Annotated in this window: 101 protein-coding genes (1 of these 101 running past the window's edge); 41 read left to right on the plus strand and 60 right to left on the minus strand. The window is 61.7% G+C overall.

Annotation, left to right across the window (positions count from 1 at the left end):
* Positions 1–665, plus strand: partial view of a THUMP domain-containing class I SAM-dependent RNA methyltransferase gene (locus RCH06_RS07385; protein WP_327080802.1) — the 3' portion only. Its footprint begins 697 nt before the window's first position; the window shows 665 of its 1,362 coding nt (coding positions 698–1,362); its start codon lies off the left edge, out of view; its stop codon occupies positions 663–665.
* 77 nt (positions 666–742) lie between these two features.
* Positions 743–1,186: a putative toxin-antitoxin system toxin component, PIN family gene (locus RCH06_RS07390; protein WP_442799620.1), complete on the plus strand. Its 444-nt coding sequence runs from the start codon at positions 743–745 to the stop codon at positions 1,184–1,186.
* 28 nt (positions 1,187–1,214) lie between these two features.
* Here RCH06_RS07390 and RCH06_RS07395 read toward each other — a convergent pair whose 3' ends face one another.
* Positions 1,215–3,002, minus strand: coding sequence for an FMN-binding glutamate synthase family protein (locus RCH06_RS07395; RefSeq protein WP_442799616.1), 1,788 nt, complete (start codon positions 3,000–3,002; stop codon positions 1,215–1,217).
* 75 nt (positions 3,003–3,077) lie between these two features.
* Here RCH06_RS07395 and RCH06_RS07400 point away from each other — a divergent pair, with 75 nt between their 5' ends.
* A complete protein-coding gene (locus RCH06_RS07400) occupies positions 3,078–3,923 on the plus strand; it encodes a UPF0149 family protein (protein ID WP_327080804.1) in 846 nt (281 codons plus the stop codon).
* Between the two features lie 77 nt (positions 3,924–4,000).
* Here the strand turns inward: RCH06_RS07400 and RCH06_RS07405 are convergent, their stop codons facing one another.
* The 3 genes from RCH06_RS07405 to RCH06_RS07415 are packed head-to-tail and all read right to left on the minus strand — an operon-like array spanning position 4,001 to position 5,875.
* Positions 4,001–4,633 (minus strand): DUF2238 domain-containing protein, encoded by a 633-nt coding sequence (locus tag RCH06_RS07405; RefSeq protein ID WP_327080805.1) that lies wholly within the window; start codon positions 4,631–4,633, stop codon positions 4,001–4,003.
* A gap of 14 nt (positions 4,634–4,647) precedes the next feature.
* Positions 4,648–5,580, minus strand: a complete 933-nt coding sequence (locus RCH06_RS07410) for an alpha/beta hydrolase (RefSeq protein ID WP_327080806.1) — start codon at positions 5,578–5,580, stop codon at positions 4,648–4,650.
* Positions 5,567–5,875 (minus strand): hypothetical protein, encoded by a 309-nt coding sequence (locus tag RCH06_RS07415; protein WP_327080807.1) that lies wholly within the window; start codon positions 5,873–5,875, stop codon positions 5,567–5,569. The genes RCH06_RS07410 and RCH06_RS07415 overlap by 14 nt, the downstream gene beginning before the upstream one ends.
* 160 nt (positions 5,876–6,035) lie before the next feature.
* Here RCH06_RS07415 and RCH06_RS07420 point away from each other — a divergent pair, with 160 nt between their 5' ends.
* The 8 genes from RCH06_RS07420 (at position 6,036) to RCH06_RS07455 (ending at position 14,298) form a co-directional block, all read left to right on the plus strand.
* Entirely contained in the window at positions 6,036–6,869 is an 834-nt protein-coding gene (locus RCH06_RS07420; RefSeq protein WP_327080808.1) for a restriction endonuclease, read from the plus strand.
* A 282-nt stretch (positions 6,870–7,151) separates the two neighbouring features.
* Positions 7,152–7,343: a 4-oxalocrotonate tautomerase gene (locus RCH06_RS07425; protein ID WP_327080809.1), complete on the plus strand. Its 192-nt coding sequence runs from the start codon at positions 7,152–7,154 to the stop codon at positions 7,341–7,343.
* A gap of 21 nt (positions 7,344–7,364) precedes the next feature.
* On the plus strand, positions 7,365–8,855 hold the full coding sequence (locus RCH06_RS07430) for an MFS transporter (RefSeq protein WP_327080810.1): 1,491 nt from the start codon (positions 7,365–7,367) through the stop codon (positions 8,853–8,855).
* Positions 8,856–8,857: 2 nt separating this feature from the next.
* A complete protein-coding gene (locus RCH06_RS07435) occupies positions 8,858–9,664 on the plus strand; it encodes a class II glutamine amidotransferase (RefSeq protein WP_327080811.1) in 807 nt (268 codons plus the stop codon).
* 477 nt (positions 9,665–10,141) lie between these two features.
* Positions 10,142–10,498, plus strand: coding sequence for a PepSY domain-containing protein (locus tag RCH06_RS07440; protein WP_327080812.1), 357 nt, complete (start codon positions 10,142–10,144; stop codon positions 10,496–10,498).
* A 97-nt stretch (positions 10,499–10,595) separates the two neighbouring features.
* The gene (locus RCH06_RS07445; protein WP_327080813.1) at positions 10,596–11,078 is read left to right on the plus strand and encodes a DUF2271 domain-containing protein; all 483 of its coding nucleotides are present in this window, start codon (positions 10,596–10,598) and stop codon (positions 11,076–11,078) included.
* A gap of 30 nt (positions 11,079–11,108) precedes the next feature.
* Entirely contained in the window at positions 11,109–13,334 is a 2,226-nt protein-coding gene (locus RCH06_RS07450; RefSeq protein ID WP_327080814.1) for a PepSY domain-containing protein, read from the plus strand.
* Positions 13,324–14,298, plus strand: a complete 975-nt coding sequence (locus RCH06_RS07455) for an FAD:protein FMN transferase (RefSeq protein ID WP_327080897.1) — start codon at positions 13,324–13,326, stop codon at positions 14,296–14,298. The genes RCH06_RS07450 and RCH06_RS07455 overlap by 11 nt, the downstream gene beginning before the upstream one ends.
* Positions 14,299–14,516: 218 nt before the next feature.
* Here RCH06_RS07455 and gshB read toward each other — a convergent pair whose 3' ends face one another.
* Both gshB and RCH06_RS07465 read right to left on the minus strand, forming a co-directional pair.
* Positions 14,517–15,464 carry a glutathione synthase gene (gene gshB / locus RCH06_RS07460; RefSeq protein WP_327080815.1) on the minus strand — a complete coding sequence of 316 codons (948 nt, stop codon included), beginning with the start codon at positions 15,462–15,464 and terminating at the stop codon, positions 14,517–14,519.
* A complete protein-coding gene (locus RCH06_RS07465; protein ID WP_327080816.1) occupies positions 15,461–16,717 on the minus strand; it encodes a benzoate/H(+) symporter BenE family transporter in 1,257 nt (418 codons plus the stop codon). Before RCH06_RS07465 ends, gshB begins: the two co-directional genes overlap by 4 nt.
* A 159-nt stretch (positions 16,718–16,876) precedes the next feature.
* Between RCH06_RS07465 and RCH06_RS07470 the strand changes: the two genes are divergently transcribed.
* The 13 genes from RCH06_RS07470 (at position 16,877) to RCH06_RS07530 (ending at position 30,832) form a co-directional block, all read left to right on the plus strand.
* The gene (locus RCH06_RS07470; RefSeq protein ID WP_327080817.1) at positions 16,877–17,212 is read left to right on the plus strand and encodes a PepSY domain-containing protein; all 336 of its coding nucleotides are present in this window, start codon (positions 16,877–16,879) and stop codon (positions 17,210–17,212) included.
* 77 nt (positions 17,213–17,289) lie between these two features.
* Complete coding sequence (locus RCH06_RS07475) at positions 17,290–18,090, plus strand: COG4705 family protein (RefSeq protein ID WP_327080818.1); 801 nt, start codon at positions 17,290–17,292, stop codon at positions 18,088–18,090.
* Between the two features lie 52 nt (positions 18,091–18,142).
* Positions 18,143–18,574, plus strand: coding sequence for a hypothetical protein (locus RCH06_RS07480; RefSeq protein ID WP_327080819.1), 432 nt, complete (start codon positions 18,143–18,145; stop codon positions 18,572–18,574).
* Positions 18,575–18,593: 19 nt separating this feature from the next.
* Positions 18,594–19,349 (plus strand): COG4705 family protein, encoded by a 756-nt coding sequence (locus RCH06_RS07485; protein WP_327080820.1) that lies wholly within the window; start codon positions 18,594–18,596, stop codon positions 19,347–19,349.
* A 61-nt stretch (positions 19,350–19,410) separates the two neighbouring features.
* Complete coding sequence (locus RCH06_RS07490) at positions 19,411–19,971, plus strand: DedA family protein (RefSeq protein ID WP_327080821.1); 561 nt, start codon at positions 19,411–19,413, stop codon at positions 19,969–19,971.
* 11 nt (positions 19,972–19,982) lie between these two features.
* Positions 19,983–20,648, plus strand: a complete 666-nt coding sequence (locus RCH06_RS07495) for a response regulator transcription factor (RefSeq protein WP_327080898.1) — start codon at positions 19,983–19,985, stop codon at positions 20,646–20,648.
* Entirely contained in the window at positions 20,624–22,006 is a 1,383-nt protein-coding gene (locus tag RCH06_RS07500) for an ATP-binding protein (RefSeq protein WP_327080822.1), read from the plus strand. Before RCH06_RS07495 ends, RCH06_RS07500 begins: the two co-directional genes overlap by 25 nt.
* A 344-nt stretch (positions 22,007–22,350) precedes the next feature.
* Positions 22,351–23,694 (plus strand): SWIM zinc finger family protein, encoded by a 1,344-nt coding sequence (locus RCH06_RS07505; RefSeq protein ID WP_327080823.1) that lies wholly within the window; start codon positions 22,351–22,353, stop codon positions 23,692–23,694.
* Positions 23,691–25,271 (plus strand): DUF5691 domain-containing protein, encoded by a 1,581-nt coding sequence (locus RCH06_RS07510; protein WP_327080824.1) that lies wholly within the window; start codon positions 23,691–23,693, stop codon positions 25,269–25,271. Before RCH06_RS07505 ends, RCH06_RS07510 begins: the two co-directional genes overlap by 4 nt.
* Before the next feature lie 34 nt (positions 25,272–25,305).
* The gene (locus RCH06_RS07515) at positions 25,306–26,391 is read left to right on the plus strand and encodes an ATP-binding protein (RefSeq protein WP_327080825.1); all 1,086 of its coding nucleotides are present in this window, start codon (positions 25,306–25,308) and stop codon (positions 26,389–26,391) included.
* A 233-nt stretch (positions 26,392–26,624) separates the two neighbouring features.
* Positions 26,625–29,132, plus strand: coding sequence for a DUF5682 family protein (locus RCH06_RS07520; protein ID WP_327080826.1), 2,508 nt, complete (start codon positions 26,625–26,627; stop codon positions 29,130–29,132).
* Entirely contained in the window at positions 29,129–30,334 is a 1,206-nt protein-coding gene (locus tag RCH06_RS07525; RefSeq protein ID WP_327080827.1) for a VWA domain-containing protein, read from the plus strand. The genes RCH06_RS07520 and RCH06_RS07525 overlap by 4 nt, the downstream gene beginning before the upstream one ends.
* A gap of 126 nt (positions 30,335–30,460) precedes the next feature.
* A complete protein-coding gene (locus tag RCH06_RS07530; protein WP_327080828.1) occupies positions 30,461–30,832 on the plus strand; it encodes a lysozyme inhibitor LprI family protein in 372 nt (123 codons plus the stop codon).
* A 232-nt stretch (positions 30,833–31,064) separates the two neighbouring features.
* Here RCH06_RS07530 and RCH06_RS07535 read toward each other — a convergent pair whose 3' ends face one another.
* The 9 genes from RCH06_RS07535 to RCH06_RS07575 form a co-directional block, all read right to left on the minus strand.
* Positions 31,065–32,933: a potassium transporter Kup gene (locus RCH06_RS07535; RefSeq protein WP_327080829.1), complete on the minus strand. Its 1,869-nt coding sequence runs from the start codon at positions 32,931–32,933 to the stop codon at positions 31,065–31,067.
* A 322-nt stretch (positions 32,934–33,255) separates the two neighbouring features.
* Complete coding sequence (gene gshA, locus RCH06_RS07540; protein ID WP_327080899.1) at positions 33,256–34,551, minus strand: glutamate--cysteine ligase; 1,296 nt, start codon at positions 34,549–34,551, stop codon at positions 33,256–33,258.
* A gap of 276 nt (positions 34,552–34,827) precedes the next feature.
* Positions 34,828–36,120, minus strand: coding sequence for a glutamate-5-semialdehyde dehydrogenase (locus tag RCH06_RS07545; RefSeq protein WP_327080830.1), 1,293 nt, complete (start codon positions 36,118–36,120; stop codon positions 34,828–34,830).
* Between the two features lie 45 nt (positions 36,121–36,165).
* Positions 36,166–36,546 (minus strand): DUF6998 domain-containing protein, encoded by a 381-nt coding sequence (locus RCH06_RS07550; protein WP_327080831.1) that lies wholly within the window; start codon positions 36,544–36,546, stop codon positions 36,166–36,168.
* Between the two features lie 37 nt (positions 36,547–36,583).
* Complete coding sequence (locus RCH06_RS07555; protein ID WP_327080832.1) at positions 36,584–36,838, minus strand: hypothetical protein; 255 nt, start codon at positions 36,836–36,838, stop codon at positions 36,584–36,586.
* Between the two features lie 111 nt (positions 36,839–36,949).
* The gene (locus RCH06_RS07560) at positions 36,950–37,447 is read right to left on the minus strand and encodes a hemerythrin domain-containing protein (RefSeq protein WP_442799621.1); all 498 of its coding nucleotides are present in this window, start codon (positions 37,445–37,447) and stop codon (positions 36,950–36,952) included.
* A 107-nt stretch (positions 37,448–37,554) separates the two neighbouring features.
* A complete protein-coding gene (locus RCH06_RS07565) occupies positions 37,555–37,962 on the minus strand; it encodes a ribonucleotide reductase subunit alpha (RefSeq protein WP_327080834.1) in 408 nt (135 codons plus the stop codon).
* 52 nt (positions 37,963–38,014) lie between these two features.
* A complete protein-coding gene (locus tag RCH06_RS07570; RefSeq protein WP_327080835.1) occupies positions 38,015–38,659 on the minus strand; it encodes a nitroreductase family protein in 645 nt (214 codons plus the stop codon).
* An 88-nt stretch (positions 38,660–38,747) separates the two neighbouring features.
* Positions 38,748–42,320 (minus strand): LAGLIDADG family homing endonuclease, encoded by a 3,573-nt coding sequence (locus RCH06_RS07575; protein ID WP_327080836.1) that lies wholly within the window; start codon positions 42,318–42,320, stop codon positions 38,748–38,750.
* Between RCH06_RS07575 and RCH06_RS07580 the strand changes: the two genes are divergently transcribed.
* Positions 42,306–42,626 (plus strand): hypothetical protein, encoded by a 321-nt coding sequence (locus RCH06_RS07580; protein WP_327080837.1) that lies wholly within the window; start codon positions 42,306–42,308, stop codon positions 42,624–42,626. The genes RCH06_RS07575 and RCH06_RS07580 overlap by 15 nt on opposite strands.
* 122 nt (positions 42,627–42,748) lie before the next feature.
* On the opposite strand, the gene RCH06_RS07585 is transcribed toward RCH06_RS07580, so the two are convergent.
* The 14 genes from RCH06_RS07585 to RCH06_RS07650 form a co-directional block, all read right to left on the minus strand.
* Entirely contained in the window at positions 42,749–43,441 is a 693-nt protein-coding gene (locus tag RCH06_RS07585; RefSeq protein WP_327080838.1) for a carbonic anhydrase, read from the minus strand.
* Positions 43,438–44,286: a peptidylprolyl isomerase gene (locus RCH06_RS07590; protein ID WP_327080839.1), complete on the minus strand. Its 849-nt coding sequence runs from the start codon at positions 44,284–44,286 to the stop codon at positions 43,438–43,440. Before RCH06_RS07590 ends, RCH06_RS07585 begins: the two co-directional genes overlap by 4 nt.
* Positions 44,287–44,313: 27 nt before the next feature.
* On the minus strand, positions 44,314–45,081 hold the full coding sequence (narI, locus tag RCH06_RS07595; RefSeq protein ID WP_327080840.1) for a respiratory nitrate reductase subunit gamma: 768 nt from the start codon (positions 45,079–45,081) through the stop codon (positions 44,314–44,316).
* A complete protein-coding gene (gene narJ, locus RCH06_RS07600; protein ID WP_327080841.1) occupies positions 45,078–45,773 on the minus strand; it encodes a nitrate reductase molybdenum cofactor assembly chaperone in 696 nt (231 codons plus the stop codon). The genes narI and narJ overlap by 4 nt, the downstream gene beginning before the upstream one ends.
* A gap of 3 nt (positions 45,774–45,776) precedes the next feature.
* Complete coding sequence (narH, locus tag RCH06_RS07605) at positions 45,777–47,309, minus strand: nitrate reductase subunit beta (RefSeq protein WP_327080842.1); 1,533 nt, start codon at positions 47,307–47,309, stop codon at positions 45,777–45,779.
* Positions 47,306–51,124: a nitrate reductase subunit alpha gene (locus tag RCH06_RS07610; RefSeq protein ID WP_327080843.1), complete on the minus strand. Its 3,819-nt coding sequence runs from the start codon at positions 51,122–51,124 to the stop codon at positions 47,306–47,308. Before RCH06_RS07610 ends, narH begins: the two co-directional genes overlap by 4 nt.
* Before the next feature lie 87 nt (positions 51,125–51,211).
* A complete protein-coding gene (locus RCH06_RS07615; protein ID WP_327080844.1) occupies positions 51,212–52,879 on the minus strand; it encodes an MFS transporter in 1,668 nt (555 codons plus the stop codon).
* A 25-nt stretch (positions 52,880–52,904) separates the two neighbouring features.
* Entirely contained in the window at positions 52,905–54,185 is a 1,281-nt protein-coding gene (locus RCH06_RS07620) for an MFS transporter (RefSeq protein ID WP_327080845.1), read from the minus strand.
* Between the two features lie 615 nt (positions 54,186–54,800).
* Positions 54,801–55,517: a response regulator gene (locus tag RCH06_RS07625; RefSeq protein WP_327080846.1), complete on the minus strand. Its 717-nt coding sequence runs from the start codon at positions 55,515–55,517 to the stop codon at positions 54,801–54,803.
* Between the two features lie 107 nt (positions 55,518–55,624).
* Positions 55,625–57,559 carry a type IV pili methyl-accepting chemotaxis transducer N-terminal domain-containing protein gene (locus tag RCH06_RS07630; protein WP_327080847.1) on the minus strand — a complete coding sequence of 645 codons (1,935 nt, stop codon included), beginning with the start codon at positions 57,557–57,559 and terminating at the stop codon, positions 55,625–55,627.
* A 4-nt stretch (positions 57,560–57,563) separates the two neighbouring features.
* A complete protein-coding gene (holA, locus tag RCH06_RS07635) occupies positions 57,564–58,673 on the minus strand; it encodes a DNA polymerase III subunit delta (RefSeq protein WP_327080848.1) in 1,110 nt (369 codons plus the stop codon).
* A gap of 77 nt (positions 58,674–58,750) precedes the next feature.
* Positions 58,751–60,193, minus strand: a complete 1,443-nt coding sequence (locus tag RCH06_RS07640) for a sensor histidine kinase (protein WP_327080849.1) — start codon at positions 60,191–60,193, stop codon at positions 58,751–58,753.
* Positions 60,190–60,699 carry a molybdopterin-dependent oxidoreductase gene (locus RCH06_RS07645; RefSeq protein ID WP_327080850.1) on the minus strand — a complete coding sequence of 170 codons (510 nt, stop codon included), beginning with the start codon at positions 60,697–60,699 and terminating at the stop codon, positions 60,190–60,192. The genes RCH06_RS07640 and RCH06_RS07645 overlap by 4 nt, the downstream gene beginning before the upstream one ends.
* Positions 60,700–60,855: 156 nt before the next feature.
* Positions 60,856–61,284 (minus strand): Lrp/AsnC family transcriptional regulator, encoded by a 429-nt coding sequence (locus RCH06_RS07650; RefSeq protein ID WP_327080851.1) that lies wholly within the window; start codon positions 61,282–61,284, stop codon positions 60,856–60,858.
* Positions 61,285–61,407: 123 nt separating this feature from the next.
* Between RCH06_RS07650 and RCH06_RS07655 the strand changes: the two genes are divergently transcribed.
* Positions 61,408–62,568 (plus strand): ornithine cyclodeaminase, encoded by a 1,161-nt coding sequence (locus tag RCH06_RS07655; protein WP_327080852.1) that lies wholly within the window; start codon positions 61,408–61,410, stop codon positions 62,566–62,568.
* Between the two features lie 34 nt (positions 62,569–62,602).
* Positions 62,603–63,520 carry an arginase gene (rocF, locus tag RCH06_RS07660; RefSeq protein WP_327080853.1) on the plus strand — a complete coding sequence of 306 codons (918 nt, stop codon included), beginning with the start codon at positions 62,603–62,605 and terminating at the stop codon, positions 63,518–63,520.
* 427 nt (positions 63,521–63,947) lie between these two features.
* On the opposite strand, the gene RCH06_RS07665 is transcribed toward rocF, so the two are convergent.
* Both RCH06_RS07665 and hemN read right to left on the minus strand, forming a co-directional pair.
* Positions 63,948–64,622, minus strand: a complete 675-nt coding sequence (locus RCH06_RS07665; protein ID WP_327080854.1) for a sulfite exporter TauE/SafE family protein — start codon at positions 64,620–64,622, stop codon at positions 63,948–63,950.
* Positions 64,623–64,632: 10 nt separating this feature from the next.
* Positions 64,633–66,039: an oxygen-independent coproporphyrinogen III oxidase gene (gene hemN, locus RCH06_RS07670; RefSeq protein WP_442799617.1), complete on the minus strand. Its 1,407-nt coding sequence runs from the start codon at positions 66,037–66,039 to the stop codon at positions 64,633–64,635.
* A 142-nt stretch (positions 66,040–66,181) separates the two neighbouring features.
* Between hemN and fnr the strand changes: the two genes are divergently transcribed.
* Positions 66,182–66,979: a fumarate/nitrate reduction transcriptional regulator Fnr gene (gene fnr / locus RCH06_RS07675; RefSeq protein ID WP_327080855.1), complete on the plus strand. Its 798-nt coding sequence runs from the start codon at positions 66,182–66,184 to the stop codon at positions 66,977–66,979.
* 75 nt (positions 66,980–67,054) lie between these two features.
* Here the strand turns inward: fnr and RCH06_RS07680 are convergent, their stop codons facing one another.
* The 15 genes from RCH06_RS07680 to RCH06_RS07750 form a co-directional block, all read right to left on the minus strand.
* The gene (locus RCH06_RS07680) at positions 67,055–67,324 is read right to left on the minus strand and encodes a hypothetical protein (RefSeq protein WP_327080856.1); all 270 of its coding nucleotides are present in this window, start codon (positions 67,322–67,324) and stop codon (positions 67,055–67,057) included.
* Between the two features lie 52 nt (positions 67,325–67,376).
* The gene (locus RCH06_RS07685; protein WP_327080857.1) at positions 67,377–67,637 is read right to left on the minus strand and encodes a nitrogen fixation protein FixH; all 261 of its coding nucleotides are present in this window, start codon (positions 67,635–67,637) and stop codon (positions 67,377–67,379) included.
* 14 nt (positions 67,638–67,651) lie between these two features.
* On the minus strand, positions 67,652–69,118 hold the full coding sequence (gene ccoG, locus RCH06_RS07690) for a cytochrome c oxidase accessory protein CcoG (RefSeq protein WP_442799618.1): 1,467 nt from the start codon (positions 69,116–69,118) through the stop codon (positions 67,652–67,654).
* A 48-nt stretch (positions 69,119–69,166) separates the two neighbouring features.
* A complete protein-coding gene (gene ccoP, locus RCH06_RS07695) occupies positions 69,167–70,087 on the minus strand; it encodes a cytochrome-c oxidase, cbb3-type subunit III (protein ID WP_327080858.1) in 921 nt (306 codons plus the stop codon).
* A 32-nt stretch (positions 70,088–70,119) separates the two neighbouring features.
* On the minus strand, positions 70,120–70,260 hold the full coding sequence (locus RCH06_RS07700) for a cbb3-type cytochrome oxidase subunit 3 (protein WP_327080859.1): 141 nt from the start codon (positions 70,258–70,260) through the stop codon (positions 70,120–70,122).
* A gap of 21 nt (positions 70,261–70,281) precedes the next feature.
* On the minus strand, positions 70,282–70,908 hold the full coding sequence (ccoO, locus tag RCH06_RS07705; protein WP_327080860.1) for a cytochrome-c oxidase, cbb3-type subunit II: 627 nt from the start codon (positions 70,906–70,908) through the stop codon (positions 70,282–70,284).
* A gap of 13 nt (positions 70,909–70,921) precedes the next feature.
* Complete coding sequence (gene ccoN / locus RCH06_RS07710; RefSeq protein WP_327080861.1) at positions 70,922–72,358, minus strand: cytochrome-c oxidase, cbb3-type subunit I; 1,437 nt, start codon at positions 72,356–72,358, stop codon at positions 70,922–70,924.
* Positions 72,359–72,427: 69 nt separating this feature from the next.
* The gene (gene ccoS / locus RCH06_RS07715; RefSeq protein ID WP_327080862.1) at positions 72,428–72,565 is read right to left on the minus strand and encodes a cbb3-type cytochrome oxidase assembly protein CcoS; all 138 of its coding nucleotides are present in this window, start codon (positions 72,563–72,565) and stop codon (positions 72,428–72,430) included.
* On the minus strand, positions 72,565–74,904 hold the full coding sequence (locus tag RCH06_RS07720; RefSeq protein ID WP_327080863.1) for a heavy metal translocating P-type ATPase: 2,340 nt from the start codon (positions 74,902–74,904) through the stop codon (positions 72,565–72,567). Before RCH06_RS07720 ends, ccoS begins: the two co-directional genes overlap by 1 nt.
* Positions 74,905–75,096: 192 nt before the next feature.
* A complete protein-coding gene (locus RCH06_RS07725) occupies positions 75,097–75,612 on the minus strand; it encodes an LPS-assembly lipoprotein LptE (RefSeq protein ID WP_327080864.1) in 516 nt (171 codons plus the stop codon).
* 43 nt (positions 75,613–75,655) lie between these two features.
* Positions 75,656–78,334 carry a leucine--tRNA ligase gene (gene leuS, locus RCH06_RS07730; protein WP_327080865.1) on the minus strand — a complete coding sequence of 893 codons (2,679 nt, stop codon included), beginning with the start codon at positions 78,332–78,334 and terminating at the stop codon, positions 75,656–75,658.
* A gap of 94 nt (positions 78,335–78,428) precedes the next feature.
* A complete protein-coding gene (locus RCH06_RS07735; RefSeq protein ID WP_327080866.1) occupies positions 78,429–78,875 on the minus strand; it encodes an ExbD/TolR family protein in 447 nt (148 codons plus the stop codon).
* Entirely contained in the window at positions 78,872–79,585 is a 714-nt protein-coding gene (locus RCH06_RS07740; RefSeq protein WP_327080867.1) for a MotA/TolQ/ExbB proton channel family protein, read from the minus strand. Before RCH06_RS07740 ends, RCH06_RS07735 begins: the two co-directional genes overlap by 4 nt.
* A 7-nt stretch (positions 79,586–79,592) precedes the next feature.
* Positions 79,593–80,420: a 4-hydroxy-tetrahydrodipicolinate reductase gene (gene dapB, locus RCH06_RS07745; RefSeq protein ID WP_327080868.1), complete on the minus strand. Its 828-nt coding sequence runs from the start codon at positions 80,418–80,420 to the stop codon at positions 79,593–79,595.
* Positions 80,417–81,001 (minus strand): outer membrane protein assembly factor BamE, encoded by a 585-nt coding sequence (locus RCH06_RS07750; protein WP_442799622.1) that lies wholly within the window; start codon positions 80,999–81,001, stop codon positions 80,417–80,419. Before RCH06_RS07750 ends, dapB begins: the two co-directional genes overlap by 4 nt.
* A 105-nt stretch (positions 81,002–81,106) precedes the next feature.
* Between RCH06_RS07750 and fur the strand changes: the two genes are divergently transcribed.
* Entirely contained in the window at positions 81,107–81,562 is a 456-nt protein-coding gene (fur, locus tag RCH06_RS07755; RefSeq protein WP_327080870.1) for a ferric iron uptake transcriptional regulator, read from the plus strand.
* A gap of 164 nt (positions 81,563–81,726) precedes the next feature.
* Here fur and hprK read toward each other — a convergent pair whose 3' ends face one another.
* The 3 genes from hprK to hpf form a co-directional block, all read right to left on the minus strand.
* Complete coding sequence (gene hprK, locus RCH06_RS07760; RefSeq protein ID WP_327080871.1) at positions 81,727–82,677, minus strand: HPr(Ser) kinase/phosphatase; 951 nt, start codon at positions 82,675–82,677, stop codon at positions 81,727–81,729.
* A 35-nt stretch (positions 82,678–82,712) separates the two neighbouring features.
* Positions 82,713–83,186, minus strand: coding sequence for a PTS sugar transporter subunit IIA (locus RCH06_RS07765; RefSeq protein ID WP_327080872.1), 474 nt, complete (start codon positions 83,184–83,186; stop codon positions 82,713–82,715).
* A 206-nt stretch (positions 83,187–83,392) separates the two neighbouring features.
* Positions 83,393–83,725 carry a ribosome hibernation-promoting factor, HPF/YfiA family gene (gene hpf / locus RCH06_RS07770; RefSeq protein WP_327080873.1) on the minus strand — a complete coding sequence of 111 codons (333 nt, stop codon included), beginning with the start codon at positions 83,723–83,725 and terminating at the stop codon, positions 83,393–83,395.
* Between the two features lie 665 nt (positions 83,726–84,390).
* On the opposite strand from hpf, the gene corA reads away from it, so the two are divergent.
* Positions 84,391–85,377, plus strand: coding sequence for a magnesium/cobalt transporter CorA (gene corA / locus RCH06_RS07775; protein ID WP_327080874.1), 987 nt, complete (start codon positions 84,391–84,393; stop codon positions 85,375–85,377).
* Between the two features lie 118 nt (positions 85,378–85,495).
* Here the strand turns inward: corA and RCH06_RS07780 are convergent, their stop codons facing one another.
* From RCH06_RS07780 to RCH06_RS07805, 6 genes are all read right to left on the minus strand, one after another.
* Positions 85,496–86,209 carry a 5'-methylthioadenosine/adenosylhomocysteine nucleosidase gene (locus tag RCH06_RS07780; RefSeq protein WP_327080875.1) on the minus strand — a complete coding sequence of 238 codons (714 nt, stop codon included), beginning with the start codon at positions 86,207–86,209 and terminating at the stop codon, positions 85,496–85,498.
* Positions 86,210–86,333: 124 nt separating this feature from the next.
* Positions 86,334–88,034 carry a long-chain-fatty-acid--CoA ligase gene (locus tag RCH06_RS07785; RefSeq protein WP_327080876.1) on the minus strand — a complete coding sequence of 567 codons (1,701 nt, stop codon included), beginning with the start codon at positions 88,032–88,034 and terminating at the stop codon, positions 86,334–86,336.
* Between the two features lie 160 nt (positions 88,035–88,194).
* Complete coding sequence (locus RCH06_RS07790) at positions 88,195–89,619, minus strand: NAD(P)(+) transhydrogenase (Re/Si-specific) subunit beta (protein WP_327080877.1); 1,425 nt, start codon at positions 89,617–89,619, stop codon at positions 88,195–88,197.
* Positions 89,616–89,948 carry an NAD(P) transhydrogenase subunit alpha gene (locus RCH06_RS07795; RefSeq protein ID WP_327080878.1) on the minus strand — a complete coding sequence of 111 codons (333 nt, stop codon included), beginning with the start codon at positions 89,946–89,948 and terminating at the stop codon, positions 89,616–89,618. Before RCH06_RS07795 ends, RCH06_RS07790 begins: the two co-directional genes overlap by 4 nt.
* A gap of 87 nt (positions 89,949–90,035) precedes the next feature.
* Entirely contained in the window at positions 90,036–91,151 is a 1,116-nt protein-coding gene (locus RCH06_RS07800; protein WP_327080879.1) for a Re/Si-specific NAD(P)(+) transhydrogenase subunit alpha, read from the minus strand.
* Positions 91,152–91,388: 237 nt separating this feature from the next.
* The gene (locus RCH06_RS07805) at positions 91,389–92,924 is read right to left on the minus strand and encodes a CoA-acylating methylmalonate-semialdehyde dehydrogenase (protein ID WP_327080880.1); all 1,536 of its coding nucleotides are present in this window, start codon (positions 92,922–92,924) and stop codon (positions 91,389–91,391) included.
* Positions 92,925–93,048: 124 nt separating this feature from the next.
* On the opposite strand from RCH06_RS07805, the gene RCH06_RS07810 reads away from it, so the two are divergent.
* The 8 genes from RCH06_RS07810 (at position 93,049) to mnmA (ending at position 100,516) form a co-directional block, all read left to right on the plus strand.
* The gene (locus RCH06_RS07810) at positions 93,049–94,023 is read left to right on the plus strand and encodes a LysR family transcriptional regulator (protein ID WP_327080881.1); all 975 of its coding nucleotides are present in this window, start codon (positions 93,049–93,051) and stop codon (positions 94,021–94,023) included.
* A gap of 52 nt (positions 94,024–94,075) precedes the next feature.
* Entirely contained in the window at positions 94,076–94,585 is a 510-nt protein-coding gene (locus RCH06_RS07815) for an NUDIX hydrolase (RefSeq protein WP_327080882.1), read from the plus strand.
* Between the two features lie 390 nt (positions 94,586–94,975).
* Entirely contained in the window at positions 94,976–95,353 is a 378-nt protein-coding gene (locus RCH06_RS07820; RefSeq protein WP_327080883.1) for a hypothetical protein, read from the plus strand.
* 282 nt (positions 95,354–95,635) lie between these two features.
* Entirely contained in the window at positions 95,636–96,028 is a 393-nt protein-coding gene (locus tag RCH06_RS07825) for a disulfide bond formation protein B (RefSeq protein ID WP_327080884.1), read from the plus strand.
* Positions 96,025–96,681 (plus strand): DsbA family protein, encoded by a 657-nt coding sequence (locus tag RCH06_RS07830; protein WP_327080885.1) that lies wholly within the window; start codon positions 96,025–96,027, stop codon positions 96,679–96,681. Before RCH06_RS07825 ends, RCH06_RS07830 begins: the two co-directional genes overlap by 4 nt.
* Before the next feature lie 98 nt (positions 96,682–96,779).
* Positions 96,780–98,033 (plus strand): chromate efflux transporter, encoded by a 1,254-nt coding sequence (chrA, locus tag RCH06_RS07835; RefSeq protein ID WP_327080886.1) that lies wholly within the window; start codon positions 96,780–96,782, stop codon positions 98,031–98,033.
* Between the two features lie 240 nt (positions 98,034–98,273).
* The gene (locus RCH06_RS07840; protein ID WP_327080887.1) at positions 98,274–99,161 is read left to right on the plus strand and encodes an EamA family transporter; all 888 of its coding nucleotides are present in this window, start codon (positions 98,274–98,276) and stop codon (positions 99,159–99,161) included.
* Positions 99,162–99,262: 101 nt separating this feature from the next.
* Complete coding sequence (mnmA, locus tag RCH06_RS07845) at positions 99,263–100,516, plus strand: tRNA 2-thiouridine(34) synthase MnmA (protein ID WP_327080888.1); 1,254 nt, start codon at positions 99,263–99,265, stop codon at positions 100,514–100,516.
* Positions 100,517–100,521: 5 nt separating this feature from the next.
* Here the strand turns inward: mnmA and RCH06_RS07850 are convergent, their stop codons facing one another.
* The 4 genes from RCH06_RS07850 to ssb form a co-directional block, all read right to left on the minus strand.
* Positions 100,522–101,943, minus strand: coding sequence for a MipA/OmpV family protein (locus RCH06_RS07850; RefSeq protein ID WP_327080889.1), 1,422 nt, complete (start codon positions 101,941–101,943; stop codon positions 100,522–100,524).
* Positions 101,944–102,147: 204 nt separating this feature from the next.
* Positions 102,148–103,455: a YVTN family beta-propeller repeat protein gene (locus RCH06_RS07855; protein ID WP_442799619.1), complete on the minus strand. Its 1,308-nt coding sequence runs from the start codon at positions 103,453–103,455 to the stop codon at positions 102,148–102,150.
* Between the two features lie 67 nt (positions 103,456–103,522).
* Positions 103,523–104,356, minus strand: coding sequence for a creatininase family protein (locus RCH06_RS07860; protein WP_327080890.1), 834 nt, complete (start codon positions 104,354–104,356; stop codon positions 103,523–103,525).
* A gap of 216 nt (positions 104,357–104,572) precedes the next feature.
* Positions 104,573–105,088 (minus strand): single-stranded DNA-binding protein, encoded by a 516-nt coding sequence (gene ssb / locus RCH06_RS07865; protein WP_327080891.1) that lies wholly within the window; start codon positions 105,086–105,088, stop codon positions 104,573–104,575.
* Positions 105,089–105,220: 132 nt separating this feature from the next.
* Between ssb and RCH06_RS07870 the strand changes: the two genes are divergently transcribed.
* A complete protein-coding gene (locus RCH06_RS07870) occupies positions 105,221–106,585 on the plus strand; it encodes a chloride channel protein (RefSeq protein ID WP_327080892.1) in 1,365 nt (454 codons plus the stop codon).
* A 394-nt stretch (positions 106,586–106,979) separates the two neighbouring features.
* Here RCH06_RS07870 and RCH06_RS07875 read toward each other — a convergent pair whose 3' ends face one another.
* Complete coding sequence (locus RCH06_RS07875) at positions 106,980–108,182, minus strand: MFS transporter (protein ID WP_327080903.1); 1,203 nt, start codon at positions 108,180–108,182, stop codon at positions 106,980–106,982.
* Positions 108,183–108,518: 336 nt separating this feature from the next.
* On the opposite strand from RCH06_RS07875, the gene uvrA reads away from it, so the two are divergent.
* Positions 108,519–111,581, plus strand: a complete 3,063-nt coding sequence (uvrA, locus tag RCH06_RS07880) for an excinuclease ABC subunit UvrA (protein WP_327080904.1) — start codon at positions 108,519–108,521, stop codon at positions 111,579–111,581.
* A gap of 33 nt (positions 111,582–111,614) precedes the next feature.
* Positions 111,615–111,929: hypothetical protein (locus tag RCH06_RS07885; protein WP_327080893.1), on the plus strand; the 315-nt coding region annotated here is incomplete at its 3' end.

The raw sequence follows: 111,929 nt of genomic DNA on the forward strand, positions 1-111,929 counted from the left end.
AATACCTGCCGTTCCAGGGCCATGTCTGGGACGGCCTGCTCGACCAGGCCGAAGCCGCCATCACCGAGCCGACCGCGCCGGTGTTCGGCAGCGACGTGTCGTTCCGCATGGTCGATTTTGCCGAGCGCAATGCCGAACGCGCCGGCGTCGCCAACGCCGTGCAACTGCGCGGTGGCGACGCGCTGCAGCGCATGCCGCCCGCGCCCAGTGGCGTGATGCTGGTCAACCCGCCGTATGGCGAACGGATCGACGTGGCGGGCGTGGCCGGTATTTCAGGCGTTCAGAGCCGCAACCAGCGGGGCGAACGCGGCCAGAACGTCGACGACTTTGGCCAGCCGATTCAGCGCGATGAACCCGCCTTTGACACGCCGCGCAACCGCTCCGCCAACCCCGGTCGCGAGCAGGCGCAAAACGCCTGGGGCGAAGAAGCGTCCGACTTCTTTCCGCAGCTGGCTGCGCACTGGAAGAAAAACTACGCCGGCTGGACCGCCCATGTGCTCACGCCCGACCTCAAGCTGCCGAACAAAATGCGGCTGAAAGAGTCGCGCCGCGTGCCGATGTGGAACGGCCCGATTGAATGCCGGCTGTTTCGGTTTGACATGGTGGCCGGCTCGGCGCGCGGCAAGCCTGCAGATCAGGCAACCGACCAGTCGCCCAAAGCGTGAGTTCGGGGGTGAATACCTTGCCCAGCGCTGGCGGATTGCCCGAAAACGCGCCGGCAGCGGCGCAGCGCACAACCCCCATGAACGCCGCCAGCGAGGGCGTTGCGCCGCGCCCCGGCGCGCTGACCGTGGTCATCGACACCAACATCATCCTGGATGTGTTCGTTTTCAACGATGCCGCCGCCAAGCCCGTGCGGCAGGCGCTGGAAGCGGGCGAACTCGACTGGATTGCCACCCAGCCGATGCGTGACGAGCTGGCCCGCGTGCTCGACTACCCGCAAATCGTGACGCGCCTGAATTTTTACCAATTGTGCGCAAGCGATGTGCTGGCATTGTTTGACCGCCATGCCCGCCTGGTGGAAGTCGCCGCCAAGGCACGCCTCAACTGCAGCGACCCCGACGACCAGAAATTCATCGACCTGGCCGTCGCCAGCCAAACCCTGCTCCTGAGCAAGGATCGGCATGTGCTTTCGATGTCAAAAAGGCTGCTTGCGCACGGTGTGCGGGCGCGGGCAGCTCTTTAATTCATAGCAACTTCCTGCGCGCAAATCTTCAGGCTGGCGGATGAGCGACCACCGCCGCAACAGGCGGCACCGCCGGCTGCCCAGGCGCTGCGGCTGACGGGTCGCCCGTCTGCACCGGCGGGCCGCTGGGCGGCACAGCGGGACGGCTGGCCTGAAAACTGTGCGCGCTGGCCAGCGGCCAGTACAGGCGAAATACATTGTGCTGCTCGTCCAGCGGCCCCAGCAGCGCACCCGGCGCGACCTGCAAAATCAGGTTACTCAGCAGCCGCACCTCGGTGTCGGTCAGCCGCCGCACGATGTGGTGGGCATTGACTTCGCCCGGATGCTGCAAGCCGGCCGCCTGCACCAGCTCCTGCAGCGCATGCAGCGTGCTGCGGTGAAAGTTGCGCACCCGCTCGGCCTTGTCCGGCACGACCAGCGCCTGCTGGCGCAGCGGATCCTGCGTGGTGACGCCGGTCGGGCAGTTGCCCGTATGGCAGGTTTGCGCCTGAATGCAGCCCAGCGCCATCATGAAACCGCGCCCGGCATTGCACCAGTCAGCCCCCAGCGCCATCAGCCGCACGATGTCAAACGCGGTCACGACCTTGCCCGCCGCGCCAATTGAAATACGGCTGCGCAGGTTGACGCCGACCAGCGTGTTGTGCACCAGCAGCAGCCCTTCCTGCAGCGGTGAACCCACGTGGTCGCTGAACTCCAGCGGCGCTGCGCCCGTGCCACCTTCCGCGCCATCGACGACGATGAAGTCGGGCGTGATGCCGGTTTCCAGCATCGCCTTGACGATGGCAAACCATTCCCACGGATGACCAATGCACAGCTTGAAGCCGGTCGGCTTGCCGCCCGACAAGGTGCGCAGCCGGGCGATGAACTGCATCATCTCCACCGGCGTTGAAAACGCGCTGTGGCCGGACGGCGAGATGCAGTCCTTGCCGACCGGCACGCCGCGCGCGGCTGCAATTTCAGCCGTCACCTTGGGGCCGGGCAACACGCCGCCGTGGCCGGGTTTGGCGCCTTGGCTCAGTTTGAGTTCAATCAGCTTGACCTGCGGGTCGGTGGCGTTGGCGACAAAGCGCTCTTCGCTGAAACTGCCGTCGTCGTGGCGGCAGCCGAAATAGCCCGAGCCAATTTCCCAGATCAGGTCGCCGCCGTGCACGCGGTGATGCACAGAAATCGAGCCTTCACCAGTGTCGTGCGCAAAGCCGCCGAGTTTTGCGCCCTGGTTGAGCGCCATGATGGCATTGGCCGACAGCGCGCCAAAGCTCATGGCGGAAATATTGAACACGCTGGCGTGGTACGGCTGCGTGCAAGGCGCCACCGACGCACTGGGCTGGTCGGGCGTGCTGCCAATCCAGATGCGAAAGTCGTGGGTCGGCAGCTTCGTCGGGGCCATCGAGTGGTTCACCCATTCATAGCCCTGTTTGCCGACATCGAGTTGCGTGCCGAAGGGCCGGTTGTCCGGCTCGCCCTTGGCGCGCTGATAGACCAGCGAACGCTGGGCGCGGGAAAACGGCATGGCTTCGTTGTCGCCTTCAATGAAATACTGGCGCATTTCAGGCCGGATGAACTCGAACAGGAAGCGCAAATGGCCGATGACCGGGTAGTTGCGCAGCACGGCATGACGGGTTTGCCGCACATCTTGCAGCCCCAAAGCGCCCAGGCCGCTACACACCAACAAAGCCAGCCAGACCGGCCAGCCTGCGCCCCCTTCAGCCACCCTGACCAGCGCCAGCAACATGCCGCACAGGCATAACCACAACACGGTGTAGCGCAAGGCAAAAAAGGCGGGAAGCGGCTGGCGCATGGACAGGTTTTCTTTCATAAAAAGGAGCTCTGGCAGGGTGACAGATACACTTTCATCATAAGAGCCTCGCGTGAGGCTCAGGATGGCCCCTTTATGACAAATTCAAACATCACCCCTGCCACGGTTATTGCTGACGACGCCGAGACCGACACCGTCTGGATGGAAACCGAAGCCTTCGACGAACTCGACGCGATTCTGGACGACCTGCGCAGCCGCTACGACGAAACGCCGCAGTGGGAATTTTGCGAAGGTTTCATGGCTGCCGTGATCTGCTCGCGCCGCCCAATTGCCACCGACGAATACCTGTCGGTGCTGCTTGGTCTGCCGGCTGAAGCGCAGGCCGGCGAAGCGCCCGACGAAGACAGCGGCTCGTTTGCCAGCGATGAACAGCGGGAACGCTTTCTGGCGCTGTGGAATCAGCGCTGGAGCGAAGTCGCCACCGCGCTGGAGGCTGAAGTCGATTCGCTCGAAGACGACGCCTGCTACCACCCCGAAGTCATGGACATTCGCGGCGTGGTGGCCGACATGCCGCCCGAAGAGCAGGCCGCCTTCGCCAAAGAAGACCTGCCGGCGTTTGCGCAGGTGTGGGCGCTGGGCTTCATGTTCGCGGTAGAAAGCTGGCCGGACGAATGGACTGCTCCGCGCGACAAGGACGCCGCCAAATGGCTGGACGGCGCGCTGCAGGCCATCGTCGCCATGACCGAAGACGACACCGGCACGCCGGAAGTCTCGCCGCTGAGCGAAGAAGGCACGCCCAGCACCAGCATTGCCCGGCTCAACGCCTTCGGCGAAGCCATCTGGGCGGTCTACGACCTGCGCGAATTGTGGAAAACGCTGGGCCCGAAAGTCGAAACCCTGCGCAAGGAAGTGACGCCAGGCCGCAACGACCCGTGCTCTTGCGGCAGCGGCAAAAAATACAAGAAGTGCTGCGGCGCGTGAAGCCGCCGCGCCACTTCGCTGTTTTTTAGCCTTTCAGGCCTGTAGCGCAGGCAGGACGTGCGCAAGCAGCTACTGAATCAATAGCGAATCGCCTTGATCTGCCGGTCATGCCAGCGCCGCAGCAGCGTGACCGCCAGCGCAGCACCGATCAGCGCATACAGCATGTCTGACTGCGTGTCCCACGGATCGCCCTGGGTGCCCAAAAATTCCGTGGCGCCCTGCCCCAGCGCCAAGGCGGCGCCCCATTCAATGAGTTCGTACACGGCGCTGATGGCCATGGCGACGCAGACTGACAAAAATGCCGCCATGCGCGGGCTGCGCAAGTAGCCGCGCTGCAACAACACCTCACGCGCCACCATCGCAGGCACCAGCCCCTGCATGAAGTGGCCGATCTTGTCGTAAGGGTTGCGCCCCAAGTGCAGCACGTCCTGCAGCCAAAAACCCAGCGGCACACGGGCATACGAGTAAGTGCCGCCCACGATCAGCACCAGCGCGTGCAGCGCAATCAGCGCGTACAGCAGCGTGCTGAGCGGATAACGCCGCCGGGTAAAGCCCAGAACCGGCGCGGCGATCAGCACCGGGGCCACTTCCATCCACCACGTGCCGCGCTCGTACGGCGCCACACCCGACCCCAGCAAAGCCGCCAGCACCAAAACGCCCAGCACAAGCAGCAGGCGCTGACGGGCAGGCGGTGATTCAGGCCCCGGCATGCGCTGGCTCCGCATCACTTGAAAAATGTCTGCAGCGCCAGGGCGGTGGCCTCGGGCAGTTCTTCGGGAATGAAATGGCCGGCGGGCAAGGTCTCCAGGCGCACGCGGCCGTCGCACTGTTCGCGCCACAAAGCCAGCGGGTCAAACAGCTGGTTGACCACGCCGCGCTCCCCGGCCAGCACCAGCAGGTCGCAGGCCACTTTTTGCCCTTGCGCGCGGCTTTGCCGGTCGTGGTCCAGGTCGATGCCGCCGCTGGCGCGGTAGTCTTCGCAGGCGGCATGCAGCGCTGCGGCATTGCAAAAGCAGCGTTCGTAGTCGGCCAGCGCTTGCGGCTCGATGTAGTCAAGCCCGGCGCTGCCCCAGCCGCCCAGCTTGGCATGCAGATAGTCTTTGGCCGTTTCCGGATGGTTCGCGCCCATCATGATTTCGGGCAACGGCGCAGGCTGCAGCAGGTGAAACCAGTGGTAGTAGGCGCGGGCAAATTCCATGTACGGCACGGTCATGCTGCGACCTTCGTACATGTCCAGCGTGGGCGCAATGTCGATGACGCAAAGCTTTTTAACGCGGTGCGCATGGTCCAGCGCCAGCCGGTGCGCCACGCGCCCGCCCCGGTCGTGGCCGCAGAGGTAAAACTGGTCAATGCCCAGCATCTGCATCACCGCCGCCATGTCGTCGGCCATGCTGCGCTTGCTGTAGTTGGCATGGTCGGGCAGGCCGGGCGCTTTGGCAGAGTCGCCATAGCCGCGCAGGTCGGGCATGACCAGAAAATAATGCGGCGCCAAGCGTTGCGCGACCCGGTGCCACATCACATGCGACTGCGGAAAACCGTGCAGCAGCAACAAAGCCGGTTTGGGCAATTCGCCGCGCGCCAGCCGCGAAAACCGCAGATGGATGGAGGTGCCGTTGGCGGCAAAAGTGCGGGCTTCAAAATCGTCAAACCAGGCCATGGTGCTTCCTTTGTTGTGTCACGCATTCTTGCAGACAGACGGGCCGCAGAGGGTTGCCGGCGTCGACAAGATTTCGCCGTCCACCGCCACGGCGATTACGCTGGCTGACGCGGGCCTGCGTGTGCGGTGGGTCAAACGCCGGGCCTGCGGGCGCTGGCGCAACCGGCAGCTTGTCCAGCCCTTGAATCGCTATAAAAAATATAGCTGCTTGCGCTTGCAGCGTATGGACAATCGCCTGTTTTGATCTAGAATCAGCCGCTTTCAGCGCATGCAGCCAGACAAGGATTGGGTTCATTGATCAATTAGCCACTCCGGCTGTCGCCCAGCGTGCGCCCTCCCGCTGTGTGAAAACTCAATCGCCCCGAGAATTTTCATTGCCGGCAGGCAACACCCGACAGGGCAGGAAATGAACCCGATGAATCCCGCGCAGCATCGCGTTGACAGTGAAGTGAGACATGCAATTACGTGAAAAGCAGGGCCTGCCCAAGGCCTTGATCGGGCTGGCGGCGCGCCTGCCGTGGTGGCTGGGTTTGGCGCTGGCGCTGGTCAGTTATGTGGCCTTGCACATGCTGGCCCAAAAACCGGTGCCGGCAGCGATGCAGCCCGGCCAGATGGGCAGCTTTTTACTCTCTAATCTGACGCAACTGCTGGCGCGCGTCGGGCAGTACGCACTGCCTTTCTTTTTTGGGGTGAGTGCGCTTTTGTCGGCGTTCAGGCGCGGCAGGGCCGAGCGACTGTATGCGGCGGCGGTGCGGCGGAGTGAGGCCATCGAACAGATGAGCTGGCAGGATTTTGAAATCCTGGTCGGCGAGTATTTTCGGCGCCAAGGGTTTAGCGTGACCGACAACGGCGGCGGTGGCGCCGATGGCGGCGTCGATGTGGTGCTGCAAGACGGCGACGACCGCTTCCTGGTGCAGTGCAAGCACTGGCGCACGCAGCGGGTCGGCGTGCAGCCGGTGCGCGAGCTGTATGGCGTCATGGCGGCGCAGGGCGTGAGTGGCGGTTTTGTCGTCACCTCGGGCGATTTCACCGAAGAAGCCCTGCGATTTGCCGACGGCATCGCCTTGATCCTCGTCAGCGGCAAAATGCTGCGGCACGACATCCGGGCGCAAGCGGGCAGCGGCCCGGCCAGCGCGTTCAGCGACCCGTCGACTGCCCCCGATTGCCCGCTGTGCAGCGCCCCGATGGTGCTGCGTCAGGCGCGCAGCGGTGCGTCGGCTGGCAAGCAGTTCTGGGGCTGCAGCCGCTATGCGCAAGACCGCTGCCGGGGCACGCGCGAGCTGGACTGAAAGGCTGCAACAGCCATTTTTGCTCTTAAATTAATAGCTGACTGTGCTTGCAGGCCGTGCGCCATCGGCATTTTTTACTTAAATTTGGCTATTCCAGAGCTTCAACCACACCGCTGGCGTCGAGGGACGCGCGGGTTTGCCGTTTCCTTGCGTCCTTGCCCGATAAACCCGCCTGCGCACAGGGCACGCGCGTGCCTCAAGCAGGCGGCGCGCAGACACGGATAATGCACGGTTTGCGCAGGCGCAAGCCGTCAGCGCTTCAACCCCACCCCAAGGAAACTCATGCCTACTTATCACGTCGAAATGCTCGAAGGCCGCACGCTGGAGCAAAAGAAAAAACTGGTCGAAGCCATCACCCGCGTCAGCGTCGAGGTGCTGGGCGGCCAGCCGGATTCGGTCGATATCTTGATCACCGACATCAAGCGCGAGAACTGGGCGACCGGCGGCAAGCTCTGGACCGAACCGCGCGACTAAACCCGCAGCCGGGAATCCGCCTTGCGCACGCCGACCCCGACCGATTTGTCGTCCATCACCGCGCTGAAGGCGCGCTTCGGTGCGCGCTACCGCTGGCTGCTGCTGATGGCGGTGATGGTCGGCACGATGGCCTCCATCATGTCGTCGACCATCATCAACGTGGCGATTCCCGACATGAGCCATCATTTTTCACTCGGCCAAGGCCGGGCGCAGTGGGTCAGTTCGGGCTTCATGGTCGCCATGACGGCATCAATGCTGACGACGCCGTGGCTGCTGGGCCGCTATGGCTACCGCCGCACTTATGTGGGCTGCATGCTGCTGCTGATGGGCGGCGGCATCGTCGGCGGGCTGGCCAGCCAGTTTGGCCTGGTGCTGGCCGCGCGCGTGGCCGAAGGGCTGGCGGCGGGCGTGGTGCAACCGATTCCAGCCATCATCATCATGCGGGCTTTCGAGCCGCATGAGCAGGGCCGGGCCAGCGGCCTGTTTGGCATGGGCGTGGTGCTGGCGCCCGCGCTGGGGCCGAGCATTGGCGGCGTGCTGGTCGACCTGTTCGGCTGGCGTTCGATTTTTTTCATGGTCGTGCCGCTGTGCCTGCTGTCGTTGTGGATGGCCTACCGCTACGTGCTCGTCACCGCGCCCGGCGGCAGCGCGGCCAACCGCAACGGCGACATGATTGACTGGCGCGGCCTGCTGCTGGCCGCGTTCGGCACGCTGTGCCTGCTGAACGGCATGGTGGCGCTGCACGGCGAGGGCAGCAACCCGCTGCAAGCGGCGGTGTTGCTGGGGGCGGCGCTGGCGGCGCTGGCCGTGTTTATCGGCTGGCAGCGCCGCATGGCGGCGACGCAGCGCATGCCGCTGATGAACCTGGCGCTGTTTCGCAACCGGCAATTTTCCATGGGCAGCGTGGTCGGTTTCATCTACGGCACGGCGCTGTTTGGCTCGACTTACCTGCTGCCGGTGTACATGCAGCTGGGCCTGAACCTGTCGGCGTCACATGCCGGCACGGTGTTGCTGCCGGCCGGTCTGGTGCTGGCCGCAACGATTGCCTTCGTCGGGCGACTGGCCGACAAGCAACCGACCTGGCTGCTGGTCACCATCGGCCTGGGGCTGCTGGCGCTGTCGTTTGCCCTGATGGTGACGATCAATCTGGGCTCGGCCCTGTGGCTGCTGGCGGGGCTGGCCACGCTGGGCCGCATTGGGCTGGGCTTCATCCTGCCTTCGCTCACGCTGGGGTCACTGCGGCCACTGCACAAAGACCTGATGGCGCAAGGCGTCAGCGCCATCAGTTTTATCCGCATGCTGGGCGGTGCCATTGGCGTGAGCCTGTGCGGCATCGTGCTGGAATGGCGTCTGGCGACGCATGGCGATTCGCTGGCCAATGCCACCAGCAGCCCGGCGCGGCTGGCGGCATTCAACGAATCGTTTTTGATGCTGGCCGCGCTGTGCGTCATTGCCATGGTGGCGGCAACGCAGCTGCGCGAAACGCCCCCCGCCCCCGTTCACAAGGACTGACCATGTGCCAATTGCTCGGCATGAACTGCAACGCGCCCACCGACGTGACCTTCAGCTTTCGCGGCTTTGCCCAGCGCGGCGGCCATACCGACGACCACAGCGACGGCTGGGGCATTGCTTTTTTCGAGGGCGATGGCAGCGGCGGCTGCGACCGGGGGCTGCGCCATTTCGTCGACCACCTGCCGGCCTGCCAGTCGCCCGTGGCCGAGCTGATCAGCCGCTACCCGATCAAGAGCCGCAACGTGATTGCCCACATCCGCAAGGCCACGCAGGGCCGGGTGGCGCTGGAAAACTGCCATCCGTTCGTGCGCGAACTCTGGGGCCGCTACTGGGTGTTTGCGCACAACGGCAACCTGGCCGACTTTGCGCCGCGCCTGCATGCGGGCTTCAGGCCGGTCGGCAGCACTGACAGCGAGTGCGCGTTTTGCTGGATCATGCAAGAGCTGGCCAAGTCGCATGCCGACGTGCCCAGCGTGCAGGAGTTGAGCATCACCCTGCGCGAGCTGGCCGCACGCATTGCGCCCTACGGCACCTTCAACTTTTTGCTCAGCAACGGCCAGGCGCTGTGGGCGCATGCCTCGTCCAAGCCCGGCTCGCCGATCCTGTACTACGTCGAACGCCAGCACCCGTTCACCCATGCCACGCTGAGCGACGAGGACGTGAGCGTGAACTTTGCCGACCAGACCCAGCCCACCGACCGCATCGCCGTGGTGGTCACCGCGCCACTGACGACCAACGAAACCTGGACGGCTTTTGCGCCGGGTGAACTCAAGGTGTTTGAAAACGGCGCGCTGCTGGCAGACGCCTGAACGGCAGACAGTCTTTTGCAGTGGCGCAACCGTCTTGCCACGCAGCAACCGGCGCGCAGGCGGCCCGACAAAATCGTCAACGCGCATGCGCGCATGCGGCGCGCCTGAAAGCTTGACAGCGCGAAAACGGCCCTGAGACGTTTCGCCGGCCAGATACGCCCTTGTGACCGATTGAGTCGAGGTGTTTTTGACGTAAAAGCTGACGGCTTTTGCGCCAGATCAATCATTGAGCGCCCAGGCGAGCGCCATCCGGCCTGCCATGCGCTACATCAAACCGCGTCATCTCCGGTTAAATAAAATCAAATTCAAGCAACGCCAGGCAACCCGCCAAACTGTTTGCTGGCGCGAGAATTTGGCGCCAGGCTGACCGCTACACCTCCAACAGCGCCCCCTCAAGCCGCGCCGGCACGCAAGACGTCGACCTTTTTTGGGTTGCCTCTTTCTCTTTCGTCTTCTCTCACCCCCAGGAGATTCCCCATGCGCACTCAAATTGATCGCCCTACCAGACTCATCAAATCCCGAATCCTGGCGGCAACTCTGCTGGCAGGTCTTCTGGCCAGCAGCGCTGCATGGGCGGACACTCATTGTGATGAACCGGTGGCCAACTGGCAGCCGCGCGAGGTGTTGCGGCAACAGCTGGAGCAGCGCGGCTGGACGGTGCAGCGCATCAAGGCGGACGACGGCTGCTATGAAGTCAGGGGCACAGACCGGCTGGGCAACCGCGTCAAGGCCAAATACACGCCCGCTTCGCTGCGCCTGCGCAAACTGGAAATCGAATTCAGCGAGGGCGGCGACGCATCCGCCTACCTCGACCCCGTCCAGAAAGCCAAATGACGGCGCAAAGCCGCTTCAAGCGACCTCTTCAGAAAGCCTTCATGTGGCCACGTCAACATGAAGGCATCGCAACCCTCACGTCAACCGGAGATTCCCTATGAAAACCACACTGAAAACACTGGCTGCTTCGCTTTTTCTGGCCAGCGCCTTAGCCGCGCCCGGCTTGGCGCAGGCACGCCCCGTGACCCTGACTACCCAGCTGCAAAGCTACAGCGGCGACGGTGCGTACCTGGCGTTTTACCTGACCGACGCCAAGGGCCAGTACCAAAAGACGCTCTGGGTCGCCGGCAAGAAATCAAAATACTACAAGCATCTGCGGGATTGGGCGCGTGGCAGCGGCTTGAGGGCCAGCGAGTTTGACGGCGTCAGTGGTGCCAGCGTGGGCAATGGGAAATCGCTGAAAGTGACGGTCGAGCTGGCCGATACGCTGATCGATGCGGGCTATGAAATCCGCATCGACAGCGCGGTCGAAGACCAGCGCGAAAACCCCGCCGAAGTGCGCGTACCGCTCACCAAGCAAGGGGCCGGCAAGCCCGTCACGGGACGCGGTTACGTCAAGTCGTTTACCTATGACATGTAAACCCCAGCGCATTCACGAATCTGTTGATTGATGGTGCGCAAGCTTCACTCCCTGCTGGGCCTGATGGCTGCCCTGCTGGCCTTGGTGCTGGGCCTCACCGGCGCTATTTTGTCGCTGGACCCGGCGCTGGAAAGGGTGGCGGCCACGGTGCCGGCCCACGGTCAGATCAGCGTGGCCACGCTGGCCGGTCGGGTGGCGCAGTATTACCCGCAGGCGGAACAAATCCAGCGCTCGCCGTCAGGTGCGGTCATTGTTTATTACAGCCGCGACGGCAAAGCCGGCATTGATCGCATCGACCCGCTCACCGGCCAGGGCATTGCCCCGTATGCGCCCTCGGCCTTTTCACGCTGGCTGAAAAACCTGCACCGGTCTTTGCTGCTGGACACACCCGGCCGCGCAGCATCGGGCCTGACGGCCCTGGCCATGCTGGTGCTGTCGGTTTCTGGCGCGCTGCTGCTGGTCAAGCGCGTGGGCGGCTGGCGACACCTGGCCGACCCCTTGCGCGGCGGCCTGAACCAGCGCTGGCATGCGCAGGTTGGCCGGGTGGTCGTCGTCGGCTTGTTGCTGTCTGCGCTGACCGGGCTTTACATGTCGGCGGCCACCTTCAGCTTTATCTCTGACGGCATGCAAAACGAACCCGAATTTCCTGCCCATGTGGCCGGTGGTCTGGCAGCGCCTGTGGCTACCCTGCCAGCGCTGCTGGCAACCGACTTGAACGACTTGCGCGAACTGGTCTACCCTGCTCCCAACGACCTTGCAGGCGTTTATTCGCTGCGCACCGCGCAGGGTGATGGCTATGTCGACCAGGCCACCGGCGCGCTGTTGTCTTTTCAACCCCACAGCGGCACGCGCGACACCTACGAGCTGATCTACAAACTGCACACCGGCGAAGGCCTGTGGTGGCTCGGTTTGCTGCTTGGCGTGGGTGCGCTCAGCGTGCCGTTGATGAGCGTCACCGGTACCGTGACATGGTGGCAGCGCCGGCAGTCGATGCCAAAAATCATCGACAACAGCGCGGCGCAGTCAGCCGACACGATTATTTTGGTCGGCAGCGAAAGCAACAACACCTGGGGCTTTGCCAACACCCTGCATGACGCGCTGCGAAAGTCCGGCCTGCGCGTGCACACGGCTCCAATGAACCAGCTGGCCACCGAGTACCGCCAGGCGCAGCGCCTGTTCATCCTGACCGCCACTTATGGCGACGGCGACGCGCCCAGTTCGGCCAACCAGTTTCTGGCGCGACTGGCCAAAACCCGGGTCAATCCGCAAACAGGCTTTGCCGTGCTGGGTTTTGGCGACCGGCAGTTTCCGCAGTTTTGCCAGTTTGCCAAGGACGCGCAGGCCGCGCTGCTGGCCCAGGGCTGGCGTGAGCTGATGCCTCTGGACACCATCGACCGGCAGTCGGCGCAAGCCTTCACGCGCTGGGGCCAGACCGTGGGGCCGTTGATGGGCCAGGAACTGAACCTGGTGCATACGCCACCGCGCCCGAAAACGCAGAGTTTTGCGCTGACGGAGCGGGTCGATTACGGCGAAGCGGTGCAAGCGCCCACCAGCGTCATGCGCTTCGCCGCAGTCGCCCGGCCCGGCATTGTGGGCGGCTTGACGCGCCTATTGGGCAGCAACGGATTGCCGCATTTTGAAGCCGGCGACCTGGTCGGCATCGTCCCGCCCGGCAGCACGATGGCGCGCTTTTATTCGCTGGCCAGCCAATCGGCTGACGGCTTTCTGGAAATTTGCGTGCGCAAGGTGCCTGACGGCCTGTGCTCTGAATTTCTGCATGGTTTGCAGCCGGGCGACAAGATGGAGGCTTTTATTCAGCTGCATCCCGACTTTCGCCCCACGTCTGGCAAAGCCCCGGTCATCCTCATCGGTTCAGGCACCGGCATTGGCCCGCTGGCCGGGTTTATCCGCAACAACACCGGCAAACATCCGATGTATCTGTATTGGGGCGGGCGCGATCCGGCGTCGGATTTTCTGTACCAACCCGAACTCAATCAGTACCTGGCCGATGGCCGGCTGACGGGTTTGCATGCGGCTTTTTCACGCGTCAAGGACGGCGTTTACGTGCAGGACCGGGTGCTCGACGATGCGGTGCAACTGCGCCAGCTGATGCAAAGTGATGGCCAGATTCTGGTCTGCGGCAGTCGGGCGATGGCCAAAAGCATCGTGCAGGCGCTGGATGGCATCCTGGCACCCTTGAAGCTCGACGTGCAAACCCTCAAAACACAGGGACGCTACCGTGAAGATGTCTTCTGAAACGCCGGCGCTTTGCACCTCGGGCCTGCAGCGCCACAGCCTGAACGGCCAGACGATGGGCACACGCTACAGCGCCATTTTTTTTGCGCCAGTTGACTTTGATGCGCCCGCCATTGGCGCTGCCCTGTTTGCTGCAGTGGACAGGGTAGACCAGCAAATGTCTACCTGGAAACCCGACTCCAACCTGAGCCGCCTCAACGCCCTGCCCGAACAGCAATGGCTGACCCTGCCTGAAGAAATCATGACGGTGCTCGCCACCGCCTTGCACATCGGCCAGCAGTCGCGGGGCGCGTTTGATATTGGCGTGGGCGGGTTGGTGAATGCCTGGGGTTTTGGACCCGGCGCTTCGCAAGCCGGTGCGCAACAAACCAGCGCGCCCGAGCAACGCCCGCATCACCCCGCGCTCGACGGGCTGGAGGTCGACCGGGCAGGCAACCGGGTACGCAAGCGGCTGCCCGTCACGCTCGACCTTTCGGGCATTGCCAAGGGCTACGGTGTCGATGCGCTGGCCAAATGCCTGGATGGTTTTGGCATCACGCGTTATCTGGTCGGCATTGACGGAGAAATGCGCGCCAAAGGCCTGAAGCCCGATGGCCAGGCCTGGGCCGTGGCGATTGAAAAACCAGTTCGGCATCTGCGCGAGGTAATGGGCGTGATGGAACTGACTGATGCCGCCATTGCCACTTCGGGCGACTATCGGCATTGGGTCGAGGTGCAGGGCCAGCCCTATTCCCACACCATGAACCCGTTGAACGGGCAACCCGTGCGCAACCGGCTGGCAGCGGTCACGGTGGTAATGCCCAGCTGCATGCTGGCCGATGCGTGGGCCACTGCCTTGCTGGTGCTGGGAGAAACCGACGGCGTGGCGCTGGCGCAAAAGCGCGGCATGGACGCGCTGTTTGTGCTGCACAACGGCGACGGCTTTGAGGAAATTTCCCTCGTTAGCGGGCAGCGCCAGGCTTGAACGCCGGCCTTGTTTCATTTCCATTTCAAGACGACAGGTTTGGTTGCCGGGGCATCGTGGTGCAACCCCGTCATTGCGAGGCCAAAGGCCGTGGCGATCCCTCATTGATCAAGCACAGCGCTGGATTGCCGCGCTGCGCTCGCAATGACGATGCCTGAGGCATCGCGCCAGTTTTGCATTGAAATAGAAATGAACCTGAACGCCTGCCCGGCTCAGCGTCAGGCCGTCAGCGCCGCTTCCAGCGCGTCGACAAACATCGCCGCTACGTCAAAACCCATCTGGTCGTGGATTTCCTGAAAGCAGGTTGGGCTGGTGACGTTGATTTCGGTCACGCAGTCGCCAATCACGTCGATGCCGGCCAGCAGCAAGCCACGCGCGGCCAGAATCGGCCCCAGTGCCTCGGCGATCTCAAAATCGCGCTTGGACAGCGGCTGCGCCACACCCAGCCCGCCCGCCGCCAGGTTGCCGCGCACCTCGCTGCCCTGCGGAATGCGCGCCAGGCTGAACGGCACCGGCTTGCCGCCAATCACCAGCACGCGCTTGTCGCCCTTGACGATTTCGGGCAAGAACTTTTGCACCATCACGCTTTCAGCGCCGTTCTTGTTCAGGGTTTCAATGATTGAGCCCAGGTTCATTCCATCGGGCCGGACGCGGAAAATGCCCGTACCGCCCATGCCATCGAGCGGTTTCAAGATGATGTCCTGGTGCTCGGCATGAAAGCGCTTGATGTCAGCGGCGCTGCGCGTCACCAGCGTCGGGCCGATGAACTGCGGGAACTCCATGATGGCGAGTTTTTCGGGGTGGTCGCGCAGCGCACGCGGTTTGTTGAATACCTTCGCGCCGTCGCGCTCGGCCTGCTCCAGCAGGTGCGTAGCGTAGAAATATTCACTGTCGAACGGCGGGTCTTTGCGCATCAGCACCGCGCCAAAGTCTTTCAGCGCCACGGGGCGCGTACCGGTTTCGTCAAACCAGTTCACGGCGTCGCCGGTCAGCGTGATGTCGCGCACATCGGCCATCACGGCCGCGCCGCGCTGCCACATCAGGTCTTGCTGCAAGCAGGCGCTGACGGTGTGACCGCGCTTTTGCGCCTCGCGCATCATGGCAAAAGTCGTGTCCTTGTAAATCTTGAAGGACGCCAGCGGATCGGCGATAAAAAGAATGTTCATGGATTTTTCAATGGCCCGGGGGCCTGGGTTGTGGGCGCCGACCCGGACAGGGGCATGCGGCGTTGCTGGCCGTATTGTTGTACAAACAGCGCCACCCCGCCCGCCGCCACGCCCCAAAAGGCAGAACCCACGCCGGCAATCACCACGCCCGACAGCGTGACCAGAAAAGTGATAAGCGCCGCTTCCCGGTGCGATTCGTCCTGCACCGCCACCGCCAGGCCGCTGCCAATCGTGCCCAGCAGCGCCAGTCCGGCAATCGCCACCACCAGCTCTTTGGGAAACGCCGTCAGCAGCCCGGTGATGGCCGCGCCAAACACGCCAATCACGACATAAATCAGGCCGCACGACACGGCAGCGGTGTAACGCTTGGCCGGGTCTTCATGCGCCTCTTTGCCCATGCAGATGGCGGCCGTGATGGCGCTGAAGTTCAGCGCAAACGCCCCGAACGGTGCCAATACCAGCGTCGCCACACCGGTCAGCGTGATGATGTTGGACACCGGAATGCCGCCGTCCGGCGCACCAGGCCCGTAGCCCGCCGCGCGAATCGCCGCCACGCCCGGCAAATTCTGCGACGCCATCGTCACCACGAACAAAGGCACGGCCAAGCTGACGGCAGCGGCAATCGTGAAGTGAGGTGCCACAAAAACCGGCATTGCGAAGCTAAAAGTGACTGCAGTCCAATCCAGCTGGCCGCGAGCAGCTACATAAACAATAGCACCCAGCAAAGTCAGCACGACGGCGTAACGCGGCATCAGCCGCTTGCCCAGCAGGTAAATCAGCAGCATCAGCAACACCAGCGGCAGCGCGGTTTTGGCGGCGGCGAAAGCCTCAATGCCAAAGCGCGCCAGCACGCCGGCCAGCAGCGCCGAGGCAATCGCCACCGGAATGCGGTTCATGACTTTTTCAAACCAGCCGGTGACGCCAAACAGCGTAATCAGCGCGGCGCTGACCATGAACGCGCCCACCGCTTCGTTCATTGAAAACCCGCCCGCCAGTCCGGCCGTGGCCAGCACTGCCGCGCCCGGCGTGGACCAGGCCACCATGACCGGCTTTCTGAGCCACAGCGAAGGCAGCGCGCTGCACAGCCCCATTCCCAGCCCCAGCGCCCACATCCAGGACGTGATTTGCGCTGGCGTCGCGCCAAACGCCTGCGCCGCCTGAAAGACGATGGCGACCGAGCTGGTAAAGCCGACCAGCACGGCGACAAAGCCGGCGCTAAAGGCCGACAGGGTGAGGTCTTTGAAAAACTGCATGGCGGGATTTTGGCAGGCTTTGCGCGGCTGCAGCCTTGGCGGACTGGAACGGCCTGTGGCGTGACGATGCAGATTTTTGGTTGCGCTCAGTGCCAGCTAAGTCTGCGTGCGTAGTCTCTGCCTGACGCAAATACCTGCGTTTTTTTCTGGAGAAACACCATGCATCGCTACAGCAAACTTTCCCTTCTGGCCGTCACGATTGCGGCGGCGGGCTCGATGGCCTATGCCGCCACGGGCGCTATGCAGAACGACGCCGTGGCGATCGCCACCGCCAAGACTTCCCTGATCCAAGCGGTCACCACGGCAGAGCAACATGCCGGCGGCAAGGCGACGCACGCCGAGTATGAAAACTCGAAGCAAGGCTGGGTTTATGACGTCGAAGTCGTCAACGGCAGCAAAGTCTTTGATGTCAGGGTCGATGCCGACAAAGGCACGGTCATCTCGTCCGCCGAGGACAAGGCTGACCACGAAAAAGACGACGACAAAGACGACTGATCCGCGCCCTGTGCCTGCGCCCGATCCGGCGCAGGCACCCCGCAAGCCACCCCGCCCCCACAAAACCCGAGACCCTCATGAACACGCTCACCGCCCCCCTCAACGCCAAGGCAACCTCCGCCGCAGTCTGGCTCAACAAAGTCCCTGAAGTGACGCTGTCGTTCTGGGTCATCAAGATCATGTGCACCACGGTGGGCGAAACGGGCGCTGATTACTTGGCGGTTAACGCCGGCCTGGGCCAGACATTGACCCGTGTGGGCATGACGGCATTGCTGATTGCAGCGCTGTTTGTGCAATTGCGCAAGCGGCGTTACACACCGTGGATTTACTGGCTTACGGTGGTGCTGGTGAGTATTGTGGGCACGCAAATTACCGACTTGTTCACCGATGGCATGGGCGTCAGCCTGTACCTCAGCACCTCAGTCTTTGCCGTGCTGCTGGCAATTATTTTCGCAGTCTGGTATGCGGTAGAGCGCACGCTGTCCGTTCACGAAATCTTCACGCGCCGAAGGGAGCTGTTTTACTGGTCGGCCATTTTGTGTACCTTTGCGCTGGGCACGGCGGCGGGCGATCTGGCCACCGAGGCGCTGGGGCTGGGATTTACCTGGGGTCTGGTGATTTTCAGTGGCCTGATTGCCGCCACCTACGCAGCCTGGCGCATGGGCGGCAACGCCGTGCTGACCTTCTGGCTGGCCTACATCCTGACGCGCCCGCTCGGTGCCTCGCTGGGTGACTTGCTGACGCAGGCCAAAGCCTATGGCGGCCTGGGTCTGGGTGCGATGTGGACCAGCGCCCTGTTTCTGACGATCATCGTGTTGCTGGTCGCCAAGGCGCAATACGCTTCAAACGGCAGCGCCAAAACACCCGCCGCCCACTAAGTTTGCGCCCCACATCAATCACAAACTCTCAACCCCAATTCAAGGAAAAACCATGCGCTCTTTTCAATCCCTCACCCGTGGCGTTGCCGCCGTGTCGGCCATCGCCTTGCTGTCACTGGCTGCGGCCTGCTCCAAGCCGGCCGAGACGCCCACGGCGGGCGCTGCGCCTGCTGCAGCGGCTGCCAGCGCCGCCTCCAAACTGGGCGACTTGTCTGCGTTTCGCAGCGTTGCTGCCGATGTGGCCGGACTTGTAGACAAGGGCGACTTGCCAGCGGCCAAGACACGCATCAAGGATCTGGAAGTGGCCTGGGACTCGGCTGAAGCCGGCTTGAAGCCACGCGCCGCAGAGGACTGGCATGTGCTGGACAAGTCCATCGACCACGCGCTGACGGCACTGCGCGCCGATACGCCCAGTCAAGCCGACTGCAAGCAGGCCCTGACCGAGTTGCTAAAGACTTTTGATTCGCTCCAAGGCAAGAAGTAACCCTCAGCCTAAAAGCAACATGAACAACTCAACTCAAAAGGCCTTGAGCAAAGTGCCGGAAGTCACCTTGCTGTTCTGGATCATCAAGATTGCCGCCACCACGCTCGGCGAAACAGGAGGCGACGCCGTCTCGATGTCGATGAATCTGGGCTACCTGATCGGTACGGCCATTTTTGCCATCCTGTTTCTGGTGGCGGTCATGGCGCAAATCAAGGCCGAAACCTTCAAGCCCTTGCTTTACTGGGCAACGATCATTGCCACCACCACGGTGGGCACCACATTGGCTGACTTCGCCGACCGCTCGCTGGGCATCGGCTACGCGGGCGGCTCGACCTTGCTGCTGGCGTTGTTGCTGGGCTCGTTTTTCGTCTGGCACCGCACGCTGGGTTCGGTCTCCATGAGCGTCAGCTCGCCCAAGGCGGAGCTGTTTTACTGGGTCACCATCATGTTTTCCCAGACGCTGGGGACGGCGCTGGGCGACTGGACGGCTGATACGGCCGGACTTGGCTACACCGGCGCGGCTGTTGTGTTCAGCGGCCTGCTGGCTTTGGTGGTGGCGGCGTATTTCTGGTCGAATGTTTCGCGTACGCTTCTCTTCTGGGCGGCGTTTATTTTGACGCGTCCGCTGGGCGCGGTAGTGGGCGATTTTCTGGACAAGCCGATAGCGGCAGGTGGCTTGGAATTGAGCCGTTATTCTGCATCGGCGGCGCTCTTTGCCTTCATTTTGATCAGCCTCTTGAGGTTCAAACAACGGGCTGCCAAAACGGCGCATTGAGGGACTGCGGGCACACTGCACCCTTGCGCAGCACCTATCACAAACGAAGGACTACCAAGCTATGAATATCGCAGAGTGGGTGCAATCCTATGGTTACGCGGCGGTGGCGGTGGGCACTTTTCTGGAAGGCGAATCGGTTTTGCTGGTCGCGGGTGCTGCGGCCGCGCGGGGTCATTTGGCGCTGCCGGTGGTGATCGCCATCGCTGCGTTCGCCAGCTTTCTGGGTGACCAGCTGTATTTTTGGGTCGGGCACCGTTATGGCGCTGCGCTGCTGGCGCGCTTTCCGTCGCTGCAGCCGCGCGCCGCGCGCGTCAATGGCTTGCTGGAGCGCCACCATCTGCTGGTGATCCTGTCCATCCGGTTTCTCTACGGGCTGCGCGTCGCCGGGCCGATTGCCATTGGCATGAGTCGCGTTTCCTGGTCCCGGTTTATGGTGCTCAATGGATTGGCGGCCATTTTGTGGGCGCTGCTGATTGCCGGTATGGGCTACGGCGCGGGCCACGCGCTGGTGTATCTGCTCAAGGGCATTGACGCTGACGAAGTGTGGGGTTTTTCGCTGTTGCTGGTGCTGGGGCTGGTGTGGTGGCTGCTGCGCCGGCGCGCACTGAATCACAAAATTTGAACGGAGCGCACATGCGGGTATTGCTGGTGGAAGACGACGCCATGATTGGCGAGGCCATTCAGGCGGCTTTGAGAGATGCCAGCTACGCGGCCGACTGGGTAAAAAACGGCCAGACCGCCCTGACCACGCTGGGTTGCCAGCACTATGACCTGGTGCTGCTGGACTTGGGCCTGCCCGGCAAGGACGGGCTGGAGGTGCTCAGCAGCCTGCGCGCCAAAGACAACCCGGTGCCGCTGCTCATCATCACCGCGCGCGATGGCCTCGATGACCGGCTGCGCGGGCTGGACGGCGGGGCCGATGACTATGTGCTCAAGCCTTTCGAGATGGCCGAGTTGCTGGCCCGCATGCGCGCCGTGCTGCGCCGCAAGGGCGGCAGCGCCGCGCCTGTGCTCAGCAATGGCGTGGTGTCGCTCGACCCGGCCACGCGCGAAGCCGTGGTCAACGCCGGCGCTGCGGTGCAACTGTCCAGCCGGGAGTTTTCGCTCTTGCAGGCCTTGCTGGTGCGGCCCGGCGCGCTGCTGTCGCGCAGTGACCTGGAAGACCGCTTATATGGCTGGGGCCAGGAGGTGGAAAGCAATGCCGTCGAGTTTTTGATTCACGCGCTGCGGCGCAAGCTGGGCAGCGAGGTTATCAAAAACGTCAGGGGGGTCGGATGGATGGTTTCAAAAAGCAGCTGAACGCGTCGATTCAGCGCAAGCTGTCGTTCTCTGTGTCGCTGGCGATTGTGGTCGTGGCGCTGCTGGCCGGGGTGTTTTCTTTCATCACCGCCTTTAACGAAGCGCAAGATCTGCAAGACGACACGCTGGAACAAGTGGCGATGCTGTTTGACCGGCAAGCCCTCGCCCCCTTGGCTCCTGGCAGCGCGCCCGACAGCCCGGACGATTCCCGTGTGATCGTGCAGCACCTTGCCGGCGGTGCAACAGCTGCAAATGCGCCGTTGCCGCTGCCCGCCACACTGCCTGACGGCCTGCATACGCTGAAAGTCAACGACCAGACGCTGCGCGTGCTGGTCAAGACCACGGCGCGCGCAGAGCGCATTGCCGTGGCGCAAGACACCGACGTTCGGGACGAAATTGCCCGAAACAGCGCCTGGCACACCTTGCTGCCCCTGCTGGTGCTGGTGCCCGTGCTGCTGCTGGTCGTAGCTGATCTGGTGCGCAAGATGTTTCGGCCCATCGCCGCTTTGTCGGCAGAAATCGACCAGCGCGCCGAGCAAGCGCTGCACCCGGTGCAAGAGGTGCACTTGCCCAGTGAGGTGCGCCCGTTCGTGGTGGCGATCAACCGCCTGCTGGCTAGAGTTGCCCAATCGATGGACACCCAGCGCCGGTTTATTGCCGACGCCGCGCACGAGCTGCGCTCGCCTTTGACGGCGATGTCTTTGCAAGCTGAGCGGCTGGCCGACGCGCCCATGTCGGCGCTGGCCAGCGAACGGCTGGCGACGCTGCGGCGCGGCATGGTGCGCAGCCAAAACCTGCTGAACCAGCTGCTGGCGCTGGCCCAGGCGCAAGGCACCTCAAGCGCGGCCAAGTCGCCCGCGCCAGCCTCCACCTCAATCCAGCGCGTTTACCGCAGCGTGCTGGAAGACCTGATGCCGCTGGCCGAAGCCAGGCATATCGACATTGGCATGGAGGAATTAGGAGATGGGCAAGACGCACAGGACGTGCAGGTGCAAGCCAGCGCGTTCGAGCTGACGACGCTGGTCAAAAACCTGGTGGACAACGCGATCCGCTACACGCCTGAGGGCGGCCGCGTCGATCTGGGATTTCGCAGGGCGCAAGGCCGCGCCGTGCTGCGCATCCAGGACACCGGGCCGGGTATTGCCGTGGCCGAGCGCGCGCGCGTGTTTGACGCTTTTTATCGCACGCTGGGCAGCGAGCAAACCGGCTCGGGCCTGGGGCTTTGCATCGTCCAGGCGATTGCGCAGCGCCTGGGTGCGCAGGTTCGACTGACGTTTTCTGACGAAGCGGCGCAGTCCGGCTTATGCGTTGAAGTGTTCATGGCGCTGGCCCCGCCGCCGCCCGGCGACCGGGCCTGAGAACTGCCTGTCATGCCAATAGGCTTGCTGTTCAAGGATTAGCGGCGGCGTTGACAGGGGCGGCACCGGGATTTGAACCCGCCCCCCTTCAATCGCACGTTGCGCGCCTGCAGTTGGGCAATCCCCGGCCCGCCCGGCCACAGCAAAGAAAACAAAAGCAAGCGTGCCCAGAAAAGCCGATTAACCCCCAAGAAACATCAGCTAACATGTTTGGCTGGCGTTGAGCTGGTGCCCTGAAGCGGCTTTTACGCAGCCTCTGCGGCTTCTGGACCTCAGCCCGTCAGCCGCAAACCGACCTGTCCGCCAGACCCCTCAACGCCTCCAACTCTTGCCTGCTACTGCCTATGCAAATCAGCGCTGAATCCGTCCTTGCCCTGGCACCCGATGCGTCTTCGGCCAAAGCCGCCAACGGGCTGGTCAAACCCGGCATCTGGCCCACATTGGGCGCCAACGACGCCGCCGTCTGGGGTGAATGCCAGGGCAGCGGCAGCAAGCCCTACCAGACGCAGGTCGATCTGTCGGGGCCGACTTTTAAATGCTCTTGCCCCAGCCGCAAATTTCCCTGCAAGCACGGCCTGGCGCTGCTGCTGCTCAAGGCCAAGAATGCTTCGTTGTTCAAGACCGACACGCCGCCGCTGTGGGTGTCCGAATGGCTGGGTGCTCGCACCGAGCGGGTGCAGAAAAAGGAAGACAAGCAGCGTGAGCAGGCCGCCAAGCCGGCAGACCCGCAGGCCGCGCTCAAAAGCCAGCAGCAGCGCTGGACGCGCATTGACGCCGGCGTGGCCGAGCTGCGCCAGTGGCTGCTCGACCAGGTGTCGCGCGGGCTCGGCAGCCTGGGCAACGAAAGCCGTTCGAGCTGGGAAACCATGGCCGCCCGGCTGGTCGATGCCAAAGCACCCGGCCTGGGGCAGCGCCTGGGCAGCATGGCCGACGACCTGATGAACGGCGCCGACTGGCCCGAAAAGGTGCTGCGCCAGCTTGGCCTGCTGCAACTGGCCTGCGAAGCCGTCGCCCGGCGCGATGCCTTGAGCGAGACGGCGCTGGCCGACCTGCGCGTTCTGCTTGGCTGGCCGCTGGACAAGGACGCCGTGCTGGCTGAATCGCCGGGCGTTCAGGACACCTGGCAGGTGATGGGCATGGTTCAGGAAGAGCGCGAGAACAATCTGCAAGAGCGCCGGGTTTGGCTGGAAGGCCAGGCGACGGGCCGGCGCGCCCTGTTGCTGGACCACTCGTTTGGCGGCAAAGGCTTTGAGCAAGGCTGGTTTTTCGGCTCCAGCGTGCAGACGACGCTGGCGTTTTACCCCAGCGCCGGCCCACTGCGGGCGCTGGTGGTGGGCAGCATTGCTGCGCCGGTCGGCAGCGTTGGCGACTCCGCTACGCAGTCCAGTGCCGGCCCGAGTCCGGAACAGGAATGGCGAGCGATTGCCGAGCGCATTGCTGGCAATCCGTGGATTCAATTGCATCCGCTGCGCTGCCAGCAGGCGGTTCCCAGCCAAAACGAAGGCCGCTTCGGCCTGCACTGGGCGGGCCGGCACCTGCCGCTGGCGGTCAGCGACACCCAGGGCTGGGCGCTGATGGCGATGAGCGGCGGGCAGCCCGTTGCCGTGATGGGTGAATGGAATGGCGACGTGCTGCGGCCCCTGTCGGTGCAGGGTGGCGACGGCGTTTGGAACTGGAGCGCTGAATGAGCGAATCAAGCACAACGTATTGGCAAAGCCTGCTGCCCGCCGCCATGGTGGGCACTGAAAAAATGGCCTTCACTGCGCCCCGGCTGGCCGGTGCAGTGGGCGACTTGCTGGCACAAATCGGCCAGCAAACCGACGCGCCAGCCCGCGCCCTGCTGCAGTCTGCCGGCGTGCTGGCGGTGTGCGAGCGCGCCAGCCAGCAGGGCCAGGCCAGCACCGCGCCCACAACCACTGAGGCGGCAGCGCCCGAAACGGAACCCGCGCTGTCGTCCGACAGCTTGAAAATCACCCTGCGCTGGGCGCTGACCGAAGCGCCTGCACGGCTGCAGATCGAACTGCTGCAGCGCCTGAAAGCGGCCGGTTTGCGGCTGCCCAACGGCCTGCTGCCGCTGGCACTGGAGGCTGGCCAGCGCAGCGTAGCCCTGCGCCCGGCCCTGCTGCCGGTACTGGGCGAGCGTGGGCGCTGGCTCGGGCGGCAAAACAGCGCCTGGCGCTATGCCGAAGGCACGGCGGCTCTGGCACCGCTGGAAGCCCGCTGGTCTGAAGGCAGCCTGGCCCAGCGCGCCCTGCTGCTACGCGAAGAGCGCCAGCGCGATGCCGACAGCGCCCGCGAACGCCTGAAAGCCGCCCTGCCCGACCTGCCGGCCAAGGAACGCAGCGAGCTGGTGGCGGTGCTGGCCGAAGGTCTGTCGATGCAGGACGAAGAGTTGCTTGCCGGCTTGGCCAGCAAAGACCGGGGCAGCGAGGTGCGCCAAATCGCCCGCGCCCTGCTGGTGCAACTGCCTGAAAGCGCCCAGACCCAGCGCGCCGTTGCCCGGCTGCTGCCCTGTCTGGAGAAAAAATCCATGCTGGCCGGACTGATCGGTGGCAAGTGGAAGATTGAGCCGCCCCAAGCCGCCGGCGACGACTGGAAAGCCGACGGTCTGGAAGCCGAGCGGCCCAAGTACGAAAGCCTGGGTGAGCGCGCCTGGTGGCTGTACCAGCTGGCGCGCCAGCTGCCGCTGGTCTGGTGGACAAGCCACACCGGCATGACGCCCGACGCGCTGCTGCTGTGGGCGCGCAAGGGCGACTGGGCCGACGCCCTGGCGCGCGCCTGGTTCGATGTGCTGCGCATGACGCCCGACACGCTGTGGTGCAAGGCATTTTTAGACCACTGGCCGGGCAAGTCGCTGGGCGAATCGCGGGCCACCGTGCTGGCCTTGCTGCCTGCCTCCGAGCGCGAGCCTTACTGGACACAGATGCTGGAGCAGGTCAAGCCCGGCAAGGCCGGCAATGTGCACGAGGTGACCAGCCAGATGGCGCAGGCCTGCCCCCCCGGCGAGCATGTGTCGCTGGCGCTGTCGGTGCTGCTGCTGGAAAAACTGCCGCTCTACCTGAAGCAGTCTTACTACATGCGGGCTTTGCTGGCCGAGGTCTGCTGCGTGCTGCACCCGGCCACCCTGCCCAGTCTGCTGGCCCTGCCCCCGCCGCCTGAAGACGCCAAGGAAACGCCAGCCCATGCCCTGGCGCAGGCGGTGCAGGACAACCTGCAGGCCATCTCTGCCCGGCACGCTTTCCTGAACCTGAGTGCTTCCGTTTGACTTTCCTGACACTTTTTTCTTAAAAAGACCGCACATGACAAAACCTGAAACCCTGCGCCAGCATGCCGAACAAGAATTTGCCCATGAACTTGACGAGCTGAAAAAGCACGACACCCACGAGCGGCCCGCCAACTGGTTGCTGTCGCCATGGGCCGTCGTGGCCTATTTAATGGGCGACAAGCTGGACAACGGTTTTCAGGTCAGCGCCAAGTACATCGGCAGCCGCCGGCTAATGGAAATTGCCGTCTCCACGCTCGCGACTGACCGGGCGCTGCTGCTCTACGGCGTGCCGGGCACGGCCAAGTCGTGGGTGTCCGAGCATTTGGCGGCTGCCGTCAGCGGCAATTCCACGCTCTTGATTCAGGGCACTGCCGGTACCAGCGAGGAGCAGCTGCGCTACGGCTGGAACTATGCCCAGCTGCTGGCCAACGGTCCGTCTGAAAAGGCGCTGGTGCCCAGCCCGCTGATGAACGCGATGCGCGCCGGCAAGATCGCCCGTGTCGAGGAGCTGACGCGCATCCCGGCGGACGTGCAGGACTCGCTGATCACTGTGCTGTCTGAAAAGACCCTGCCGATTCCCGAACTCGGCTCCGAAGTGCAGGCCACGCGGGGTTTTAGCGTGATTGCCACTGCCAACAACCGCGACAAGGGCGTGAACGAGCTGTCGGCTGCGCTGAAACGGCGTTTCAATACCGTCGTGCTGCCGGTACCGTCGTCCGAAGACGAGGAAGTCGCCATCGTCGTCAAGCGGGTGAGCGAGATGGGCCGCTCGCTGCAGCTGCCGGCCGAGCCGCCGGCGCTGAAGGAAGTGCGCCGCATCGTGCAGATTTTCCGCGAGCTGCGCAGTGGCCGTACCAAGGACGGCAAGACCCAGATCAAGTCGCCCAGCTCGTCGCTGTCGTCCGCCGAGGCGATTTCGGTGATCAACAACGGCATGGCGCTGGCCGGGCATTTTGGCGACGGCGTGCTGCACCCGCGCGACGTGGCCGCCGGCCTGATTGGCGCGGTCATCAAAGACCCGGTGCAAGACGCCGTGGTCTGGAAGGAATACCTGGAAATCGTGGTCAAGGAACGCGAGGACTGGAAGCCGCTGTACCGGGCGTGCAAGGAACTGGAATAAACCCCGAACCCTGAAACCGTGAGATGCTGAACGTGCGCTGCGTGGTTTTTTTGCTACTAAATCAGTAGCTACTAACGCATATACAGCCTGCGCAAAAGGCCTATTTGATGCTAAAAAAGCTGTTTTTCGACCAGCACGAATGCGCTCTGACCTTTGGGGGCTGAACCGTGCCGCAATCCGCTGCAAACCACACCACCAACATGGCCGCAGCCGGCCATGACAAGGGATTGAACGTGAGCAAAGTCCACTATTTTGGCATTCGCCACCACGGGCCGGGTTGCGCCCGCAGCCTGCTGCATGCCTTTGACGCCCTGCAGCCCGACTGCGTGCTGGTCGAAGGCCCGCCCGAAGCCGAGGGCGTGCTGGCCGCGCTGGTGTCCGAACAGATGCAGCCGCCCGTCGCGCTGCTGAGTTACTGCCCGGACGAGCCGCAGCGGGCGGTTTATCACCCTTTTGCGGTGTTCTCGCCCGAATGGCAGGCGCTGCGCTGGGCGCTGCTCAAGCAAGTGCCGGCCAGCTTCATCGACCTGCCGTTGGCGCACCAGATGGCGCTGGACAAGGCCAGGGAAGCTGCTGAAGCCGAGCAGGCGGCGAAGGCGGCGGCAGAAGCCGAGGCCGCTGTGCAGGAAGATGTACCGGCGAGCGCTGAATCCGCTGGTGATGGCGACCCGGCAGCGCCGGCTCTAGCACACGCACCGATCTCTGTCGAGGCGCAAGCCCCTGCTGCTGCTGATGAAAACGCCAGCGCCGTCGCCTTGGCACCCGGCCCGGCCAGCGCTGAAGACGAATCCAACGCCGCACCAGCCGCCGCCTCAGACACCAACGAGGACGCCGCGCCCGCCTACCGCACCGACCCGCTGAACTGGCTGGCGCAGGCCGCCGGCCATGCCGATGGCGAAAGCTGGTGGAACCACACGGTCGAGGAGCGCGGCGACGGCGAGGAGTTGTTCGCCGCCATTTCCGAAGCCATGATTACCTTGCGCACCGACCTGGGCGCGCAGGCCGAAGAGCGCGACCCGATGGAAGCCCGGCGTGAAATCCTGCGCGAAGCCTACATGCGCCAACGCATCCGCGATGCAGTCAAGCAAGGCCATGAGCGCATCGCCGTGGTCTGCGGCGCCTGGCACCTGGGAGGGCTGCAGGCCAATATCAAGCCCAGCGCCGACGCGGCCTTGCTCAAAGGCCTGCCCAAGCTCAAGGTGCAATCGACCTGGGTGCCCTGGACCTATCGCCACCTGACCCGCGCCAGCGGCTACGGCGCGGGCATTCAGGCACCGGGCTGGTACGAGCACCTGTGGCTGTTCGGCCAGCAAACCGACGCCAACCCGCTGGCGCCGCCGCCGTCGCGCACCATCGGCTGGCTGGCGCGCATCGCCCGGCTGATGCGCGAACGTGACCTGGACTGCTCGTCAGCCCACCTGATCGAAGCCGCCCGGCTGGCCGACACGCTGGCCGCCCTGCGCCAGCGGCCCCAGCCCGGCCTGGAAGAACTGCACGAGGCGACCCGCACGGTGCTGATGATGGGCGACGACTCGGCGCTGCAGTTCATCGGCGACGCGCTGCTGGTCAGCCAGAAAATGGGCCGCGTGCCGCCGGACGTGCCCACCGTGCCGCTGCAAAAAGACGTGGAGCAGCAACAAAAATCCCTGCGCCTGAAAGCCGAAGCCACCGAGCGCACGCTGGACCTGGATTTGCGCCAGCCCAACGACCTAGCGCGCAGCCACCTGCTGCACCGCCTGAACCTGATCGACATTGCCTGGGGCACCCTCAGCCGCACCGGCGGCTCGGCACGCGGCACGTTTCATGAAATCTGGTCGCTGCAGTGGCAGCCCGAGTTCATCATGAAGCTGATCGAAGCCAGCCCCTGGGGCCACAACCTGATCGCCGCCGCCACCGCTCGCAGCCTGGAGCGGGCCCAAAAAGCCACCACGTTGGGTGAGCTGTCCAAGCTGGTCAACCAAGCGCTACTGGCCGACCTGGGCGGCGCGGTGCAGGCCATCAGCCGCATTCTGGAAAACCGCGCGGCTGTCAGCGGCGACACGCTGCAACTGCTCGAAGCGCTGCCGCCGCTGGCCAATGTGTTTCGCTACGGCAACGTGCGCCAGACCGACACCGGCCTGGTCGCCCACATGTTAGACAGCCTCATCCTGCGCGCCGCCATCGCCCTGCCGCTGGCCTGCAGCGCGCTGAACGACGACGCTGCCCACACGCTGCGCGGCCACATTATTGCCGCCCACGGCGCCATTGCCCTGCGCGACGCCGAAGAACAAACCCAGGCCTGGCAGCGCGCCCTGGGCCATGTGGCGGCCAGCGGCCAGACGCATGAGCTGCTCAAAGGCCTGGCCAGCCGTCTGCTGCTCGACGACCATATCTGGGAAGCTGAAGACGCCGCGCAGGCGCTGTCGCTCAATCTGTCCAGCGGCACCGAGCCGCTGAAAGCCGCCGCCTGGCTGGAAGGCTTTTTGAACCGCAATGCGATGGTGCTGCTGCACGATGCCGCGCTGTGGCAGCTGGTGAACGACTGGCTGAGCGGCCTGGGCGAAGAACACTTCGTGCATATCCTGCCGCTGGTGCGGCGCACGTTTTCGGCGTTTAGCGCGAGTGAGCGGCGGGATTTGGGGATGCGGGCCAAGCAAGGCACCAGCGCCACGCCTGCGGTTGCCAGTGCGCCTGACTTGAATGAAGAACTGGCGGCGCTACCGCTTCCGCTGCTGAAACTGATCCTGGGAGTCCCAGCATGAGCGAATTAAACCTGACAACACCCGTTCCCGCGCTAAGCAACGAAACCCGCCTCCAACGCTGGCGCCTAGTCCTGGGCGGCGAAGCCGAAACCAGCTGCGGCAAGCTTTCAGGCGCGCCGGCTGAAATGGACCAAGCGCTGTCTGCCCTTTACGACCCTGACGGCAAGAACGGCCTGGGGGCCAGCCGCCGGGGCGGGCGCGGTGGCTCAGCCCCCAGCGTGGCGCGCTGGCTGGGCGACATCCGCAAGTACTTTCCCAGCTCGGTGGTGCAGGTCATGCAGCACGATGCGCTGGAGCGGCTGAACCTGCGCGACATGCTGCTGCAGCCGGAAATGCTGGAGAGCGTGCAGCCCGACGTGCATCTGGTCGCCAGCCTGATCTCGCTGTCGCAGGTGATTCCAGCCAGCACCAAGGACACGGCGCGCATGGTGGTGCGCAAGGTGGTCGATGCGCTGCTGAAAAAGCTCGAAGAACCGATGCGCTCGGCGGTGACCGGTGCGCTCGACCGTAGCCAGCGCAACCGCCGCCCGCGCCACAGCGAAATCGACTGGAACCGCACCATTCGCGCCAACTTGAAGCACTGGCAGCCCGAGTACCGCACCATCGTGCCCGAGCGGCTGATTGGCTATGGCCGCAAGTCGCGCAGCCCGCAGCGCGAGGTGGTGCTGTGCATTGACCAGAGCGGCTCGATGGCGGCGTCGGTGGTGTATTCGAGCATCTTTGGCGCGGTGATGGCGTCGCTGCCCGCCGTGGCGACCAAGCTGGTGGTGTTTGACACTGCCATCGTCGATTTGACCGAGCAGCTGGACGACCCGGTGGAGCTGCTGTTTGGCGTGCAGCTGGGCGGCGGCACCGACATCAACGGCGCGGTCGGCTACTGCCAGGGCATCATCCGCGAGCCACGCAACACGATACTGGTGCTGATCTCGGACTTGTACGAAGGCGGCGTCGAAGCCAATTTGCTGCGCCGCGCCGCCGAACTGGTGGCGTCGGGCGTGCAGTTCATCACGCTGCTGGCGCTGAGCGACGAAGGGGCACCGTCGTATGACCGGGCGCTGGCGGCCAAGCTGGCTGCGCTGGGCGTGCCGTCGTTTGCCTGCACGCCGGATGCGTTTCCGGGCCTGATGGCGGCGGCGATTCGCAAGGAAGACATCAACGCTTGGGCAGCCGGGCAGGGCTTGCTGACCACGCGCAAGGCGTGATCCGCCACGCTGGCTGGGATTGCTCCAGCCAGCAGGCGGGTTCCATTACCATGGCCTACCCTGGGTTGTATGGCATGGCCTTGCGCCATGCCTCAACTCCACCATTGGCTTTTCTCAGGAGAAATCATGAAAATCTGGATCACGATGGCGGCGTTGCTGGTTTCAGGCTCGGTATGGGCCGGAGAAGCGTGCGACAAGCCCAGGAACGACTTTGACGGGCTGTACTGCCTGAACAAAATCTACCAGGAAGCGGACAAGGAGCTCAACACAAATTACAAGGCGCTGGTTCCGCTTTTGAGCGGCACGGGCAAAGCGCAGCTCAAAAGCGGCCAGCTGCTGTGGCAAAAATCGCGCAACGCCGACTGCTCGCGCCAGGATGGCAACAGCTTTCTGGTCAATTTGCAGTGCGCCACGGACACCACGATTTCGCGCTCGCAATTTTTGCAAAATCGCATCCGGGAATGCAAAAGCTCAGGTTGCCTCGACAGCAAATTGTAAAAATTGATTGATGCTTCAAACCGATGCCGCCTGGCGTGTCGGTTTGACTCAGGCAGCAGGCCAATAACTCATAGCGGCAACTCTGCGCGCCGTCCAGTGTGGCATGACTCGACGGCACGTGGACGTCATCGTCAACACAGCAAATCTTCGCTGCTGAGAGTTGGCGGTGGCGGTGGCAGCGGCATTGAGGGTGCGCTTCATCGGGCCGCCCGCCCGGAACTGCGCAAACCCCTCAAATCTCGATCTTGCTTCCCAGCTCGACTACCGAATTGTTCGGCAGGTTCAGGAAGTCGGCGGCACCGCTGGCGTTGTGGTGCATCTGGGCAAACAACTTTTCGCGCCAGTTGGCCATGCCGCTGCCAATCGTCGGGATGACTGTGTCGCGCGACAGGAAATAACTGGTGGTCATCGGCTCCAGCTGGCAACCCCGGTTCTTGATCTGGCGCAGCGCCTTGGGCAAGTCCAGGTCATTCTTGAAGCCGTAGTTGACCGTGACCTGCCAGCAGTTGTGGCCGAGCGACTCCACTTCTAGCCGCTTGTCCATGCCGATCCACGGCACTTCGTGGTTGCGCACGGTCACGAACATGTTTTGCTCATGCAGCACCTTGTTGTGCTTGAGGTTGTGCAGCAAGGCGTTGGGCACGATGCCGGGCTCGGCGGTCATGAAAACGGCGGTGCCCGCGACGCGCTGCGGCGGACTGACAAACACCGAATCCAGAAAGCCGGGCAAGTCCAGGGCGTCGCTGCGCAGCTTTTCATTGAGCAGGCGGCGGCCTTCCTTCCAGGTGATCATCAGCGTGAACACGCCGCCGCCGATGACCAGCGGAAACCAGCCGCCAGCGAACAGCTTCATCAAATTGGACGCAAAAAACGCAAAATCGACGATAAAAAACACGCTGGTCGCCGCAATACACAGCGCCAGCGGGTACTTCCAGCCATAACGAATGACGTAGAAAGTCAGGATGGTGGTGATCAGCATGTCGGTACACACCGCAATGCCGTAGGCCGCCGCCAGGTTGCTTGACGAGCGGAACATCACCACCGCCAGCACGATGGTGACAAACAGCGCCCAGTTGACAAACGGCATGTAGATCTGGCCGGTGTCGCGCACGCTGGTGTGCTCAATGCGCAGCCGGGGCAGGTAGCCCATCTGGATGGCCTGCTTGGTGACGCTGAACGCGCCGGTGATCAAGGCCTGGGAAGCAATCACCGTGGCCAGCGTGGCCAGAGCGACGAGCGGCAACAAGGCCCAGTCAGGCGCCATCATGAAAAACGGATTCTTGACCGCAGCCGGATTGTTCAGCAGCAGCGCGCCCTGGCCAAAGTAGTTGAGCACCAGCGACGGCATGACGATGGAAAACCAAGCCAGCCGGATCGGCTTTTTGCCAAAGTGGCCCAGGTCGGCATACAGCGCTTCTGCGCCGGTCACGCACAGCACCACCGCGCCCAGAATGATGAAAGTCACCCCCGGATTGGCCCAGATGAACATCAGCGCGTAATGCGGACTGAGCGCAAACAATATTTCCGGATGGGTCACAATTTGCGAAACACCCAGCAGGGCAATGCAGGCAAACCAGACGATGGTGATCGGGCCGAAGAACTTTCCGATGCCCGCTGTGCCATGCTTTTGCACTGCAAACAGGCCAAACAAGATGACCAGTGTGGTGGGAACGACGGCCTTGGTGAAGTTGGGCGAGATGACTTCCAGCCCCTCGACCGCCGACAACACGGAAATAGCCGGCGTGATGACGCCGTCGCCATAAAAAAGCGAAGTGCCAAAAATGCCGACCAGCAGCAGTATCTTGCGCAACTGGGGTTTGTCCTGCACCGCTGTGGAGGCCAGCGCCAGCATGGCGATCAGCCCGCCTTCGCCGTTGTTGTCGGCGCGCAGCACCAGGGTGACGTATTTCAGCGAGACGATGACCGTCAGCGTCCAGAAAAAGATCGACAAGATGCCGTAGACGTTGTCGGGCGTGAAAGGCACATGGCCACCGCCAAACACCTCTTTGATGGAATACAGCACGCTGGTGCCGATGTCGCCGTAGACGACGCCAATGGCGCCCACGGTCAGCGCAGCAAGAGAGGATTTTTTACTTGACACAAGAGCGGTCCGTCTGGGCGATTGACCCGCTGAAACGCAGTCAAAAGCGGCCGCAGCCGACGGAATGGTTATCTAAGGGAACGCTATTTTGCACGTGTACGGCCAGCTTGCCACGGGGCAAACACCGCCGGACTGCGGAAACGCGGAGTTTGTTGCAATGCAACCACTCGATTTTCTCTTGACTACCCGCAAAACCCGGCAGTCTGATGCGCTGGCAAGCTCTTTTTCTGCTATTTAATAAAGAGCAAACTATTACCGTGCAAGCTGCGCAAGGGCCTAAAAACATCGAAAAAACAGGCTGGCGTCTGCCCGGCGCAGGGGTTCAGTCGTAAACCTCTGCGTCGGGGTCGGTGGCTTCGAGTTCGTAGCTGGCCGCCAGCATCGCCAGCCGGGCGACGACGCCGTACATATAGAAACGATTGGGGGCGCTGGAGCCGGGTTTTTGGCCGTTTTGCGGCAGCCGGCCATTGTCCGAAAACGCCAGCGGCTCGTAGCGCGCACCGGGCGCGTTGAGGTTTTCGTCCACGCCGCGCTCGGCATTCACGCGGTAAAAGCCGCCCACCACATAACGATCCATCATGTAGACCACTGGCTCGGCTACGGCGCCCTCGATGCGCTCGTTGGTCAGCACGCCTTCCTGAATCAGCATGTCAGCCGCTGGCGTGCCGTCGCGCGCTGCGCCCGGCTTGGCTTTGGTCTTGCGGCCAAGCGCTTCAAGTTCCTTGGCGTCATGCACGGTGATGACGCCCTGGCCCGAAGAGCCGTTGTCGGGCTTGAGCATGACAAACGGCTTTTCGTTGATGCCGTATTCCTTGTACTTGCGCTTGATGCGCGACAGCAGCGCATCGACATGCGTGGTCAAGCACTCCATGCCCTGCCCGTCGGCAAAACTGACGCCGCCGCAATGCGCAAACATCGGGTTGATCAGCCACGGGTCAATGCCCAGCAGCTTGCCAAAGCGCTTGGAGATTTCTTCATACGCCTTGAAGTGATTGGACTTGCGGCGCACCGACCAGCCGGCATGCAGCGGCGGCAGCAAATACTGCTCGTGCAGGTCTTCAAGCATGCCGGGAATGCCGGCAGACAGGTCGTTGTTGAGCAAGATGGTGCAGGGATCGAAATTTTTCAGTCCCAGCCGGCGGTCGGTGCGGATCAAGGGTTCGAGCACCAGACTCTCGCCGCTGGGCAGCTCTACCTTGGTCGGCTCCTTGATGTCGGGGCTGAGCGAGCCAAAACGCACATTCAGGCCGGCCTGGTGAAAAATCTGCTTGAGCTGCAGCACGTTGGCCAGATACGACGGGTTGCGCGTGTTGTGTTCAGGCACGACCAGCAGGTTGCGCGCTTCGGGGCAGATCTTTTCAATCGCGGCCATGGCGGCCTGCACTGCCAGCGGCAGCATTTGCGTCGTCAGGTGGTCCCAGCCGCCGGGGAACAGGTTGGTGTCGACCGGCGCGAGCTTGAAGCCGGCATTGCGGACATCGACCGAGCTGTAGAACGGCGGCGTGTGCTCCATCCACTCCAGACGAAACCAGCGCTCAATGGCCGGCGTGGTGTCCAGAATGCGCTGTTCGAGTTCGTTGATCGGGCCAGTCAGGGCGGTGATGAGGTGCGGAACCATGCGGCCACTTTCGAGGGAGATATCGTTATTTTGTCCGGTGACCACGGATTCTAGGTCTTATGAATCACCGCAAGTCAGCCGCGCGAGCAGATTCGGAAATGGCCTACAAGGCGTCTGGCCACGCAGAACGCGTTCTGGAGAAAATTCCGGCTCCGTCAAGGCGCAGCCTGCAATGCTTACGAGAGGTTGGGATGAAATGGCCGCTTGCAAGCGCAAAAAAGCCGCTTCCAGAGCGGCTTTTTTTCATCCGGGCCTGCGCCCGCGCTTATCCAGCCCTCAGTGGCGCACTTCGCCCTGCCCCAGCACCACATATTTCAGCGAGGTCAGGCCTTCAATGCCGACCGGGCCACGCGCATGGAACTTGTCGGTGCTGATGCCGATTTCCGCCCCCAGCCCGTACTCGAAACCGTCTGCAAAGCGCGTGCTGGCGTTGACCATCACGCTGGCCGAATCGACTTCGCGCAGGAACTGCTGAGCATGCAGGTGGTCGCGCGTCAGGATGGATTCGGTGTGGTGGCTGGAATACTCGTTGATGTGGGCAATGGCTTCGTCCACGCCTTCGACCACCTTGATGCTGATGACGGGCGCGAGGTATTCCTCGTACCAGTCCTGCTCGGTGGCCGACACGATAGTCGCTACTGAACTGATAGCTGCTTGTGCCCGCAGGATAAGCGCTGCAGCGTCATCACAGCGCATTTCTACACCTTTGGCGGCATAAATCGCGCCGATCAGCGGCAAAAACTCCTGCGCCACGCCGCGCGCCACCAGCAGGCTCTCAAGCGCATTGCAGGGGCTGTATTTCTGCGTCTTGGCGTTGTCGGCGATGTTCACCGCCATGACGATGTCGCATGGGTCATCGACATACACATGGCAGTTGCCGTCCAGATGCTTGATGACCGGCACCTTGGCGTCACGGCTGATGCGCTCGATCAGCCCCTTGCCGCCGCGCGGAATGATGACATCGACAAACGCCGGCATGGCAATGAGGTGGCCGACGGCTTCGCGGTCCGTAGTGCCTACCAGTTGCACGGCGTCTGCAGGCAGGCCGGCGTCAAGCAACGCCTGCTGCACCAGCGCGGCCAGCGCCTTGTTCGACTCAATCGCTTCAGAGCCGCCGCGCAAGATGCAGGCGTTGCCGCTCTTGATGGCGAGTGACGCCGCTTCAATCGTCACGTTCGGGCGGCTCTCGTAAATCATGCCGAACACGCCAATCGGCACGCGCATCTGGCCGACGCGGATGCCGCTGGGCTGCTCTTTCATGCCGATGATCTCGCCAATGATGTCGGGCATGGCGGCCAGCTGCTCGCAACCCAGCGCCACAGTTTCAATGTCTTTGGCCCCAAGCTTGAGCCGATCCAGCAGCGGCCCGGCCAGTCCAGCGGCAGCGGCGCGTTCCAGGTCGCGCTGGTTGGCCGACTGGAGTTCGGCCACGTTCTGCCGCAGCAATACGGCCAAGGCTTTAAGTGCTCTGTTTTTAATAGCTGCCGGCGCACGTGCCACTTGCGCAGAAGCCGCTTTTGCCTGAAAACCCAGGGTTTGCATATATTCGGCGGTGTTAAGTGCGTTCATGATTCATTTTTCAACTCAGCATTTATGGACATTGCCCGGCACGGATCACAAGCCAGCGGCGGTGATTTTTCTTGCCTTTGAAATATCCAGCTCATAGTTATTGCCATACTGGCGGACACCCATCGTAGCGTGCCTGATACACCCGTGGTAGACCGTTGAAAGCTGTCCATCCGCGTAGTGAACGAGCATCAGCTCATCGGCCAAGTCCAGTGTTTTTTTTGAGATGGCAACAAAACCCGACAATTGAGCGGTCGTCTTGACGCTTATTTTTTTGTTGTCGTAGGCCAGTACATCAAAGCCCGGCTGGTTCACCCTTTCGGGAAGCGCACCCCGGGTTTCCTTGACACAATAAAACTCGCCCAGGCGGCCCATCAAATGGCGGAGTTCTGTGGGTTTAGCGCCAAATTCCTTGATCTCAAACAGCATCAGCGCCAGGTATTTTTCATACAAGGGCTGGATATTTTCATAATTGATCATGACGACGCGCTTTGATCAGCAGCTGTTTCTTGATCGGATCTATCTCGTACTGATAAACCTCGAACAGGTGGTCATCAAACCTCATGGAGGTATGAAACGTGCCGGTTTGCGGATTCATCAGGTTGACAATTTCCTGCGCTGTCGCTTTGCACGGCGCGACAAAACCGTCTCCCTTGAATTGGACGCGTACCGAGAACTCGCCCTCTCCAGAAAACAGGGAAAAATATTCAGGTGCATTCATGCCGGGCAGCTCCAATCAAATTCAAGCCGATCGGGTGCATCGGGCTTCGTTGCATGAATTTTCGCATGCGTATTCAAAGCACCCGGGCGGCCGCCTTCAAGCATTCCACCCTCAGCTTTTCGGCGCCACGCCCCGGCGCTGCATCATGTCTTCACTCATGGCAAGCACCGCGTCGGGCGACAGTGCGGCCTGGGCGGCGGGGTAGGCTACGCCGTCCTCGTCGTCCAGGTGCTGGCGGTACAGGGCGGCAAATGCGGTCAAGGCGGCGGTCTGCTCTGGCATAAGCGGCGTCCAGCCCGATTCGGGGCTGTCGGCGATGGCCAGCAGCACGCGGCGCGCTTCGGCCCAGGCGACTTCCATGTCGCGGTGGTTTTGCAGCAGCCGTGCCACCAGCGCGTGCAGCGCCTTATCCGGCCCGCTCAGCAGCGCAGGAAACACATGCAGTTCTTCGTCCTGGTGGTGCAGCGGCGCGGCAATGTCGAAGTAGCGCATCACGTCGCGTGCGGCTTGGCGGGCAGACGCGTCGCAGCCCTTGTCCAGCAGGTGCTGCTGCAGTTTGGCCTGCAAGTTGAGCATGCGCTCGACACGCTCGTGGCAGGTTGCCAGCATCTCGAACGGTTCTTCAAAACCTGCCGCCGGCGCGCTGTGGCCGGGCAGCATGACGGGGCGGCCGCTTGCCGGTTTGAAATGAATGGGACTGCGCATGCGAGACCCCGTCAGCCGATCTGGACCGGGTGGCCTTGCGGGTCGAACGGAATGTAAGCACCGTGTTGGCCCTGCTTGATGGCTTCCACCATGCGCTGCAGCGGCTCCTCGGCGTCTTCGTTGGTCGGTGCGCGGTTCACGGTGCCCGACATGGCGGCGGCAAACACAATGCCCCAGGGCTGGGCGCCGAACTGGATGGATTCTGCGACCAGCGCGCTAAACGACGCCAACTCGTCGGGGCGCTTGTCGACGCACATCAACGGCACGAGCGCACCGCCCTGCCCGGCCTCAAAGCGCGCGCGCTGCTCAGGCGTGGCGTCGTCGGGCAGTTCCACGCCGGCAAACACAAACAGCAGGCGCTGCGGTTCAGGCTGGCTGCGGGCGGCCTGCAAAAGATCGTCAAAACTCGAAATGGTCATGGGAAGCATCCAGTCATGAAAAAAGAAAAACAAAGCATGTGCTGCCTAGCGATTAGAAACCTGCCACCGCATTGCCGTCAGGCGAAAGGCGACTGACGAAATCAGCAGGCACAGGCCGCAAGCGGGCTTTCTTGCGCGACTGCACCGTGCCCACGCTGACAAAGCACAGCGCGTGTTCGCCGGGCATCAGGCTGAACAACGTACGCAGCCCGGCGGATTTGAGCGCCTTGCCGCTGGTCAGCGCAGAGCCGTAACCCAGCGCAGTCGCCATCAGCAGCATGTTTTGCACCGCGCAGCCGGCGGATATGGTGCGCTCGGCCAAGTCAATCTCTGCATCGCCGCACAAGCCATCAACGACCACCAGCATCAGCAGCGGCGAGCGGTGCGCTTTTTCTTGCGCCTGCGCGACTTGCCCGGGCGTGGCGGCGGCATCGCGCTCGACCAGCGCCGCACCGAACACCTCGGCCAGCGCGGCGCGCGCGGCCTGCGGCACGATGACAAAACGCCACGGCAACAACTGGCCGTGGTCGGGCGCGCTGGCGGCGGCGTTCAACATGAGTTCAAGCTGGGCCGCATCGGGGCCGGGCGCGGTCAAGCGCTTGGGCAAGATGGTTTGCCGCGACTGCATCAGCGCCGCAGCCATCGCCGCCAGGCCGTGGTCGGCCAGCGCTTGCGCCGGTTCAGCGGGGAAGCTCATCGGGTACTGATCTTTTGCAAGAGCCATGCTCAACACGCAGGCAGCCCTGCCGGCTTCGGCAAGTCAATGGCGCGCGAGCAGCAGGCGCTCATCCGCACGTGCCCAGATGGCCGCACTGCGTGCAGTAGTCGCAGCCGTCTTTGCGAATCACCGCGTGCGCGCCGCATTCGCTGCACTTCTTGCCCGCCATCACCGGCGGCGCGAGGCTGGACACCCCTTGCGCCGGTTCTGCTGGCAGCATGCTGACCGGGGCCTGCACGCCGCGTTGGGCGATGATGTTTTGCAAAGCATAGGCAATCGCTGCCACCTCCGAGTCGTGCCACATCGGCACGCGCGTACCGTCGGCTTTTTCGTGGGTGCCGAGCCGCACCGGGCCCCGGTCCCAAGCCACCTTGCGCATGTCGCTGAGCGCGCGCGCCAAGAAGCCGCCGCGCGCCGCCAGCGACAGCATGCGCATGCTCGACGTGATCCATTGCTGCGATTCGCCGCTTTGCCCCACCGGCATGAAAAATTCGATGGCGCGATCCACCGTGCCGTTGCCATCAGCGGCAGGCACCGGCAAAAACGACACCACGATGTACAGCGTCTTGTGGCCTTCCTGCGTCCAGTAGTCGACCTTTTCAGCCACCGCTGACAGCGCGCCCTTGGGCCGGCTTTCGATGACCGTGCGCATCGGGTCTACGGGCGCGGCGGCGGCGGCGGCAGGCACGGCTTCAGGGCTGGCATGGACTTCGAGCACCGAACCCAAAATAGCATTGGGCCGGTACGTGGCCAGGCCCTTGAGCCGTGCGCGCCAGGCCTGCTGGTACAGGCTCTTGAAGTCGTCGTAGGCGCAGTCGGCCGGCACGTTCACGGTCTTGGAAATTGCCGTGTCGATGAAGGGCTGCACCGCCTGCATCATGGCGATGTGGCTGGTGGCCGACATCTCCAGCGCCGAGACGAAATAGTCGGGCAGCTGGTCCATGTTGCCGCCCAGTTCGCGGTACAGCCGCCAGGCGTGGTCCTCGACCGCGTATTCGGTGGTGCTGCCGTCGGACTCGCGCTTCTTGCGTTTGTACATCCACGAAAACGCCGGCTCGATGCCGTTGGAGGCGTTGTCGGCAAACGCCAGGCTGACGGTGCCCGTCGGCGCAATCGACAGCAGATGGCTGTTGCGGATGCCGCCGGCGCGAATGGCTTGCTGCAACTCTGCCGGCAGCCGGCTGGCAAAGGTGCCCGGTGCCAAATAACCGTCAGCGTCGAATTTGGGGAACGCGCCTTTTTCTGCTGCCAGCGCCACCGACGCGGCATAGGCCGCGTCGCGCAGGCGTTCGGCGATGCGCGCCGCCATGTCGCGGCCTTCGGGTGCGTCGTAGCGCAGGCGCAGCATCGTCAGCGCATTGCCCAGGCCGGTAAAACCGACCCCGATGCGGCGCTTGGCGCTCGATTCAGCCTGCTGCTGCGGCAGCGGCCAAAAGGTCACTTCCAGCACGTTGTCCAGCGCGCGCACCTGCGTGGCGACCGAGGCTTCAAACGCCTCGAAGTCAAATTCAGGCTCGCCATCAAAGCCAAACGGATGGCGCACAAAACGCGTCAGGATGATGGGCCCAAGGTCGCAGCAGCCGTAGGGCGGAAGGGGTTGCTCACCGCAGTTGTGTACATACAGGCCGTTGGCGTCGAAAGCGTGGACATCGTCCACCGTCACATCGAACACTTCTTCAAAACCGTCGTCCAGCACGGACTCGACCGTGGCCGTGAAGCGCTCGCGGTTCAACTGGCGGCTGTAACCGCCCAGCGCCTGCGCCAGCCGTGTGGACTTGTCGGTGTCGGCAAAGCCGATACGCTCGGCGTAAACGCGCAGGTTGTCGGCGCTGATGACCAGCTCATGCTGCGCAGCGGTGTCGTATAGCTTGAGCCCGCCACGCCCATCGGGCAGATTGCGTGCTTGCGACAATCGGCGATTGGGGTAAATCGTCGAGGCGATGCCCAAGCGAAGCAGCATGCGCTGCGCGGCCTGAAGCAGCAGCAAATCACTTTGCGACAGGCGAACGCTGACGCCTTTGTCCTGCGCACCCTGCACCGAACCGTCGGCGTCAAAGAGCCCGCGCAACAGCCCCACCGCAAAGTCGGAAGACGTTTTTTCCATCGCGGGCGTGATGGTCTTGTGGCCAGGGCGCATGCCCATTTCATGCGCCAGCTTCCAAACCGCAGCGGATGCCATACGCACCTCACCACGGCCGGCGACCGGGCGCTGGAAACCGCAAAAATCGGCCCGATGCCGCAAGGTGGACGCCGCCGTTTCAGCCGCGTTAATAATGCCGCCCGCGCCGGTTTGTGCGTAAGCCATGGCGCCATTGCTTACCGCCTTCAATTCAGGCGACCAGACCGAAATCACGGCCTTGTCACTTTTCAGCGTGCCATCGCCCACCAGCAGCCCCAGCAAATAGCCTTCGGCATCGGTGCCGATGCCGTCCCATCCGCTCATTGAACGGTGGTCATTCAACAAAATTTCGTCGCCTGTCTGTAGCTGATTAGCTTCAACCCACTCGGCTTGCAGCAGGTGGCGGGTCTTGTGCGCCACGCGCCGCACCTTGTGCCCGGCTGTCAGGCGCAGTGACTGGCCTTCACGGGTCTTCAATGCCAGCACGGATTGTTGGCCGGTGCTGAAAAAGCCTTCGCTGGTCACGCTGTAAGCCTTTCCATCAACCACGGCGCTGAAACGCCGGCCCGTTAAATCAGCCACCTGCGCCGGACCATCGGTGGTCATGACCCAGGTATCTGCCGTCACGCACGGGTTCGTCGCCGCAATCGACTCGCAGTAACGCAGGTTGTTGTCCGTATTGATGTTGTCCAGAAACAAAATGCCGGGTTCGGCAAAGTCATAGGCGGACTTCATCACCGTGTCCCACATGTCACGCGCCGCCACGGTCTGGTAGACCCACAGGCCGTCGGCGCGCTGGAAGGCACCTTGCGCAATCAGGGCAGCACCGGGTCTGGCCTGATGCACCAGCTCCCACGGTTGATCGTCGTTCAGCGCCTGCATGAAAGCGTCCGACATGCCCACCGACACATTAAAGTTGTTCCAGCGGCCGGGCGTACGCTTGGCGGTGATGAACTCCATCACGTCAGGATGGTCGATGCGCAGCACGCCCATTTGCGCGCCGCGCCGCGCGCCCGCGCTTTCGACCGTGGAGCACGACTGATCAAACACATTGATGTAGCTGCAGGGGCCCGACGCCATCGAATGCGTGCCCTTGACCTCGGCGTTGCGCGGCCGGATGCGTGAAAAGTCGTAGCCGACGCCGCCGCCGCGCCGCATGGTTTCGGCGGCTTCGCGCAGGGCTTCGTAAATGCCGGGGTAGCCGCCGTCATCGACGCCCTGGATGCAGTCGCCGACCGGCTGCACGAAGCAGTTGATCAGCGTTGCCTGGATGTCCGTGCCCGCCGCGCTCATGATGCGGCCCGCGCCGATGGCGCCGGCGTGCAGGTTTTCCAAAAACAGCGCCTCGTGCTTTTCGCGCTCGGCAGGCAGCTCGACCGACGCCAGCGCCCGCGCCACGCGGCGGTACACGTCTTCCAGACCGCTTTCGCCGGGCTTGAGGTATTTTTCCTTCAGCACGTCGTGGCTGATGGGCTGGGTGGCGGTCAGGTCTTGGGGCCGTCCGAAATGTTCGCGCTTCATGTCTGCTTTTCCTCAGGAAAGCGCTGCGGAGCGACCATCGCCGGGCAGCGGTTGTATCAAATTTTTAAGCCACTACGCCTTTTTTTCAAAAAGCCAGCTGCTTCGCAAGTGGCAAGAATAGACGTTTTGCGGCTCTATTTGCAGCGAAGTGCTGCCCCGCTTTCAGGGTTAAAGCGCTTTAGTGATGCAGCGCAAGCATGGCGGGCCATGCCTGCTATCAAAAACAAAAAACCGTTTTTATCTGCAAGGCGACTCGGCCCTGACGGGCAGCGAGGTTGCAAGGCAGTTAAAGCGTCTGATTTATGACCAAATAGGGCGTTAGCGCATGCTGAACGTGCGCTGGCAGCTATTAAAAACAGAGCATCGAGCAGTTTTGGCTGTTTCAACAACCCAACCGCCAGCCGCACAGTGTTCGCCCTACGGCCTGTTCAATCGCAAATCACCTGACCGTCGTGTTCCACATAGGGCTGGTACGGCCCGGTGCCGCAGTTTGAGGCCAGCGACGCGGGCACGAAGTCGCCGTGCTGGGCATCAAAAATGTGGATTTCTCCTTCCTCAATCACATAGTGCCAGCCGTGCAGCGTGAGGGTTTCGGCCTCTACGGCGCGGCGCACCATCGGGTAACCCATCAGCCGCTCCAGCTGCAGCACGACCGAGCGCTGCTCGGTGCGGCGCAGGGCTTCGGGGCTGGGCTGCACGGGCAGCAAGGCTTCTTGTACCAGCTTGAGCCAGGCTTTCAGCGCCACGGCTTCATCGGGCACGCCTTCATAAGCCGCGCGGATGCCGCCGCACTGGCTATGGCCGCAAACGACGATGCGTTCGACGTTCAAGCTCAGCACGGCGTATTCAATCGCGGCCGTGGTGCCGTGCAGGCCGTGCGATCCGCCATAAGGCGGAATGAAGGCGCCGACGTTGCGCACGATGAACAACTCGCCGGGGCCGGTGCCGGTCAGCAGGTAAGGCACCAGGCGCGAGTCCGAGCAGCCGATGAACAGCGTCTTGGGGTGCTGGCCCTCCGCCACCAAGTCCTGAAAACGCTGTTGGTGCAGCGGAAAATAGTCCGACTTGAAACACCGCAAGCGCAGCAACAGCGCGTCGTTGGCTGCGGCGTTTCCGGTCATTGCACCAAGGGCGAATCCGCCCCTTCCAGCTCAATGCCGTCGAGCTGCGCTTCGCCCACCAGCAGGCTCATGTACTGGTGCAATGCCCGCGCGCGCGACTGCATCGCCAACAAGGCTTTGATGCGCTCGTGCACTTCGGCGTAAGCGGGCTGCTTGCCGGCGCGGCGACTCAGCACTTCGATGATGTGAAAGCCGAAACGCGTGTGGATCAGCCGTGGATGCACGCCCATGCCCCACTGCGAATGCTTCTGGTGAAACAACTCGTTGGCCAGTTCGGGCGCGCAGTCGTCCGGGCCAATCCAACCCAGGTCGCCGCCTTGCGGGCTGGTCGGGCAGTTCGACAGCTCGGCGGCCAGCTGGGCAAAGCGCTCGGGCGATGCGTCCTTGCGCGTCAGCTCCAGCAGGGCCTTTTCGGCATGCACGGTGAGCGCATGCACGTTCACGCCGGGCGTGACGGCAAACAGGATATGCCGCACATGCAGCGCCTGCCCGACCACGAACTGCGACGGATTGGCCTCGAAATACCGCTGGCATTCGTCTTCGTTGGGCTGCGGGCTTTGCACTTCGGCATCGACCATCGCTTCGATGATCTGGCGCTCGGCCTCGCCCAGTTCGGGCGCGGTCAGCTCGGTGTGACGCGGCAGCAGGCCCTTCATCACGGCCTGCTGGCGCAGCAGTTCGGTGTAAGCGCGTTCGCGCAGTTCGTCCTCATTCGGGCGCTGGCCGGGCGCATGCAGGGCAATGCCGTTGATGTACGCCGTGGGAGCAAGGGTCTGGCCGGACGTGTTGGAACACTGGCAGGCACTGCTGCCGCAGCCGGTGACGGTAGAGGTGGGATCGTTCATGAGAATTTGCTTTCTGGCTTCGCCGTATTAATGGGCTTGGCCGGGCGCTTTTTGCGCTTGGGCAGACGGTTGCTGGGGACGCGGTGCCGTGCGGGTCGTAGCGCCCACATCCAGACGGCGGCTACGCACCACCTGATAAGGCCGGAACAGGTAACCGACCGAAGCAAAACCGCTCCACACATGGACCAGACGGCTGAACGGGAACAGCAAAAAGATCGTCATGCCGAACACGATGTGCAGCAGATACGGCCAAGGCAGACCCCACAGCACTTCGGCGTCCACCGTGCGCAGTGTCAGGATACGCTGCGCCCAGTCGGCCAGGATCAGCATCACGCTGCCGTCAGAGTGCGCCCATGAAAACGGCAGGGTAATCAGGCCAATCACCAGTTGCACCCAGAGGATCAGCAAAATCGCCAGGTCGGTCTTGTGGCTGGTGTAGCGGATGCGCTCATCGAACATGCGGCGGTAGATCAGCATGCTCAAACCGATGAAGCAAATCACACCAAACAGGCCGCCCGAGTAGATGGCAATCTTCTGCTTGACCGACGCTTCCAGGAAGTGCGCATAAAACGCATGCGGCGCCAGCAGGCCGACCAGGTGGCCGAAAAACAGAAACAAAATGCCGACGTGAAACAGGTTGCTGCCCCAGCGCAAAAGCCCGGTGCGCAGCAGCTGCGACGAGTCGCTTTTCCAGGTGTACTGGTCGCGGTCAAAGCGGATCAGGCTGCCGAGCAAAAACACCGTCAGGCAGATGTAGGGATAGACCCCGAATAAAAAACCGTGCAGGGAGTTCATGCTTGTGCTCCTTGGGAAGGACGTGGCTTGCGAACGATGTGGATGGGTTGCGGCTGGTCCGGCTTGGATTGGCCCTTGGACGAGCAGCCGTCAAAAACGACCGGCTCCTGCCAGACCGCATCGATGGCTTCCTCGGCGGCAATTTCAACCGGTGAGGCTTTCTCGCCGGCCAGTTCCAGCAGTGCGCCCAGCACGCAGGCGTACGCACTGCCGCGCTGCTGCAAGGCGGCAAAAATGGCGTTGAAGATATGCGCCATCTCTGCCAGAAACTCGCGCGCCTCGCGGGGCGGCTGGGTCGAGGTGAATTCGAGCACCACCGGCAAAAAGTCGGGCATTTCGCCTTCGGCCAGGTACATGCCGGCTTTTCCGTAGGTTTGCGCCAGGTCGATCATGGCCGGCCCCCGGTCGCGCGAGTCGCCATGCACATGCTCGAACAGGTGCAGCGAGGTGGCGCGGCCCCGGTCGAACAGCTCGACATAAGCGGCTTCGATTTCCAGCGCTTCCTTGCGCGCCAGCGTGTCGATCAGCGCATCGAGTTCGGCCAGCCGCTGCGGAGGCAAAGCTTTTTCTTCATGCAGCGCAGCACGCATATCGGCCAGGTCAGCGCGCAGTTCGGCGTCCGGGTAGCCCAGCAGCCGGGCCAGCACGCGCAGGCTTTTTGTCGCCTTGGGAATAGTGTTGAACAGTGCCATGACTCAGACCTCTACCTTGATGGGAATGGTGCGTTTTTTGCTGCCGCCAAACAGGCTGACATCGCTGGCACCGTCGGAGCAGCCATTGCCGAAGGTGAAGCCGCAGCCGCCGCGCATGTCAAACGCGTTTTCGGCGTATTCGCGGTGGCTGGTCGGAATCACGAAGCGGTCTTCGTAGTTGGCAATCGCCATGATGTGGTACATCTCCTCGACCTCGGCGACGCTCAAGCCGGCCTGCGCCAGCACCGCCAGGTTCTGCTCGTTGTCCACATGCTTGCTGCGCTGGTAGGAGCGCATCGCCATCATCCGCTGCAGCGAACGGATCACCGGCGCGGTGTCACCCGCCGTCAGCAAATTGGCCAGGTACTGCACCGGAATGCGCATCTGGGCAATATCAGGCAACTCGCCGTTGATGCCGATATGCCCGGCGTTGGCGGCCGACGTGATCGGCGACAGCGGCGGTACATACCAGACCATCGGCAGCGTGCGGTACTCGGGGTGTAGCGGCAGGGCCACTTTCCACTCCACGGCCATTTTGTACACCGGACTCTTGCGGGCGCCGTCCATCCACGCATCGGGAATGCCGTCAAGGCGCGCTTGCGCAATCACCGCCGGATCGTTCGGGTCCAGGAAAATGTCGAGCTGGGCCTGGTACAAATCCTTGTCATCCGGCACGCTGGCGGCTTCCTGGATGCGGTCGGCGTCGTACAAAATGACGCCCAGGTAGCGGATGCGGCCGACGCAAGTTTCGCTGCACACCGTCGGCTGGCCGGCTTCGATGCGCGGGTAGCAAAACGTGCATTTCTCGGCCTTGCCGCTTTTCCAGTTGTAATAAATTTTCTTGTACGGGCAACCCGAGACGCACATGCGCCAGCCCCGGCATTTGTCCTGGTCGATCAGCACAATGCCGTCTTCTTCCCGCTTGTAGATCGAGCCCGACGGGCACGACGCGACGCAGGACGGGTTCAGACAGTGCTCGCACAGGCGCGGCAAGTACATCATGAAGGTGTTTTCAAACTGGCCGACCATGTCCTTTTGCACCTGGTCAAAGGTGTTGAGGTTGGCATCCTTGCTGCGCTTGGAAAACTCGCCGCCCAGAATCTCTTCCCAGTTTGGGCCCCATTCGATCTTTTCCATGCGCTTGCCGGTGATCAGGCTGCGCGGGCGGGCCGTCGGTGTCGCCTTCATTTCGGGCGCTGACTGCAAATGGTCATAGTCGAAGGTGAACGGCTCGTAATAGTCGTCAATCTGCGGCATGTTCGGGTTGGCAAACAAACGCATCAGCATTTTCCACTTGCCGCCCTGGCGCGGCTCGATGGAGCCGTCAGCCTTGCGAATCCAGCCGCCGTTCCATTTGTCCTGGTTTTCCCATTCCTTGGGGTAACCGATGCCGGGCTTGGTTTCAACGTTGTTGAACCAGGCGTATTCCATGCCGGGCCGGCTGGTCCAGACGTTCTTGCAGGTGACCGAACAAGTGTGGCAACCAATGCACTTGTCCAGGTTCAGCACCATGCCGATTTGTGCGCGTACCTTCATGCTGCTTCTCCCAGTTGTTGCACCGCAAAGGCGCGGTCATCGTCCCGTGGCGTGTCCAGCCAGTCGACCTTGTCCATCTTGCGCACCACGACGAATTCGTCGCGGTTGGTGCCGATGGTTCCGTAGTAGTTGAAGCCGTAGCTCAACTGCGCATAGCCGCCGATCATGTGCGTGGGTTTCAGCACAATCCGGGTCACCGAGTTGTGGATGCCGCCGCGCTGGCCGGTGATTTCCGAGCCCGGCGTGTTGACGATCTTTTCCTGTGCGTGGTACATCATCACCATGCCGGGCTTGACGCGCTGGCTGACCACGGCCCGTGCAGAAATCGCGCCGTTCACGTTGTAGGCCTCAATCCAGTCGTTGTCCTGCACACCGATCAGCTTGGCGTCGTCTTCACTGAGCCAGATGATCGGGCCGCCACGGCTCAGGGTGAGCATCAACAGGTTGTCGGTGTACGTCGAGTGAATACCCCATTTCTGATGCGGTGTGATGAAGTTCAACAAAATTTCGGCGTTGCCGTTGGAACGGATGCCGTGCACCCCGGCCGTCGCTTTCAGGTTCACGGGCGGACGGTAGCTGGCCAGGCCTTCGCCGAAGGCCAGCATCCACGGGTGGTCCTGGTAGAACTGCTGGCGGCCCGTCAGGGTGCGCCACGGGATGTACTCATGCACGTTGGTGTAGCCGGCGTTGTACGACACCGTCTCGGATTCAATGCCGCTCCAGGTCGGCGAGCTGATGATCTTGCGCGGCTGCGCCTGGATGTCGCGAAAACGGATTTTTTCGTCTTCGCGGTGCAGCGCCAGATGGGTGTGGTCGCGCCCGGTCTGCTTGCCCAGTGCTTTCCAGGCCTTTACGGCGACGTGGCCGTTGGTTTCAGGCGCCAGCTGCAGCACCATTTCGCAGGCGTCGATGTCGCTGAGGATGCGCGGCATGCCCTGCGTGACGCCGGGCTCGGTCACCAGGCCGTTCAACTGGCCGAGCTGCGTGACCTCGATGTCGGTATTCCAGGAAATGCCCTTGCCGCCGTTGCCGATCTTTTTCAGCAGCGGGCCAACCGCCGTGAAGCGCTTGTACACGTTGGGATAGTCGCGCTCGACGACCTGCATTTGCGGCGCCGTCTTGCCGGGAATCAGCTCGCATTCGCCGCGTTTCCAGTCCTTCACCTCGAAAGGCTGGGCCAGCTCGCCCGGGGTGTCGTGCATCACCGGCGTGAGCACCATTTCCTGCTCGACGCCGAGGTGGCCGACGCACAGTTCGCTGAATTTCTTCGCAAAGCCTTTGTAGATTTCCCAGTCGCTCTTTGACTGCCACACCGGGTCCACGGCGGTAGACAACGGATGGATGAAGGGGTGCATGTCGCTGGTGTTGAGGTCGTTCTTTTCGTACCAGGTCGCGGTGGGCAGCACGATGTCGGAATACAGACAGGTGGTACTCATGCGGAAGTCGAGCGTGACCAGCAAATCGAGCTTGCCTTCTGGCGCCTTGTCGTGCCAGACGACTTCCTCGGGCTTGCCATCCTCGGCGCCCAGGTCCTTGCCCTGCACGCCGTTGTCGGTGCCCAGCAGGTGCTTGAGAAAGTACTCATGGCCCTTGCCCGACGAGCCGATGATGTTGGAGCGCCAGACAAACATGTTGCGCGGCCAGTTGGCCGGATGGTCCGGGTCTTCGCAGCTCAGCTTGAGCGAGCCGTCTTTGAGCGACTGGACCACATAGTCTTTGGCATCCAGCCCGGCGGCCTGCGCGTCTTTCACGACCTGCATCGGATTGGTCTGCAGTTGCGGCGCAGAAGGCAGCCAGCCCATGCGCTCGGCGCGCACGTTGTAGTCGATCATGCTGCCGCCATATTGCTTCTTGTCGGCCAGCGGCGACAGCACTTCATCGACGCCGAGCTTTTCATAGCGCCACTGGTCGGTGTGGGCATAGAAAAAGCTGGTCGAATTCATCTGCCTTGGCGGGCGAATCCAGTCGAGCGCAAAGGCCAGCGGCGTCCAGCCGGTCTGCGGCCGCAGCTTTTCCTGGCCCACATAGTGCGCCCAGCCGCCGCCGCTCTTGCCGATGCAGCCGCACATCATCAGCATGTTGATGACGCTGCGGTAGTTCATGTCACTGTGGTACCAGTGGTTCATGCCGGCGCCGATGATGACCATCGATCGGCCTTCGGTCTTTTCGGCGTTCTCGGCGAACTGGCGGGCAACGGTGATGATCTGGTCGCGCGGCACGCCGGTGATCTGCTCCTGCCAGGCGGGTGTGTAAGGCGTGTTGTCGTTGAAATCGGCGGCGGCCAGTTCGCCGGGCAGGCCGCGCGGAATGCCGTATTGCGCGGCTTGCAGGTCGAACACGGTGGCGACCAGCACCTCCCTGGCTTCGCCGTCCTTGCCGACCGAAATACGCGTCACCGGCACGCTGCGCACCAGCACATCGCCCTGTTCGTTGTTCGGGAAATGCTCGTGGTGGATGCCGCCGAAATACGGAAAACCGACGCGGGCGCTGTCGTGACCGGCTTCGTCGCCTTCCAGCGCCGACAGCCTGAGGCTCACGTCATTCCCATCACGCGCTTCCTTGGCTTCCAGGTTCCACTGGCCGGTGTCGGCGCGGCCGTCCGGTCCCCAGCGGAAACCAATCGCGCCCTGCGGCGTGACGACATTGCCCTGCGCATCAAAGGCGACGGTTTTCCAGTCAGGGTTGTTGTCCTGGCCGAGCTGGTCGGCAAAGTCGGAGGCGCGCACATAGCGGTCGGGCACCAGGCAGGTGTCGCCGTTCTCCAGCGTGTGGGACTTGAGGATCACCAGCATCGGCAGATCGGTGTAGCGGCGTGCATAGTCGTCGAAATACGCCGAGCGCGGTTTGCCGTTGCCGCCGAAATAGAAGTCTTTCAAAATCACATGACCCATCGCCATGGCGACGGCGGCGTCGGTGCCCTGCTTGGGGTGCAGCCACAAATCGGACAGCTTGGCGACTTCGGAATAATCGGGCGTGATGGCGACGGTCTTGCAGCCCTTGTAGCGAACTTCGGTGAAGAAGTGGGCGTCGGGCGTGCGCGTCTGCGGCACGTTGGAGCCCCAGGCAATGATGAAGCTGGAGTTGTACCAGTCGGCCGACTCGGGCACGTCGGTCTGTTCGCCCCAGACCTGCGGGCTGGACGGAGGCAGGTCGCAGTACCAGTCGTAAAAGCTCATGCACACGCCGCCAATCAAGGAAAGGTAGCGTGAACCCGAGGCGTAGCTGACCATCGACATGGCGGGAATCGGCGAGAAACCGATGATGCGGTCGGCGCCGTGCTGCTTGATGGTGTAGATATTGGACGCGGCGATCAGCTCGTTGACCTCGTCCCAGGTCGAACGCACCATGCCTCCCAGGCCGCGCACGCTCTGGTAGTCGCGCCGCTTGGCATCGTCCTGCACCACGGCGGCCCAGGCCTCGACCGGCGCCAGCGTCAGGCGCGCCTCGCGCCAGTGCTTGAGCAGGCGGGCGCGGATCATCGGGTACTTGACGCGGTTGGCGCTGTACAGATACCAGCTGTAGCTGGCGCCGCGCGAGCAGCCGCGCGGCTCGTGGTTGGGCATGTCCCAGCGCGTGCGCGGGTAGTCGGTCTGCTGGGTTTCCCAGGTGACGATGCCGCCCTTGACGTAAATCTTCCACGAGCACGAACCGGTGCAGTTCACGCCATGGGTGCTGCGCACCACCTTGTCGTGCGCCCAGCGGTTGCGGTAGGCGTCTTCCCAGGTGCGGTCTTCCGCCGTGGTGACGCCGTGGTCGCCCGAGAACGATTCCCTGGGGTTGGAAAAGTGGCTTAGTCGATCAAGAAAATGACTCATTCTGGTCTCCTTTGATTCAATAAAAAGTGTGAGGTTCGGGGAGCCCTCACCCCTGCCCTCTCCCGGAGGGAGAGGGAGCAAGAGGGCTCAAGGGTTCTTGATTTCTGCACCGGCGCGCAGGTAGAACCACCAGTTCAGCACCAGGCACAGGGCGTAAAAAATCGCAAAGCCGTACATCGCGTTTTGTGGCGTTCCGGCCTTGATCTGCGCGCCAATCACCACCGGGGCAATGAAAGCGCCGTAGGCGGCGATAGCTGAAGTCCAGCCCAGCACCGGGCCGGCCTGCTGGCGGTCAAAAATCACGCCGATGGTGCGAAAGGTCGAGCCGTTGCCAATGCCGCTGGCAGCAAACAGCACGACGAACAGCGCCATGAAAGCGAAGAAATACTGCTCAGGCGTGGCCGAGTTGTAGGCCAGCAGCATCACGTACCCGACCGCCACCGAGGCGAGCACCATGACCGCAGAAATCGCCTGCGTGACGATGGAGCCACCGACCTTGTCGGCAATCCAGCCGCCCACAGGCCGAATTGCCGCGCCCACAAACGGGCCGATCCAGGCATAAGCCAGCACGGCGGGCGCGTTCGGGTTGTTCAGCGTGTGCTGCATCACACCGGCTGCGTTCGGTACATGGCTGACGCCAAAAATCACCTTCATCGCCAGCGGCAGCGCCATCGAAAAACCGATGAACGAGCCGAAGGTGACGATGTACAAAATGGTCAGCGACCAGGTGTGCTTGTTGCTGAAGATGGCAAACTGTTTGGCGACGTTTTCCTTCATCGGGCCAAAGGCCGTGACCTTGAGCACCATCAAGGTGCTGACAATGATCAGCGGCATCGCCAGCCACATGTTCAGCACGCCCAGGCCCGACGGCTTGGGCAGGTACAGGTACAGGCCGATGCCGGCAGGAATGAACGACAGCGTGTAGAGCCAGGTAATTTTGAGGAAGGCCGGAATCGTGCCGCCAATAGCGGGCGAGACCGTCTTGAGGTTGTTCATGCCAAACCAGCACAAAATCGACAGCGGCACCAGCGACAGCACCCAGGCAAAGCCCGCGTTCTGGATCCAGGTCGGCGTGCCGGGCGGAATGGCGCCAAAAATCCAGCCGCTCTCCTTGAGCAGCGTCATCGGTTCGCCGCCGAAGCTGCCAAAGATGTTCACCGTCATCACCAGCGGAATCACGATCTGCATCGTGGTCACGCCAAAATTGCCAAGACCGGCATTCAGCCCCAACCCGGTTCCCTGCAGGCGCTTCGGGAAAAAGCTGCTGATGTTGGACATGGAGCTGGCAAAGTTGCCGCCGCCCACGCCAGACCACAGCGCCATGAGCTGAAACGACCACAGCGGCCATTCCGGGTGCTGCAACACAATGCCGGTGCCAATCGCCGGAGCCAGAAGCATGGCGGTGGTCAGGAAAATCGTGTTGCGGCCGCCGGACAGGCGAATCAGGAACGACGCCGGAATGCGCATCGTCGCCCCGGCCAAACCGGCAATCGCGGTGAGGGTGAACAGTTCGGCCTGGCTGAACGGGTAGCCCAGGTTCATCATCTGCACGGTGATGATGCCCCACATGCCCCAGACGGCAAAGCCGCACAGCAGGGCCGGAATCGAGATCCAGAGGTTGCGGTAAGCGATGCGCTTGCCGGTGGTTTCCCAGAAAGTTTCGTCTTCAGGACGCCAGTCGCCGATGTCGGCACCGGAATCCTTCCCGGACGGCAGCACCGTAGCGCCTGCAGAGGAGGCAGTTTTAAGGCTCATGATTTTCTCGGTAGTAAATTCGGGTTCAGGCTGGGGCGACTGCCGCGCTGCGGCCCATGACATCGGTGCGGCGCACCTCGGTCCAGTACATCCAGATCAGCGAGACCCAGACCACGCCATACATCAGCATGAAGGCGCTGGAGCGGATGCCGGTCAAATCCATCAGCACGCCGAACAGGATGGGCAGCACAAAGCCGCCCAGGCCGCCGGCCAGTCCGACGATGCCGCTGATCGCGCCGATGTTGTGCGAATAGTCGTTGCTGATGTACTTGAAGACGCTGGCCTTGCCAAAGGCAAACGCCACGCCCAGCACACCCATCAGCCCGGTGAAGGCATAAATGTTCAGGCCGAGGTGAAAGGTGGTCGGGCCGTTGACGGTCAAGAGCGTGAAATCCATCTGCGGATACGACAGCAGGAACAGGCAGATCCAGCTCACCCACATCACCCACCAGGTCACGCTGTGTGCGCCGTACTTGTCCGACAGCACACCGCCAACCGCGCGCAGCACGCCGCCGGGCAGCGAAAAGCAGGCCGCCAGCAGCGCCGCCGTGCGGATGTCCAGGCCGTATTCGCCGATGTAGTACTGCACCATCCACAGCGACAGCGCCACATAGCCGCCAAACACGATGCTGTAGTACTGGCAGTACTTGAGCACCTTGGGGTCTTTCAGCGCCTTGAGCTGGTCCCTGAAGCTGACATTGCTCGGCACCAGGTGCTTCGGGTCGCTGTGGCTGAACAGCCAGAACAGCACCAGCGTGGCCAGCATGATGACCGCATACGCCTGCGGCACCATGGTCCAGCCGAAGGCCACCAGGATCACCGGCGCGACGAACTTGTTGACGGCCGCGCCCGAGTTGCCCGCGCCATACACGCCCATCGCCGTGCCCTGGCGGTTCTTGGGAAACCAGCGCGCCACATACGGCGTGCCGACCGAAAACGAGCCGCCCGCCAGTCCGACGAACAGGCCGATGGTGATGAAATGCCAGTACTGGGTGGCGTAGCTCATCATCCAGATCGCTGGCACGGTGAGGGCCATCAGCACCGCCATAACGATGCGGCCGCCGTATTTGTCGGTCCAGATGCCCAGCGGCACGCGGATCAGCGAGCCGGTCAGCACCGGCATGGCGGTCAGCAGGCCGAACTGGGTGGCGTTCAGGTTCAGCATCTTCTTGATCGGGATGCCAATGACGCCGAACATCATCCAGACCATGAAGCAGACGGTGAACGCCAGCGTGCTGACGATCAGCACCGACCAGGCTTTTCTTGAATTGTTCAGCTCGGAAGCCACGTTGTTCTCCAGGGACATGACATGACTGTCGGGTTTTCCCGGGCTTTTGAATATCCTCCGTTCGACCCGTGGCGCGGCAGCACAAGAACGATGGCCAACCCGCAGGCCATCGTTCTGAAGGACTACTCCCCCGTCAATTCAGGGAAAGATTGATGCAGATCAAATTTGATCCGGGCCAGCAATGCAGTAAGCCCATGCCGCAGCCGCTTTGTTGAACGTCTTTCAGGCTATTTGCGCAAGACTGGAAAGCGCAGACAGCTATTAAAAACATAGCCAGGCAAATGCATGGGACGACCGGCCTGAACGAGGACTGCGCACCGTCACGCGCTACGGACAAGGAACCTGCGAACAGCGCATGCCGCCTGCGCTACTCCGGCCACTCTGCGACAAGGCAAATGCCCTGCCTGACAAGGCGTTTGAAGCCGTCAATGAATGCGGCGCATGGGCCGCGTCAAGGCCGTCAAGCCCCCCTTAAGGCCGTCCCACGGCAAAGTGGGCGCGGCAAAAGGACAATTTCACAGCACAAGCCAATGAATCGCTGAAAAACTTGGCAATTTAATGGATTATCGGCCTGTGGTGCACGGCTGGCGGCCACAAGCAGCTATCAATAAATGAGTATTGCCTTGTTATTGCTCAACCCGCCTCAAGACCAGCGGCTACCACGGCGGCCTGCACGCGTGAGGTGAGTTGCAGCTTGCGCAGAATGTGCTGGACGTGAATCTTGACCGTGGTTTCTGCGATGTCGAGCTTGCGCGCAATCAGCTTGTTGCTGTCGCCCAGCGCGATCAGGGCCAGCACTTCGCGCTCGCGCGCTGACAGCAAATCAATGCCGGCGCGCGCGGTCTGCCCGGCTGCCTCCGCCGGCATTTCGGGCAACGCTGCAGGTTCGCACGGCGTTGGCACCAGCGGCTCGGGTGAGGCAGATTTGCTGCGAAAAGCGGTGACCAGCTTGGTCATCATTTCGGGGCTGATGACCGATTCGCCGGCCAGCACCTTGATGATGAATTCGGACAGGTGGTCGAGTTCCACGGTTTTCAGCAGGTAGCCGTCAGCCCCGGCTTGCAGCGCGGCGGCCAGGTCGTTTTCGTTTTCGCTGACGGTCAGCATCAGGATGCGGATGCCCGGCGCGGCTGCTTTCAGCGACGCAATGCCGTCGACGCCCAGCACGCCGGGCAGGTGGTTGTCGAGCAGCACCAAATCGGGCGGCGCTTGGGCCACGCAGCGCAGCGCTTCGCCGATGTCGCCGGCCTGGCCAGTCACCTGAAAGCGCTCGTCCTGCGACAGCAAGGCGATCAGGCCGCGCCGGAACAGCGTGTGGTCATCGACCACCAGCAGGCGAATCAGTTCCATCGCTTCGCCCTTTGCAATACGCTATGAATTAAATAGCTGCTTGCGCAGGCGGGTCGTACACCAGAGGCATTTTTCATTACTATTCCGTCGTTTAATGTCAGGTTGGGTCAATGGCTGCGCATCAGCCCGGCCAGCGACTCCAGCTCCAGCCCGGTGATGGCCGTGCCGCTGCTTCTTGATACCGGATGCGTGGGCAGCGTCAGGCTGGCGATGGTGCCCTGCCCTGGCCTGGAGATGATTTCAACGTGGGCACCAATGCCGCCGGCGCGCTCGCGCATGATTTTCATGCCGACATGCGAGGGGCCGTGACCTTGGCGCGCATCGAAACCGATGCCGTCGTCGCGCACCATGAAGCGCCACTGCGCGCCCTTGTGGACTTCGAGCTCGACCTTGCTGGCGCTGGCATGCTTGCGCACATTGGACAGCGCTTCCTGCAGCACATGCAGCACATGCACCTGCACGTCGGGCGGCAGCGGCAGGCCGTCGCCATGCACTTTCAGGTGCGTCGGCAGCCCAGTCTGGTGCTGGAATTTTTGCAGGGTTTCCTGCAGCGCTTGCTCAATGTCGTCGGTGTTGGTGCGGGTGCGGAAATGCACCAGCAGCTCGCGCACGTCGCCGATGCTCTCGCGCAGGCCAACATCGAGTTCGTCCAGCGCCTGGTGCATTTGCGCAGTCTGGCCTTTCTGGGCGGCGATGCGCAGCAGTTGCAGCTGGATCTTGAGGAACACCAGCGACTGCGCGATTGAGTCGTGCAGCTCACGCGCCAGCATGGTGCGCTCTTCGGCCACGGCGGCTTCCCGGGCCAGCGCGGCGGCGCGCAGGCTTTCAAGGGCGCTGGCCAGGTGGCTGGCGAGTGCGTCGAGCAGCTCGGTTTCTTCGTCGCTGAGCGTGACGGGGCTGCGAAAAAACAGGTTGAATTCGCCCAGCAAGCGCTGCTGCAGCCGGATCGGCACGCTGACGACGCTTTCGTAGCCGACCTTGGCGCAGCGCCGCACCGGGATTTCGTCATGGCTCAGGATCGGGATGACGCGGGTTTTTGAATCAAACTGCAGGTTGCCGCAGACGCAAGCGCCCGACAGCAAGCTGCGTTCTTCTTCCAGCATGTCCTGCGGAAAACAGTCAGACGCCAGCATCAGGTAACGCTGGCTGGCGTCGTCCGACCAGCGCACCGCGCCGGCGTCGGCCTTCATCAGGGTGCGCACCCGCTGGGCAAACCCTTGCGCCAGCTCTTCGATGCTGCCGGCCTGCGCCAAAAACGCGCTGACTTCATACAGCGCCTCCAGCCGCACGCGCTGCGCCTCGATGTGCCGAATCTTGGCCTCGACCTGCGATTCAAGCCCTTTGTACATCGCATCGAGCTTGCCGGCCATGCGGTTGAAACCGGCGGCGACCTGGCCAAACTCGTCCTCGGTATCGACTTCAATGCGGGCCGCAAATTCTCCGGCCTCGACCTTGCCCAGCCCTTGATGCAAGCGGCTCAAGGGGCTGATGACGTACAGATAGCCGGTGTAGAGCATGATGACCGCGCCGCCAATCGCCAACGCCATCATGGCGAACTGGAACAGGTTGAGGATGGCGGTCAGCCGGGACAAATGCAGCTCGATGGCCAGCACGAAGGCGTCAATCGCCTCGACAAAATCCCCACTCGCCTGCAGTGACGCACCCACCGGCAGGGCCGGCCCGCCCAGCCACTGCTGGCGCTGCACAAGCCACAGCGACTCGACGGTCAAAAACTTGTCTTTGACGCGCGCGTCCCAAGGCACAAACAGCGGCCGGGACGCATCACCGCGACGCAGCACCGACAGGCTTTCCTCGAAATTGTTGACCAGGCGCTGCAGCTCGGGCTGCGGCGTGCCAGCATACACGGCGCTGGTCAGCCGCCAGGTTTGCATGCGCATGCGGCCGGCTTCGTTCACGGCTGCAGCGCCGCCCTCCAACTGCCAGGTGACCCACAAGGTCAGCCCGATCGACGCCAGCGCCAGCACCAGCAGGCTGGCACCGATGCGGATCAGCTTTTTGGAAAGAGACGCCGTGTGCTGCATGCCACTAGCGCTTCGCGCTGCCCGGCGCGGCGCGCTGGGCAGGAGGCGCGCGCGATGGGGCGGCGCAGTATTCGCACACCATGCCGGCCAGCCGGTGCAGCGCCTGCCAGCCGCTGGCCGGCCAGTCGGGCTGCTTCAGCCCCTTGACGATGCCATCGACTTTTTGCGCCGCATCAAGCAGCCGGGCCAGCGCGGCATCGCTCATGCCGGGCAAGACGCGTTCGTAGAGTTTTTCTTTCGCGCCCCAGACGCGGTTGTCGCGTAGCGCCATCGGCATGGGCCGGCCGGCGCGGATTGCGTCTTTCACGCGCTTCATGCTGCGGATGTCTTCGGCCAGCGCCCAATGCACCAGCACTTCAGACTCGCCTTCGGACTGCAGGCCGTCAATCATGCGGGCGGCGCGCAAGGGCTGGCCGCCGAGCACCGCTTCTGACAGCTTGAACACGTCGTAGCGCGCTACATTGAGCACGGCGTTTTCAACCTGCTCAAAGCTCAAAACGCCGTCCCCTGTCACCGGGTACAGCAGCGCCAGTTTCTGGATTTCCTGGTGCGCGGCCAGCAGGTTGCCTTCGACGCGGTCGGCAAAAAACTGCAGCGTGCGCTGGCCTTCTTCGCCGCTGGCGACGCGCTGGCCTTGTTGCTGCAGGCGCTGGGCGATCCATTGCGGCAGCACGGGCCGGCCAACCGGCTCGAATTTCACCGTCACGCCAAAGCTCTCGAGTGCGCCAAACCACGCGCCTTTGCTGGTGGCGCTGTCGAGCCGGGGCAGCATGACCAGCGTCAGTGTCGAGTCGTCGCCCTGGGCGCGCTCGGCCAGCTGCTGCAGCGCCACCGAGCCGTCCTTGCCGGGCTTGCCGCTGGGAATGCGGACTTCCACGATCTGCTTGTCGGCAAACAGGCTCAGCGAGCCGCCGCTGGCCAGCACTTCGCTCCAGTCGAAATGCGCACCGGACACGGTGTGCACCGTGCGTTCGGTGTAGCCACGGCTGCGGGCCGCCGCACGCAGGGCGTCGGCAAATTCCTGCACCAGCAACGGTTCGTCGCCATGCAGGGTGTAGAGGCTTTTGAGGCCGCGCTTGAGGTGGTCAGACAGTTGAGCGGGGGCCAGTTGCATAGTGAGACGATTTTAGGATACGCATTGAGTCTGGCCGCCCCGGCTTTGCGGTTGCACAGTGCGCGGCAACCCGCCTGTCAGGGTGCGTGAGCTGGCACTGGCCCGAGTGTGAAATAAAACGTCGCGCCTTCGTTTTCCTGGCCCTGCGCCCAGATGCGGCCGGCGTGCTGCTCAATGATTTTTTTCACCGTCGCCAGTCCGATGCCATAGCCCGGAAAATCCGTCGGCGCGTGCAGCCGCTCAAAGGTGCCAAACAGCTTGGCGGCGTGCGCCATGTCAAAGCCGGCCCCGTTGTCCTTGACAAAATAGACGGTTTCGCCGTTGTCCGCCGCCAGGCTGCCGACTTCAATGCGGGCCAGCGCCCGTTTGGAGGTGAACTTCCAGGCGTTGAGCAGCAGGTTTTGCATCACTGAGTCCAGCAGGCGTGCATCGCCTTTGACGCACAAGCTGTGCTGAATTTGAAATTGCGCCTGGCGCTGCGGCTCGCGCTCGCGACAGTCGCGCTCGATGCGCTGCGCAATCACCGCCAGGTCCACGTCTTTGACCTGCAGCGTGCTGCGTGACAACTGGGCCAGCGACAGCATGCCATCAATCAACTCGCCCATCTGCTGCGTACCGGCGCGAATCCGGCTGAGGTAGTGGGTGATTTTCTCGCTGGCCGTGTCGCCGACCGCGCGCTCAAGCAAGTGGCTAAAGCCGTTGATGGTCTTGAGCGGTGCGCGCAGGTCGTGCGACACGGAATAGGAAAAAGCCTCCAGCTCCCGGTTCGTCGCCTCCAGCTGGGCCGTGCGCTGGCGCACGCGCTCTTCAAGCTCGCGGTTGAGCCTGAAGATCTCAGTGCTTGCCCGCTCCAGCTCATGGCGTCGCTGCTCGACCGACCGGACCTGGCGAATTAGCAGGACAGCGAACACCAGCGTCAAAAAGCCCTGGAAAATGTTTAAGGCAACGCTGATATAGCCGTGACTGCGTGCCGCGTCGTTGCGATTTGCAATGGTGTTCCCCATCATGTTGACGCTTGACAGCGCCATGTTGTGGATGGGTTCGAGCAGCGGCAGCATTTCGTCCAGAAGCTGACCAATGACTTGCGGCGTCAGGGCGACAGACGCATTTTCTGACAGGAAGGGATCAGCACGACTCACGAATTGCCTGATCTGTCCGACGGTATTTACTTGTTCCGCACTGGGCGCGAGTGTCTCGCCAACCTGCTCGGGCGACACCAGCGAGATCCTGCTGACAAAAATTTCATAACGTTCGCGCAGCGCCTGCGTGTCAAAGCTGGCGGGGTAACGCTGTGCCTGGCGCAGATCGTCGCGCAAGACCACATATTCCAATTCAAGCTGGGAAAAGATCCAGGTGATGTTGTCCTCGGTGTAACACACCGCGCTGTTCAGCAGCTTGGCCTGGCGTATCTGTATCCAGCCTATGGCCACGAACACCGCCACCAGCACCGCAGCCACTGCCAACGCCCAGCGACTGGCCGGCCAGGGCGAGTGGCTCGTAGTCTGGCGCGCTGGCATCATTGAACCTCAATGGCGCGAAGCTGCCAGGCTGAGCGGTTGTAGTAGCGCGTCGATTGAAGCTCAATGTCTGTGTCGTAGGGGTAGACGATAAACAGCGGGCCTTTTTCGCGAATCGGCATGCGTTTTCCTTCCATCAGCAGCGCAATGATCACGGGAAACTGCACGGCATCATCCGCCGGGATGTCAGTCTTGAAGTTGTTCAACGCGACGGCCCTGAGGGTTTTTCCTTGCGCGCCAACGGCGGTGAGCACATCCCGCAGCAAAGGGCCGGTGAACTGCCTTGGTCCTGCAAACCACGGCGCGTTAGTGGTGAACGTGTGCTGGGGCAAGGCCGCCAGCATATCCATGTCAAAGTTGGCCCGGTCAGCCGCATTTTTCTGGGTGATGTGACCGCTCATGGACAAGACAACCGGGCCCTTGGGCGCCTCCAGTGCTTGAGTAGGTCCATAAAGCGTGAGGGCCAACAGGCCGACAAGACAAACTTGGCGACGCAGCGATGAGAACATGAGCATTCCTGTCTGAAGAGAAGGTCTCGTGAAGCGAGCGTATTCGAGACGCTCTTTTTCGTTCCGACAAAAACTTTACCGCAAGTTTGACACAAAGTGTTTTCGGTAAAAACAGACTTGTCGCGCTGCAAGGCCCATCGTGCGCCTGATGCGCCGCTAGACAGAAAGCCGGTAGGTTTCCAGATGAATACTGGTTTCGGTGTTGCTGATGCCCTTGAGCAGGCGAATGCGTTCGAGCACTTTGGCCAGGTCTTGCAGATTTTCGGCGCGCAGTTCGGCCAGCAAATCCCAGCGGCCATTGGTGTCATGCAGCGTCGCCACGCCGGGCTCGCCCAGCAGGCTGGCAATCACGCTGCGGGTCTGGTTGCCGTCCACCGCAATGCTCATCCAGGCCTTGATCTCGTTGCGCGGCACGTCAGGCCGCAGTCGCACGGTGTAGCCGACGATGACGTTGTCGTCTTCAAGCCGCCGGATGCGGTTGGTGACGGTGCCGCGTGACACGCCCAGCCGGGCCGCCAGCGCGGCCACGGACAGGCGCGCATCGTGGCGCAGCAGGGCAATGAGTTGGTGGTCGGTTTCGTCCATTTAGGCACCTTTTTCTGTCATTACGTCAACATATTGGCTATTTACCCCCATTATTGACACTTGTTATTGATTCATGGCTGAAACACACTGGTGCTTATCTTTATAAAACAAGGCGAGACAACCATGAACACCCCCACCACACCCAGCCTGAACACCCTGTTTTTAAGCCCGCAGGATGTGGCCGGCATCGTGCGCCAGCAGGGTCTGGCCCAGACGCTCAAAGGCATAGCCGACTGCATCCAGCAGGATTTTTTGCGCTGGCAAAATTTTGACAAGTCGGCCCGCCTGGCCAGCCATTCGCCTGGTGGCGTGATTGAGCTCATGCCGATTGCCGATGCCCACACCTACACCTTCAAATACGTCAACGGCCATCCGAAAAACACGGCGCTTGGCCTGTCCACGGTGATGGCGTTTGGCGTGCTGGCCGATGTGGCGACCGGCGTGCCGCTCTTGATCAGCGAACTGACGCTGACCACCGCCCTGCGCACGGCGGCCACCTCCGCCGTGGCGGCGCGTGCACTGGCCCGGCCGGGCAGCCGCGTGATGGCGCTGATTGGCAATGGCGCGCAAAGCGAGTTCCAGGCGCTGGCCTTTCACCATCTGCTGGGCATTGAGGAAATCCATTTGTACGACATTGACCCCGCCGCCACCGCCAAGCTGATGCGCAACCTGCAAGCCAACCCCGACGCCAGGGGTCTGTGCCTGCGGGCTTGCAGCAGCACCCTTGAAGCCGTGCGCAATGCCGACATCGTGACCACCGTGACCGCCGACAAAGCCTATGCCACCGTCATCACGGCGGGCATGCTCAAGCCGGGCACGCACCTCAATGCGGTCGGCGGCGACTGTCCCGGAAAAACCGAGATTCATGCCGATGTGCTGGCAAGCGCCAAGGTGTTCGTCGAATACGAACCGCAAACCCGCGCGGAAGGTGACTTGCAGCAGATGGCAGCAGACTTTGCCGTGACCGAGCTGTGGCAGGTGCTGTCGGGTGAAAAAACCGGGCGCGACAGCGCAGCGCAGATCACGGTGTTCGACTCGGTCGGCTTTGCACTTGAGGACTTTTCTGCACTGCGGTATCTTCACGACACGGCGCAAGCGCTGGCCGCCGGCAGCGCCATTCCCCTGATTCCCCGACTGGACGACCCGAAGAATCTTTACCAGCTCATCAAGCCGGCTTTTTCTGCCGAAACTTCAGCCAAGCGCCCTTCAGAGCCGATCAGTGCAGCCGCTGCCGCTTCTTGCCCTGCTGTGCAAGCTGACGAAAATCAGGCTGCACTGGCCTGAAACCCTCTTTATTCAACATGGAATCAACCTCTACATGACACGACACATCCGACTCATAGGCGCCCCCACCGACGTGGGCGCAGGCACGCGCGGCGCTTCAATGGGGCCTGAAGCCTTTCGCGTTGCCGGGCTGCAACCCACGCTCGAAGGCATTGGCCTGCGCGTGACCGACTGGGGCAACGTCAGCGGACCGGCCAACCCGTGGCAAGCCCCGGTCAGCGGCTACCGCCATCTGGTCGAGGTGGCGGCCTGGAACCATGCGGTGCATGAAGCGGTGCATGCCGCGCTGGACGAAGACGAATTGCCCATTTTGCTGGGCGGCGACCATTGCCTGGCGATTGGCTCGATCAGTGCGGTGGCCCGCCGTTGCCGTCAGCAGGGCAAAAACCTGCGCGTGCTGTGGCTGGACGCGCACACCGATTTCAACACCCATGAGCTGACGCCGACCGGCAACACACACGGCATGCCGGTGGCGGTGCTGTGCGGTCACGGGCCCGCTGAGCTGACGGCGATTGGCGGCATGACGCCCGCCTTGCAAGCATCGGCTTTTCGCCAGATCGGCATCCGCAGTGTGGACGAAGGAGAGAAATGCTTCGTCCGGCAGTCAGGCATGGAAGTATTCGACATGCGCTACATCGACGAGATGGGCATGCGGCACACCATGAAAGCGGCGCTGGCGGGCATGGACGACAACACGCACCTGCATGTGAGCTTTGATGTGGACTTTCTGGATGCCAGCTTCGCGCCCGGCGTTGGCACGGCGGTCAAGGGAGGCCCGACTTACCGCGAGGCGCAGCTGTGCATGGAAATGATTGCCGACACGGGCCGACTGGCGTCGCTGGACGTGATGGAGCTGAATCCAGCACTGGACGTGCGCAACGCCACAGCGGAAGTGGCGCTGGACCTGATTGAAAGCCTGTTTGGTAAAAGCACACTGATGCGGCGCGGATAGCGCGACATCACGGAGCACCAGGATTGCGGACTGCAGCTTTAGCAGAAGGCTATTTGCTACTGAATTAATAGCTGCTTGCGCATACCCAGCATGCGCAATCGGCTTATTTCATGCGAAAAATCCGTTTTTTGGTCAAATAAAAACGCGCTAAAGAGCCAAAAACCCCTGGACATCAGCGAGGACGGCAAAACCGGCTTGACCGGGCCGCTGGCAAAGCGGCTATCTGCAAGAAGCGTTGGGGTACAACTTCCCCACCAGCAGGGGCCGCAGAACCGGCTTTGCCGGGCTGCAGGCGCAGCAGCCCCTTCGGGGGGCAGCGACCCGCGCAGCGGCGGAGCGTGGGGGGCGACATTCTCGGCTTCGCCGGGCCGCAGGCGCAGCGCCCCCTCGGGGGGCAGCGACCCGCGCAGCGGCGGAGCGTGGGGGCCTACACACTGCACCAGGGTGCCGTGTCATGCACCAAGCCCATCCACAAAGCCCAGCCCGATGTCACCACCAGCGCCAGACCCGCCAGCCGGACGCCCCATTCGCCGCTGCCGTTGCCGCGCAGTCGCAGCAAGAGCCAAGGGCCGATCAAAAGTGAAACACTGCTGCCGAGCGCGAACAGCGCCATCGTCAGCGCACCGTCCAGCGGCCCGCCGCTGAGCGCCGCCACCAGCACCGCCGAATACAGCAAGCCGCAAGGCATGAAGGCCCAAAGCGCACCAATCGCCAGCGGTGCACCGCGCCCCCAAGCGGCATTGAAAGCCTGAACGCGGGCCCAGACGTTGCGGGCGGTGGTGTCGAGCCAGACCGGCTGGCGCGCCAGCAGCACCAGCATGAGGCCCATCATCATCACGGCGACATGAAACAGCGTCCAGACCGGTCGCAGGGCGGCGGTTTGTGTCGTCAGCCAGCCCAAGCCCTGCATGGAAGCTGCCGCCACTGCGCCCAGCGCCGAATAACTGAGCAGCCGGCCCGCCTGGAAAGTCCAGAGCGCCGATGTTTTGCGCGCGCCGGCCGCTTTGCCGATACCGGCGCAGGCGGCGCCGCACATGGCGATGCAGTGCGGCCCACCGGCCAGTCCCATGAGTAAGGCGGTCATCGCCAGCGATGTTTTCATGCAGGTGTTTTTAAATGATCCTGGAAAGTCTTGCCCGCGTACGGTCGGCCTGCAGATAGCGGTCAAACACCATCGCCACGCCACGCACGAAATACCCGCCGGTTGGCGTAATCCGCAGGCTGGTGTCGGTCACTTCCACCAGCCCCTGCGCCTGCATGTCATGCAGCAGCGTCAACTCGGCGGCAAAGTAGGTTTTGAAATCGATCAGATGGGCCAGCTCAATCGATTCAATCTCCAGATGCCCCTGGCACATCAGCGCCATGATGACGCTGCGCCGCACCATGTCATCGCGCGACAGCGCCAGCCCCCGCACCACAGGCAGGCGGCCCTGGTCGAGGTGATCGTAGTATTCGTCCAGCGTCGTGGCGTTCTGGCTGTAAGTGGCACCCACCCGCCCGATGGCCGACACGCCCAGACTGATCAGGTCGGAGTCAGGCTGGGTACTGTAGCCCTGAAAACTGCGGTACAGCCGGCCTTGCCGCTTGGCGATGGCCAGTGCATCGTCGGGCAGCGCAAAGTGCTCCATGCCCACATGCACATAGCCTGCGGCCTGAAACGCCGAAAGCGAGCGTGACAGCATCGTCAGCCTGGCTTCTACCGTGGGCAGCTCGGCCACAGAAATACGGCGTTGTGGCTTGAAGCGCTGCGGCCGATGGGCATAGGCGTACAGCGCAATGCGGTCTGGCCGCAATTGGCTCACCTGCGCCAGCGTGCGCTCGAACGACTCCGGGGTTTGCTGTGGCAGCCCGTACATCAAGTCCACATTGATCGACTTGAACCCCAGCAAACGCGCCGCCTCAATCAATGCGCGCACTTGCTCAAAGGGCTGGATACGATGCACGGCCTTCTGGACGGCAGCGTCAAAGTCCTGAACGCCAAAGCTCGGCCGGTTAAAACCCAGCTCGGCCAGTGTGGCCAATCGCGCGGCGTCAACGGTTCGCGGATCCACTTCAATCGAGTATTCACCGCTTGGCGAAAAGGCAAAACTGCGCCGCAGCATGGCCATTAATTCACGCAGTTCGTCGTCGCTGAGGAAGGTCGGGGTTCCGCCCCCCAGATGCAGCTGGGAGACGGATTGGCCAAGCCCGAGGTGCGCCGTGTGCAGGTCTACCTCGCGGCTGAGGTAGCGCAGGTAAGCTTCGGCGCGCTCATGCTGCCGGGTGATGCTTTTATTACAGGCGCAGTAGTAGCACAGCGATTCGCAAAAAGGAATGTGCACGTAAAGCGACAGCGGCAAAAACAGGGCAGCCGCCCCATGCCTGCGCTGCGCCAGTGCCTGCGACGCCTGGTCAGCCGTGAAGGCCTCTACGAATCGGTCTGTCGTCGGGTAGGAAGTGTAGGAAGGACCGGAGCCCTCAAAACGCACCATCATTTCAGGCGAGGGGATGGGCATACAATTAGCCGCGAGTGCGTTCATGACGGTTCCTTGAGACGCGCCCCCACAATCTTGGGGCAGACGCCTACCAATGTATCGCGACAAGTCAATAATTTATTTGACATAGATCAGCGGTCTACACCGTCGCAGACCAAACAACGAACCCCCCAATCAGGAGAATTTCATGTTTGACGCCACCTCAGAATCTGCGCATCCAGCCAAACGGGAAAATGCCGCCAGCGATACCAAAATCCATCCCGTAAATGCCTCCGCCATCAAGATCGCCTGTTCAAACTGCAATCTGCGTGAACTGTGCATGCCCATGGGGCTGAAGGCCGAAGAACTGGAAAAAATCGATGAAGTGGTGGCGATCCGCCGCAAGATCAAACGGGGCGCGCGGCTGTACAGCAACGGTGAAAAATTTACTTCGCTGTATGCCATCCGTACCGGTTTTTTCAAGACATGCATCAACACTGAAGATGGCCGCAACCAGGTCACCGGCTTTCAAATGGCCGGCGAAATCATCGGCCTCGACGGCATCGTCAAAGACCACCATACCTGTGATGCTGTGGCGCTGGAAGATGCGGAAGTTTGTGTCATGCCCTTTGACCGGATCGAAGAGTTGTCGCGGGAAGTGGTTTCGCTTCAGCGCCACGTCCACAATATCATGAGCCGTGAAATTGTGCGCGAGCACGGTGTGATGCTTTTGCTGGGCAGCATGCGCGCCGAGGAACGTCTGGCGGCCTTTTTGCTTAATCTCGTGCAACGGCTGCATGCAAGGGGTTTCTCGCAGTCGGAGCTGCTGCTGCGCATGACCCGGGAAGAAATCGGCAGTTATCTGGGCCTGAAACTTGAAACCGTCAGCCGGACCTTTTCAAAGTTCGTTGAAGACGGAATTGTTGAAGTCAAGCAGCGCCATGTGCGGATTATTGATACCGATGCGCTCAAGCTGATCGTCAACAACAATCAGCAACCCTGCTGATAAAAAACCCGGCGCAGCCGGCAGTCAAGGCCCATGACGCCAGAGCTGACGGGTGCGCTGCCAGCTGCCAAGGGCTTACCGTTGCACCGGTCTGTCCGCCGCCAAGGAACGGCGATTGACTTCAAAAGGTGACATGGAGAGCAGCGTTGTCAATGCGCTCGACGCCATGGTCAACAGCCAAAAAACAAAAAAAGCCAGTGTGTAGACAGCCTCTCGCGACAGGCCCAAGGGCTGGCCAAACCAATGCAGGCTTTGAGGATCGACCATGGCAAACACCAGCATTTCGATCACGCCAGCCAGCAAGAAAGCAGGCCATGCAATCCACATCAGTCGTTGGTTCAGCATCGTCTTGAAGTCTCTCTCGTGATGTCCTGCATGACGCCAGGTTCTTGGCGCTTCAGGGTTTTACCGGAGCGGGCGTGCCGGTTGCAGCATGATTTCGGGCCTGCATGGCAGGCGCCATATTGGTTGAAAATGGCGTTTCAGGCTTGGACTCCGCAGAATTTGCCGCTTGACCGTAGCTGTTCAACACGGGATCAGGAACCTTGATGGCAAGGTACAAGGTGATGAACGAGGCGACCACGACCACGGCAGGCAAGGCAAATACCATCCAGACATGGCCGAACTTCCACCAGGGTTGTCCATATTCGTTATTCATGACAGTTCCGTTCATTAACGAGGCACCAGAAAAACCGATTTTTCTGCCACGCGCCCCGGGGAGTTGATGGATTCGACTTCAAAATGTATTTCATGTGAGCCGGATTTTGCGCCTTCATAAGGCAGTTGCAGTGTGACCGTCACCCCGCGCGATTCGGTAGCATTCACCGAGACAGTGCTTTCAGAAGCCAAAGCCAGGCCCGGCAATCCGCTGGCCGTAATGCGGTAGTTCTGGGTGCTTTCAGTCGCGTTCATCACCTGCAGCCGGTACACATTTTCAATCTTGTCGCCGCTGACAATCCGCGCCAACGAAGCACGATCACGAATCACGTCCACCTTGAGGGGCGAACGCAATGCCAGGCTGACGAACAGGGAAACTGTGACGGCAATCAAGATGGCGCTGTAAACCAGCACCCGGGGACGAAAAACGCGACGCAAGAGCTGCGCTTTGCCCCAGCCCTGCGAAACAGCATTTTGGGTGGAATAGCGAATCAGGCCGCGCGGGTAATTCATCTTGTCCATGACGGTATCGCACACGTCGATACAGGCCGCGCAACTGATGCACTCGTACTGCAAGCCTTTGCGGATATCAATGCCTGTGGGGCAGACCTGCACGCAAAGCGTGCAATCAACGCAGGAGCCCAGATTGAGTTCTTTGGGGTCTGCTTTTTTGGAGCGTGAACCACGCGGCTCGCCACGCGCCTCGTCATAGGTCACGATCAAGGTGTCCTTGTCAAACATGGCGCTCTGAAAACGTGCATACGGGCACATGTATTTGCAGACCTGCTCGCGCATGAAGCCTGCATTGCCGTAGGTGGCAAATCCGTAAAAGAACACCCAGAAAGTTTCCCACGGCCCCATGCTGATGTTGATAAAGCTCAGGCCCAATTCCTTGATGGGCGTGAAGTAGCCGACAAAGGTAAACCCGGTCCAGAGCGAAAGGGCCAACCACAGAAACTGCTTGCTGGCCTTGCGCGTGAACTTGTTCACGGACATGGGACTGGCGTCAAGGCGCAAGCGCGCCGAGCGGTCACCCTCGGTGAGTTTTTCCAGCCAGAGAAAAATCTCGGTATAAACCGTCTGCGGGCAGGCGTAACCACACCACTGCCGCCCTGCCACCGCGGTGAACAGAAACAGCGACAAGGCTGATATGACCAGGATGCCCGACAGATAAATGAAGTCCTGCGGGTACAGCACCAAGCCCAGAATATAAAAGCGTCGCGCTTCCAGGTCGAAAAGAACCGCCTGCCGCTGGCCCCACTCCAGCCATGGCAGCCCGTAAAAGACAATCTGCGTAATGAACACCATGACCCAGCGCCATTTCGAAAACAATCCGCTGACGCTGCGCGGGTAAATTTTCTTTTGCGCCTGGTAGAGGCTGATCAACTCCCCGTCGATACCAGCGGCCTGAGTTTGCTGCGGCTCTCCGGCCATCACCGCGATGGGAATGACTTTTCGGGGAGCGGGCTTTGAATCGTTCACGGATACTGCTCCATGCCAAACCCCAGTAGGGTCGGGCTGGTATAAAAATCACTTGAGCGCTACTGCGCCAGGCTTGTTGGACAAGCTCCAGACATAAGATGCCAGCACATGAATCTGGGATTCGGTGAGCTTGCCTTCCTGGGCGGGCATCTGATTGACCTTGCCATTGTTGATCATGGCCACTATGGAATTTTCACCCCATCCATGCAGCCAGATATCGTCGGTCAGATTGGGCGCGCCCAGGGCCTGATTGCCTTTGCCATCGACACCGTGGCATGCGGCGCAGGCACCAAATTTACTTTTTCCGAGGGCCGCCTTCACTGAATCATGCGGGCTGCCGGAAAGGCTCAAAACATAGTTCGCCACGTTGCGAACATCATCGGACGTACCTACAGCCGCGGCCATGGGTGGCATGTTGCCCATACGGCCTTTGGCCAGGGTTTCAACAATCTTGTCAGGTGTACCGCCGTGCAGCCAGTCCTTGTCCGTGAGGTTTGGAAACCCCTTGCTGCCGCGGGCGTCTGATCCATGACACTGCGAGCAATTATTCATGAACAACCGTTCGCCAATCGCCATGGCCTGCGCATCACCGGCCATGTCTTCGGGCTTCATGCTGTTGAACTTGGCATACAAAGGCTCAACTTCCTTGTTGCCTTTGGCTATTTCAGCTTCATACTGGCCAACCTGGCTCCAGCCAAACTTGCCAGCGTAATTACCAAGGCCTGGGTACATGGCCAGGTAAGCCAGAGAAAAAACCACGGTAATGATGAATAGCCAGACCCACCAGCGCGGCAGGGGATTATTCATCTCGCGCAAGTCACCGTCCCAGACATGGCCAGTGGTATTGTCGTTGGCGGTCATGGCTTTGGCCTTGCCGCTGAACCATAGAAGCACGAGGCAGGCAAAGATGCCCACCAGCGAGATGCCAGCCACATAGACCGACCAGAAATTACTGGTGAAATCGCTCATTTTTTATTCCTTGTCCAGTTCTTTGGCGCTGTCTATTCTTCTTGCTTGAAGGGCAGCTGGGCCGCTTCATCAAAGCTTTTGGCATTGCGGCCCGACCAGGCCCATGCCACGATTCCAATAAAGACCAAAAAGGTAACCACCGTGACGATGGCCCTGAGTGTGTTGATTTCCATTGCCACCTGCCTCACGTCATCTTATTTACGGTGAATTCCGAGTACCTGCAGATAGGCAATCACGGCCTCAATCTCGGTTTTACCTTTGACATCGTCAGCAGCGCTGGCGATCTGTTCGTCGGTGTAAGGCGTTCCCACGGTACGAAGCCCTTCCATGTGCGCCTTGATTGAACCGGCATCGACAGGATTTTTTTCCAGCCATGCGTAAGCAGGCATGTTGGATTCAGGCACCAGATCACGCGGGTTGTTGAGGTGAATCCGATGCCATTCATCGCTGTACTTGCCGCCTACGCGCGCCAGATCAGGCCCGGTACGCTTGCTGCCCCACTGAAACGGATGGTCGTAGACAAATTCACCCGCAACTGAGTACGGGCCGTAGCGCAAGGTTTCCGCGCGGAACGGACGAATCATTTGCGAGTGGCAGTTGTAGCAGCCTTCACGCTGATAGATGTCACGTCCGATGACCTGCAACGCGGTATACGGCTGCAGTCCCTTGATAGGCTCTGTGGTTGATTTCTGGAAGAACAGGGGAACGATCTCGACCAAGCCGCCAATGGCCAGCACGATAAGGATCAACACGATCATCAGAAAGTTGTTGGTTTCGACCTTTTCGTGAGAAAGACCACCGCTTGATTTTTGGTTAGCCATGTTGTTTTTTTCCTCAGGCGTGGGCCACAGCAGCCGGAATGGTGACAGTCACCGAACGACCCGCTGAAACAGTCTTGTATGTATTCCAGAGCATGATGACCATGCCGGTCAGGTAAAGCAGACCGCCTGCCAAACGCAGTACATAAAAGGGAAAGGTGGCCTTGACCGACTCGACAAAGGTGTAGGTCAGGGTGCCATCAGGGTTGACCGCACGCCACATCAAGCCCTGCATGACACCGGCAATCCACATGGCAGCGATGTAAATCACGATGCCGATGGTGGCAGTCCAGAAATGGACTTCCACGGCCTTCATGCTGTACATCTGCTTTTGGCCGAACAGACGGGGAATCAGGTAGTACATGCTGCCGATCGTGATCAAGCCCACCCAGCCCAGCGCACCTGAATGCACATGGCCAATCGTCCAGTCGGTGTAATGCGACAGCGCATTGACGGTCTTGATGGCCATCATCGGGCCTTCAAACGTGCTCATGCCGTAGAAGGAAAGCGACACGATCAGGAAACGCAGAATCGGGTCATCGCGCAGCTTGTGCCATGCACCCGACAGCGTCATGATGCCGTTGATCATGCCGCCCCAGCTGGGTGCCAGCAGGATCAAAGAGAAAACCATGCCGACGGATTGCGTCCAGTCAGGCAACGCGGTGTAGTGCAGATGGTGCGGGCCAGCCCACATGTAGGTAAAAATCAGCGCCCAAAAATGCACGATTGACAGGCGGTACGAGTACACCGGCCGCTCGGCCTGCTTGGGAATGAAGTAATACATCATGCCCAGGAAACCTGCCGTCAGCAGGAAGCCTACGGCGTTGTGCCCATACCACCACTGCACCATCGCATCCTGCACACCGGCATAGGCCGAATAGGATTTCATGAATCCAACCGGAATGGCTGCGTTGTTGACCAGGTGAAGCATGGCAATCGCAATGATGAACGCGCCGTAGAACCAGTTGGCGACGTAAATATGCTTGACCTTGCGGGTGCCGACGGTGCCAAAAAACACAAATGCATAGGCCACCCAGACCAGCGTGATCAGGATGTCAATGGGCCATTCGAGTTCTGCATATTCGCGGCTTTGGGTGTAGCCCATCGGCAGCGAGATGACGGCTGACACAAGAACGGCCTGCCAGCCCCAGAACACGAAAGCGGCCAGCTTGTCCGAAAACAGCCTGACCTGGCAGGTACGCTGCACCACGTAAAACGAAGTGCCCATCAGGCCGCAGCAGCCAAACGCGAAAATCACGGCATTCGTGTGCAGGTTTCGAAGCCGGCCGTAACCGAGCCACGGAACGTCCATGTTCAGGGCAGGCCAAGCCAGCTGTGCAGCGATGATCACGCCAATCAGCATGCCCACCACTCCCCAGACCACCGTCATGATGGCGAACTGCCGTACAACGGTGTCGTTGTAGGTAGTGGCTCGCGTGTTGGCGAATGTCATTTTTACCTCTTCTTTACTTAGTAACTTCTCAAGCGTATCGCGGTGTGACGAATTCAAGATTGACCTGCGTCAATCATCACGAAGAATGCGCTCGCCCTCGGCCTCAATATCTTCAAACTGGCCCCTGTAGATGGCCCACCCCAAACCACCCAGAATGAAAAAAACCAGGATGACCGACAAGGGGATGAGTAAAAACAGGATGTCCATCAAAGACTCTCCAAGGGAGCGATAGCGGTCGATAAACGCAAGGCATTGAGCACCACCAGCAGCGAGCTGAGCGCCATGCCCAGTCCGGCCAGCCATGCGGGCAACCAGCCCACCACGGCCAGGGGCACACAAACGGCATTGTAGAGAGCAGCCCACCACAGATTCTGACGAACGATGCGAAAGGTGCGGCGTGCCGTCAACAGGGTTTGAACCACCGTATCGAGCCGCTCGCCCAGCACGACAAAATCAGACTGCGCCTGCGCCAGCGGGACGGCCTGTCCAAAAGCAAACGACACATGCGCGCCGGCCAGCACCGGGCCATCGTTCAGCCCATCGCCCACCATGGCCACTTTGCGGCCTTGCGCCTGCAGCTCACGCAAAAAGGCGAACTTGTCTTGCGGTGTGCAGCCGCCCTGCGCGCTGTTAATGCCGGCTTGCCGCGCGACGCGGGCGACGGAATCAGGCAAGTCGCCCGACAGCAGATGCACTTGCAACCCCCGCGCGGCCAGTGCGGCCACAGTGGCACGGGCATCTGGGCGCAAGTCTTCCTGCAGCTCAAAAGTGGCAATCCAGCCTTGCTCGTCGCTCAGACACGCATGCAGCGCGTCGGTAGCGGGCAATTCGACACCGCAAAATCGGGCGGATCCGAGACGCATCAACACCGCCGATGTCTGTTTGCCTGCCATGAAAAGATGCGCAGCTACGCCCTGCCCGGCAGTTTCATGCGCTTCTTCTACTTGCCAAGCCGCAGGCTGAAGCGCATCGCCTTGACTCGCTGCCACCAGCGCGCGTGAAACCGGATGCAGGGAATGCTGTGCCAGCGCAGCCGCCATCGCCAGAGCCTGCTGTTTCGACACGCCTTCCCGGGTGCGCACCTCGCCCAGCGCAAATGCATCGCGCGTCAACGTACCGGTTTTGTCGAACACCACCGTGTTGACCGTGGCCAGAGCTTCCAGCCCCTGCAGTCGCCGCACGAGTACGCCGCGCCGCGCCAGAGCGCCCGCACTGGCCAGCATGGCCGCCGGCGTGGCGAGTGACAGCGCACAGGGGCAGGTCACGATCAGCACCGCCACCGCCACCATCAGCGCATGGCTCGGGTCATGCGTCCACCAGTAAGCGCCTGCCCCGCCTGCAGCGAGCAATACAAAAATCAGGAAAGGCTTGGCGATGCGGTCAGCCAGCTGCGCCAGTTGCGGCTTCGAGGTAGAAGCGCTTTCCATGAGCGCCACAATCTGGGCAAACCGCGTCTGGTCGCCGGTATGCTTGACCCGCATGATGACGGCGGCAGACAAATTGTGGCTGCCAGCAATCACCATACCGCCTTCGCCACGCGGCAAAGGGCGCGATTCACCCGTCAGCAGCGATTCATCAGCCAGCGTACTGCCTTGCAAAATGACGCCATCGGCCGGAAAAGCTTCGCCCGGCAACACCCGTATCACATCTCCGGTGCTGAGTCGGCGTACAGCGACCCGCTCAAAAACGCCATCCGCGCTGCGCCGCTCGACGCTGTCAGGAAGCCGGTTCATCAGGGCTTCCAGCGCGCCCGCCGTGCGGTCGCGCAGACGCAACTCCAGCCAGCGACCGGTCAGCAAGAAAAATACGAACATGGTGAAGGAGTCGAAATACACTTCGGCCCCAAAAATTCCGGCCGGCTCGAAAGTACCCAGAGAACTCACGACAAAAGTAATGGCCATGCCCAGCGCGACCGGAAAGTCCATGCTGATACGGCGGTGGCGCAGGTCACGCAGGGCATTTTTGAAGAACGGTGTGCATGAAAACAGCAGGACCGGCAGCGAAAGCACCCAGGAAGCCCAGCGCAGCAATTGCGCCATGTCCGGCGCCAGGTCACCCGGATCGGCGATGTAGGCCGGCCATGCGTACATCATGACCTGCATCATGCACAGCCCCGCTACTCCCAGGCGCCACAAGGCCTGACGCGTCTCGACACGCCGGCGGTCATTGGCAAAGGCGTCGTTGGCCGGCACCGCCGGATAACCGGCGCGGGCAGCCGCCTGCATCCAGCCGGAGGGTTTGATGGTTTGGTCTGACCAGACGATGCGGCCCCGATGGCTGGCCGCGCTGATTTGTGCCGACAGCACACCCGGGACACGGCGCAAGGCGTCTTCAATGGTCAGCGCACAGGCGGCGCAATGCATGCCCTCAAACACCACGCTCGATTCCCAGCAAGAAGGCTGGCCTGGAAGCGACCGGCTGAAAGCCGTCCATTCTTGCGGATCATCCAGCATTGCCAGCGGCGTGGCGCTGGCAGCCGTAGTCAGCTTGTCGCCAGACAGGCCGGAGGGAGACAGGGGAAGAGGTGACAGACTGGCCGTTTGCATGATGGGGCAGCTTAGCCACTTTATCGGCCGATGTATTGATTTGAGTTCAATACCGCACTAATACACAGTAAAACCCGGGGACGCTGCCGTTTTATACCGAATTAAAACCGGGTTTGACTGACAGCCAACCCGTTTATCCAACCAGGGCGTTGAATTCGTCGACAGCGCCTTGCCAGTGCGGCAGAAGCAGCCTTAAAGCTCTTTCACTGCAGCCAGGCGACGCATGATCTGCTGAACCACGTCGCTTTGCATGTCGCGGTAAAGCAGGGCTTCTTCGGCCTCTTTGGCCAGTACCGCCGATTCATTGAAGCTGATGTCGCGCTGAAGGGCAATTTCGCTCGCAGGAATCAGCTCCTTGCCTGCCAGCGTGCGCAGCCTGAAGCGAAAACGCAAGCGCAGCTGGAACTCGCGCACCTGGCCGGAGGCATTCAGGCTGAGCACTACCTTTTCGCGCTGGTCAAGCAACACATCCAGAACCACCTGCGCCTCGTTGATCAGGCGCGCGTCGCTGATGACCTTGACCTTGCGCGTGGCCTCCAGCGACCTGCGGAGTTCCACGCCCAGTGGCGACGACTCGGCCAGTCCGCTGTAGAGCGTGGTGAACGCGAAATCGGGCGCCTTGCGCAGCGCAAAGCCGCAGCCGCTCAGGCTGACGAGTGCAAGAGAAGCGGAGGAAGCCGCAAAGACCAGAAAAGCGCGACGCTGCATGGGTTGCCTTGTTGAATGTGGAGTCCCTTGACCGACAGGCCGCTCAAACGACGATGTTGACAAGCCGGCCCGGCACCACGATGACCTTTTTCGCTGGCGCACCTGCTGCTTGCCGGATGAAGGCTTCGGTTGCCAGCGCCGCCGCCTCAATCGCTGCCTTGTCGGCGCCGGCAGGCACCGTCACCGAGCCGCGCAGCTTGCCGTTGATTTGCAGCATCAGCTCGATTTCGTCCTGCTGCAAGGCGCTGGCGTCCACTTCGGGCCAGGGCGCATCGAGCAGTTCGCCGGCTTGTGCCGCGTAGCCCAGTTCGTTCCACAAACTGTGCGTCAGGTGAGGTGCGGCCGGATACAGGCAGCGCAGCAGAATGCCGAAGCCTTCGCGCATGGCCGCCACGGCTCCTGCAGAAGAAACACTTTTGAAATCTTCGAGCGCATTGAGCAGTTTCATCGTGCCCGAAACGACGGTGTTGTACTGCATGCGCTGGTAGTCATAGTCCACTTGCTTGAGCAAAGTGTGTACTTCCAGCCTCAAAGCCTTGGTTTCTTTATCAAATAGGGCTGTTGCGCAGGCTGCATGGGCGTTATCAGCTCCTGAATCCATAGCATTCAACTTGACGCCGAAATTCCAGACACGGCGCAGGAAGCGGTAAGAACCCTCAACGCCCGCGTCATTCCACTCCAGCGTAGCTTCGGGCGGCGAGGTGAACATGGTGTACAGGCGCGCGGTGTCAGCGCCGTATTTTTCAATGATGTCCTGCGGATCGACGCCATTGTTCTTGGACTTGGACATGGTGCCCACGCCCTCGTAGTCAATCAGCGTTCCGGCAGGCAATGTGATTCCACCACTTTCGACGGCGTGCTTGAGCCGCGCACCAGTCACCTTGCCGGCGTCGTCAAGCACATGCTCGACATCGTGCGGCCAGAAGTATTCCTTGCCGCCCTTTTCAGTGCGGCGTGAATAGATGTGGTTCAGCACCATGCCCTGCGTCAGCAGCTTGGTGAAAGGCTCGTCAATCTTGACCAGCCCCAGGTCACGCATCACCTTGGTCCAGAAGCGCGCGTACAGCAGGTGCAGGATCGCATGCTCGATGCCGCCGATGTACTGGTCCATCGGCATCCAGTAGTCAGCGCCTTCGGCCACCATCGCTCCGCTGTTCTTCGGATCGCAATAGCGCATGAAATACCACGAGCTGTCGACAAACGTGTCCATCGTGTCGGTTTCGCGCCGGGCCGCTTTGCCGCAGATCGGGCAGACGACGCCGGCATGAAAGCCTTCATGCTTGTGCAGCGGGTTGCCCGAGCCGTCGGGAATGCAATCCATTGGCAGCACCACCGGCAGGTCTTTTTCGGGCACGGGGACGGCCCCGTGCTCGTCGCAATGGATGATGGGAATTGGCGTGCCCCAATAACGCTGGCGGCTTACGCCCCAGTCGCGCAGCCGCCAGGTGGTTTTTTTCTCGCCCAGACCCAGGGCGGCCAAGTCGGCAGCCACTGCATCGACCGCAGCCTTGAAAGTAAGGCCGTCGTATTTGCCGGAATTGATGACCACGCCCTGCTGCTTGTCGCCGTACCAGTCTGCCCAAGCCTCCAGGCTGTAGGTCTTGCCTTGAACATCGGTCACCTGCTTGATCGGCAGGTCATATTTCTTGGCAAATTCAAAGTCCCGCTCGTCATGCGCCGGCACCCCCATGACCGCGCCGTCGCCATAGCTCATCAGCACATAGTTGCCGATCCACACCTCGACCTGATTGCCGGTCAGGGGATGCGTGACGAGCAGCCCGGTGCGCTGGCCTTTTTTCTCCTGCGTGGCCATTTCGGCTTCCGTCGTGCCGCCCGCCTTGCATTCGGCGATGAAAGCGGTCAGTTCGGGACTCGTGGCAGCGGCATGCAACGCCAGCGGATGCTCGGGCGCCACGGCGCAAAACGTCACGCCCATGATGGTGTCGGCGCGCGTGGTGAATACATACATCCGGCCATCGCCAATCAACGCGCCGGACGCATCCGCAATAGCGTGGGTAAACGCAAAGCGCACGCCTTCGCTCTTGCCAATCCAGTTTTCCTGCATCAGCTTGACGCGCTCGGGCCAGCCGGGCAGCTTGTGCTGCACGCTGTCGAGCAACTCTTCGGCGTAGTCGGTAATCTTGAGGTAATAGCCCGGAATCTCGCGCTTTTCAACCGTCGCGCCGGTGCGCCAGCCCTTGCCGTCAATCACCTGTTCGTTGGCCAGCACGGTCTGGTCGACCGGGTCCCAGTTCACCACCTGGGTCTTGCGGTAGGCAATGCCTTTTTCCAGCATTTTCAGGAACAACCACTGGTTCCACTTGTAGTAGCTGGGGTCGCAGGTGGCGATTTCGCGGCTCCAGTCAACCGCCAGACCCATCGCCTGCATCTGCTTTTTCATGTAGGCGATGTTGTCGTAAGTCCACTTGGCGGGCGGCACACCGTTTTTCAGGGCTGCGTTTTCAGCGGGCAGACCAAAGGCGTCCCAGCCCATGGGCATCAGGACGTTGTAACCCTTCATGCGCAAGTAGCGGGTGAGCATGTCGTTAATCGTGTAGTTGCGCACATGGCCCATGTGCAGCTTGCCACTGGGGTAAGGCAACATCGAGCAAGCGTAGTATTTCTTGCGACTTGCGTCTTCGGTCACGCGGTAGGCGTCGGCGGCGTTCCAGTGGGTTTGCGCGCTGCGCTCTACGTCAATGTGGTTGTATTTGTCTTGCATGAACTCTAGCTACCGGAAAAAATAACCCCGGTCTCGGGGCGGGCAGCCCTCGGCTGCGAACACGTGATTTTAGAGGCTGCAGGCGCAGCGCCGATCAACGATCCGGCGGCACCGCCAAAGCAGGGCCCGCCGCAGGTTCAGCCACAAAACCGATGCGGCTGAGTCCGGCTTTTTGCGCTACACCCATGATTTCGACCACCTTACCGTAGGGCACGGCTTCGTCGGCGCGCAATTGCACTTCGGTGTCGGGGTTCTGGCGGGCGGTTTGCGTCAACTTTTGCGCCAGTTCTTCGAGCGCCAAGGGCTTGTCGTTCAGGAACGTCTGGCCGGATTTGTCAACGACCAGCGTTACAAACCGGGGCGCATTCATGGCTTTGGCGGCATCTGTTTTGGGCAAGTCAAGCCGGATCGTACTGGCCAGCAGGGGCGCAGTGATGATGAAAATAACCACCAGCACCAGCATGACATCCACCAGCGGCGTGACGTTGATGTCGCTCATGGGTTGGGCGCTTGGCGTGCGTTCGAGCCGGCCAAAGGTCACTGAATGATCTCCGCAAGGGCTTCGTTGGCCTGGCTCAGCCCGGCACTGTCGTCTGTGGATGACCGTGTGCCTGAGCCGGCGGCCAGCAGTTCGCGTAAATCGAAGGCAAACCCTTCCAGATCAGCCTCAATGCGGCCAATGCGGCGGCCAAAAATGTTGTACGCCAGTACAGCTGGAATGGCTACCGCCAGACCCGCAGCAGTCATGATGAGCGCTTCGCCGACCGGCCCCGACACCTTGTCGATAGTGACCTGCCCCGCCGTCGCCATGCCGGTCAGCGCATGGTAAATGCCCCAAACCGTTCCCAGCAAGCCCACAAAGGGCGCGGTAGAGCCTACCGTGGCCAGCAAGACCTGACCAAACTGCAGCTTGCGCAACACGGCATGCAAGGCATCGCGCAGCAAGCGGGTCAGCTGCGCGCCCTTGTCGCCTGCGGTTGCCAGCGTTCCACGCGCAGAAGTTTGGGTCGCAACAATCAACGGCAGCACCAGGGCTTCGCGGTCAAATGCCGCCACCTTGTCGCAGGCGTCTTCAACCGAAGGCGACTGCCAGAAAGCAGCAGTCGAACGCGCCACATCGCCTTGGGCGCGCTGCAGCAACCAGGTTTTCCAGAGAATGATGACCCAGCTGGCCACTGACATGATCAGCAGCAAGACCGCGACCAGTTGGCTGACAAGGCCGCCTTGCGTGATCAGGGCCAGCAGACTCATGCGCGAATCACTTCAGATTGAGCACATCGAACATGTCAAAAAGCCCGCTCGTCTGGTTGCTCAGAAAACGCGCGGCGCGCAGACTGCCTTGCGCATAAGTGACACGGCTGGAAGACTTGTGGCTGATTTCGATGCGCTCACCGTCGCCCAGGAAAAGCACGTTGTGGTCGCCGACGACATCGCCGCCGCGAATGGTGGCAAAACCGATGCTCGACGGGTCGCGCTCGCCGGTTACGCCTTCACGCGCATAGACAGCGCAGTCTTTGAGGTCACGCCCCAACGCACCGGCAATAACTTCGCCCATTTTCAGCGCCGTGCCCGAAGGGGCATCGACCTTGTGGCGATGGTGCGCCTCGACGATTTCGATGTCGTAGCCGGTAGACAGTGCTTTTGCCGCCATCTCCAGCAGCTTGAGCGTGACATTGACGCCGACACTCATGTTCGGCGCCATCACGATGGCAATGTCTTTGGCGGCTGCGGCAATCTCGGCTTTTTGGTCTTCTGAAAAGCCGGTGGTGCCAATCACCAGCTTAATGCCCAGTTCTCGGCAGATGGCCAGGTGGGCCAGTGTGCCTTCGGGTCGGGTGAAATCGATCAGCACGCTGGAGTTTTTCAGACCTTCGCGAAGATCAGAGTTAATAAGAACGCCGCTGTGATGGCCTGAAAAGCTACTGGCATCCAGACCGATTGACGGGCTGGCCGCCACATCAAGCGCTCCGGTGAGCTGGAAGTCCGTGCTGGCATTCACCGCTTCAATCAGCATGTGGCCCATCCGGCCACCGGCCCCGGCGACGGCTATCCGCAAGCGGCCCGCTTCAGCGAAGGGCGCGCTCACTGCTTTTGGCTTTCGAGCGGAGGATAAACCTTGTTTGACGCACCCGCTGGCAAGCTGTCAGATGACGACTCTGACTGGGTGTTTGACGCCGACGATTTCGACTTTTCTGCGGCCTTGAGCTGCTCTTCGGTGGCTTCCAGAACAGGCACCTTCCCCAGTTTTCGTTTATTGGACAGGCTCGAAATGAATTCTGATTCGCTAGGCATGCTGTCACCCCCAAACCGCACCAGTTGGTCGCCTTTGAAGAACACCGTGTATTTGAAAGACTGCGGCTCGACGCCTTGACGTTTTAGGGTGAACACATAGTCCCAGCGGTCTGCATGAAACAGACTGGCCATCAGGGGCGTTCCCAGCACCGACTTGACCTGATCACGCGTCATGCCGGCCTGCAACTGCTCCACTTGTTCCTTGGAAACAAAGTTGCCCTGGATCACGTCTACCTTGTAGGGCGTAATCCAGTTCACCGGATTGACCGCGCTATCGCTCATCGTGGTGCTGCTGCACGACGCCAGTGCAACACAGGCCACGACGACAAGGAATCTTGGGAGGCTGTAATGAGGTTTTGCAGTCAGGGCAGACATAGATAGAAGGTGTAGCGATATGATCAATCCATTGTAGCGGCTGGGTGTCTGCAGGCCTGTTTCGAGCGGCACGGGGCCGCGTTCCATTCCCCCAGAGAGATTCCCATGAATAACATTGACGAGTTGAAAAACACCGGCTTGAAGGCCACCTTGCCGCGCCTGAAAATTCTGGAAATTTTTCAGATCGGCAAACAACGCCACATGACGGCAGAAGACGTCTTTCGCGTCCTGCTTGAAGAGCGTTCAGACATCGGTCTGGCCACGGTGTACCGGGTCTTGATGCAGTTTGAGCAAGCCGGGCTGCTCAATCGCAGCAATTTCGAGTCCGGCAAAGCGGTGTATGAGATCAACGAAGGCCAGCACCACGACCATCTGGTGTGCCTCGATTGCGGCAAAGTTGAAGAGTTTTACGACGCCGAAATCGAAAAACGCCAGCATGACGTCGCTGATAAAAAAGGGTTTGCCATCGCTGACCACTCGCTGTCGATCTATGCCAATTGCACCAAGACCGACTGCCCCAACCGGCCGGCAACACCCGGACGCAACCATCAGCACTCCTGATTTTTACCTTGGCATGCTGGGGTCGATTCAAGGCAAACAGAGAGTCAAGCAGCTTATCTTGAATTCAGACAAGTTCCGGCCAAGCAACCGGCTTAACCAAGTTTGTAGTTAAAGCAGCCGTCTAGAGCGGGCTGCAAATTCCAGGCAGCGGAAAGCGTAGAGGTCTAATCATCCTGCTCCATTGCACGGCGGTGGCGCTCCACAAATTCCTGGTAGGTATTGATGCCGCGCAACTGCAAAATGGCGTTGCGCACTGCGGCCTCGACCAGCACTGCAATGTTGCGACCCGCTTCCACCTGAATGATGACCTTGCGCACAGGCACGCCCAGCACATCTTGCGTCAGCGGTTCATAGGGGATGCGTTCATAGTCGCGTTCCAGCGTTTCGCGCCGCACCAGATGCACGATCATCTTCAGGCGCATTCTGCGGCGCACCGCCGTCTCGCCAAAAATTGCCTTGATATCGAGCAAACCGATACCGCGCACTTCCAGCAGGTTTTGCAGTAAATCGGGGCAGCGCCCCTCAATGGCGGTTTGGTTGATCCGGTCGAGGTCTACCGCATCATCGGCTACCAGGCCGTGGCCGCGTGAAATCAGCTCCAGCCCCAGCTCACTTTTACCCAGTCCCGACTCGCCGGTGATCATCACGCCCATGCCCAGAATGTCCATGAACACCCCGTGCATCGAGGTGCGCTCGGCGAAATGCCTGGACAGATAAGCCCGCAGCACATCAATCACAAAAGCGGCCGACTCCGGCGTGGCAAACATCGGGAGCTGTGCACGTTCGCACATCGACAGCAGCGTGTCGGGCGCTGTCTGGCCGTCAGCCACTACCAGCACTGGCGGCTCCAGCGTAATGATGCGCGAGACGCGCCGGGCGATATCTTCAGGGCTGGCATGTGTCAGGTACGCCACTTCACGCACGCCCAGAATCTGCACCCGATAGGGATGAATGTAGTTCAGGTAACCGACCAGATCTGCACCCGACCGCGCTTCCCGTACCGCCAGTTCATCAAAGCGCCGCTCAGAAGCGCCCAAACCGGCAACCCATTGCCATTTCAGGGAAGCACGGTGGTCTTCAAATAAGACGTCAGCACTGACAACGGTGGGTTTCATATCGGCCTGGAATGCTTGGGCTTGGGGCTTGGGGCTTAAGAGCTGACTTCGTGGGCTGATTGCCAGGAGGCAATCAGGTGGTGCAATGCGGCTGCCTCGTTGCTGCCCTTGAGTTGCTCGCGCAAGGTGCTGTCGCTGAGCAGTTCGGCAATTTCGGAAAGGATTTCAAGGTGTTTTTGTGTGGCGGCTTCTGGCACCAGCAAAAACACCAGCAGGTTCACGGCCAGCTCATCGGGCGCATCGAAACCTATAGGCGTTTGCAGCTGGAAAATCGCGGCCATCGGCGTCTTCAGGCCCTTGATGCGGCCGTGCGGAATGGCGACGCCATGACCCAGACCTGTCGAGCCCAGGCGCTCACGGGCAAACAGGCTGTCAGTGATGAGCGCGCGGTTCAGGCCGTAGAGATTTTCAAATAACAGGCCAGCTTCTTCAAACGCGCGCTTTTTGCTGGTCGCTTCGACGCTAACCAAGACTTGAGGGAGAGGCAAAATTTGCGAAAGACGGTTCATAACGCTCTTTTAGTCGCCGAATTATGGGCTTTGCAGCAAACTGATTAAAAATGGAACAGAAAAAAGCCGCTTGCCAGTGCAAACGGCTTGTACGTTCATGTTCTCAAGCAGTCAGGCTAAAAAGTGAAGTTCGGTTGGTTTCCACAATCGGCTTGTAGCAATCGTCCATCAAGGGATCGGGCTGCAACAAGAGGAATTGCGCAAGTTTAAGCCTCTTCGCGTTTGGCGCAAACATGACCGTGATCCTGGACCTTGGTTTTGTAGCGTCCGACCTGCCGATCCAGTTTGTCCGTCAGGTCATCAACAGCAGCGTACAAGTCGTGGTGCGAGCTTTCTGCAAACAAATCGCGGCCCTTGACATGCAGGGTGCATTCGGCGCGTTGGCGTTTTTCCTTTTCCTTCATGTTGTCCACAGTCAGAAGAACGCGTACGTCCACCACCTGATCGAAATGCCGGCTAATACGATCAAGCTTGCTGGTCACATAGCTGCGCAGCGCAGGTGTAACTTCCAGGTGATGACCGCTAATCGTCAAGTTCATAAGAAAACTCCTTCTCCACAATGGATCTGGTTAAAAACGCTGCCAAACGCTTGGAAAATGGCAGCAGACGAGGGACACTTTCTTGTAATCACTATGCCTACGGCCTCCTGAAATTGCAAGCCGGGAACGTAACAAAACAGGTTGCCGCCAAGACTTTTTTCACGCTGCGATCAGCGTAAAGCGCATTAATTTTTCTTTGTTTACCCCAAAATTGATGAAAGAACTCCAACCTCAATGGCCTGCCAAAGAGTCCACGGTGTTTTTAAACCGCCTTTATTGTCATTTTTCGCAGTCAAACCGCGTTACATCGCACCCCACAGCATCAAACTGTCATGCTTTTCTGATAACTTTTCAGAGTCTGAAACAAGCGCTTCCAAAACGCAAAAAACAGTTTGAACGCTTCTTTTCAAGAACTATCCGGTGCGCAAAAGCAGCCGGCCACGATGGTCGGTGAGTCAACCTGGCAATGCCATAATCCCGAATTATTTGTTACGGAGAAATCCTTGGAAAGCAGTCCCAGTTGGCCGCTTTCAACACCGCAGACTGACGCCAGATAGGGGCTGGGAAGCGGGTTGAAAGCGAGGCCTTCACTCCACAACCCGCACCTGCGCCAAGGCTTAACAACGCCCTGCGCAGGTTTATGTCCCTCTAAAAAGCCGTCTGTCATGCTCAATATTTTCACGCTCGCCAATGGCCGGCTTTTCCAGGAAGAAATTGAATCCCTGGAAGAACTCTCCCGGTTCCAGCCTATCTGGGTCGACTTGGAGTCACCCACCCTCGAAGAAAAGCGCTGGATCAAGCAGTACTACGGCCTGTCCATTCCTGAAGACGCGATGGACGAGGACATTGAAGAGTCCGCACGTTTTTACGAAGAAGACAACGGCGAGCTGCATATCCGCTCAGACTTTTTGATTGCCGACGAGGACGAGCCGCGCAACGTGCGAGTCGCTTTTATCCTCAATCTGGTCAATGACGACCTCAAAAGCAAGGGCGTGCTGTTCTCCATCCATGATGAAGATGTGCCGGTATTTCGGCTGCTGCGCATGCGGGCGCGCCGGGCGCCGGGTTTGATAGAAGACGCCAAGGAAGTGCTGCTCAAGCTGTTCGATGCCGACGCTGAATATTCAGCCGACACGCTCGAAGGCATTTACATTGACCTTGAAAAAGTCAGCACCAAGGTGCTGTCGGGCGATGTCACCGACGTGATGGCCGGCGAGGTGCTGGGCGCTATCGCCCGCAATGAAGACCTGAGCGGCCGCATCCGGCGCAATGTCATGGACACGCGGCGCGCCGTCAGCTTCATGATGCGCAGCAAAATGCTCAATGCCGAGCAGTTCGAGGAGGCGCGGCAGATTCTGCGTGACATTGATTCGCTCGACTCGCACACCGCTTTCCTGTTCGACAAGATCAACTTCTTGATGGACGCCACGGTCGGTTTCATCAACATCAACCAGAACAAGATCATCAAGATCTTTTCAGTAGCTAGCGTGGCCCTTTTGCCGCCTACCCTGATTGCCAGCGTGTACGGCATGAACTTCAAAATGATGCCGGAGCTGGACTGGGCGCTGGGCTATCCGTATGCGCTGGGGCTGATGATTGCCAGCGCCGTGGTGCCGATGTGGTATTTCCGCAAGCGCGGCTGGCTCCAGTGAGAGTTTTTATAGCCAAAAGTACCTCTTGTGCAATACACACGGACGCACACAGCTATTAAATTTATAGCGACAAAAGAAAGTTTTCAATCACGGCATGCGCGTAGCGACTGGCCACCGCCTATACAAAATCATGAAAATCGACGTGCGCGCTGTCGTCCGCGCGGTCTGAAATGGTGCGCATGACGGCAAATGGCACGCCGTAGTCCAGGCAGACTTGCGCGATGGCTGCGCCTTCCATTTCGACCGCCATCACCGCATGCCCAGCGCCGGCCATCGTGTCGCGAAGCATGCGCGACTCGTCAGCACCGCAGACAAAACGGTCACCGCTGGCAATCAAACCCTGATGAACACAGGCATCGGCATAACCGTGGCTGGCCAGGCTTTCGTGCGCCAGTGCGTTGCGGCTGGCTTCAAAAAGCAGCGCACTCAACACCGGATCGCAATGGAAACGGGCTTTTCCGTAGTGCGGCACTTCATAGCGCGGGAACAGTGGCGAGACATCCAGATCGTGCTGGATCAACTCCGTCGCCACGACCACATCGCCCACCTTGACGCCTTGCCCCAAGCCGCCTGCAACGCCGGTAAAAACGATGCGGCCGACGCCAAAACGCTCGATCAGTGCGGCCGTGGTGGTGGCAGCCGCCACTTTGCCAATCCTTGACAAAGCCAGCACCACAGGCTGGCCGTGCAGATTGCCCAGCCAGAAATCCCGGTTGGCATGGATGACCTTTTGCGGCTGCTGCAGCAAAGCGATGAGTCCGCGCTGCTCCTGCGGCAAAGCGCTGAGAATGGCGATGGGCGATGCGGCGGCACCAAGAGAAATCAAAGACATGCAGGCGATTTTCCTGGCAAAGCACGGCTTATCCGGCATGCGGCATGAAAAAAGGCGAATTGCGCCGCCTTTCAACCTGTTGCAAATACTTGAGCCGGTTGACGCGGCTCAGTGAAGATGCAGCCTAGCGTTTGTCGCGCAATTCCCGGCGCAGGATTTTCCCGACCGGGGTTTTGGGCAGCTCGGTACGGAACTCCACCACCTTGGGCTGCTTGTAGCCCGTGAGGTTTTCCTTGCAGTAGGCGCGCACCTGGGCTTCGGTCAAGTCGGGATTTTTCTTCACGATCACGAGTTTGACGGCTTCGCCGGATTTTTCGTCCAGTACGCCGACACAGGCGCATTCCATGACGCCGTCGAGTTTGGACACAACGTCTTCAATCTCGTTCGGATAGACATTGAAACCGCTGACCAGCACCATGTCTTTTTTGCGGTCAATGATCTTGAAAAAGCCGTTGTCATCAACGATGCCAATGTCGCCGGTTTTGAAATAGCCGTCTGGTGTCATGACCTTGTCGGTCTCGTCAGGGCGCTGCCAGTAACCGGCCATGACCTGCGGGCCCTTGATGGCAATTTCGCCGGCTTGGCCGGGCGGTACTTCATGGCCGTCGTCGTCCAGCAGTTTGAAATAGGTGCCCGGAATCGGCACACCAATGGTGCCGGTAAAGGCTTTGCTGTTGGTCGGGTTGCAGCTGGCCGATGGCGAGGTTTCGGAAAGACCGTAGCCTTCACAAACCGGGCAGCCGGTTTTTTCCAGCCAGAGTTTGGCCACGGCGCTTTGCACTGCCATGCCGCCGCCGAGCGAGATTTTCAGGTGCGACCAGTCGACGGTGTTGAAGTCAGGGTGGTTGGCAAGCCCGTTGAACAGGGTGTTGACGGCCGGAAAACTGTTGACCTTGTGCTTGGCCAGTTCCTTGAGCACCGCCGGCAAGTCACGCGGATTGGGGATCAGGATGTTTTTACCGCCTGCCCGCATGCCGAGCATCATGTTCACGGTGAACGCAAAAATATGGTACAGCGGCAGTGCGCAAACATAGATGGGCTGCTCGCCTGCCGGCAGGCTGGCCATGGCCGGGACGTTCCAGGCTTCGGACTGCAATACGTTGGCGATGACATTGCGGTGCAGCAGCACAGCGCCTTTGGAAACGCCTGTCGTGCCGCCGGTGTACTGCAGCACGGCAATATCGTCGGGACGGATGTCGGGCCGTTTGAGCGTGCCGCGCGCACCTTGCGCCAGCGCGTCATTAAAGCGTACCGCACCGGGCAGGTTGAAAGGCGGCACCATCTTCTTGACGTTGCGCACCACGTAGTTGACCAGTGCGCCCTTGAGAAGGCCCAGCTGGTCGCCCATCGCGCACAAAACGACATGCTTGACGGGCGTGTTGGCGATGCACTGATCCAGGGTGCTGGCAAAGTTTTCGACGATGACGATGGCCTTGGCACCGGAATCCTTGAGCTGGTGCTCCAGTTCGCGCGGAGTGTAGAGCGGGTTGACATTGACCACCACATAACCGGCACGCAAGATGGCGGCGACAGCCACCGGATATTGCGGCACATTGGGCATCATGATGGCAACGCGGTCGCCCTTTGCCAGCCCCAAGCCTTGAAGGTAAGCGCCAAAACTCATCGACAGGCTGTCGGTCTGGCCAAAAGTGATGTCTTTGCCCATGAAGCTGTACGCCACGCGGTCGCGGTGCTTCTTGAAACTCTCTCCCATCAACGCCACCAGCGACGGATATTGGGAAGTATCAATGTCGGCGGGAACGCCTGCGGGATAAGCCTTGAGCCAAGGCCGGTCGATGACGTCTGCGTTCAGCGCTGCATTCATGTGTCTCTTCTCCATTACTTTACTTACTGTCACTAATTCTCAGGGACAACCCTCTTCGGGGCTATTGCGTTTTCCCTAAAAATCGGGTGAATAAGAAGAGGATGCTCTCTAACTATTCAGCCCTTTTCGGTGGCGAGCAGGTCTGTTGTGCGGCGCAGGCTTATTCGATGGCCTTGCCCATGTCTTCGATGACCTTCTTGGCATCGCCGAAGACCATCATGGTTTTGTCCATGTAGAACAATTCGTTGTCCAGCCCGGCGTAGCCGGCCGCCATGCTTCGCTTGTTGACGATGACGGTCTTGGCTTTGTAGGCCTCCAGGATCGGCATGCCGTAGATGGCGCTGCCCTTGACGTGCGCCGCTGGGTTCACCACGTCGTTGGCGCCCAGAATGATGGCGACATCGGCCTGACCGAATTCGGCGTTGATGTCTTCCATCTCGAACACCTGGTCGTACGGCACCTCGGCCTCGGCCAGCAGCACGTTCATGTGGCCAGGCATGCGGCCCGCCACCGGGTGAATCGCGTATTTGACGCTGATGCCCCTGTCGGTCAGCTTTTGCGCCAGTTCCTTGACCGAGTGCTGCGCACGCGCCACTGCCAGGCCGTAACCCGGCACGATGATGACGGTTTCGGCATTGCCCAGAATGAACGCGGCATCGTCTGCCGAGCCTGACTTGACCGGGCGCTGCTCTTTGGCACCGGTGGCGACCGTGGCCGCTTCGCCGCCAAAACCGCCCAGAATCACGTTGAAGAACGAGCGGTTCATGGCCTTGCACATGATGTAAGACAGGATGGCACCCGACGATCCGACCAGCGAACCGGCAATGATCAGCATCGAGTTGTTCAGTGAAAAGCCGATGCCGGCCGCCGCCCAGCCCGAGTAGCTGTTGAGCATCGACACCACCACCGGCATGTCAGCGCCGCCAATCGGGATGATGATCAGCACGCCCATCACGAAGGACAACGCCAGCATGGCAAAGAACGCTGTCCAGTTGCCGGTCAGCATGAAGGTGATGCCTAGCGCGACGGTGATCAGGCCCAGCACCAGGTTCAGCTTGTGCTGGCCGGGAAAGGACACCGGCGCGCCCTGAAACAGGCGGAACTTGTATTTGCCGCTGAGCTTGCCAAAGGCAATCACCGAGCCGCTGAAGGTAATCGCGCCAATCGCCGCACCCAGGAACAGCTCAAGCCGGTTGCCTGCCGGAATCGGCATGCCTTTGGCGACGATGTTGAAGGCATGAGGCTCTGCTACCGCCGCCACGGCGATGAACACGGCCGCCAGGCCAATCATGCTGTGCATGAAGGCCACCAGCTCAGGCATCTTGGTCATCTCGACGCGCTTGGCCATCAGCGTGCCGGCAGCGCCGCCCACGACCAGCGCGCCCAGCACATACACCATGCCCTGGGCCTTGCCGCCCGAAATTTCGACAATCAAGGCGCCCGTGGTCAGAATGGCAATGGCCATGCCGACCATGCCGAACAGGTTGCCGCGCAGCGACGTGGTCGGGTGCGACAGGCCCTTGAGCGCCTGGATGAAGAAGACGGAAGCCACCAGATACAGCAGCGTGACGAGGTTCATGCTCATTTGGAAGCTCCCGAATCAACGACGGCTGCGACGGCCTTTTTTTCCTTCTTGCGGAACATTTCCAGCATCCGGCGTGTGACCAGGAAGCCGCCAAAGACGTTCACGGCGGCCAGCGCCACGGCCAGCACGCCCATGGTGCGGCCCAGCGGCGTTTCTGTCAGCGCGGCAGCCAGCATGGCGCCGACGATGACGATGGCCGAAATGGCATTGGTCACGGCCATCAGCGGCGTGTGCAGGGCCGGCGTAACGGTCCAGACGACGTGGTAGCCCACGTAGATGGCCAGTACAAAAATGATCAGGTTGATGAGGGTGGGTGACACGGCATCCATGGTTTTCTCCTTGGGCTTGAACGGGGTTATGAGCGCGGGTGGGCGCGGGCTTGACTTGGCGCGGGGGGCGATGGCCCCCTGCCCGGCTTATTTGCGCTTGACTTCGCCGCCCTGGGTCATCAGGCAGGCGGCCACGATGTCGTCTTCCAGGTCAATGTTCAGCGCGCCTTCCTTGGTGATGATGAGCTTGAGGAAATCGAGCAGGTTGCGCGCATACAGCGCGCTGGCGTCGGCCGCCACCAGCGAGGCCACGTTGGTTTCGCCGATCAGCGTCACGCCGTGCTTGACAACGGTGCGGCCAGGCTCGGTGAGCGGACAGTTGCCGCCTTGCGGTGCAGCCAGGTCAACGATCACGCTGCCGGGTTTCATGGCCATGACCATTTCCTCGGTCACCAGCACCGGCGCGGCGCGGCCCGGAATCAGGGCGGTGGTGATGACCACGTCGGCCTGCGCCACGCGTTTGGCGACTTCCAGTTTTTGTCGCGCCAGCCAGCTTGGCGGCATGGGCTTGGCATACCCGCCGACACCGACAGCGGCTTCGCGCTCTTCGTCGGTTTCGTAAGGCACGTCGATGAATTTTCCGCCCAGCGACTCGACCTGTTCCTTGACGCTGGGGCGCACGTCGCTGGCTTCAATCACCGCGCCCAGCCGCTTGGCCGTGGCAATCGCTTGCAAGCCGGCCACGCCAACGCCCAGGATCACCACGCGGGCGGCCTTGACGGTGCCGGCGGCGGTCATCAGCATCGGAAAGAAGCGCTGGTACTTCTCAGTGGCCATGATCACGGCTTTGTAGCCGGCGATATTGGCCTGCGATGACAGCACGTCCATGCTCTGCGCGCGGCTGGTGCGCGGTGCGGCTTCGAGGGCAAAGGAAGTCAACTGGGCAGCGGCCAGCCGTTGCAGGCCGGCGGCATCAAACGGGTTGAGCATGCCGACCATCACGCTGCCGGGCCGGGTCTGCGCCATTTCACTGTCCAGCGGACAGCGAACTTTGAGCACGATGTCGGCGGCATAGGCACCGGCTGCATCGGTAATTTCGGCGCCGACCGCTGCATAAGCGGCATCGGGAACACTGGCTGCCACGCCTGCACCTGACTGGACGCGGATGGTGTGCCCTTGCGCCTTGAGCTTCTTGGCGGTTTCGGGCGTGATGGCGACGCGTGTCTCTCCGGCCATGATTTCGGCGGGTATCCCAATCAGCATGCGTGTCTCCTCAATGCTTAATTTTTATGGAAGGCTCCCGAAAGAGCCAGGCGGAATTTATAGCTGTCGTAAAGCTTACATGAGTTTTTTTGTAAATTTTCGTCAAGACAGACTAATGTTTGTTGGCCTGGGTAACCCCCGCGACAAAGCCTGCGCCCATGAAAATAGCCCCGTCATCGCTAAAAGCGCTGACGGGGCTATTGAAAAAACCAGCGCCGCAAGCGGCTGCCGAGAGGTTTATTGGGCCGTCGGCATCACGAACTCGGCTCCTTTGCCAATGCTTTCAGGCCAGCGCTGCATGATGGATTTTTGCTTGGTGTAAAAGCGCACGCCCTCTTCGCCATAGGCGTGCATGTCGCCAAACAGGCTCTTTTTCCATCCGCCAAAGCCGTGCCAGGCCATCGGCACCGGAATCGGCACGTTAATGCCGACCATGCCGACCTGGATGCGGCGGCTGAATTCACGCGCCACATGGCCGTCGCGGGTGTAGCAGCTCACGCCGTTGCCAAACTCATGCGCGTTGATCAACTCGACCGCTTCGGCCAGGTCCTTCACGCGCACGCAGCCCAGCACCGGGCCAAAGATTTCTTCCTTGTAGATGCGCATGTTTGGCGTGACATGGTCAAACAGCGTGCCGCCCATCCAGAAGCCGTTTTCACACCCTTCGCCAACATGGGCACCGGTGAAGGTGCGGCCATCGACCAGCAGCTCGGCGCCCTCTTCCACACCCACATCAATGTAGCCGGTGATGCGCTGGTGCGCCGCGCCGGTGACGATCGGCCCCATTTCCGCGTCCAGGTGTACGCCGTTCTTGATTACCAGCGTTTCGGCTCTGGCTTTCAGCATCGGAATGAGTTTTTCAGCCACATCGCCCACCAGCACCGCTACCGAAATCGCCATGCAGCGCTCGCCGGCCGAACCATAACCCGCGCCCACCAGCGCATCGACCGCCTGCTCCAGGTCGGCGTCGGGCATGACGACCATGTGGTTTTTGGCGCCGCCCAGGGCCTGTACGCGCTTGCCGTGGTGGGCGCCTGTTTCGTAGATGGTGTTGGCGATCGGCGTCGAGCCGACAAACGACACGGCCTTGACATCCGGATGCACCAGCAAGGCATCGACCGCTTCCTTGTCGCCCTGCACGACATTGAAAACGCCGTCTGGCAAGCCCGCCTGCTTGAGCAGATCGGCCATAAACAGGCTGGCGCTTGGGTCAATCGGGCTGGGTTTCAGCACAAAGCAGTTGCCAGCGGCAATCGCTACCGGAAACATCCACATCGGCACCATCACCGGAAAGTTGAACGGCGTGATGCCGGCCACCACACCGAGCGGCTGGCGCAGCGTCCAGTTGTCCATGCCGGTGGAGACCTGGTCGGTGAAGTCGCCCTTGAGAAGTTGCGGAATGCCGCAGGCGAATTCGACGATGTCGATGCCGCGCGCGACTTCGCCTTGCGCATCGGTGAACACCTTGCCATGCTCGGCGGTGATCAGGTGCGCCAGCTGATCCTTGTTCTGGTTCAGCAGCTCCAGGAACTTGAACATGACCCGGGCGCGGCGAATCGGCGGCACGTCCGACCAGGCCGGGAAAGCGGCCTGCGCTGACGCCACGGCAGCATCCACCTCGGCAGAACTTGCCAGCGCCACATGGCTAGAGACCGCGCCGGTGGCCGGGTTGAAGACTGGCTGGCTGCGGCCGGCGGCGGGCGTGGCCACACTGCCGTTCAGGTAATGGCCGATGGTGGTTGGGGATGCAATGTCAGCGGGCGAAGGGGTCATGGGTCAATCCTTGGTTAATCAGAAGAACTGGTGAATGGCTGAAGTCTAGGACTCGCACGCCCGTTTGATAAGCCCCCGATTTCTGATTACATTGTTCAATCTCCTGAACAATGAAGCCGCCACCATGCCCTCTGACCAGCTCGCCCCGCTTGTCGCCGACCTGCACCTGTTGACCGTGCTGGCGGCAACCCGCAGTTTTACCGAAACCGCGCGCCGCCTGGGCGTGTCCAAGGCCTCGGCCAGCATGCGCATCAGCGAGCTGGAGCGCACGGCCGGTGTGCTGCTGGTGCGCCGCACCACGCGCTCGGTCGGGCTGACCGAAGCCGGCCAGCAACTGGTCAACGACATGCAGCCGGCGTTTCGGCGCATCAGCGAAAGCTACAGCGCCGCCAGAGACCTGGCCGGCACGCCGCGCGGGTTGATCCGGCTGACCGCGCCGGTCGCGCTCGGGCGGCAGCATCTGGCGCCGTGCATCGCCGCGTTTTTGCAGCAGTTTCCCGATATTCATATCGAGCTGGAACTGACCGACCGTTTCATCAACCTGGCCAACGAAGGGTTCGACCTGGCGATCCGGCACACCAACACGCCGCCCGAAACCCATGTCGCCTGGGTGCTGTGCGAAACCCGTTCGCTGCTGGTGGCCAGCCCGCAGTATCTGGCCCGGCGCGGCCTGCCCTTGCATCCGTCCGATCTGGCCGCCCACGACTGCCTGCTGTACCTGCAGGGCAGCCATGCCGGCCGCTGGACATTTGCGCGTCCGGTGGGCGCTTCGGGAAAATGCAAACCGGCGGATGATGCGGTGGAGCGCGTGGGCGTGCATGTGGCCGGCTCACTCAAGGCCAACAACAGCGAAGTGCTGCGCGACGCCCTGCTGGCCGGCCTGGGTATCGGCCTGCTGCCTGATTTCAGCCTGCCGCCTGCGCCCGAGGGCAGCGAGCCGCCGCTGGTCCAGGTGTTGCCCGACTGGCAGGTGCAGGGCTTTTTTGGCGAGCGCATTTACGCCCTGCGACCGTGGTCGGCGCAGGTGCCCAAGGCCGTCGAATGCCTGGTGGCGCATTTGCGCCAGAGCTTTGCACAGGGCTTTGCCGGCATTCGATAAAAGCGCTCAACAGATCATGGCGGCGTCAAGAATGACACGGATAATGTCGCGCATGAATAAACGATGGAAACCCAACGTCACGGTGGCGGCAGTCATTGAACGGGACTTCGACGGCATCCGCAAATTCTTGCTGGTCGAGGAACAAACCCGCGACGGCCTCAAACTCAACAACCCCGCAGGCCACCTGGACCCCGGCGAAAGCCCGGTGCAGGGCTGCATCCGGGAAACGCTGGAAGAAACCGCTTTTCACTTCACGCCCACCGCGCTGGTCGGCGTGTACCTGTCACGTTTTGAGCGCATACAGCCGGACGAGGAATTGCCGCTAGACGTGACCTACTTGCGCTTCAGCTTTTGCGGCGATCTGGGCGCGCATGTGGCCGGCCAGGCGCTGGACAAAGGCATCGTGCGCGCAGTCTGGCTGACGGTCGATGAAATCCGGGGCAGCGTGCCCCTGCACCGCAGCCCGCTGGTGCTGACCAGCTTGGAAGACTACCTGGCAGGCCGCCGTTTTCCACTTGACGTGATCAGCACCGATCCGTCTGTCTTGCTACCAAAAAAATAGCTTCTTGCGCCCGCCGGTATTGCGCAAAACGCCATTTTCATGGTTATTCCTGCGGAATAGTCGTCATTTAATACGGCAAACGGCGCGGTGCGATTTAACATCGCCTCACTTTTGCCTGATTTCATTATCAAACAGGCCTCTGGCGCACTGCCCACGTGCGCAGGCAGCTATTGATTCAGGAGTAAACAACTGGAATCCTTTGGCGACCCGATGAACAACGTCGGTCAAGCGGGTGCAGGCCACGCGCAAAGCCTGAAACAAACGCGCATTCAAACAACCCAAAAGAGCGCTTGACCAGACGTTTGTACTGTTCGTCATTACGCTCCGGCCTGCCTGAGTGGATTGCCCGTACACGCAGCTGCCGGCTGACCTGCCACTTACAATTTCGCGATGCGCGCTTTCCTGGTCATGTTGATGCTCACACTGCTGCCGCTGCAATTTTCTGCGGCGGCAGCAGCAGTGGCCTGTTGCGGCCATCCGTCAGCGCTGCAAAGCCCGCCTGCCCTGCACCCTCAAGCCACCCCTTCCCAGCTTGCGGGCACTGTGGATGACCTGGCGAGCGTCAGCAGTTGCTTCGATCTGAATTGCGGCGTCTGCCAAAGCCATTGCCTGGGCGGCATTGCGACGCACCGGCTGGTTGCAGCCGACCCTGCAGGCGCAGTGCAGGCGGAACACATCCCGCAGCGCGTGCGTCAGCCCGGCGACGAGCCGCCGTACCGCCCCAAATGGCCAGCCCCAGATGGTTCGGGGTTCAGGGCGCTCGCTTGAGACGCTGACAGCCCGCTGCTTCCCCGACACCCGACTCAAAGAGACCACACGCTGCGTGCTGTGGTCAGTCCCGGATCGTTCAGGAAGGAATATTTTTATGTCTGCTATTTGTGCTGGGCGAAAGCCGCGATGGGCCGGGCGGCGCGTCGGCGAAATCGTCGTGTGGCTGGGCCCCTGTGCCCGTGGGTATCTGGCCCCCGTGGAGTTTGGTGAAGCGCTTGCGCAACAGCGCCGAATAGCGCTCACGGAGCACTGCGCGTGAAGCCGGGTTGGCGCTGGCTCATGGCCGCATGGGCCGTTGCCTTGGTGGCCACGCTGGGCGCACTTTTTCTGGGTGAAGTCATGGGCATGACGCCCTGCCTGCTGTGCTGGTACCAGCGCATCTTCATGTTCCCGCTGGCGCTGATTCTGGGCATGGCGGCCTTCGCCGACGACCGGCGCGGTGCTGTCTATGCCCTGCCGCTCGCCCTGGGCGGCGCGGTGGTTTCCAGCTACCACAGCGCGCTTTTGGCCGGCTGGGTGCCGACGTGGTGGGTGCCCTGCGGTTCGGGGCCGTCTTGCAGCAAACAGAGTCTCGAAATTTTCGGCAGCGTTCAGATTCCCTGGCTGTCGCTGCTGGCCTTTACGGCCATCGCCATTTTGTTATTTATTTATCTGAGAAAGTCCCGTTCATGAGCACAAAAAAAATCACCGTCGTTGGCCTGCTGGCTGTCCTTGCTTTGGTTTTCTACTTCGGCATGAAGGCCTACCAGACGCGCGTGCAAACCGCGCAAGACGTGCAGGTCAAGGCAGAGCAGACGCGTCTGGTTCGTATGCATTCACCGGTTTTTGGCCCCCAGGATGCGCCTGTCACCATCGTTGAGTTTTTTGATCCGGCTTGCGAGACCTGCCGCGCGATATATCCCCTCGTCAAGAGCCTGATGGCGCAGCACGGCGACAGCGTCAGGCTCGTGCTTCGCTATGCGCCGTTCCATCAAGGTTCGGATCAAGTGGTCAAACTGCTGGAAGCCGCCAAAAGCCAAGGCAAGTACCAGCCGGTACTGGAGGCCCTGCTGGCGGCGCAACCGGCCTGGGCCGATCACGGCCAGCCCAATCTGGAGACGGCCTTCAAGGCGGCCGAGCAGGCGGGCCTGGACCTGACGCAGGCGCGGCAGGCTATGCAGAATCCGGCCCTGCAGGCCTTGCTTCAACAGGACATTGACGACCTGACCGCGCTGCAGGTCACCAAGACGCCCACCTTCTTCGTCAATGGCCGTAGCCTGCCGAGTTTTGGGCCTGATCAACTGGCCGCACTGGTGGCCGAAGAAGTCGCCAAGACGAAGAAATGAAGCGCAAGGCAGCAGCCAAACCGTTTGGGGCGTCACGGCGCTGACGCTTGTATATTGGCCGAACGCCATTTGACCCGGTGAAGAAGAAAGCTGAAGCCATGAACGCGTCGCAACTACCCGCGCCAGAATCCCCCGCACAACCCATCGCTGATGGCGTGGTCGCCCCCGGCTCAAAAGGCACGGTGCTTGAGGTTTTTTTGGCGTTCTTGAGGCTGGGCCTGACTTCTTTTGGCGGGCCGGTGGCCCACTTGGGCTACTTCCGTGCGGAATTTGTTGAGCGGCGCAAATGGCTTGACGACAAAAGCTACGCGGACCTGGTTGCGCTGTGCCAATTCTTGCCGGGCCCCGCAAGCAGCCAGGTGGGCATCGCGCTCGGGCTGGGCCGTGCCGGTGGGTTCGGTGCGGTGGCCGCATGGCTTGGATTTACCCTCCCGTCGGCCATCGCACTCATTGCATTCGCAGCTGGCGTCACGCAGTGGGCGGGTCTGTCGCAATCCGGTGCTGTCCACGGCCTGAAAGTGGCCGCCGTCGCCGTTGTCGCGCAAGCGGTATGGGGCATGGCCAAATCGCTGTGCCCTGACCGGCTGCGCGCCGGCGTTGCGATCACTGCTGCACTTGCAGTGCTTGCGGTGCCTACGGCGGCAGGGCAAATTGCGGCCATCGTCGTTGGCGGCATCGTCGGCCGCTGGAGGCTCAGGCTGGGCCCGCTTCCTGCAGTCCAGCACCGCGACTATGGCGTGAGCAAGGTGACCGGGGCCGCGCTGCTCGGCCTGTTCATGCTGCTGCTGGCGGTGTTGCCGACTCTGGCTGCAGCGATGCACTCGCCGGCGCTGTCCGTGATGGCCAGTTTCTATCAGTCGGGCGCACTGGTATTTGGCGGCGGGCATGTCGTGCTTCCTCTTCTACAAACCGGCGTCGTGCCCAGTGGTTTGGTTTCCAACGATGTGTTCCTTGCTGGCTACGGTGCCGCGCAAGCAGTGCCAGGCCCTTTGTTCACTTTTGCGGCGTATCTGGGTGCGGTCATGTCCAGCCCGTTTGGGGGCTGGACAGGCGGACTCGCGTTGCTGCTGGCCATCTTCCTGCCGGCTTTCCTGCTGGTGGTCGGCGCGCTTCCCTATTGGGAGGCCTTGCGTCAGCGTGACGGCGTGCAACGCGCCATGGCGGGGGCGAACGCGGCGGTCGTCGGGGTGTTGGGCGCGGCCCTGTACGACCCGGTATGGACCAGCGCCATCCACGCCAAAGCCGATTTTGGACTGGCTCTGGCGGCCTTCGGGCTGCTGGTTCATGCGCGTCTTTCGCCCGTGCTGGTGGTTTTTCTTTGCGCGGTTGCGGGATGGGTGCTGGCCCGCTAGCTCGGGCGCTCAAAACCTCGCGCTGAAGGAGAAAAGCAAGCACCCCGGCGCGCCCATGATGCGGCAGCGCCTGCCAGCCGAATCAAGCCCATCGGCAGCCGTCCGGAAGGTGAAAAACCGCCTGGAAACGATGACCATTTACCCGCAGATGCACGTTTTCAACTGCCCGATGCGCACAAGACAACGCGGCGGCACGGCGCTGCCAGCCCCCTGCCGGCAAGCCTCGGTTATGTTCTCCCCATGACTTCCCCCCGATTTGTAAATATCTTGCCCATTCTTGCCGTGCTGGGCTCCGTTACCGCACTGGGCATTGGCACTTCTTTTGCCAAACAGCTGTTTCCGCAAGTCGGCTCCATGGGCACGACCGCGCTGCGCGTAGGTTTCTCGGCCTTGCTGCTGCTGGTGCTTTGGCGGCCTTGGCGCTGGCCTCTTTCGCGCGCGGATGCGGTCTCGGTGGTCAAGTACGGCGTGGCGCTGGGATTCATGAACCTGCTGTTTTACATGGCGCTGCGCACCATTCCCTTTGGCGTGGCAGTCGCTATCGAGTTCTCCGGGCCGCTGGCCGTGGCCATGATGTATTCGCGCAAGCCGATTGACTTTTTATGGCTGGCACTGGCGGTGCTGGGGCTGGGCCTGCTTCTGCCCTTGGGGCATGGCGCGGCCAGTTTAGACCTGGAAGGCGTGCTGTATGCGCTGGCGGCTGCGGTGTGCTGGGGCGCTTACATCGTGTTTGGCAAGCGCTTGAGCCACCTGCATGCGGGCCACTCGGTGGCGCTGGGCTTGACCGTAGCGGCACTCACGGTAGTGCCGTTCGGTGTCTGGCATGCCGGCGCCGCCTTGCTGAACCCGCATATCCTGCTTTTCGGGCTGGGTGTAGCCGCCGTCTCCAGCGCCATTCCGATTTCCCTGGAAATGATGGCGCTCAAAAGGCTGCCACCCGAAACCTTTGGCATCCTGACCAGCATGGAGCCCGCCGTCGCCGCGCTGCTGGGGCTGATGCTGCTCAATGAGCAACTCGGCAGCCTGCAGTGGCTGGCGATTTTCTGCATCATGCTGGCCGCCGCCGGCAGTTCGGGGACGGCACGGCGCGGCCCGCCCAAAAGCGCAGCGGCTGAAGTGGTGATGTAGCCAGGTCGTCACGCGCTTTCGAGTCCCCGCCGTGTACCGGCCCGGTTGGCGGGTTCGCCTGCCACGCTGCAAACCCGCCAGCGCGGGATAATCGCCCGACTATGGACAAGCAACACAGCAAGCAACGGATCGTGGTGGGGTTGAGCGGCGGCGTCGATTCTGCCGTCACCGCACACCTGCTCAAACAACAGGGCCACGAAGTCATCGGCATCTTCATGAAAAACTGGGAGGATGACGACGACAGCGAATTTTGCTCATCGAACATCGACTTTGTCGATGCCGCCGCCGTCGCCGACGTGATCGGCATCGAGATTGAGCATGTCAACTTCGCCGCCGACTACAAAGACCGCGTGTTCGCCGAATTTCTGCGCGAATACCAGGCCGGCCGCACGCCCAACCCGGACATCTTGTGCAACGCCGAGATCAAGTTCAAGGCGTTTTTGGACCACGCCATGCGGCTGGGTGCCGAAAAAATCGCCACTGGCCACTACGCTAGAGTGCGCCTGAACGCCGCCACCGGCCTGCACGAGTTGCTCAAAGGGCTGGACCCGGCCAAAGACCAGAGCTACTTTTTGCACCGGCTGAACCAGGCGCAATTGTCGAAAACGCTGTTTCCGGTCGGCGAGCTGCACAAGACCGAAGTGCGCCGCATTGCCGACGAAATCGGCTTGCCCAACGCCCGGAAAAAGGACTCGACCGGCATCTGCTTTATCGGCGAGCGGCCGTTTCGCGACTTTTTGAACCGCTACATCGCCAAAGCACCAGGCCCGATCAAAAACGACCAGGGCCGCGTGCTGGGCGAGCATGTGGGCCTGAGTTTTTACACGCTGGGCCAGCGCCAAGGGCTGGGCATTGGCGGCGTGAAGGCACGCGGTGCGGATTTGAAGGCAGCGCAGGCACGCGGCCAGCGCGGCGTGGGCGAGCACGAACCGTGGTTTGTCGCGCGCAAAGACATGGAAACCAACACGCTGTGGGTGGTGCAGGGCCACGACCATCCGTGGCTGCAATCAACGGTGCTGCAGGCGCAGGACTGCAGCTGGGTGGCGGGCCGTGCGCCAGACTTGGGCACGCTGGCCGCCAAGACGCGTTACCGCCAGGCGGACGCGGCTTGCGAACTGGCCAGTGCCTCCGCTGGCGGCTGCGAGCTGGTGTTCGCTGCGCCGCAGTGGGCGGTCACGCCGGGCCAGTCGGCGGTGCTGTACCAGGGCGAGGTTTGCCTGGGCGGCGGCGTGATTGCGTCCAGCAATGTGCCCAATTTGCCCGCCGACAAGCCCGCCGCCGCGCTTTTCAAGCCAAACAAGCCTTTGGCGCAGGCTGGACGTGCGCAAGCAGCTATTAATACAGTAGCAAAATAGCAGCTTTACAGCGCCGACTCGACATAGGTGTAGAGGTAATTGGAGCCGCCGCTGACATTGCCCAGCAGGCGCGACGAGCCAAAGATGCCCGAGCGGTGCGACACGCCAACACCGATGAAGGTGTCCTTCAAGGCACGCGAACCAACCAGGTCACCCAGGCTGACATCAATCGTCGGGTCCAGGTAATTGAGCATGCGCGAGACCGGCTTGCCGGCCTGCGCCTGGCTGCTGGCTTCAATGTACGGCGCACGTTGGGCCAGCGACACGCCCACGCCCATGCCCAGTCGCGTCTTGACGCGCTCACTCCACGGAAAGCCGGTGTAATAAGCCTTCATGAACAGGTCAAGCTGCAAACCGTTGGCCTGCAGGCCCCGGTCGTTGTGGCTGGTCAGGCCGGCATAACCGACAAAATCAAGCGGCCAGCCGTTGACGTTCTGCAAAAACGGCTTGCCAACCTGAATGGCGGTGATGCTGGTCGGGTTGACGCTGGCAGTTGACAGGCACTGCGCGGTCAGTATCTTGATCAGGTGGCAGCCGTCGTCGGTGGCCTTGCCATACAGCAGCTTGAAGTAAGTGGGCGAACCTGGCTGCGCCCATTCACGCTGGGGGCCGCCGAAGTCGTAGGCGGCGCCGACGTACACGCCGGGCAGCACGCGATTTTGCACGATCGGGCTGTCCTTGATCTTGCGGTCCAGCAGGGTAGCCGACACGCCGCCCAGCAGCCGCCAGCGCTGCGTCAGGTCATAAGAGCCGAACAGGCCGAGCGTGGTGTTGAGGCCCGCGCCGGGCGCATAGGCGGGGCGGCCGGGCGTGGCTTCGGCGGGCAGCACGCCGTAGTAATAGTTGTTCAGACGCGCATCGCGCAGCGCCACGCTCAGGCTGGGGCGCAGGCTCAACCGGCCAGAGCGCCAGTCGTAGGTGTAACCCAGGCGAAACTCGCTGCCCTTTGAAAATCCGCCGATGTCATGCAGCAATTCAGCCTGAAGCGTGCCCCAAGGCTGGCGGTAGCGCCAGGACAGGCCCAGATCAATGCCGGAGTCGCGCGTCGCCATGCCGGCCAGGCTGGCAGGCCGGCGGTCGGCAGGAAAGCCTTCAAGCCGCTGCTCGACGAACAGGTCAAAGCGCTGCGTGTCGTCTTGTTTGAGCTTGATGCCGCCCCGGTTGGCATGCAGAAAAAACCGCTCGCCCTCGTAAAGGTAGAGCGGCAGCACGTCGTAGCGGTTGCCGGCGCCCCGGTAGGGCGAACTTTCAAAATGGGTAACCACGCCCAGCCCGGCGCTGCCCGGCACCGACAGGATGTTGGTCAGCGGCTCCAGATTGACGTCGGCATGCGCTGGCGTCATGGACGACAAGCCCGTGACCGTCAGGGCCGCGCCCGCCAGCAAACGCACAAAAGGTGACGCAGCGGGGAAGAGTTTTTTGATCATTGACGGCTCCTGCGGCAGGGAGGCCGTATTTTTCGGGCGGGCTTTGCGCCTGAGCCCTGCATGACGCGGAAAAAGAGCTGTTTGCACACTTTGTATCACCACTGCACGTTGTCCAATTACTGGCAAATTCATAAAAATAACCCGCGCGGGCCGGGTTTTGACGGGACGGCATCAAGCGGCCGGTTCTGCCCAGGCGGGCTTTGTTCAGCGCAAGTTGCCGGTATGGCCGAATGAATAGCGGCCCGGCTGCGGCCAAACCGTCAGGCCATGCGGCTCACGGCCGACCTTGATTTTATCGACCGCACCGCTTTCGGTGCTGAAGCGGTAGACCACGTCGTCGTAACGACCGCTCAGCCAGAGGTATTTGCCGTCGGCGCTGACATTGCCCATGTCGGGGCTGCCGCCGCCGGGAATAGCCCAGGTTTTGGTCACGGTGCGCGTGGCAAAGTCAATCACGGAGACGCTGCCTTTGCCGTTGGGCGTGCCGCGAATCTTGTTGCCGCCGCGATTGGCCACGTACATGCTTTTGCCGTCGCGGCTCGGGTAGATGCCGTGCGCTCCGACGCCCGTCAGGATGAAACCAATCTGTTTGAAGCTCGCGCCATCCACCACATGCACGCCGTCGGCCATCATGTCGGCGACAAAGAACAGCTTGCCATCGGGCGATATGCGCACGTCCTGCGGCATGCCGGGCGTGGTGCAGATGTCGGCGCCCGGCTGGCTCGGATCGGGCACATAGCGCGGCTTTTTCCCGGGTGCGGCAATCAGCAGCAACGCGTCCGGCCGGTCAAAGTAACGGCTGAGCTTGATGGTGCCCAACACCTTGCGGTTGACCATGTCGATCTTGGTGACAGAGCCATTGAACTCGCAGGTAAACAGCGCAAATTTGCCGTCGATGGAAAAGTCGGCGTGGTTGATGCCGCCGCACTGGGGCGTTTCAATCGAAAACTTCATCTCCATCGTCTTCGGGTCGCGGAAATCCAGCCGCTTGTAGGCTTCGGCCACGACGATGGCGTACTGGCCGTCGGGCGACCAGTAAAGGTTGTAAGGGTCGTCCACCATCACCGGCTTGCCGGGCTTGCCGGTCTTGGGATCAATGGGCGTCAGGCTGCCGTCGGTGCGCCCTTCGGCATTGTTGGCCACCCACAATTGCGTCAGATCCCAGCTCGGCACGATGTGCTGCGGATTGATGCCGACCTTGAAGGTGTCAATCACCTTGAGCGTGGCCGGATCAATCACCGAAACCGTGTTGGCAGAGCGGTTCGGCACGTAGACCCGCTCCAGTGCGCCGGCAACGGCCGGGCTCATGTGCGAGGAGCCGATTTCGCTGTAGAGGTTGGCCGGGTTCACGACTTTCGGCATGCCGGGCAGCATATAAAGCGGGGCGGCTGCTGCGGGCTGCGATGCTGGCTTGGCTTGCCCGAACGAGGTTGTTTGCGCAATCGCCCAGGACGCCGCGCCGATGCCTGCCGCTATCACCCAGAAAGCTGCCTTTGAATAAATTTTGGACATCTTGAACTTCTTAAAACAGGGGTATCAACAGGTAAAAACAAAGCCATCCAAGGCTGGCAACGGCCCGCTAGCGCGGCGCAGCAACGGCCTTTTTAATCGAATCCACGCTGATCTTAACCAGCGCGTCCACGCCCAGCTGGCCGTTGGCCGCACTGGAGGCGCGCGGATCGCCCAACGTGCCGCCACCCCAGCCCGCCGCTGCCGCTTCGGCAAACAGCTCGGGGTGCACCATGGACGGGGCGAGTGCCATCAGCAGCGACGTGTCAGCCGAGCCGGCATGCGTGCCAATTTCCTGCGTGCTCAAGCCTTTGGCCTTGAGCGCTGCCACATAAGTGTCCTGGGTGGCGCGGTAGTAAGCGGCGATATGCAGCATGCGTGCCGGGGCATGGCCGGCCTCCTGGTTGTACTGCTTTGCCACGGCGGCCAGCAGCGACTGATAGCCGCCGTGGTCTCCCAGCAACACAATGTCGGTGAAGCCGTGCTTTTTGAAGCTGCGCGCGGCCCCCAGCAAAACACCTTTGAAGACATCGTCAGGAATGGAAATTGTGCCGGCAAAACCCATGTGTTGGGTGGGCGGGTCAATCTTGCCTTCGGGGGTGTAGGCCAGCACCGGCGCCACCAGCGCATTGCCCAGCAGCGCCGCAATACGGCCCGACAGAATACGGGCGCGCGTGTTGTGCTTGCCGATGTCCATGTGCGGGCCACTTTGTTCGGTGCCGCCAATCGGAATGATGACCGTGGTTTTGCCGGCCCGCAGCGCCGCGCTGACTTCCTTGGTCGTCATCTCCTCGATGTACACGCTGGGGCCGCCACTGGCCTGCGCCACAAGGGGAATGCACAGCAACCAGCCGCAGGTGAGCGCGCATAAAAACCGCTGTGCAGGCAAGAAAGTTTTGATCATGGCCTTGATTGTCGCTGCAAGCGAAGGCCGCATTTTTGCAGCAATAGTATCCGAGAGATTCCGGTTGCAAAAACCACACACATGCTTGAATAAACAAGCCGTGGCAGCCGGTCAAAGCGTTACCAACACCCCTTTTCAATCTTGCAAATGGATAAAAAAAGGGTCTGGCGCATGGTGCTCCAGACCCTTTTTTACTAAACCACCCGCAGGTACACCTCAGAACGGAATGTCGTCGTCCATGTCGTCAAATCCGCTGGACGCCCTGGAGGGTGCCGGGGCTGGCGCAGGCGCTGGCCGTGGCGGTGGAGGCGGCGGGCGGTTGGCGGGCGCGGCGGACTGGCGCGGCGCTTCGTAGCCGCCACCCTCGTCCTGGCCGCCGCTGGGGCCGCCCATGCCCTGGCGGCTGCCCAGCATCTGCATCTGGTCGGCACGAATTTCGGTGGTGTACTTTTCAACGCCGCTCTGGTCGGTCCACTTGCGGGTGCGCAAGCTGCCCTCGATATAGACCTGCGAGCCTTTTCGCAGGTACTGACCGACGATCTCGGCCAGCCGGCCATTAAACACCACGCGGTGCCATTCGGTGGCTTCCTTCATTTCGCCGGACTGCTTGTCTTTCCACTTGTCGGTGGTGGCGATGGTGACGTTGGCGACCTGGTCGCCACTGGGAAAACTGCGCATTTCGGGGTCTTTGCCCAAATTGCCGACGATGATGACTTTGTTGACTGATGCCATGGTGTGCCGCCTCTTGCTCTGGAAATGGGTCAGAAAAATATTGTAAGGGCGCGCGTTTCGCCCAAAACTCGATTGTGCCGCATCCGGCCGGGCCAAGCCTGCCGGATTGCTCTGTCACGCAATAATCGCCTCATGCCGCACCCGCCCCATGAGCCCGATTTCCTGCACAACCTGCGCAGCGAACTGTCCAATGGACGACTCTGGTTCGACCGCGCCGTGGTGCTGGTCTATGCGATAGCTGCCGGCCTGAGCGTGGTGGGCTTCACCCTGCTGGCCGATTGGGGTTTCGGGCTGTTCGAGCGGCTTCATGGCTTGAACCGCTGGGCCATCCTGCTCTGGACGCCGGCCCTGACGGCGGCCATCGTCTGGGCCACGCGGCGGCATTTTCCCGGCGCGGCGGGCTCGGGCATTCCGCAGGTCATGGCGGCGCTGGATCCGGCCTTGCCGCCGGGCGCGCAGGGCCGTTTCGTGTCGCTGCGGCTGACGCTGGCCAAGATCGTGCTGTCCACCGCCGGCTTGATGGCGGGCCTGTCGATTGGCCGCGAGGGGCCGTCGGTGCAGGTGGCCGCCGGCGTGATGCAGCATGCGCGCCGCTGGCTGCGCCCCAGCTCCGGCATGAGCCACCACGCCCTGCTGGTGGCCGGCGGCGCGGCCGGGATTGCGGCGGCCTTCAATGCGCCGCTGGCCGGCGTGGTTTTTGCCATCGAGGAGCTGTCGCGCAAGCTGGAGTCGCGCAACAGCGGCCTGATCATCACGGCCATCGTGCTGGCCGGCCTGATGGGGGTTTCGACCTTTGGCAACATCACCTATTTCGGCGTCATCAAGGTGCCGGTGCTGGGCTGGAATGCGCTGCTTCCGGGCCTGCTGGTGGCGCTGGTTTGTGGCGGGCTCGGCGGCGTCTTTGCGCGCCTGCTGGCCATTTCACTGACCGGCTCGTCACCCGACCGCTTCAGCCAGTGGCGCCGCCTGCACCCGGTACGTTTTGCCGCCGGCGGTGGCCTGGCGATTGCCGTGATCGGCCTGGTCAGCGACGGCTCGACCTTTGGCGCGGGCTCGCATGCCGTCGCCCAGATGCTGGCCGGCCAGGCCGAAGTGCCGTCGCTCTATGTACTGCTCAAATTCATTGCCACCTGGCTGGCCGCCTGGTGCGGCGTGCCGGGCGGTATTTTTGCGCCGGCGCTGTCGATTGGCGCTGGCGTGGGCAGCAACATTGCCCTGCTAACGTCGCCCGACATCAGCGCCGCGCTGATCGCCATCGGCATGGCCGCGTTCCTGGCCGCCGTCACGCAGGCACCGCTGACGGCGTTCATCATCGTCATGGAAATGGTCGATGGCCGCGCCATGGTGCTCAGCCTGATGATGGCGGCCATGCTCGCCAGCCTGCTGTCGCGCATGATCAGCCGGCCGCTGTACGCCACGCTGGCAGAGCACATGATTGCCGGTCTGCAGCCGCCGCCGCCCGCCGCCGTTCAGGCCAAGGGGCCAGAAACTCGCTAGAGCGGCTCCACCATGACTGGAAAACGCCGTCATTCCCGCGCAGGCGGGAATCCAGCAGCACAAGCGCTAACGTTTAGGTGAACCATCCCTGGGTTCCCGCCTTCGCGGGAATGACGGGCAATGATTGTGAGCTTATTGAGCTTGCAAGGCAGGGTGGAACTGCTCTATTGCTCCGGCCCATTAAAGTCATAAGTTTTGCGGCTTTGGTCCCAAGCGAATTAGTCAATTTTTGTTCAGATTTCAGAGGGCCGGATCAATAAGCATCAATGCACGCACGATACGCGGTAGTTTTGCTATTTAATTGGTAGCTGACTACGTATACCCAGCCTGCACAATAGACCTATTTGAGTCTCAAAGAGGCATTTTCGGGTCAACATCACCCTGCGCCAGCCCCTCAAGCCGGGGCTGCGGCTGCCCGACCCGGCTGGACCGGCATCATTCGCCAGGCCACCACCAGCCAGATCAGCGACAACACAGTGGTCGAGACAAACAGGCCTTGCGCGCCGCCCCACTTGAGCATTGCACCGCCGAGTGCGCCGCCGGCAAACAGGCCCAGCGACTGGGATGTGTTGTAAAGCCCCAGCGCCGCGCCCCGGCTGGAGGCGTGCGCCAGGCGCGACACCAGGCTGGGCTGGCTGGCCTCCAACACATTGAAGCTGCAAAAAAACAGCAGCAGCAAGGCACCCAGCATCCAAAGGGACGGCGCCGCGCCGCCGGCAGCCATGGCAACCCCCAGAAAACCCAGTTGCACCAGCGCCAGCAGGGCAATCGCGGCCAGCAGCACGGCGCGCAGATGGCCGCGCCGCTCCAGCGGAAACAGCGTGCCGCCCATCACCACGAACGAAGCCAGCACCGCCGGTAAATAGACCTGCCAGTGCAGCGCCTTGAGCAGCCCGGCCTGCACCAACAGCGCAGGCACCGCCACCCACATCGACAGTTGCACCGCATGCAGCACAAAAACGCCAAAGTTCAGTCCCACCAGATCGCCGCGCCGCAGCACATCGGCCAGGCCGCCGCGCGCCATGTCCTTGTGCAGCAGCGGCTCGGGCGGCACCAGCCACAGCACCATGACAATGCCGGCCAGCGCCAGAACGCCGGTCAGCACGAACAGGCCGCTCAGCCCGATGCGGGCATTCAGTGCGGGTGCCAGCACCAGCGACACGGCAAACATCAGCCCGATGCTGCCGCCCACCAGCGCCATCGCCTTGGTGCGCACCTCGTCGCGCGTCTGGTCGGCCAACAGCGCCGTGACGGCGGCGGAGATCGCGCCTGCGCCCTGCAGCGCCCGGCCCGCCAGCAGCCAGTTCAAATCCGGTGCTGCAGCCGCCAGGAAACTGCCCAGCGCAAACACCACCAGCCCGGCCACGATCACCCGCTTGCGGCCCAGCCGGTCCGACGCCAGGCCAAAAGGAATTTGCAGCAGCGCCTGCGTCAGCCCGTAAATGCCCATCGCCAGGCCGACCCGCGCCGGGTCGTCACCGCCCGGATAGCGCGCCGCTTCCAGCGCAAACACAGGCAGCACCAGAAACAGGCCCAGCATGCGCAGGGCAAAAATAGACGCCAGCGAGAAGCTGGCGCGCCGCTCGGTGGCGGTCATGGGGAAAGAAGGGGCTGCAGAAGACACGGTGAAGGAGTCTCAAAAGTGGAAAAATTGCCGCAAAACAGCCGTGGCCGGAACGCATGGCAGCCGTGCGCGAAAAGTGTCCACGCAGAGCTGCAGCCGCCGGATATTGGAGCCGGACAAGGCCCTGTATTGTGCTTGATACCCGGCCAACGCCCTGCCCGCCGGACAGCTCAGGTCTATGATGGAAAGTTTTTCCGGCGCTCCAACCCTGTGAACTTTCCCAACGACAGCCAACCCCTGACCTCCCTGCCCACGCTCGCCCCCACCACCGCACACCCAGCCCCTCATGCAGCGGCTGAAGACCAGGCGATTCAGGCTTTTGAGCGGGCAACCCGCCCCACCGGCCACGGCGCGCAGGCCATCAGCATTCGCGGCGCGCGCACGCACAACCTCAAAAACATCGACCTCGACATTCCGCGCAACCAGCTGGTGGTCATCACCGGGCTGAGCGGCTCGGGCAAGTCGAGCCTGGCGTTTGACACGCTGTATGCCGAAGGCCAGCGGCGTTATGTCGAAAGCCTCTCGACCTATGCGCGGCAGTTTTTGCAGCTGATGGACAAGCCCGACGTGGACATGATCGAGGGCCTGTCGCCCGCCATTTCCATCGAGCAAAAGGCCACCAGCCACAACCCGCGCTCCACCGTCGGCACCGTGACCGAAATTCATGACTACCTGCGCCTGCTGTACGCTAGAGCCGGCACGCCGTTTTGCCCGGTGCATGACCTGCCGCTGCAAGCGCAAAGCGTCAGCGAGATGGTCGATACCGTGCTGGCCCTGCCCGAAGACACGCGCCTGATGATCCTGGCGCCGGTGGCGCGCGAGCGCAAGGGTGAATTTGTCGATATGTTCGAGCAAATGCAGGCCCAGGGCTATGTGCGTTTCCGGGTTGATGGCGCGACCTACGAATTTGACGCGCTGCCCAAGCTCAAAAAAACCGAAAAGCACACGATTGACGTGGTGATCGACCGCGTCAAGGTTCGCCTGGACAAGGAAACCCCGCCTGACGCCGAAGCCGAAGCAGGAGTCGTCCCGCCGCCGGCATTGCGCCAGCGCCTGGCCGAGAGTTTTGAAGCGGCGCTGCGGCTGGCCGACGGCCGGGCGCTGGCGCTGGAAATGGATTCGGGCCAGGAACACCTGTTCAGCGCCAAGTTCTCCTGCCCGGTGTGCAGCTATTCGCTCAGCGAGATGGAGCCGCGCCTGTTCTCGTTCAACTCGCCGGTGGGGGCCTGCCCGTGCTGCGACGGCCTGGGGCATCGGGACTTTTTCGACCCGGCGCGGGTCGTGGCCTTTCCGTCCTTGAGCCTGGCCAGCGGCGCGGTCAAGGGCTGGGACCGGCGCAACGCCTATTATTTTTCGATGCTCGAAAGCCTGGCCGCGCATTACAAATTCGACATCGACACGGCGTTTGAAGAACTGCCCGAAAACGTGCGGCAGGTCGTGCTGCACGGCTCGGGCGAGGAAGACATCAAGTTCAGCTACCTCATGGATTCGGGCGAAAAGGCCGGCAAGAAGGTGAGCAAGAAGCATCCCTTCGAGGGCATCATCACCAACTTCGAGCGCCGCTACCGCGAAACCGACTCCGCCGTGGTGCGCGAAGACCTGGCCAGGTACCGCAGCGTGCAGCCCTGCCCCGACTGCGGCGGCACGCGACTGCGGCAAGAAGCACGGCATGTGTACCTGGTCGGCACGTCAGAAGGCGGCGAACAGCCGAACCGCAAGGCGATTTATGAAGTCAGCAACATCACCCTGCGCGAAAGCTTCAAGTACTTCAGCACCTTGAGCATGCAAGGCGCCAAGGCCGAAATTGCCGCCAAGGTGGTGCGCGAAATCGGGCTGCGGCTGAAGTTCCTGAACGACGTGGGCCTGAACTACCTGAGCCTGGACCGCAGCGCCGAGACGCTGTCGGGCGGCGAATCGCAGCGCATCCGGCTGGCCTCGCAGATCGGCTCAGGGTTGACCGGCGTGATGTATGTGCTCGACGAGCCCAGCATCGGCCTGCACCAGCGCGACAACGACCGGCTGATCGGCACGCTCAAGCATTTGCGCGACATCGGCAACAGCGTGCTGGTGGTTGAGCACGACGAGGACATGATCCGGGCCGCCGACCATGTGATCGACATGGGGCCGGGCGCCGGCATTCATGGCGGCCGCGTCATGGCACAGGGCACGTTCGAGCAGGTCCAGGCCAATCCCGATTCGCTGACCGGAAAGTATCTGGCGGGCACGCTGGAGATTGCCGTGCCCAAGCACCGCACGCCGTGGCTGCCAACGGTCAGGAACGCCCATGCCTACGACAAAAGCAAGTCGCGCTTTGCGCCCAGCCCGGCGGCCGAACGCCGCGCGGCGCGTGAAGCCCAGCACCAGGCCACACTGGGGGACATGCAGGCGCTGCGCGTCATCAACGCCACCGGCCACAACCTGCAGGGCGTGAGCGTCGAGTTTCCGGTCGGCCTGCTGACCTGCGTGACTGGCGTTTCGGGCTCGGGCAAGTCCACGCTGGTCAACGACACGCTGTATGCGGCCGTCGCCCGAACGCTCTACCGTGCGCACGAAGAGCCCGCGCCGCACGAAAGCATCGAAGGCATCGAGCATTTCGACAAGGTGATCAATGTCGATCAGTCACCGATTGGCCGGACGCCGCGCAGCAACCCGGCGACCTACACCGGCCTGTTCACACCGATCCGCGAACTGATGGCCGAGATGAACACGGCGCGCGAACGCGGCTATAGCGCCGGGCGCTTCAGCTTCAACGTCGCGGGCGGGCGCTGCGAAGCCTGCCAGGGCGACGGCATGGTGAAGGTCGAAATGCACTTTTTGCCCGATGTCTATGTGCCCTGCGACGTCTGCCACGGCATGCGCTACAACCGCGAAACGCTCGAAGTTCAGTACAAGGGCAAGAACATCGCGCAAATCCTCGACCTGACGGTCGAGCTGGCGGCTGAATTCTTCAAGGCCGTGCCGACCATTGCGCGCAAGCTGCACACGCTGCTCGACGTGGGCCTGAGCTACATCAAGCTCGGCCAGTCGGCCACCACGCTGTCGGGCGGCGAAGCGCAGCGCGTCAAGCTCGCGCTGGAACTGAGTAAACGCGACACCGGCCGCACGCTCTACATCCTCGACGAGCCGACCACCGGCCTGCACTTCGCCGACATCGATTTGCTGCTGAAAGTCCTGCACCAGCTGCGCGACGCCGGCAACACCATCGTCGTCATCGAACACAACCTGGACGTCATCAAGACCGCCGACTGGCTGATCGACATGGGGCCGGAAGGCGGGGCCGGCGGTGGCATGGTGGTCGGCGTGGGCACGCCGGAAGACATCGCCGCGAACCCTGACAGCCATACCGGGCACTATTTAAAGCGGTTGTTGTAGGACAGATAATCTGGTTTACCCCAAGGACACACTATGAATGCTGATTTTCTGGATGCACACCACCGACATTTACGCGATGCTGATTGCCTGTTTAGTGCCTCGCACTTGGCGAACGCGGATCACTTGTATGGCATGGCTGCGGAATGCGGACTGAAGCGACTGATGATCGCTTTTGGGATGCAAACGAACGACACTGGTGCTCCAGAAAATCGGAAAAAAGATTGGATTCATGCAGAGAAAGTTTGGGTACGTTTGACCTTGCCCCCAGAAAACGTATCCCTTGCTGAGTGGTTCAATTCAGACAAGGAAAACGAAAATGACAAAGACATCAAGGGCCAAGTACACGCT

The organism is Polaromonas sp. CG_9.5, from assembly GCF_035984465.1.
GTDB lineage: Bacteria > Pseudomonadota > Gammaproteobacteria > Burkholderiales > Burkholderiaceae_C > Polaromonas.

Excerpts from the sequence above, each read along its gene's own strand:
- RCH06_RS07440 (WP_327080812.1), top strand. The coding sequence starts at position 10,142 with ATGCGCACTCAAATTGATCGCCCTACCAGACTCATCAAATCCCGAATC.
- RCH06_RS07615 (WP_327080844.1), bottom strand. The coding sequence starts at position 52,879 with ATGAGCCTTAAAACTGCCTCCTCTGCAGGCGCTACGGTGCTGCCGTCC.
- RCH06_RS07860 (WP_327080890.1), bottom strand. The coding sequence starts at position 104,356 with ATGATCAAAACTTTCTTGCCTGCACAGCGGTTTTTATGCGCGCTCACC.
- RCH06_RS07830 (WP_327080885.1), top strand. The coding sequence starts at position 96,025 with ATGAGCACAAAAAAAATCACCGTCGTTGGCCTGCTGGCTGTCCTTGCT.
- RCH06_RS07725 (WP_327080864.1), bottom strand. The coding sequence starts at position 75,612 with ATGCAGCGTCGCGCTTTTCTGGTCTTTGCGGCTTCCTCCGCTTCTCTT.
- RCH06_RS07850 (WP_327080889.1), bottom strand. The coding sequence starts at position 101,943 with ATGATCAAAAAACTCTTCCCCGCTGCGTCACCTTTTGTGCGTTTGCTG.
- ccoN (WP_327080861.1), bottom strand. The coding sequence starts at position 72,358 with ATGACATTCGCCAACACGCGAGCCACTACCTACAACGACACCGTTGTA.
- ccoP (WP_327080858.1), bottom strand. The coding sequence starts at position 70,087 with ATGAGCGATTTCACCAGTAATTTCTGGTCGGTCTATGTGGCTGGCATC.
- RCH06_RS07625 (WP_327080846.1), bottom strand. The coding sequence starts at position 55,517 with ATGGAACTGATTCGCCTGCTGGTGGTCGATGACCACACGCTGTTCCGG.
- RCH06_RS07685 (WP_327080857.1), bottom strand. The coding sequence starts at position 67,637 with ATGAATAACGAATATGGACAACCCTGGTGGAAGTTCGGCCATGTCTGG.
- RCH06_RS07580 (WP_327080837.1), top strand. The coding sequence starts at position 42,306 with ATGTTCGCGCTTCATGTCTGCTTTTCCTCAGGAAAGCGCTGCGGAGCG.
- RCH06_RS07435 (WP_327080811.1), top strand. The coding sequence starts at position 8,858 with ATGTGCCAATTGCTCGGCATGAACTGCAACGCGCCCACCGACGTGACC.
- narH (WP_327080842.1), bottom strand. The coding sequence starts at position 47,309 with ATGAAGGTACGCGCACAAATCGGCATGGTGCTGAACCTGGACAAGTGC.
- RCH06_RS07785 (WP_327080876.1), bottom strand. The coding sequence starts at position 88,034 with ATGAATGCAGCGCTGAACGCAGACGTCATCGACCGGCCTTGGCTCAAG.
- RCH06_RS07765 (WP_327080872.1), bottom strand. The coding sequence starts at position 83,186 with ATGAACCGTCTTTCGCAAATTTTGCCTCTCCCTCAAGTCTTGGTTAGC.
- holA (WP_327080848.1), bottom strand. The coding sequence starts at position 58,673 with ATGCAACTGGCCCCCGCTCAACTGTCTGACCACCTCAAGCGCGGCCTC.
- RCH06_RS07815 (WP_327080882.1), top strand. The coding sequence starts at position 94,076 with ATGAATAAACGATGGAAACCCAACGTCACGGTGGCGGCAGTCATTGAA.
- RCH06_RS07450 (WP_327080814.1), top strand. The coding sequence starts at position 11,109 with ATGGTGCGCAAGCTTCACTCCCTGCTGGGCCTGATGGCTGCCCTGCTG.
- RCH06_RS07555 (WP_327080832.1), bottom strand. The coding sequence starts at position 36,838 with ATGAATGCACCTGAATATTTTTCCCTGTTTTCTGGAGAGGGCGAGTTC.
- RCH06_RS07810 (WP_327080881.1), top strand. The coding sequence starts at position 93,049 with ATGCCCTCTGACCAGCTCGCCCCGCTTGTCGCCGACCTGCACCTGTTG.
- corA (WP_327080874.1), top strand. The coding sequence starts at position 84,391 with ATGCTCAATATTTTCACGCTCGCCAATGGCCGGCTTTTCCAGGAAGAA.
- RCH06_RS07575 (WP_327080836.1), bottom strand. The coding sequence starts at position 42,320 with ATGAAGCGCGAACATTTCGGACGGCCCCAAGACCTGACCGCCACCCAG.
- RCH06_RS07425 (WP_327080809.1), top strand. The coding sequence starts at position 7,152 with ATGCCTACTTATCACGTCGAAATGCTCGAAGGCCGCACGCTGGAGCAA.
- ccoO (WP_327080860.1), bottom strand. The coding sequence starts at position 70,908 with ATGGCTAACCAAAAATCAAGCGGTGGTCTTTCTCACGAAAAGGTCGAA.
- RCH06_RS07720 (WP_327080863.1), bottom strand. The coding sequence starts at position 74,904 with ATGCAAACGGCCAGTCTGTCACCTCTTCCCCTGTCTCCCTCCGGCCTG.
- rocF (WP_327080853.1), top strand. The coding sequence starts at position 62,603 with ATGACACGACACATCCGACTCATAGGCGCCCCCACCGACGTGGGCGCA.
- ssb (WP_327080891.1), bottom strand. The coding sequence starts at position 105,088 with ATGGCATCAGTCAACAAAGTCATCATCGTCGGCAATTTGGGCAAAGAC.
- RCH06_RS07855 (WP_442799619.1), bottom strand. The coding sequence starts at position 103,455 with ATGTCCAAAATTTATTCAAAGGCAGCTTTCTGGGTGATAGCGGCAGGC.
- RCH06_RS07630 (WP_327080847.1), bottom strand. The coding sequence starts at position 57,559 with ATGCAGCACACGGCGTCTCTTTCCAAAAAGCTGATCCGCATCGGTGCC.
- RCH06_RS07700 (WP_327080859.1), bottom strand. The coding sequence starts at position 70,260 with ATGGAAATCAACACACTCAGGGCCATCGTCACGGTGGTTACCTTTTTG.
- RCH06_RS07415 (WP_327080807.1), bottom strand. The coding sequence starts at position 5,875 with ATGAACCCAATCCTTGTCTGGCTGCATGCGCTGAAAGCGGCTGATTCT.
- RCH06_RS07445 (WP_327080813.1), top strand. The coding sequence starts at position 10,596 with ATGAAAACCACACTGAAAACACTGGCTGCTTCGCTTTTTCTGGCCAGC.
- hpf (WP_327080873.1), bottom strand. The coding sequence starts at position 83,725 with ATGAACTTGACGATTAGCGGTCATCACCTGGAAGTTACACCTGCGCTG.
- RCH06_RS07405 (WP_327080805.1), bottom strand. The coding sequence starts at position 4,633 with ATGCCGGGGCCTGAATCACCGCCTGCCCGTCAGCGCCTGCTGCTTGTG.
- RCH06_RS07590 (WP_327080839.1), bottom strand. The coding sequence starts at position 44,286 with ATGAACGATCCCACCTCTACCGTCACCGGCTGCGGCAGCAGTGCCTGC.
- RCH06_RS07680 (WP_327080856.1), bottom strand. The coding sequence starts at position 67,324 with ATGCTGAACCAACGACTGATGTGGATTGCATGGCCTGCTTTCTTGCTG.
- RCH06_RS07650 (WP_327080851.1), bottom strand. The coding sequence starts at position 61,284 with ATGGACGAAACCGACCACCAACTCATTGCCCTGCTGCGCCACGATGCG.
- RCH06_RS07825 (WP_327080884.1), top strand. The coding sequence starts at position 95,636 with ATGGCCGCATGGGCCGTTGCCTTGGTGGCCACGCTGGGCGCACTTTTT.
- RCH06_RS07395 (WP_442799616.1), bottom strand. The coding sequence starts at position 3,002 with ATGAAAGAAAACCTGTCCATGCGCCAGCCGCTTCCCGCCTTTTTTGCC.
- RCH06_RS07500 (WP_327080822.1), top strand. The coding sequence starts at position 20,624 with ATGGATGGTTTCAAAAAGCAGCTGAACGCGTCGATTCAGCGCAAGCTG.
- RCH06_RS07665 (WP_327080854.1), bottom strand. The coding sequence starts at position 64,622 with ATGAAAACATCGCTGGCGATGACCGCCTTACTCATGGGACTGGCCGGT.
- RCH06_RS07875 (WP_327080903.1), bottom strand. The coding sequence starts at position 108,182 with ATGACCGCCACCGAGCGGCGCGCCAGCTTCTCGCTGGCGTCTATTTTT.
- narJ (WP_327080841.1), bottom strand. The coding sequence starts at position 45,773 with ATGGCACTGTTCAACACTATTCCCAAGGCGACAAAAAGCCTGCGCGTG.
- hprK (WP_327080871.1), bottom strand. The coding sequence starts at position 82,677 with ATGAAACCCACCGTTGTCAGTGCTGACGTCTTATTTGAAGACCACCGT.
- fur (WP_327080870.1), top strand. The coding sequence starts at position 81,107 with ATGAATAACATTGACGAGTTGAAAAACACCGGCTTGAAGGCCACCTTG.
- RCH06_RS07410 (WP_327080806.1), bottom strand. The coding sequence starts at position 5,580 with ATGGCCTGGTTTGACGATTTTGAAGCCCGCACTTTTGCCGCCAACGGC.
- RCH06_RS07620 (WP_327080845.1), bottom strand. The coding sequence starts at position 54,185 with ATGTCCCTGGAGAACAACGTGGCTTCCGAGCTGAACAATTCAAGAAAA.
- RCH06_RS07870 (WP_327080892.1), top strand. The coding sequence starts at position 105,221 with ATGCCGCACCCGCCCCATGAGCCCGATTTCCTGCACAACCTGCGCAGC.
- hemN (WP_442799617.1), bottom strand. The coding sequence starts at position 66,039 with ATGAACGCACTCGCGGCTAATTGTATGCCCATCCCCTCGCCTGAAATG.
- RCH06_RS07420 (WP_327080808.1), top strand. The coding sequence starts at position 6,036 with ATGCAATTACGTGAAAAGCAGGGCCTGCCCAAGGCCTTGATCGGGCTG.
- RCH06_RS07585 (WP_327080838.1), bottom strand. The coding sequence starts at position 43,441 with ATGACCGGAAACGCCGCAGCCAACGACGCGCTGTTGCTGCGCTTGCGG.
- RCH06_RS07655 (WP_327080852.1), top strand. The coding sequence starts at position 61,408 with ATGAACACCCCCACCACACCCAGCCTGAACACCCTGTTTTTAAGCCCG.
- RCH06_RS07820 (WP_327080883.1), top strand. The coding sequence starts at position 94,976 with ATGCGCGCTTTCCTGGTCATGTTGATGCTCACACTGCTGCCGCTGCAA.
- gshB (WP_327080815.1), bottom strand. The coding sequence starts at position 15,464 with ATGAACATTCTTTTTATCGCCGATCCGCTGGCGTCCTTCAAGATTTAC.
- RCH06_RS07550 (WP_327080831.1), bottom strand. The coding sequence starts at position 36,546 with ATGCTGTTTGAGATCAAGGAATTTGGCGCTAAACCCACAGAACTCCGC.
- RCH06_RS07510 (WP_327080824.1), top strand. The coding sequence starts at position 23,691 with ATGAGCGAATCAAGCACAACGTATTGGCAAAGCCTGCTGCCCGCCGCC.
- RCH06_RS07805 (WP_327080880.1), bottom strand. The coding sequence starts at position 92,924 with ATGACCCCTTCGCCCGCTGACATTGCATCCCCAACCACCATCGGCCAT.
- RCH06_RS07455 (WP_327080897.1), top strand. The coding sequence starts at position 13,324 with ATGTCTTCTGAAACGCCGGCGCTTTGCACCTCGGGCCTGCAGCGCCAC.
- RCH06_RS07645 (WP_327080850.1), bottom strand. The coding sequence starts at position 60,699 with ATGTTCTCATCGCTGCGTCGCCAAGTTTGTCTTGTCGGCCTGTTGGCC.
- RCH06_RS07390 (WP_442799620.1), top strand. The coding sequence starts at position 743 with ATGAACGCCGCCAGCGAGGGCGTTGCGCCGCGCCCCGGCGCGCTGACC.
- RCH06_RS07840 (WP_327080887.1), top strand. The coding sequence starts at position 98,274 with ATGACTTCCCCCCGATTTGTAAATATCTTGCCCATTCTTGCCGTGCTG.
- RCH06_RS07780 (WP_327080875.1), bottom strand. The coding sequence starts at position 86,209 with ATGTCTTTGATTTCTCTTGGTGCCGCCGCATCGCCCATCGCCATTCTC.
- RCH06_RS07640 (WP_327080849.1), bottom strand. The coding sequence starts at position 60,193 with ATGATGCCAGCGCGCCAGACTACGAGCCACTCGCCCTGGCCGGCCAGT.
- RCH06_RS07750 (WP_442799622.1), bottom strand. The coding sequence starts at position 81,001 with ATGTCTGCCCTGACTGCAAAACCTCATTACAGCCTCCCAAGATTCCTT.
- gshA (WP_327080899.1), bottom strand. The coding sequence starts at position 34,551 with ATGGTTCCGCACCTCATCACCGCCCTGACTGGCCCGATCAACGAACTC.
- chrA (WP_327080886.1), top strand. The coding sequence starts at position 96,780 with ATGAACGCGTCGCAACTACCCGCGCCAGAATCCCCCGCACAACCCATC.
- RCH06_RS07740 (WP_327080867.1), bottom strand. The coding sequence starts at position 79,585 with ATGAGTCTGCTGGCCCTGATCACGCAAGGCGGCCTTGTCAGCCAACTG.
- RCH06_RS07800 (WP_327080879.1), bottom strand. The coding sequence starts at position 91,151 with ATGCTGATTGGGATACCCGCCGAAATCATGGCCGGAGAGACACGCGTC.
- RCH06_RS07515 (WP_327080825.1), top strand. The coding sequence starts at position 25,306 with ATGACAAAACCTGAAACCCTGCGCCAGCATGCCGAACAAGAATTTGCC.
- RCH06_RS07795 (WP_327080878.1), bottom strand. The coding sequence starts at position 89,948 with ATGGATGCCGTGTCACCCACCCTCATCAACCTGATCATTTTTGTACTG.
- RCH06_RS07400 (WP_327080804.1), top strand. The coding sequence starts at position 3,078 with ATGACAAATTCAAACATCACCCCTGCCACGGTTATTGCTGACGACGCC.
- RCH06_RS07475 (WP_327080818.1), top strand. The coding sequence starts at position 17,290 with ATGAACACGCTCACCGCCCCCCTCAACGCCAAGGCAACCTCCGCCGCA.
- RCH06_RS07490 (WP_327080821.1), top strand. The coding sequence starts at position 19,411 with ATGAATATCGCAGAGTGGGTGCAATCCTATGGTTACGCGGCGGTGGCG.
- ccoS (WP_327080862.1), bottom strand. The coding sequence starts at position 72,565 with ATGGACATCCTGTTTTTACTCATCCCCTTGTCGGTCATCCTGGTTTTT.
- fnr (WP_327080855.1), top strand. The coding sequence starts at position 66,182 with ATGTTTGACGCCACCTCAGAATCTGCGCATCCAGCCAAACGGGAAAAT.
- RCH06_RS07480 (WP_327080819.1), top strand. The coding sequence starts at position 18,143 with ATGCGCTCTTTTCAATCCCTCACCCGTGGCGTTGCCGCCGTGTCGGCC.
- RCH06_RS07565 (WP_327080834.1), bottom strand. The coding sequence starts at position 37,962 with ATGACCATTTCGAGTTTTGACGATCTTTTGCAGGCCGCCCGCAGCCAG.
- RCH06_RS07525 (WP_327080827.1), top strand. The coding sequence starts at position 29,129 with ATGAGCGAATTAAACCTGACAACACCCGTTCCCGCGCTAAGCAACGAA.
- RCH06_RS07610 (WP_327080843.1), bottom strand. The coding sequence starts at position 51,124 with ATGAGTCATTTTCTTGATCGACTAAGCCACTTTTCCAACCCCAGGGAA.
- mnmA (WP_327080888.1), top strand. The coding sequence starts at position 99,263 with ATGGACAAGCAACACAGCAAGCAACGGATCGTGGTGGGGTTGAGCGGC.
- RCH06_RS07495 (WP_327080898.1), top strand. The coding sequence starts at position 19,983 with ATGCGGGTATTGCTGGTGGAAGACGACGCCATGATTGGCGAGGCCATT.
- RCH06_RS07790 (WP_327080877.1), bottom strand. The coding sequence starts at position 89,619 with ATGAGCATGAACCTCGTCACGCTGCTGTATCTGGTGGCTTCCGTCTTC.
- RCH06_RS07560 (WP_442799621.1), bottom strand. The coding sequence starts at position 37,447 with ATGCTGGCAACCTGCCACGAGCGTGTCGAGCGCATGCTCAACTTGCAG.
- RCH06_RS07545 (WP_327080830.1), bottom strand. The coding sequence starts at position 36,120 with ATGAACGCACTTAACACCGCCGAATATATGCAAACCCTGGGTTTTCAG.
- RCH06_RS07470 (WP_327080817.1), top strand. The coding sequence starts at position 16,877 with ATGCATCGCTACAGCAAACTTTCCCTTCTGGCCGTCACGATTGCGGCG.
- leuS (WP_327080865.1), bottom strand. The coding sequence starts at position 78,334 with ATGCAAGACAAATACAACCACATTGACGTAGAGCGCAGCGCGCAAACC.
- RCH06_RS07530 (WP_327080828.1), top strand. The coding sequence starts at position 30,461 with ATGAAAATCTGGATCACGATGGCGGCGTTGCTGGTTTCAGGCTCGGTA.
- RCH06_RS07485 (WP_327080820.1), top strand. The coding sequence starts at position 18,594 with ATGAACAACTCAACTCAAAAGGCCTTGAGCAAAGTGCCGGAAGTCACC.
- RCH06_RS07505 (WP_327080823.1), top strand. The coding sequence starts at position 22,351 with ATGCAAATCAGCGCTGAATCCGTCCTTGCCCTGGCACCCGATGCGTCT.
- RCH06_RS07465 (WP_327080816.1), bottom strand. The coding sequence starts at position 16,717 with ATGCAGTTTTTCAAAGACCTCACCCTGTCGGCCTTTAGCGCCGGCTTT.
- RCH06_RS07570 (WP_327080835.1), bottom strand. The coding sequence starts at position 38,659 with ATGAGCTTCCCCGCTGAACCGGCGCAAGCGCTGGCCGACCACGGCCTG.
- narI (WP_327080840.1), bottom strand. The coding sequence starts at position 45,081 with ATGAACTCCCTGCACGGTTTTTTATTCGGGGTCTATCCCTACATCTGC.